Annotated in this window: 98 protein-coding genes (1 of these 98 running past the window's edge); 55 read left to right on the forward strand and 43 right to left on the reverse strand. The window is 57.6% G+C overall.

Annotation, left to right across the window (positions count from 1 at the left end; all coding sequences use genetic code 11):
- The 4 genes from HRR99_RS21600 to HRR99_RS21615 form a co-directional block, all read right to left on the reverse strand.
- A protein-coding gene (locus HRR99_RS21600) for a carbohydrate ABC transporter permease (protein ID WP_233124830.1) crosses the window boundary here: on the reverse strand, nucleotides 1–935 show its 5' portion. 4 nt of this gene lie to the left of the window's left edge; 935 of the gene's 939 nt are visible here — the first part of the coding sequence; it begins with the start codon at nucleotides 933–935; the stop codon falls past the left edge of the window.
- Nucleotides 935–2,263: an ABC transporter substrate-binding protein gene (locus HRR99_RS21605; protein ID WP_233124831.1), complete on the reverse strand. Its 1,329-nt coding sequence runs from the start codon at nucleotides 2,261–2,263 to the stop codon at nucleotides 935–937. The genes HRR99_RS21600 and HRR99_RS21605 overlap by 1 nt, the downstream gene beginning before the upstream one ends.
- 64 nt (nucleotides 2,264–2,327) lie before the next feature.
- Entirely contained in the window at nucleotides 2,328–2,987 is a 660-nt protein-coding gene (locus HRR99_RS21610) for a GntR family transcriptional regulator (RefSeq protein ID WP_233124832.1), read from the reverse strand.
- 12 nt (nucleotides 2,988–2,999) lie between these two features.
- Complete coding sequence (locus HRR99_RS21615) at nucleotides 3,000–3,884, reverse strand: dihydrodipicolinate synthase family protein (RefSeq protein WP_233124833.1); 885 nt, start codon at nucleotides 3,882–3,884, stop codon at nucleotides 3,000–3,002.
- 433 nt (nucleotides 3,885–4,317) lie between these two features.
- Between HRR99_RS21615 and HRR99_RS21620 the strand changes: the two genes are divergently transcribed.
- Nucleotides 4,318–6,864, forward strand: a complete 2,547-nt coding sequence (locus tag HRR99_RS21620) for a DNA translocase FtsK (RefSeq protein ID WP_233124834.1) — start codon at nucleotides 4,318–4,320, stop codon at nucleotides 6,862–6,864.
- A gap of 59 nt (nucleotides 6,865–6,923) precedes the next feature.
- Here HRR99_RS21620 and HRR99_RS21625 read toward each other — a convergent pair whose 3' ends face one another.
- Nucleotides 6,924–8,921 (reverse strand): putative bifunctional diguanylate cyclase/phosphodiesterase, encoded by a 1,998-nt coding sequence (locus tag HRR99_RS21625; RefSeq protein WP_233124835.1) that lies wholly within the window; start codon nucleotides 8,919–8,921, stop codon nucleotides 6,924–6,926.
- A 314-nt stretch (nucleotides 8,922–9,235) separates the two neighbouring features.
- On the opposite strand from HRR99_RS21625, the gene HRR99_RS21630 reads away from it, so the two are divergent.
- The 3 genes from HRR99_RS21630 to HRR99_RS21640 all read left to right on the forward strand — a co-directional run bounded on the left by HRR99_RS21630 (nucleotide 9,236) and on the right by HRR99_RS21640 (nucleotide 12,836).
- A complete protein-coding gene (locus HRR99_RS21630) occupies nucleotides 9,236–10,282 on the forward strand; it encodes a class I SAM-dependent methyltransferase (RefSeq protein ID WP_233124836.1) in 1,047 nt (348 codons plus the stop codon).
- Nucleotides 10,283–10,409: 127 nt separating this feature from the next.
- Entirely contained in the window at nucleotides 10,410–11,231 is an 822-nt protein-coding gene (locus HRR99_RS21635; protein ID WP_233124837.1) for a bifunctional allantoicase/(S)-ureidoglycine aminohydrolase, read from the forward strand.
- Between the two features lie 150 nt (nucleotides 11,232–11,381).
- Complete coding sequence (locus HRR99_RS21640) at nucleotides 11,382–12,836, forward strand: sensor domain-containing diguanylate cyclase (protein WP_233124838.1); 1,455 nt, start codon at nucleotides 11,382–11,384, stop codon at nucleotides 12,834–12,836.
- Between the two features lie 35 nt (nucleotides 12,837–12,871).
- Here HRR99_RS21640 and eglC read toward each other — a convergent pair whose 3' ends face one another.
- The 3 genes from eglC to HRR99_RS21655 all read right to left on the reverse strand — a co-directional run bounded on the left by eglC (nucleotide 12,872) and on the right by HRR99_RS21655 (nucleotide 16,601).
- Nucleotides 12,872–14,308 carry an endo-1,3-1,4-beta-glycanase EglC gene (gene eglC, locus HRR99_RS21645; RefSeq protein WP_233124839.1) on the reverse strand — a complete coding sequence of 479 codons (1,437 nt, stop codon included), beginning with the start codon at nucleotides 14,306–14,308 and terminating at the stop codon, nucleotides 12,872–12,874.
- Nucleotides 14,309–14,484: 176 nt separating this feature from the next.
- Nucleotides 14,485–15,279 carry a 2-keto-4-pentenoate hydratase gene (locus HRR99_RS21650; protein ID WP_233124840.1) on the reverse strand — a complete coding sequence of 265 codons (795 nt, stop codon included), beginning with the start codon at nucleotides 15,277–15,279 and terminating at the stop codon, nucleotides 14,485–14,487.
- A gap of 125 nt (nucleotides 15,280–15,404) precedes the next feature.
- Nucleotides 15,405–16,601 (reverse strand): citrate/2-methylcitrate synthase, encoded by a 1,197-nt coding sequence (locus tag HRR99_RS21655; RefSeq protein WP_233124841.1) that lies wholly within the window; start codon nucleotides 16,599–16,601, stop codon nucleotides 15,405–15,407.
- A gap of 85 nt (nucleotides 16,602–16,686) precedes the next feature.
- Here HRR99_RS21655 and HRR99_RS21660 point away from each other — a divergent pair, with 85 nt between their 5' ends.
- Nucleotides 16,687–17,805 (forward strand): citrate synthase, encoded by a 1,119-nt coding sequence (locus HRR99_RS21660; RefSeq protein ID WP_233124842.1) that lies wholly within the window; start codon nucleotides 16,687–16,689, stop codon nucleotides 17,803–17,805.
- Here the strand turns inward: HRR99_RS21660 and HRR99_RS21665 are convergent.
- From HRR99_RS21665 to HRR99_RS21675, 3 genes are read right to left on the reverse strand one after another with little or no spacing between them, the layout of a single operon-like run.
- Nucleotides 17,802–18,677 (reverse strand): amidohydrolase family protein, encoded by an 876-nt coding sequence (locus tag HRR99_RS21665; RefSeq protein WP_112501553.1) that lies wholly within the window; start codon nucleotides 18,675–18,677, stop codon nucleotides 17,802–17,804. The genes HRR99_RS21660 and HRR99_RS21665 overlap by 4 nt on opposite strands.
- Nucleotides 18,678–18,702: 25 nt before the next feature.
- Complete coding sequence (locus HRR99_RS21670) at nucleotides 18,703–19,155, reverse strand: MarR family winged helix-turn-helix transcriptional regulator (protein WP_233124843.1); 453 nt, start codon at nucleotides 19,153–19,155, stop codon at nucleotides 18,703–18,705.
- Between the two features lie 30 nt (nucleotides 19,156–19,185).
- A complete protein-coding gene (locus HRR99_RS21675) occupies nucleotides 19,186–19,980 on the reverse strand; it encodes a crotonase/enoyl-CoA hydratase family protein (RefSeq protein ID WP_233124844.1) in 795 nt (264 codons plus the stop codon).
- Between the two features lie 143 nt (nucleotides 19,981–20,123).
- Between HRR99_RS21675 and HRR99_RS21680 the strand changes: the two genes are divergently transcribed.
- The 7 genes from HRR99_RS21680 to HRR99_RS21710 all read left to right on the forward strand — a co-directional run bounded on the left by HRR99_RS21680 (nucleotide 20,124) and on the right by HRR99_RS21710 (nucleotide 29,124).
- Nucleotides 20,124–21,980 carry a feruloyl-CoA synthase gene (locus HRR99_RS21680; protein ID WP_233124845.1) on the forward strand — a complete coding sequence of 619 codons (1,857 nt, stop codon included), beginning with the start codon at nucleotides 20,124–20,126 and terminating at the stop codon, nucleotides 21,978–21,980.
- Nucleotides 21,977–22,738 carry an SDR family NAD(P)-dependent oxidoreductase gene (locus HRR99_RS21685; protein WP_233124846.1) on the forward strand — a complete coding sequence of 254 codons (762 nt, stop codon included), beginning with the start codon at nucleotides 21,977–21,979 and terminating at the stop codon, nucleotides 22,736–22,738. Before HRR99_RS21680 ends, HRR99_RS21685 begins: the two co-directional genes overlap by 4 nt.
- Before the next feature lie 6 nt (nucleotides 22,739–22,744).
- Nucleotides 22,745–24,352: an acyl-CoA dehydrogenase family protein gene (locus tag HRR99_RS21690; protein ID WP_233124847.1), complete on the forward strand. Its 1,608-nt coding sequence runs from the start codon at nucleotides 22,745–22,747 to the stop codon at nucleotides 24,350–24,352.
- 13 nt (nucleotides 24,353–24,365) lie between these two features.
- Nucleotides 24,366–25,508, forward strand: coding sequence for an ABC transporter substrate-binding protein (locus tag HRR99_RS21695; RefSeq protein ID WP_233124848.1), 1,143 nt, complete (start codon nucleotides 24,366–24,368; stop codon nucleotides 25,506–25,508).
- Nucleotides 25,509–25,604: 96 nt separating this feature from the next.
- On the forward strand, nucleotides 25,605–26,639 hold the full coding sequence (locus tag HRR99_RS21700) for a branched-chain amino acid ABC transporter permease (protein ID WP_233124849.1): 1,035 nt from the start codon (nucleotides 25,605–25,607) through the stop codon (nucleotides 26,637–26,639).
- A 2-nt stretch (nucleotides 26,640–26,641) separates the two neighbouring features.
- Nucleotides 26,642–28,411 carry a branched-chain amino acid ABC transporter ATP-binding protein/permease gene (locus HRR99_RS21705; RefSeq protein ID WP_233125003.1) on the forward strand — a complete coding sequence of 590 codons (1,770 nt, stop codon included), beginning with the start codon at nucleotides 26,642–26,644 and terminating at the stop codon, nucleotides 28,409–28,411.
- Nucleotides 28,408–29,124 carry an ABC transporter ATP-binding protein gene (locus tag HRR99_RS21710; RefSeq protein ID WP_233124850.1) on the forward strand — a complete coding sequence of 239 codons (717 nt, stop codon included), beginning with the start codon at nucleotides 28,408–28,410 and terminating at the stop codon, nucleotides 29,122–29,124. The genes HRR99_RS21705 and HRR99_RS21710 overlap by 4 nt, the downstream gene beginning before the upstream one ends.
- Before the next feature lie 11 nt (nucleotides 29,125–29,135).
- Here the strand turns inward: HRR99_RS21710 and HRR99_RS21715 are convergent, their stop codons facing one another.
- Nucleotides 29,136–30,062 (reverse strand): methylenetetrahydrofolate reductase, encoded by a 927-nt coding sequence (locus HRR99_RS21715; protein WP_233124851.1) that lies wholly within the window; start codon nucleotides 30,060–30,062, stop codon nucleotides 29,136–29,138.
- 174 nt (nucleotides 30,063–30,236) lie between these two features.
- Between HRR99_RS21715 and HRR99_RS21720 the strand changes: the two genes are divergently transcribed.
- From HRR99_RS21720 to HRR99_RS21740, 5 genes are all read left to right on the forward strand, one after another.
- Nucleotides 30,237–30,971 (forward strand): GntR family transcriptional regulator, encoded by a 735-nt coding sequence (locus tag HRR99_RS21720; protein ID WP_233124852.1) that lies wholly within the window; start codon nucleotides 30,237–30,239, stop codon nucleotides 30,969–30,971.
- Between the two features lie 90 nt (nucleotides 30,972–31,061).
- On the forward strand, nucleotides 31,062–32,480 hold the full coding sequence (gene ligM, locus HRR99_RS21725) for a vanillate/3-O-methylgallate O-demethylase (protein WP_233124853.1): 1,419 nt from the start codon (nucleotides 31,062–31,064) through the stop codon (nucleotides 32,478–32,480).
- 317 nt (nucleotides 32,481–32,797) lie between these two features.
- Nucleotides 32,798–34,939, forward strand: coding sequence for an EAL domain-containing protein (locus HRR99_RS21730; RefSeq protein WP_233124854.1), 2,142 nt, complete (start codon nucleotides 32,798–32,800; stop codon nucleotides 34,937–34,939).
- A 4-nt stretch (nucleotides 34,940–34,943) separates the two neighbouring features.
- Nucleotides 34,944–35,885 (forward strand): amino acid ABC transporter substrate-binding protein, encoded by a 942-nt coding sequence (locus HRR99_RS21735; protein WP_233124855.1) that lies wholly within the window; start codon nucleotides 34,944–34,946, stop codon nucleotides 35,883–35,885.
- Complete coding sequence (locus tag HRR99_RS21740) at nucleotides 35,882–36,781, forward strand: amino acid ABC transporter substrate-binding protein (protein ID WP_233124856.1); 900 nt, start codon at nucleotides 35,882–35,884, stop codon at nucleotides 36,779–36,781. The genes HRR99_RS21735 and HRR99_RS21740 overlap by 4 nt, the downstream gene beginning before the upstream one ends.
- 38 nt (nucleotides 36,782–36,819) lie before the next feature.
- On the opposite strand, the gene pcaF is transcribed toward HRR99_RS21740, so the two are convergent.
- Genes pcaF through HRR99_RS21755 form a run of 3 tightly spaced genes read right to left on the reverse strand, consistent with a single transcriptional unit; the run spans nucleotide 36,820 to nucleotide 39,441 of the window.
- On the reverse strand, nucleotides 36,820–38,025 hold the full coding sequence (gene pcaF, locus HRR99_RS21745) for a 3-oxoadipyl-CoA thiolase (RefSeq protein WP_233124857.1): 1,206 nt from the start codon (nucleotides 38,023–38,025) through the stop codon (nucleotides 36,820–36,822).
- 10 nt (nucleotides 38,026–38,035) lie between these two features.
- On the reverse strand, nucleotides 38,036–38,737 hold the full coding sequence (locus HRR99_RS21750; protein WP_233124858.1) for a CoA transferase subunit B: 702 nt from the start codon (nucleotides 38,735–38,737) through the stop codon (nucleotides 38,036–38,038).
- Nucleotides 38,734–39,441 carry a 3-oxoacid CoA-transferase subunit A gene (locus HRR99_RS21755; RefSeq protein WP_111841430.1) on the reverse strand — a complete coding sequence of 236 codons (708 nt, stop codon included), beginning with the start codon at nucleotides 39,439–39,441 and terminating at the stop codon, nucleotides 38,734–38,736. Before HRR99_RS21755 ends, HRR99_RS21750 begins: the two co-directional genes overlap by 4 nt.
- 152 nt (nucleotides 39,442–39,593) lie before the next feature.
- Between HRR99_RS21755 and HRR99_RS21760 the strand changes: the two genes are divergently transcribed.
- On the forward strand, nucleotides 39,594–40,331 hold the full coding sequence (locus tag HRR99_RS21760) for an IclR family transcriptional regulator domain-containing protein (RefSeq protein ID WP_233125004.1): 738 nt from the start codon (nucleotides 39,594–39,596) through the stop codon (nucleotides 40,329–40,331).
- Here HRR99_RS21760 and HRR99_RS21765 read toward each other — a convergent pair.
- On the reverse strand, nucleotides 40,328–41,206 hold the full coding sequence (locus tag HRR99_RS21765) for a helix-turn-helix domain-containing protein (RefSeq protein WP_233124859.1): 879 nt from the start codon (nucleotides 41,204–41,206) through the stop codon (nucleotides 40,328–40,330). The genes HRR99_RS21760 and HRR99_RS21765 overlap by 4 nt on opposite strands.
- Before the next feature lie 117 nt (nucleotides 41,207–41,323).
- Between HRR99_RS21765 and pobA the strand changes: the two genes are divergently transcribed.
- On the forward strand, nucleotides 41,324–42,496 hold the full coding sequence (gene pobA, locus HRR99_RS21770) for a 4-hydroxybenzoate 3-monooxygenase (protein ID WP_233124860.1): 1,173 nt from the start codon (nucleotides 41,324–41,326) through the stop codon (nucleotides 42,494–42,496).
- A 14-nt stretch (nucleotides 42,497–42,510) separates the two neighbouring features.
- Here pobA and pcaQ read toward each other — a convergent pair whose 3' ends face one another.
- Nucleotides 42,511–43,440, reverse strand: a complete 930-nt coding sequence (pcaQ, locus tag HRR99_RS21775; protein WP_233124861.1) for a pca operon transcription factor PcaQ — start codon at nucleotides 43,438–43,440, stop codon at nucleotides 42,511–42,513.
- A gap of 94 nt (nucleotides 43,441–43,534) precedes the next feature.
- Between pcaQ and pcaD the strand changes: the two genes are divergently transcribed.
- The 13 genes from pcaD to HRR99_RS21840 all read left to right on the forward strand — a co-directional run bounded on the left by pcaD (nucleotide 43,535) and on the right by HRR99_RS21840 (nucleotide 58,059).
- Nucleotides 43,535–44,332 carry a 3-oxoadipate enol-lactonase gene (gene pcaD / locus HRR99_RS21780; RefSeq protein WP_111841425.1) on the forward strand — a complete coding sequence of 266 codons (798 nt, stop codon included), beginning with the start codon at nucleotides 43,535–43,537 and terminating at the stop codon, nucleotides 44,330–44,332.
- A 2-nt stretch (nucleotides 44,333–44,334) separates the two neighbouring features.
- Nucleotides 44,335–44,751 (forward strand): 4-carboxymuconolactone decarboxylase, encoded by a 417-nt coding sequence (gene pcaC, locus HRR99_RS21785; RefSeq protein ID WP_233124862.1) that lies wholly within the window; start codon nucleotides 44,335–44,337, stop codon nucleotides 44,749–44,751.
- Nucleotides 44,748–45,488 (forward strand): protocatechuate 3,4-dioxygenase subunit beta, encoded by a 741-nt coding sequence (gene pcaH, locus HRR99_RS21790; RefSeq protein WP_112501533.1) that lies wholly within the window; start codon nucleotides 44,748–44,750, stop codon nucleotides 45,486–45,488. Before pcaC ends, pcaH begins: the two co-directional genes overlap by 4 nt.
- A 1-nt stretch (nucleotide 45,489) precedes the next feature.
- Nucleotides 45,490–46,110 (forward strand): protocatechuate 3,4-dioxygenase subunit alpha, encoded by a 621-nt coding sequence (pcaG, locus tag HRR99_RS21795; protein ID WP_233124863.1) that lies wholly within the window; start codon nucleotides 45,490–45,492, stop codon nucleotides 46,108–46,110.
- A 9-nt stretch (nucleotides 46,111–46,119) separates the two neighbouring features.
- Nucleotides 46,120–47,181 (forward strand): 3-carboxy-cis,cis-muconate cycloisomerase, encoded by a 1,062-nt coding sequence (locus HRR99_RS21800; protein WP_233124864.1) that lies wholly within the window; start codon nucleotides 46,120–46,122, stop codon nucleotides 47,179–47,181.
- A 213-nt stretch (nucleotides 47,182–47,394) separates the two neighbouring features.
- A complete protein-coding gene (locus HRR99_RS21805; protein WP_111841420.1) occupies nucleotides 47,395–47,616 on the forward strand; it encodes a hypothetical protein in 222 nt (73 codons plus the stop codon).
- Nucleotides 47,617–47,654: 38 nt separating this feature from the next.
- Nucleotides 47,655–48,215: a DJ-1/PfpI/YhbO family deglycase/protease gene (locus HRR99_RS21810; RefSeq protein ID WP_112501530.1), complete on the forward strand. Its 561-nt coding sequence runs from the start codon at nucleotides 47,655–47,657 to the stop codon at nucleotides 48,213–48,215.
- Nucleotides 48,216–49,121: 906 nt separating this feature from the next.
- On the forward strand, nucleotides 49,122–49,802 hold the full coding sequence (locus HRR99_RS21815) for a sugar transferase (RefSeq protein ID WP_111841418.1): 681 nt from the start codon (nucleotides 49,122–49,124) through the stop codon (nucleotides 49,800–49,802).
- 128 nt (nucleotides 49,803–49,930) lie between these two features.
- Entirely contained in the window at nucleotides 49,931–51,202 is a 1,272-nt protein-coding gene (locus HRR99_RS21820; protein WP_233124865.1) for a polysaccharide biosynthesis/export family protein, read from the forward strand.
- Between the two features lie 7 nt (nucleotides 51,203–51,209).
- Complete coding sequence (locus HRR99_RS21825; RefSeq protein ID WP_233124866.1) at nucleotides 51,210–52,481, forward strand: O-antigen ligase family protein; 1,272 nt, start codon at nucleotides 51,210–51,212, stop codon at nucleotides 52,479–52,481.
- A 130-nt stretch (nucleotides 52,482–52,611) separates the two neighbouring features.
- Entirely contained in the window at nucleotides 52,612–53,373 is a 762-nt protein-coding gene (locus HRR99_RS21830) for an ImuA family protein (RefSeq protein WP_233124867.1), read from the forward strand.
- Complete coding sequence (locus HRR99_RS21835; RefSeq protein ID WP_233124868.1) at nucleotides 53,288–54,805, forward strand: Y-family DNA polymerase; 1,518 nt, start codon at nucleotides 53,288–53,290, stop codon at nucleotides 54,803–54,805. The genes HRR99_RS21830 and HRR99_RS21835 overlap by 86 nt, the downstream gene beginning before the upstream one ends.
- A complete protein-coding gene (locus HRR99_RS21840) occupies nucleotides 54,802–58,059 on the forward strand; it encodes an error-prone DNA polymerase (protein WP_233124869.1) in 3,258 nt (1,085 codons plus the stop codon). The genes HRR99_RS21835 and HRR99_RS21840 overlap by 4 nt, the downstream gene beginning before the upstream one ends.
- Before the next feature lie 21 nt (nucleotides 58,060–58,080).
- Here HRR99_RS21840 and HRR99_RS21845 read toward each other — a convergent pair whose 3' ends face one another.
- From HRR99_RS21845 to HRR99_RS21870, 6 genes are all read right to left on the reverse strand, one after another.
- Nucleotides 58,081–58,812: a FadR/GntR family transcriptional regulator gene (locus HRR99_RS21845; protein WP_045229338.1), complete on the reverse strand. Its 732-nt coding sequence runs from the start codon at nucleotides 58,810–58,812 to the stop codon at nucleotides 58,081–58,083.
- 18 nt (nucleotides 58,813–58,830) lie between these two features.
- On the reverse strand, nucleotides 58,831–59,811 hold the full coding sequence (gene yjfF / locus HRR99_RS21850; protein WP_081880004.1) for a galactofuranose ABC transporter, permease protein YjfF: 981 nt from the start codon (nucleotides 59,809–59,811) through the stop codon (nucleotides 58,831–58,833).
- On the reverse strand, nucleotides 59,808–60,851 hold the full coding sequence (locus HRR99_RS21855; RefSeq protein WP_233124870.1) for an ABC transporter permease: 1,044 nt from the start codon (nucleotides 60,849–60,851) through the stop codon (nucleotides 59,808–59,810). Before HRR99_RS21855 ends, yjfF begins: the two co-directional genes overlap by 4 nt.
- Nucleotides 60,851–62,374 carry a sugar ABC transporter ATP-binding protein gene (locus HRR99_RS21860; RefSeq protein ID WP_233124871.1) on the reverse strand — a complete coding sequence of 508 codons (1,524 nt, stop codon included), beginning with the start codon at nucleotides 62,372–62,374 and terminating at the stop codon, nucleotides 60,851–60,853. Before HRR99_RS21860 ends, HRR99_RS21855 begins: the two co-directional genes overlap by 1 nt.
- A 67-nt stretch (nucleotides 62,375–62,441) precedes the next feature.
- The gene (gene ytfQ / locus HRR99_RS21865; protein ID WP_045229340.1) at nucleotides 62,442–63,401 is read right to left on the reverse strand and encodes a galactofuranose ABC transporter, galactofuranose-binding protein YtfQ; all 960 of its coding nucleotides are present in this window, start codon (nucleotides 63,399–63,401) and stop codon (nucleotides 62,442–62,444) included.
- Between the two features lie 197 nt (nucleotides 63,402–63,598).
- The gene (locus HRR99_RS21870; RefSeq protein WP_233124872.1) at nucleotides 63,599–63,832 is read right to left on the reverse strand and encodes a hypothetical protein; all 234 of its coding nucleotides are present in this window, start codon (nucleotides 63,830–63,832) and stop codon (nucleotides 63,599–63,601) included.
- A 62-nt stretch (nucleotides 63,833–63,894) separates the two neighbouring features.
- Between HRR99_RS21870 and HRR99_RS21875 the strand changes: the two genes are divergently transcribed.
- Nucleotides 63,895–65,715, forward strand: coding sequence for an IlvD/Edd family dehydratase (locus HRR99_RS21875; protein WP_233124873.1), 1,821 nt, complete (start codon nucleotides 63,895–63,897; stop codon nucleotides 65,713–65,715).
- Nucleotides 65,716–65,805: 90 nt separating this feature from the next.
- Here HRR99_RS21875 and HRR99_RS21880 read toward each other — a convergent pair whose 3' ends face one another.
- On the reverse strand, nucleotides 65,806–66,540 hold the full coding sequence (locus HRR99_RS21880) for a metallophosphoesterase family protein (protein ID WP_233124874.1): 735 nt from the start codon (nucleotides 66,538–66,540) through the stop codon (nucleotides 65,806–65,808).
- A gap of 172 nt (nucleotides 66,541–66,712) precedes the next feature.
- On the opposite strand from HRR99_RS21880, the gene HRR99_RS21885 reads away from it, so the two are divergent.
- Nucleotides 66,713–67,351: a hypothetical protein gene (locus tag HRR99_RS21885; RefSeq protein ID WP_233124875.1), complete on the forward strand. Its 639-nt coding sequence runs from the start codon at nucleotides 66,713–66,715 to the stop codon at nucleotides 67,349–67,351.
- Nucleotides 67,351–67,995 carry a DNA oxidative demethylase AlkB gene (alkB, locus tag HRR99_RS21890; RefSeq protein ID WP_233125005.1) on the forward strand — a complete coding sequence of 215 codons (645 nt, stop codon included), beginning with the start codon at nucleotides 67,351–67,353 and terminating at the stop codon, nucleotides 67,993–67,995. The genes HRR99_RS21885 and alkB overlap by 1 nt, the downstream gene beginning before the upstream one ends.
- On the opposite strand, the gene HRR99_RS21895 is transcribed toward alkB, so the two are convergent.
- The 5 genes from HRR99_RS21895 to HRR99_RS21915 form a co-directional block, all read right to left on the reverse strand.
- On the reverse strand, nucleotides 67,990–68,481 hold the full coding sequence (locus HRR99_RS21895) for a hypothetical protein (RefSeq protein WP_111841406.1): 492 nt from the start codon (nucleotides 68,479–68,481) through the stop codon (nucleotides 67,990–67,992). The genes alkB and HRR99_RS21895 overlap by 6 nt on opposite strands.
- A gap of 105 nt (nucleotides 68,482–68,586) precedes the next feature.
- Nucleotides 68,587–69,939, reverse strand: coding sequence for an HlyD family type I secretion periplasmic adaptor subunit (locus HRR99_RS21900; RefSeq protein ID WP_233124876.1), 1,353 nt, complete (start codon nucleotides 69,937–69,939; stop codon nucleotides 68,587–68,589).
- 5 nt (nucleotides 69,940–69,944) lie between these two features.
- The gene (locus HRR99_RS21905; protein ID WP_233124877.1) at nucleotides 69,945–72,122 is read right to left on the reverse strand and encodes a type I secretion system permease/ATPase; all 2,178 of its coding nucleotides are present in this window, start codon (nucleotides 72,120–72,122) and stop codon (nucleotides 69,945–69,947) included.
- A gap of 24 nt (nucleotides 72,123–72,146) precedes the next feature.
- Nucleotides 72,147–74,165, reverse strand: coding sequence for a hypothetical protein (locus HRR99_RS21910; RefSeq protein WP_233124878.1), 2,019 nt, complete (start codon nucleotides 74,163–74,165; stop codon nucleotides 72,147–72,149).
- 159 nt (nucleotides 74,166–74,324) lie between these two features.
- Entirely contained in the window at nucleotides 74,325–75,305 is a 981-nt protein-coding gene (locus tag HRR99_RS21915) for an MSCRAMM family adhesin SdrC (protein WP_233124879.1), read from the reverse strand.
- 852 nt (nucleotides 75,306–76,157) lie between these two features.
- Between HRR99_RS21915 and HRR99_RS21920 the strand changes: the two genes are divergently transcribed.
- The 3 genes from HRR99_RS21920 to HRR99_RS21930 all read left to right on the forward strand — a co-directional run bounded on the left by HRR99_RS21920 (nucleotide 76,158) and on the right by HRR99_RS21930 (nucleotide 79,183).
- On the forward strand, nucleotides 76,158–76,934 hold the full coding sequence (locus tag HRR99_RS21920) for a helix-turn-helix transcriptional regulator (RefSeq protein WP_111841401.1): 777 nt from the start codon (nucleotides 76,158–76,160) through the stop codon (nucleotides 76,932–76,934).
- A gap of 162 nt (nucleotides 76,935–77,096) precedes the next feature.
- The gene (locus HRR99_RS21925) at nucleotides 77,097–78,842 is read left to right on the forward strand and encodes a methyl-accepting chemotaxis domain-containing protein (protein WP_233124880.1); all 1,746 of its coding nucleotides are present in this window, start codon (nucleotides 77,097–77,099) and stop codon (nucleotides 78,840–78,842) included.
- Nucleotides 78,843–78,949: 107 nt separating this feature from the next.
- On the forward strand, nucleotides 78,950–79,183 hold the full coding sequence (locus tag HRR99_RS21930; protein ID WP_111841399.1) for a DUF2171 domain-containing protein: 234 nt from the start codon (nucleotides 78,950–78,952) through the stop codon (nucleotides 79,181–79,183).
- A 75-nt stretch (nucleotides 79,184–79,258) separates the two neighbouring features.
- Here HRR99_RS21930 and HRR99_RS21935 read toward each other — a convergent pair whose 3' ends face one another.
- Both HRR99_RS21935 and HRR99_RS21940 read right to left on the reverse strand, forming a co-directional pair.
- On the reverse strand, nucleotides 79,259–80,428 hold the full coding sequence (locus tag HRR99_RS21935) for an acetyl-CoA acetyltransferase (RefSeq protein ID WP_111841398.1): 1,170 nt from the start codon (nucleotides 80,426–80,428) through the stop codon (nucleotides 79,259–79,261).
- A 40-nt stretch (nucleotides 80,429–80,468) separates the two neighbouring features.
- A complete protein-coding gene (locus HRR99_RS21940; RefSeq protein WP_233124881.1) occupies nucleotides 80,469–82,091 on the reverse strand; it encodes an ABC-F family ATP-binding cassette domain-containing protein in 1,623 nt (540 codons plus the stop codon).
- A gap of 148 nt (nucleotides 82,092–82,239) precedes the next feature.
- Here HRR99_RS21940 and HRR99_RS21945 point away from each other — a divergent pair, with 148 nt between their 5' ends.
- The 5 genes from HRR99_RS21945 (at nucleotide 82,240) to iolB (ending at nucleotide 88,641) form a co-directional block, all read left to right on the forward strand.
- Nucleotides 82,240–83,055 carry a MurR/RpiR family transcriptional regulator gene (locus HRR99_RS21945; RefSeq protein ID WP_233124882.1) on the forward strand — a complete coding sequence of 272 codons (816 nt, stop codon included), beginning with the start codon at nucleotides 82,240–82,242 and terminating at the stop codon, nucleotides 83,053–83,055.
- 117 nt (nucleotides 83,056–83,172) lie between these two features.
- Nucleotides 83,173–85,095 carry a bifunctional 5-dehydro-2-deoxygluconokinase/5-dehydro-2-deoxyphosphogluconate aldolase gene (locus tag HRR99_RS21950; protein ID WP_233124883.1) on the forward strand — a complete coding sequence of 641 codons (1,923 nt, stop codon included), beginning with the start codon at nucleotides 83,173–83,175 and terminating at the stop codon, nucleotides 85,093–85,095.
- Complete coding sequence (gene iolD, locus HRR99_RS21955; protein WP_233124884.1) at nucleotides 85,092–86,915, forward strand: 3D-(3,5/4)-trihydroxycyclohexane-1,2-dione acylhydrolase (decyclizing); 1,824 nt, start codon at nucleotides 85,092–85,094, stop codon at nucleotides 86,913–86,915. The genes HRR99_RS21950 and iolD overlap by 4 nt, the downstream gene beginning before the upstream one ends.
- Before the next feature lies 1 nt (nucleotide 86,916).
- Nucleotides 86,917–87,816, forward strand: a complete 900-nt coding sequence (gene iolE, locus HRR99_RS21960) for a myo-inosose-2 dehydratase (RefSeq protein ID WP_233124885.1) — start codon at nucleotides 86,917–86,919, stop codon at nucleotides 87,814–87,816.
- Nucleotides 87,817–87,831: 15 nt separating this feature from the next.
- A complete protein-coding gene (gene iolB / locus HRR99_RS21965) occupies nucleotides 87,832–88,641 on the forward strand; it encodes a 5-deoxy-glucuronate isomerase (RefSeq protein ID WP_233124886.1) in 810 nt (269 codons plus the stop codon).
- A 427-nt stretch (nucleotides 88,642–89,068) separates the two neighbouring features.
- Here the strand turns inward: iolB and HRR99_RS21970 are convergent, their stop codons facing one another.
- On the reverse strand, nucleotides 89,069–89,728 hold the full coding sequence (locus HRR99_RS21970) for a peroxiredoxin (RefSeq protein WP_233124887.1): 660 nt from the start codon (nucleotides 89,726–89,728) through the stop codon (nucleotides 89,069–89,071).
- A 515-nt stretch (nucleotides 89,729–90,243) separates the two neighbouring features.
- Here HRR99_RS21970 and HRR99_RS21975 point away from each other — a divergent pair.
- Nucleotides 90,244–92,058 (forward strand): ABC transporter ATP-binding protein, encoded by a 1,815-nt coding sequence (locus HRR99_RS21975; protein ID WP_233124888.1) that lies wholly within the window; start codon nucleotides 90,244–90,246, stop codon nucleotides 92,056–92,058.
- 45 nt (nucleotides 92,059–92,103) lie between these two features.
- Here the strand turns inward: HRR99_RS21975 and HRR99_RS21980 are convergent, their stop codons facing one another.
- A complete protein-coding gene (locus HRR99_RS21980) occupies nucleotides 92,104–93,126 on the reverse strand; it encodes an LLM class flavin-dependent oxidoreductase (protein ID WP_233124889.1) in 1,023 nt (340 codons plus the stop codon).
- Nucleotides 93,127–93,494: 368 nt separating this feature from the next.
- Between HRR99_RS21980 and fba the strand changes: the two genes are divergently transcribed.
- Nucleotides 93,495–94,559, forward strand: a complete 1,065-nt coding sequence (gene fba, locus HRR99_RS21985; RefSeq protein WP_233124890.1) for a class II fructose-bisphosphate aldolase — start codon at nucleotides 93,495–93,497, stop codon at nucleotides 94,557–94,559.
- A 292-nt stretch (nucleotides 94,560–94,851) separates the two neighbouring features.
- Here fba and HRR99_RS21990 read toward each other — a convergent pair whose 3' ends face one another.
- The 9 genes from HRR99_RS21990 to HRR99_RS22030 all read right to left on the reverse strand — a co-directional run bounded on the left by HRR99_RS21990 (nucleotide 94,852) and on the right by HRR99_RS22030 (nucleotide 103,774).
- On the reverse strand, nucleotides 94,852–96,573 hold the full coding sequence (locus tag HRR99_RS21990) for an ABC transporter substrate-binding protein (protein ID WP_233124891.1): 1,722 nt from the start codon (nucleotides 96,571–96,573) through the stop codon (nucleotides 94,852–94,854).
- Nucleotides 96,574–96,652: 79 nt separating this feature from the next.
- The gene (locus tag HRR99_RS21995) at nucleotides 96,653–96,934 is read right to left on the reverse strand and encodes a DUF2160 domain-containing protein (RefSeq protein ID WP_233124892.1); all 282 of its coding nucleotides are present in this window, start codon (nucleotides 96,932–96,934) and stop codon (nucleotides 96,653–96,655) included.
- On the reverse strand, nucleotides 96,931–97,443 hold the full coding sequence (locus HRR99_RS22000) for a hypothetical protein (RefSeq protein ID WP_233124893.1): 513 nt from the start codon (nucleotides 97,441–97,443) through the stop codon (nucleotides 96,931–96,933). The genes HRR99_RS21995 and HRR99_RS22000 overlap by 4 nt, the downstream gene beginning before the upstream one ends.
- Entirely contained in the window at nucleotides 97,443–98,261 is an 819-nt protein-coding gene (locus tag HRR99_RS22005) for a carbohydrate ABC transporter permease (RefSeq protein ID WP_062451178.1), read from the reverse strand. The genes HRR99_RS22000 and HRR99_RS22005 overlap by 1 nt, the downstream gene beginning before the upstream one ends.
- A gap of 14 nt (nucleotides 98,262–98,275) precedes the next feature.
- A complete protein-coding gene (locus HRR99_RS22010; RefSeq protein WP_112501503.1) occupies nucleotides 98,276–99,142 on the reverse strand; it encodes a carbohydrate ABC transporter permease in 867 nt (288 codons plus the stop codon).
- 2 nt (nucleotides 99,143–99,144) lie between these two features.
- Nucleotides 99,145–100,215, reverse strand: coding sequence for an ABC transporter ATP-binding protein (locus tag HRR99_RS22015; protein WP_233124894.1), 1,071 nt, complete (start codon nucleotides 100,213–100,215; stop codon nucleotides 99,145–99,147).
- Between the two features lie 12 nt (nucleotides 100,216–100,227).
- Nucleotides 100,228–101,310, reverse strand: coding sequence for an ABC transporter ATP-binding protein (locus tag HRR99_RS22020; protein ID WP_233124895.1), 1,083 nt, complete (start codon nucleotides 101,308–101,310; stop codon nucleotides 100,228–100,230).
- 72 nt (nucleotides 101,311–101,382) lie between these two features.
- Nucleotides 101,383–102,891, reverse strand: a complete 1,509-nt coding sequence (glpD, locus tag HRR99_RS22025) for a glycerol-3-phosphate dehydrogenase (protein WP_233124896.1) — start codon at nucleotides 102,889–102,891, stop codon at nucleotides 101,383–101,385.
- Between the two features lie 103 nt (nucleotides 102,892–102,994).
- A complete protein-coding gene (locus HRR99_RS22030; protein ID WP_233124897.1) occupies nucleotides 102,995–103,774 on the reverse strand; it encodes a DeoR/GlpR family DNA-binding transcription regulator in 780 nt (259 codons plus the stop codon).
- Between the two features lie 213 nt (nucleotides 103,775–103,987).
- Between HRR99_RS22030 and HRR99_RS22035 the strand changes: the two genes are divergently transcribed.
- The 9 genes from HRR99_RS22035 to HRR99_RS22075 all read left to right on the forward strand — a co-directional run bounded on the left by HRR99_RS22035 (nucleotide 103,988) and on the right by HRR99_RS22075 (nucleotide 114,121).
- Nucleotides 103,988–105,586, forward strand: coding sequence for a peptide ABC transporter substrate-binding protein (locus tag HRR99_RS22035; RefSeq protein WP_233124898.1), 1,599 nt, complete (start codon nucleotides 103,988–103,990; stop codon nucleotides 105,584–105,586).
- A gap of 146 nt (nucleotides 105,587–105,732) precedes the next feature.
- Nucleotides 105,733–106,656: an oligopeptide ABC transporter permease OppB gene (gene oppB / locus HRR99_RS22040; protein ID WP_112501497.1), complete on the forward strand. Its 924-nt coding sequence runs from the start codon at nucleotides 105,733–105,735 to the stop codon at nucleotides 106,654–106,656.
- Nucleotides 106,649–107,779, forward strand: coding sequence for an ABC transporter permease (locus tag HRR99_RS22045; RefSeq protein ID WP_233124899.1), 1,131 nt, complete (start codon nucleotides 106,649–106,651; stop codon nucleotides 107,777–107,779). The genes oppB and HRR99_RS22045 overlap by 8 nt, the downstream gene beginning before the upstream one ends.
- Before the next feature lies 1 nt (nucleotide 107,780).
- Entirely contained in the window at nucleotides 107,781–109,391 is a 1,611-nt protein-coding gene (locus HRR99_RS22050) for an ABC transporter ATP-binding protein (RefSeq protein ID WP_233124900.1), read from the forward strand.
- A 121-nt stretch (nucleotides 109,392–109,512) separates the two neighbouring features.
- Complete coding sequence (locus tag HRR99_RS22055) at nucleotides 109,513–109,848, forward strand: hypothetical protein (RefSeq protein ID WP_112501494.1); 336 nt, start codon at nucleotides 109,513–109,515, stop codon at nucleotides 109,846–109,848.
- Between the two features lie 158 nt (nucleotides 109,849–110,006).
- Complete coding sequence (locus HRR99_RS22060) at nucleotides 110,007–112,346, forward strand: bifunctional diguanylate cyclase/phosphodiesterase (protein ID WP_233124901.1); 2,340 nt, start codon at nucleotides 110,007–110,009, stop codon at nucleotides 112,344–112,346.
- A 144-nt stretch (nucleotides 112,347–112,490) separates the two neighbouring features.
- Nucleotides 112,491–113,030 (forward strand): DUF4334 domain-containing protein, encoded by a 540-nt coding sequence (locus HRR99_RS22065; protein WP_233124902.1) that lies wholly within the window; start codon nucleotides 112,491–112,493, stop codon nucleotides 113,028–113,030.
- A 2-nt stretch (nucleotides 113,031–113,032) separates the two neighbouring features.
- On the forward strand, nucleotides 113,033–113,794 hold the full coding sequence (locus tag HRR99_RS22070; protein ID WP_233124903.1) for an SDR family NAD(P)-dependent oxidoreductase: 762 nt from the start codon (nucleotides 113,033–113,035) through the stop codon (nucleotides 113,792–113,794).
- 72 nt (nucleotides 113,795–113,866) lie between these two features.
- A complete protein-coding gene (locus HRR99_RS22075) occupies nucleotides 113,867–114,121 on the forward strand; it encodes a hypothetical protein (protein WP_233124904.1) in 255 nt (84 codons plus the stop codon).
- A 68-nt stretch (nucleotides 114,122–114,189) separates the two neighbouring features.
- Here the strand turns inward: HRR99_RS22075 and HRR99_RS22080 are convergent, their stop codons facing one another.
- Nucleotides 114,190–114,885, reverse strand: a complete 696-nt coding sequence (locus HRR99_RS22080) for a Crp/Fnr family transcriptional regulator (RefSeq protein ID WP_233124905.1) — start codon at nucleotides 114,883–114,885, stop codon at nucleotides 114,190–114,192.
- A gap of 140 nt (nucleotides 114,886–115,025) precedes the next feature.
- Between HRR99_RS22080 and HRR99_RS22085 the strand changes: the two genes are divergently transcribed.
- Nucleotides 115,026–115,283: a DUF6894 family protein gene (locus HRR99_RS22085; protein WP_111841373.1), complete on the forward strand. Its 258-nt coding sequence runs from the start codon at nucleotides 115,026–115,028 to the stop codon at nucleotides 115,281–115,283.
- Nucleotides 115,284–115,343: the final 60 nt, after the last annotated feature.

The raw sequence follows: 115,343 nt of genomic DNA on the forward strand, positions 1-115,343 counted from the left end.
CGGTCCTCCATCTCGTTCCATTGTGTGCGGGCGCGGACCATCAAAAGCACGAAGGAGAGTGCGACGATGACGATGAAGAACATGACAGCCATGGCTGAGCCATAGCCGATGTCATAATAGGCAAAGGCGGTGTTGTAGAGATAGATGTTGATCGTCTCAGACGCCGTGCCCGGCCCGCCCTGCGTCATCGCGTAGATGATATCGAAGCTTTTGACGGCATCGATGGAGCGGATGATGACGGCAATCATCAGGAAGGGGGCAATCATCGGCATGGTCAGATAACGGAACTTCTGCCAGGCGTTTGCGCCGTCGATCTCGGCGCTTTCGTAGGGCTCACGCGGCACGGCCGCGAGGCCTCCGAGAACGATGAGCATGACGAGCGGCGTCCACTGCCATGTTTCCACCAAGACCAGCGACGGGATAACGGTGGACTGATTGTAAATCCATTCCAGCGGGCCGATGCCAATAAAGGATAGCAGATAGTTCAGCACGCCCAGCTGCGGGTGGAACATCATGGTCCAGACGAGCGCGATGGCAACCGGAGTTGCCATCATCGGCATGACGAAGACGCCGCGCAGAAAGCCGCGCAGCGGAAATTGTGCATCGAATAGCAAAGCCGCAAGCGTACCAAGAAACAAGGGCGCGACAACCGACAGCGTCGTGTAGACCAGCGTATGCCAGAGCGATTCCCAGAACCGCGCATCGCTTGCCAGACGGATGTAGTTGTCGAAACCGATGAAGCTCTGTTCCTGCCCCAGCGTCCAGCGCTGTGCGCTCATCCACAGGGTGAAGACCCAGGGAAAAACGATAACGGCGGCGATGACGATGAGAGCGGGAATGACGAAAGGCCAGTAGTTGGGAGCAAGCCGCGTGGGCTTGCTCCTTCTGACGAGTTTCGTCGTTTTTGTTGTGTTTTCGATGCTGACGGACACCATTATCCCTCGCTGCGGGCCAGAACAGGTGTGAACTGCTCGGTTGCTTTCTTGAGTTCCGCCGCCGGATCTGCGCCACCGATCATATTGGTGAGGCCAACGCCGTATATGTCACGGAACTCCGTGACGGGGATGATGACGGGCAGTGCCAGCTTGGAAACCTTGCCGGAACCGACGACGGCATCCAGCCACTCCGCGGGCATTTTCACGCCTTCGCGCACCTTGGGGTCTTCCAGAATGGACTGGCGGAACGGAACGCCTGCACCGGCCTGCAACAGGCGTGCACCCATTTCGTGGGAAATCGCCCACTGGCAGAACAGGTACGCGGCTTCCTTCTTCTGGCTGGCCTCGACAACACCGAGGCCATCACCGAATGTGCCAGCTGCCTGCTGGGCCGGGCCCTTTGGCATGACGCCATAGCCTGCCTTGCCGACGACGCGGGACTTTTCCGGATTTTCGATAGGCGGTGCAAAGCCGACGCCATCCAGCCACATGCCGATCTTGCCCTGAAGGAAGGCGGATTGTGCTTCAGCCCAGTTGAAGCCGGAAACACCGGGAGGTGCCGCCTTGGTCATCAGGCGCTGGTAAAGCGTTGCCGCGTCGACTGCTTCCTTGGTCGTGGTATCGATTTTGCCATTTACGATCGGCGTTGCGCCGTAACCCAGCATCAGCGAGGTCCAGACCGGCGTGTTGGCGTTCTTGAGGCCACGCGCAACAAAGCCGTAGGTATTGGTCGATGGATCGGTCAGGGTTTCTGCGGCAGTGACGAGTTCTTCGAAAGTCTGCGGGTATTTCAGACCCTTGGCTTCGAAGAGTTCCTTGTTCCAGTAGAGGATCCAGTAATCCACCGAGAAGGGCAGGGAGCGCAGAACGCCGTCGCTATCCTTGGCAAACTGCATACCCGCTTCGGCGAAATCGCTTTCGACAAGCGATGGATCGGTCAGCGAGGAGTCCTTCAGGAAGCCGCTGATATCGGCCAGCCACTTACCCTTTTCGAACTGACGCTTCTGAACGTGGTAGCTCAGGTGAACCACGTCGAAGCTTGGTCTGCCGGAGGACAGCTCGATCACGACCTTCTGGCGCTGCTGCTGTTCAGGCGTCGCCTCGGCATTGACCTTGATGCCGGTCAGGTCTTCGAATTCCTTGATGTATTTCAACAACGTTTCGCTGCGCGGGCTTTTGACGAGATTGACTTCCAGCGTCGTGCCAGCGTGCTTTTTCCAGTCGACCGCAGCAGAGGCCGGGCGAATGCCGAATGCGGCAGTGCCCGCAATGGCGGCTGTTCCGGCCATGAACCCACGGCGTGTGGGGTTGAGCAGTGAATGTGTCATGTCTTCCTCCTCTTGTGTTGGCCGAAAATCTCCTCACCCCCGGCCGATTGCTTATGCTGTGTTTCTAAACCGCCAGAGCCCTGTCCCGCGCGTTGCGAATGTGGGCAACCAGCCTTTCGGCGGCTTCCTCGGGTGCGCGTCTTTCGACGGCTTCCAGAATGGTCAGATGCTCCGCCATCACGGATTTGACGTGGCCGGCAATGCGAAAACGTTCCTGATTGATCAGGCGCATCTTGATGGAATTGACGCGGTAGGCGTTGGAAATGATGGAATTGCCCAACGAGTCAATAAAGGCATCATGCATGCCCCAGTCGATTGCCTGTGCCTGCGCATCCAGTTCCGGCGAGCTTTTGCCCGAACTGGCCGCCTCCGCAATGTCCCGGTGATTCCCTATCATCTCCGCTATCGTTTCATCCGAAGCCGTGCGCGTGAAAATCGCAACCGCTTCCTTTTCCAGAAAAATACGAAACTGGAATGCTTCACGGATGAGGTTGATGTCGATATGCGCAACCTGAAGACCACGTTGCGGCACCGTTATGATCAACCCGTCCGCTTCCAGCCGTGGGATGGCCTCACGGATTGCGCCAAGCGGCAATCCAGTCAGTTCCACCAGCCGACGCTGCGAGATGAACTGGCCGGGGCGAACGTCGCGCGCGAGAAGGTGGTGCGTAAAACTTTCATACGCCTTTTCCCGCAACGTCGTCTGTTCGCCGGTCTCATCCATGCGCAGTCCTTTTCAAGCCGCCTTGCTTCTGAACAGCGACTCGAAGGCCGCTTCGATCTTTTTACGATTTCCAGCGGAAATGGAAACAAGCGGTGCACGAACGGAATGCCAGATCGGCTCACCCGTGACATGCGACACGAGAACCTTGACGGCTGGCGTGACGGGATATTTCAGCAATTCGCCTACGAGGTCCTGTACGCGCGTGTCGTCGATGCCATCGACAGCCATGGCGCGGATTTCCGCAGGAAGAAAGTTCGCGCAGCCCGAGATAGCGCCTTGACCGCCAAGGCGCACGCCCTGCGCCAGATGCCGCTCGTCACCGATGAGGATGATGAGGTCGCCATGCTCTGCCAGAAGGCGTTGAGTGTAGGGCCAGTCGCCGGACGAATCCTTGACGCCGGTGACGATGCCGGGAAACGCCTGACGCAACCGGCCAATGAGCTCGACGGAGAGCGCGACCATGGTTACGGAGGGGATGTTGTAGACCAGAATGTCGCGGGCATTGCTGCCCAATTGGTTAAAGACCGCCGAGAACCATTCAAACAGGCCGTCATCGCTGACATTCTTGAAATAGGACGGGGGTGCCAAAAGAACATTGCGAGCACCGGCCTTCAGCGCGTCATAGGCCTGATCAGCTGCGTCCTGCGCGGAATCCACCAGAACACCGACGACCAGATTTTTCGTATCGAAGCCCGCGTCCAGAAAAGCCGAGAGGATGTCCGTGCGTTCGCGGGCGCCGATGGAACTGCCTTCGCCCGTGGTGCCGAAAAGGGTGACGCTGTTGCAGCCTGAGGCAATCGAGCGCTTGGCCTGTGCGAGCAGGGCTGCGGTATCGATGCTGCCATCCTGCGCAAAGGGTGTCGTTAGTGCTGCCGAAAGGCCGAATTTCCCAGTCAATTGCCTGCTCCTCCAAAAACTGACATGCACTTGATACGTCATTAACATGTTAGTTGTAAAGCCACTATGTGACAGTCAGCTACAAAGTTTTCTGTGGTCACGGATTTGTCGGTGCAGAGGCGTCAACCGGGTCGAAACCGGTCGCAAAAGCCAGCATTTACGGGAGATGTCACCTGCAACAGGTGATTTCTCAGAGCGTTGCCAAGCGGACACATCGGTAAATTAGCTTGGGAAAATTCCCGTTTAAGAGCCCGTTGGCAATATGTGATTAACCTTTATTTTCTATTCAATTTGCTGTGCCGAATGTCCGTTTATGATGAGTGTACAGGCTGTGATGCGTATTCCCCGTTCCAATTTAAATAATTCCGTCAATGCGATAGATGAGAGGGGACAGAAACAGCCCGTTGCGGAGCCGCAAGGTGCCGCCAAAGGCATGGTTCCACTGACCGCCGGACAGCGTGCGGTTATAGGACACAATGCCGATCAGATCGCCGCCAACGCTATTGAAGGACGTGATGAAATGCCGCTTTGGCAAAATGCCTTCACGCTCGGCCCCAATGTGCGTTTCACGCGCACGCCGCAAAATATCGTCGCCGGAAAGCAGGGCGCCAAGGGTGAAGATGAAGCCGTAGCGCCGGTCGTGGCCGAAACTATTCCTGCCACAGAGGAACAGCCGGTCGTGACATCTGCGCCGGTCGAGCGCCGCATCGCCAAGCCTGCGGTTCTGCCCCAGCCGCCGGGGGCCATAGGCGCACTTGCGCTGACCTACCGTCTTCGTCGCGAACTGGCGCTGAAGCAACAGACTGAGACATCTCCCGCTCAAGACGTTGGTGTCGATACTGTCGCGCAGGTTCCGGTAGACGCTCCCGTCGCAGAGCAGATCGATGTGGCCTGTTTTCCGACGGACCAGCAGGGTGATGTTGCGGCTTCGCTCACTGTTCCCGCTTTTGCCGACGTGCTGTCGGATGAGATGTTCTGGGAGGCCATGAGCCTCGATGTCGGCAGCGCCATTCTTCCACCCTCTCAGCCGCTTCGGCTGGCTGAACTGGTGCGCGTGAAAGCACAGCGTGTCGCTGCCGTTGCCACACTGGCTCCGGCTCCCCAGGCCGTAGCGCCCAAGCCATTGCCGCGCGCCGTGCAGATCGTCCGCCAGCCGCCGCCGGTTGTCGAAAAACCTGCTTTTGCAAGGATCGAGGGCTCGGCTGTCTCGCTTTACCGTCAGGTCGATATCAAAACCGCTCGTCAGCTTGATACGGATGTGGTTGAACCGGTCCAGGCCGAAGCGCCCGTGGAACAGCCGGTGACTGCTGCCGTCGTTCCTGCAACGCAGGCTCCAGAGCCAGCTCCATCGGTCGAAACGCGCCGCGAAATGCGCACCGTCGCCCGCAACAACCAACCCATGTTCCTCGAAGCGCCTGTCTTCAGCGATGGTGAATACGAATATCCGCCCATCGACCTGCTACAAAAGCCGCAGGTGCTGCAAACCACGACGATGACGCCCGAAGCGTTGGAGCAGAGCGCCGGACTTCTGGAAAGCGTGCTGGAAGACTTCGGCATCAAGGGCGAGATTATCGATGTGCGCCCTGGTCCGGTGGTAACGCTCTATGAATTCGAGCCTGCACCGGGTGTCAAATCCTCCCGCGTTATCGGCCTTTCAGACGATATTGCCCGCTCCATGTCTGCGCTGTCGGCCCGCGTGGCCGTGGTGCCCGGTCGTAATGTCATCGGTATTGAATTGCCCAATCCGGTTCGTGAGACGGTCTACTTCCGCGAACTGATCGAGTCACCGGACTATGCCGAGACACGCATGAAGCTTGCTCTGTGCCTTGGCAAGACCATCGGTGGTGAGCCTGTCGTGGCGGAACTCGCCAAGATGCCGCATCTTCTGGTCGCCGGTACCACTGGTTCCGGCAAGTCCGTCGCCATCAACACGATGATCCTGTCGCTGCTCTACCGTTTGAAGCCGGAAGAGTGCCGCCTGATCATGGTCGATCCCAAGATGCTGGAACTGTCTGTCTATGACGGCATTCCGCACCTGCTGACTCCTGTCGTGACCGACCCGAAGAAGGCCGTGATGGCGCTGAAGTGGGCCGTGCGTGAAATGGAAGACCGCTATCGCAAGATGTCGCGTCTGGGTGTGCGCAATATCGACGGCTACAATGCCCGCGCCGCTTCCGCCCGTGCCAAGGGCGAGACGGTCATGTGCAACGTGCAGACAGGGTTCGACCGCGCAACGGGTGAGGCCGTGTACGAGCAGGAGGAAATGGACCTCACGGCCATGCCTTACATCGTCGTCATCGTCGATGAAATGGCCGACCTGATGATGGTTGCTGGCAAGGAAATCGAAGGCGCGATCCAGCGTCTGGCGCAGATGGCGCGTGCTGCCGGTATTCACCTGATCATGGCGACGCAACGCCCATCGGTCGACGTCATCACCGGCACCATTAAGGCCAACTTCCCGACGCGTATCTCCTTCCAGGTCACTTCCAAGATCGACAGCCGCACCATTCTGGGTGAACAGGGTGCCGAGCATCTGCTGGGGCAGGGCGATATGCTTCACATGGTCGGTGGCGGACGCATTGCGCGTGTCCACGGACCGTTCGTCTCAGACGAGGAAGTCGAAAAGGTCGTTGCGCATCTGAAGACGCAGGGCCGCCCGGAATATTTGGGCACGGTTACCGAAGATGCGGACGAGGTTGATGACAGCGAGGAAGAAGACAGCGCCGTCTTCGACAAAACCGCCATGGCCGAAGACGATACGGCTGATCTCTACGAAAAAGCAGTGAAGGTCGTGCTGCGCGACAAGAAGTGCTCGACGTCTTACATCCAGCGCCGTCTGTCTATCGGCTACAATCGCGCAGCTTCGCTGGTTGAGCGCATGGAGCAGGAGGGGATCGTCGGTCCCGCTAACCACGTCGGCAAACGGTCCATCATTGTGGGCGAGCGCGAGATGTGCGAAGTGCCGGGCGCGGCAGATTGAGGCGAATACCAAGACACTGACAAAGAAAAACCCGGCAATCAGATGCCGGGTTTTTTCGTTCAGACCGGACGCATAAGCCCTGTTCGTGGCAGATAGCAGGGCTTCTCCACCCTGAATTTGTCGACCGGTGTGGGCCGACCAACGAAATAGCCCTGGACCTGATCGATGCCGAGTTCTTTCAGCAACGCCAGTTGCTCGGCTGTCTCGACACCCTCGACAAGAATCTTGTGGCCCCGATTGCGAATGAGGCCGATAATGTCCTTCAGCATCGCCTTGCCGCGCTGCGTATGGGCATCGTGCAAGAAGGATTTGTCGATCTTGACCGTATCGAAATCGATGAGCCGCAGCCAGGACAGTCCAGCAAAGCCGGTGCCGAAATCATCCAGCCAGATGCGAATGCCGAGCGTCTTGAGATCGCTGATGCAGTGAAGGACGTCGGAGTTCATGTTCATCTCCAGCCCCTCGGTGATCTCAAAGGCCAGCCTGCCGCCCGCAACGCCGACATCCCCGAGAATAGCGGCGACCGATGTCGCGAAACCTGGGCTTTTCAGCTGGATCGGCGAAACATTGACGCTGACGATGGGCACGCAGTCGCTGCGAAGCACCTGCTGGCACGCGGTGCGAATGGCCCATAGGCCGAGATCCATGATGACGCCAGTTCGCTCTGCAATCGGAATGAAAATGCTCGGCGGCACCATGGTTCCGTCCAAAAGCCGCAGGCGCATCAGCGATTCCGCACCATCGATCTGGCACGATGAGAGGTTCTTGATCGGCTGATAGACGAGAGACACCAGATCCTTTTCGATAGCAATGTTCAGCAAAGCCGCAACATTTTCCGTATCGTCGCTGTTCAGCGGGTCTTTGGGGTCGAACAATTTAACGGTGTTACGCCCGTTTGCCTTGGCAAGATAAAGCGCGCGGTCCGCTTCGTTGATGAGGCGTTCAAGCTTCGGGTCCGGCTGGGGACGTGTGAAGGATGCGCCGACGCTCACCGTGATGACTGATGTTCCATCGCGGCGCCGCTCGTGTACCAGCGACATGTCTTCAACGGTCTGCCGCAACGTTTCCGCGATCTCTTCGATATCCCGGGCATTTCTGAAACGGGCCAATGCAATGAACTCTTCACCGCCATAACGCCCGATCACCGCATCGAAACGGCTCATGCTTTCCTGCAACGTCTGCGCCACCTGTATCAGGCACCGGTCACCTTCCTGGTGTCCATAAAAGTCGTTGTACTTTTTGAAGAAATCGACGTCGATCAGGAAGACCGCAAAGTTGCGGTTCTCGTTTACCCATCCATCCCAGAGTTCGCGCAGCCTCGTGTCGATCGCCCTGCGATTTTCAAGGCCGGTCAGCGGATCGGTGTTCGAGAGATGCAGAAGCGCCTGGCCACGCTCTTCCGCCTGCTTTTGCTGCACCTTCGCTTCGATGGCATTGAGGAATACGCGATAGCGCTCTCGATTGAGGCGCAGGTTCACGTAGGACGTGAAGATGAAGCAGGAGAAATAGAATGTCCCGTTGGCGATCTGGTAATAGATGTCTTCGTGGATGTACCTCAGCGCGGCGAAATAGATCATCAGAACAAGGCTGGATGCAAACAGCGAGAGCGAGAAATTGAAGGTAAAGAACAGGTTGGCGCCCATCATGAAGATGGCACCGAACACCATGTAATAGGACATGTTGACGGTGTAAGTCGTCATCATGGCAGGCATGACCCAGCCGATATAGCCGCAGATCAGCGCCGTTGCGCAGGCGATATCCATATGGTTGGTTTTGGCGTTGGCGCGGATTTGCATTTCCAGCGTCAGCAAAGCCGCGATGCCGACGACGAAACGCGCAAACATCGTGTGCGGTGCAACGTCCGGCACCAGCAAAATATCGGTGATCGAAAACAGCAGATAGATCGGCACGGCGATCCAAAGGCCCTGGCGTATCGCCTTGCGCCTTTTGACATCGGCCTCTTCCAGGAAGATTTTCCGCAGAGCGTCCGAAGACTGCTTTTGCGTCTCATCCCCGATGAGATCAAGTTCAACCACATCCACTAAAGTGTGCGTCATGCACTTTTCCATAGGTTGCAATAATACTGTAAGTCGATTGTTTCCAGCGAAACAAATTTTATTGCCAGGTGCTGTTTCTTTACTCCCCTTCCGTTGCGGCCATCGGTGCATGGAGAGGTTGCAAGCCTGCGAAGAATGAATTGTATCCTTTTAAGTTTCTTTAAGAGCCGCGAAAAGTACAATCCAAATTGCGTTTACCTTAATAAAAAGTTTCCCGAAGACCCGTATATTTAAGGCTTTTGTCTCATTGACTTGGCACCCGTTTAAGTTTGAATTGTCTCAGAGTTAACAAGGCGTTAATCAGGAGAGTGTGTGTGTCCCAATTTGTGAATAGAGAATTTGACGGCGAAAGTCTTATTACTCCAGATACAATATCGGCGGAGATATTCGGTGGGAGAAACAACAATTTTGAAGAGAAATTTGAAGTCGGAAAAGCAGAAATCGCCCTCATCCTTGGTATTGCGCACCAGCAATTTTTGAGTGGGCGTGCGCCGCAGCAAATTATACATGAAGTCGCCGGTAGACTGCATCAGATCAGAGAAAAATTCGACTCTGGCGTGTGGCGCGAGCTGATCCCGGTGGTTCAGGATCACCCGGTATCAGAATATTTCCTGCAAGATCCATTCACCTACTGGTCTCACGAAAAACCGCGTGGCTACTCCGGCGATGCGCAGTTGCTGGACTTCATCTACGGCCATCCAAGTGTGCAAGACCGGATTGCTGCCGCATCCCGCATCGGCGCTGCGCTCTACGAATATACGAAAGACGCGTCCTCCTCCGTCGCAGTTAGAGAGCGCCGCGATATTCTGACGAAGCATGTCGATGATCTCGCTGCAAAGCACGGGCCCGACACGGAAATTCTGACGATTGCGGCGGGACATCTTCGTGAGGCCAACCAGTCCACAGCGCTTGCCAATGGCGCGATCAAACGCTGGGTCGCGTTGGATCAGGACCCGCTCAGCATCGGCGCCATCACCCGCGACTTCAGCGGCTCCTGCATCGAAGCGATCGATGGCTCCGTGCGCGGCATTCTGGCCGGACGCCATGAACTGGGTCAGTTCGATTTCGTCTACGCGGCAGGCCTCTACGATTATCTGGTCGACAAGGTTTCGATCAAACTGACGCAGCGCTGCCTCGATATGCTCAAGCCCGGCGGCACATTCCTGTTTGCCAACTTCTCGCAGGATATCGGCGTGGACGGTTATATGGAAACCTTCATGAACTGGGCACTGCTTCTGCGCACCGAAGAAGACATGTGGAACATCATCAACGCCAGCGCCGATCCCTCGGCCATCGAAGCAGAAGTCTTCTTCGGCGAGAACCGCAATATCGTCTATGGCATTATCCGCAAAAAGGGCTGATTTCCAGCGACTTCAGACGTTGCGCTGCCCACTGATGGCAGCGCAAATTTCATGATGCAAGGCGATTCCATTTGATGTCGAAAGGCATTAAAGCATTCTATGAAGTGGCATGCCTTTGGAGTGCATCATGGAAAACAAGCGATATTATTCGGATTTCGGCGGGCTTCCCGGCCAGACAGAACTTCTTTCAAGCAAAGCGACATTTACGACCGCCTATGCCGTCATTCCAAAGCGGGTGATGTCTGATATCGTCACCAGCGTGCTGCCGCACTGGAACGATACGCGTGCCTGGATCATCTCCCGACCGATGACCGGTTTTTCCGAGACTTTCGCGCAATATGTCATGGAAGTTCTGCCCGGCGGCGGCAGCGACAAGCCAGAGCCGGATGCCCGTGCACAGGCGGCGATCTTCGTGGTCGATGGTGAAATGTCCATCGAACATGACGGACAAAAACATCCAATGCGGGCAGGGTCCTTCGCCTATATTCCTGCGGGACACGCGTGGGCGCTGCGCGGTGAAGGGTCGAGCCCCGTCAAGTTCCACTGGGTCAGGAAAGTCTTTGACGTCGTGGAGGGTCTGGAGTTGCCGCCCGCCATTTTCACGCACGAAGATGAGCACGAGCTTTCTGCCATGCCGGAAACGGATGGCAAATGGGCGACCACACGCTTCATCGACCCTGCCGACGGTCGCTACGACATGCACCTCAACATCGTCACCTTTGAACCCGGTGCGACCATTCCCTTCATGGAAACCCATGTGATGGAGCACGGCCTTTTCGTGCTGGAAGGCAAGGCGGTTTACCGACTCAACAATGACTGGGTGGAAGTCGAGGCCGGAGATTTCATGTGGCTGCGGGCGTTCTGCCCACAGGCCTGCTATGCGGGCGGGCCGGGCCGGTTCCGCTACCTGCTGTATAAAGATGTGAACCGCCACGTTAAGCTTTGGTAATTTGCTTTTGCTCGCAATTGCGTAAAACTGCTTCTGGCACCGCGCAATGAGAGATATCCGGCCTTAAACCATTGGGGCTGTTTCGATGCCGGTTTTCGCGAATTTCTCCATCGCGGGAGCCGCCCGATTTTGCAAATTCGAGACCATGCCATGACGCAGTCCATTGATGCAGACATCTTCAATCTCGCCCCTGTTGCCATGTGGATCGAAGACTTCTCGGGCGTAAAGCGTCAGTTCGATCTCTGGCGGCAGCAAGGCGTGACGGATCTCCGGGCATTTCTGTGCGAAGACCTGTCCCGCGTTCAGGCATGCTCGCAGAAGATACGGGTGCTGAAGGTCAACGAGAAGACGCTCGAACTCTTTGCAGCCCGTGATTTTGACCACCTGATCGCTAATCTGCACCGCGTCTTTCGCGACGATATGCTGGAAAGCCACATTACCGAACTGGAAGCGCTGTGGCAGGGAAAAGCCCGCTTCTCTAGCCATGCCGTGAATTACTCATTGAGTGGCCAGCGGCTGGATATCCAGTTGCGCGGCGCGATCATTCCCGGCCATGAAGATACGCTGGACCGCATCCTCATCACCACCGAGGACGTAACGGAGCGCGAGGAAGCAAGACGGCTGGAACAGACCAACCGGCGTTACGCCGAGGGCATGTTCGAACATTCGCCTGTGTCGCTCTGGGTCGAAGACTTCAGCCACATCAAGCGCCTGATCGACGATATCAAAAGTCGGGGCATTATGGACTTCCGCGTTTTCATGGATGTGCATCCCGAATTCGTGCGTCAATGCATGAGCGAAATTCGCGTGGTCGAGGTGAACAAAGCCACGCTCGATCTTTTCTGCGCACCGGATGAGCAAACGCTGATGCGGCGTCTGGGTGATGTGTTTCGCGACGAGATGGACAAGCCGTTTCGAGAGCAGCTGATCGATCTGTGGCACGGCAATCTGTTCCAGCAGCGTGAGGTCATCAACTACGCGCTCGACGGGTCGGAGCGTCACCTGTTGCTGCACTTCTCGGTCTTCCCTGGCCATGAGAATGACTGGTCACTTGTGCAGGTGGCACTAACGGATATTACGGCACGCAAGAAGGCCGAGGCCTATCTCGAATATCTTGGCAAGCACGATGTGCTGACCAAGCTTTACAATCGCGCTTTCTATTCGGATGAATTGAACCGTCTGGAGCGCAACAGCCTGCGGCCCGTCTCTGCCGTCATCATCGACCTCAACGCGTTGAAGATTGCCAATGACACGCTGGGCCACGATGCAGGCGATAAATTGCTGCGCAGGTTGGGTGAAGTTCTGAACGGTGTGGTGGCGGCCCCCAACCACGCAGCGCGCATTGGCGGCGATGAGTTTGCCATCTTGATGCCCGGTGCCGACAAGCAGGCAGCAGCCACCATGGTGGATACCATATTCGAACTGTTGAAGATCAACAATCAGTTCTATTCCAATGCGCCACTTGGCATATCGGTGGGCGTCGCGACCAGCGAACAAGGCGAGACGCTGGAGGCGATGGTCAAGCGCGCCGATATCAACATGTACGAGCAGAAGAAGGCGCATTACGCCAACGATGCGCTCCGCTCCAAATCAGCAGGCATATGAAACGCGCCCTGACAAAGCCAGAGCGCGGGATTTCATCAAACCAGAAGATTGTCGGCGCTGGCCGTCGTCGCTGCTGCGGTTGCTGCATGATCGTTGATAGAATAGGCGTGGATGTAGTCGATCTTCATCTCGGAGCCATTCGGCAGCCCGGTTGAAGGTGTACCCGCGATGCCGCCAACAGCGAGATTGACGAGCATGTACATGGGATCGTGCATATCGGCGGGCGTATCGATCTGGGCTACGGCCACATCGTCGAAGTACCAGGTAATGTGGTCCTCCTCCCATAGCAGCCCGTATTTGTGAAACCCTTCGGTGCTGCCCACCGTGACATTGTTGATGGTGGATGTCTGCTGGCCGGACGCGTTGGAGTGCGCCGACAGGATCAGCGTATTCGGGTTCTGCCCGCGCATTTCGATGACATCGATCTCAGGCGGCCAGCGCCCATCCTCCGGCAGCAACCAGAAAGCAGGCCAAACGCCCTGATCGCTCGGCATATCGGCACGTATTTCGAAGTAGCCATAGGTCTGTGAAAACGACGGGTGGGTGGTCAGCATGCCGGACGTGTAGTCATATCCGTTCACGGCATCGGAAATGGCATCAGGCGTCGGCGCGGCCTTGATTGTCAGAACGCCGTTTTGCACCGAAAACGGATTGACCGAAGAGGTCGGCTGATAGGCGGGGTTGATGTACCACTGCTTTTCCGAATTGGTGTGCAGGCTGCCGCCTTCCTCACCCGACCACCAGAACTTCGGTTCCCAGACGCCGGACTGGCCGTTGCTCAACGACAGAGAGTTGAACTCGTCGGCAAAGGTGCTGGTCAGTTGCGACCGGTCGAGTGTGAGCCTGAACTGGTCCGCAGAGAGATCGTTGGCCGTTTTGTTGGCCAGAACGACGCTTTCACCATTGTCGAAATTCAGCCAGAGATCTGAGCCCTTTTGCGTGGAGGCACTCAACAGGTTATCGAAGGAGGTTACCCCGTAACCATCGAGACGAATGAAGTCGTCAGCGCCAAAATCAGTGATGAGGTCGGTGCCGTTTCCCTTGGCGAAGACGAAAGTGTCGGCACCGCCGCCGCCTTTCAGCACGTCATTGCCAGCGCCGCCATCGATCGTCTGTTTGCCGGAGCCACCGCTGATGATGTTGTCGAGGCTGTTGCCAAACGCATTGCGACCGTCACCGGTTACGATCAGATTTTCAATGTTGTCGGGAAGTGTGTAGCTCATCCAAGTGTTGATGGTGTCGATACCCTGTCCGGGCGCTTCCACCGCGCGGTTGATGGTGGAATAGAGGTAGTAGATGTCGTCGCCGGTGCCGCCATGCATGGTAACGTTGACGCCGCTATCGCCCCACATGGAATCGTTTTTTGCGGTGCCGTAGAGGTTGGGGCCTGAACCCGTTGCCGAGAAAAAGCCGGTGGATGTGTCGCTATAATAGAGCGGCTTTCCAAGAGCATTCATGATCGAATTCGCCATCGACTTATCTCCTGTTAAAACTGTCCTCCCCGACAATTCCTCCAGTCGCAAGTGTACCAGCGATGCCGCCGTGCTTTGTGGCGGAAATGAGAATAATCGCGCCAGAGACCCTGCGAAAAGTCAGGGGTACATGGCGCGATGAAAGTTTGGTCAGTGGTGTGTGGAGGCAGACGTGGTCACTCTGGAAGGGTGATGTCCAGCGCCGCGATGTTGCCCCATGTGGCGCGAATGGATGTCTGGCCCGTCAGGCGCACCAACCCGCAAAGGCTGCCGGTCGTTACCACTTGGCCACGCTTCAAACCACCCAGATGGTCGAGCGGCGCATTGGCATAGGCCAGCAACGGCGCGACAGCATCGGCCTGCGGATGCATTGGAGTGGCGGCTAGAACCACGTCGCCATCGAATTCCACGACAAGCGTTGGAAGCGTGGCGTCCTCATTGGCAACGCGGGTTATGATGGCGCTGTCGATTTCCGGCCCCAAGACGAAGGAATGATTTCCGAGACGGTCTGCGAGGTGCAGCGGGAAGGGGGCATTTGTTTCCTCCACGATACGATAGCTCACCAGTTCGGCACCCAGATGCACCGATGCGACATGCGACTGGATATCGTCCCTTGTATAGTCCTTGCCCGTTTCGGGTGCCGGAATGTCATCGGAGAGCACGAAACATATCTCGATTTCGACGCCGACCGCTCCGGTTTTCGGAACCGCAAGTGTGCTCTGTGCAGCTAAATCGTAAACATCGAGCAATGGCGCCGCTATAGCGCGGTTGTTGTTGAACCCGACTTTCCAGCCACTGACGTCCTTGCCGATAGCCGCGGCTGCGATGGCTTGTGCAGCCATGGCTGTCTCGAGCGTATCGGGCACGAGGCCGCTGCTTTCCAGCTTGGAAACGCTGAGGGACGACTGCTGATTTTCAGCCTCGGCGAGAATAGCGCCAAGTTGTATGTTTGCGGCTGTCATCGTTGTCATGCAACACCCTCCCGTAACGTCAGATAGGGGAGATTTAATTGCAGTCATTTGCGATGCTGGCAAGTGAAGCGCCCTGGCGAAACTTCGATTTGGAGCGTCTTCAACATATATTCAGTATAAAACAATTATTCCCCATCATCTCCCGGCTGCGGGCCATTATAGCGAGCGCGGGGACGGATCAGCTTTTTCTCCTGAAACTGCTCGAAGGCATGGGCCATCCACCCGACGGTGCGTCCAATCGCAAAGAGGCTCAGTGCCGCGCCGGGTGGAAGTCCGAGGGAACGGCGGATGGCGACGAGTGCGACGTCGATCGTCGGCAGCTTGCCGGTTGTTTCTGCCATCGTGTCGATCAGCGACTGACGCTTTGCGTCGGGCTGTAGCAGGGGAAGGAGTGCTGCCGCGCGCGGATCGCCATCGGGATAAAGCGGATGGTCAAAGCCGGGCAGACCGTCGCCACGCCTCAACCGCCGCTCTACCACCGTTGCGGCATCCGATGCCGCGTCGATTTCATCGAACAGGATGTCCACAAGGCTCGTCATGCCGCCATGTAACGGTCCGCTGAGTGCCGACAGACCGGCATTCAGGCAGGCGCCGAGTGAGGCCCCGGTGGAGGCGACGACCCGCACGGCGAAGGCCGAGGCGTTCAATTCGTGGTCGGCCAGTAGTACCAGCGTGCGTCGAATGATGTCGGCCCCAACGGCATCCAGCCCCCAAGTGTTTGCGAGATGCAGATGGGCTGGCTCAGCGCTTGGCGTGCTCGCCGTCGCGGCAGCGGTCATAGCACGCAGCAGTGCAGCAGCGCTTGGCCATAATGTCCTGTTGTCGCGCTGCCATGCGGTCATTCGTCCTGCTTCTAGCAGTGAAAGCAGAGCCTGACAGCGCTCCGTCAACGGCAAATCCCGCGTCATCTCGATCAGTGACGGATTCCATGAAAAGGGTCTGACCGTCGCAAACGGATCATGATTGCCGCAGGACCAGAGGCGACGCGCGACATCCTCCAACGACTGGTGCTCGGCAAGCTTTGCCGCGTCCTGTCCGCGATAAAACAGTCGTCCATACTGAATGAGAGTGATGCCGGATGGCAGCACCGGCAGACCCCAATCCAGCGTCGTCGCCGCCACGTCGCGAGGCTTTCGACCGACTGATTTGGTCTTCTTCAGGTGATCGATATCGTGACTGCTGTAGAGGCGCCGTCGCGGGTCGTCGGGTGCAGCCATCGTGCGTACCAGCCCACGGCTGACATAGGCGTAGAGCGATGCGCGGCTGATGCCGAGGGTTTGGGATGCCGTGTCTGCATCGATGAACTGCTCGTGCTTCGTCATTTTTCTCGATGTTGATTAGATGAATCAAGATTGATTATATTGATTCAATTATCATTCTTATGGAAGTCAATCCATGAGGATCATCATGAACAATCTATCGAAACTTTCCTCTCCTTCCGTCACGCTTGAAACAGTCAGCGCCGGCCTCGAGAACGTCGTCGCCGCGCAAACCGTGCTCAGCCACGTTGATGGTGCTGCCGGTCGGCTCGTCGTTCGCGGTTACGATCTCGACAGGCTGGCTGACCGCAGCTTCGAGGCGGTTCTTGCACTGCTCTGGCGGGGTTTCGCCTCTGGTCCCCGTGACGAGGCCGATATCCGCGCGGCACTGGGTCAGGCACGGCTTCGCGCGTTTGAGAAGGTCGAGAGCTTGCTGCCCTCAATTCAAGCGCTGACGCAGGTCGAGGCGCTGCGGCTTCTCCTGTCGTCTCTCTCGGATGAAGAGCCGGACCACCACCATATCGTCGCTGTTGCGGCTGTTCCGGTCTTTGCCGCTGCCATCGCGCGCGCCCATTTAGGCAGCAAGCCGATTGTCCCGGACGCCTCGCTTGGCCATGCGGCGGATTTTCTCCGCATGTTGCACGGCCATGAGGTTGCGCCGGAAAAGGTCAGCGCACTCGATACCTATCTGGTCACGGTTGCCGATCATGGGCTGAACGCCTCCACCTTCACCGCCCGTATTATCGCGTCGACTAAGGCCGGCATGTTCTCGTCTGTCATCGGCGGGCTGTGCGCTCTCAAGGGTCCGTTGCATGGTGGTGCGCCGGGTCCGGTGCTGGATATGCTGGATGCCATCGGTGAAGAACACAACATTCACTCCTGGTTGAGCGATGCGCTGGCGCGGGGCGAAAGGTTGATGGGGTTCGGCCACCGTATCTATCGCGTTCGCGATCCGCGCGCCGATGTATTAAAGAAGGCAGTTGCCGCCCTGCGCGATAGCGGCGGACGCATCGGTTTTGCCGAGGCCGTCGAGGAGGAGGCACTGGCGCTACTGGCGGAAAAGAAGCCACTGCGATCACTGCAAACCAACGTCGAATTCTATACGGCATTGGTTCTAGAGGCGGTCGGTTTCCCGCGCGAAAGCTTCACCAATGTGTTTGCAGCAGGCCGCATGGCAGGGTGGACCGCGCATGTGCTGGAGCAGGATGAGGTCGGCAAGCTGATCCGCCCCCAGTCCCGCTATATTGGCCCCATGCCGGACGCTTAAAGCTTGAACAGCTTGCGCGCGTTTTCCTTGAGGATCAGCGGGCGCACCTCGTCACGGATTTCGATCTTTTCGAAATCGGCCAACCAGCGATCCGGTGTGATCGCTGGCCAGTCGGAGCCGAACAGCATCTTGTGTTTCAGCAACGTGTTGGCGTACTGCACCAGAATAGGCGGGAAGTATTTCGGAGACCAGCCGGACATGTCGATGTAGACGTTCGGCTTGTGGGTCGCCACGGCCAGCGCCTCTTCTTGCCAAGGGAAAGACGGGTGCGCCATGATGATCGGCATGTCGGGAAAGTCCACCGCCACATCATCGAGATGAATGGGGTTCGAATATTTCAGCCGCATGCTCATGCCACCACGAAGACCAGCGCCGACACCCGTTTGCCCCGTATGGAACAGGGCTATCGCACCTTCCTCCTGAATGGCTTCGTAAAGCGGGTAGGCCATACGATCATTGGGGTAAAAGCCCTGCATCGTCGGGTGAAATTTGAAGCCCTTGACGCCGAATTCCCGAACCAGCCGCCGCGCTTCCCGTGCCCCGGTTTTACCCTTGGCAGGGTCGATCGAGGCGAAGGGGATCATGATGTCGCTGTTTTCGGCAGCGATCTTGGCAACCTCTTCATTGTCGTAGCGTCTGAAGCCCGTTTCGCGTTCGGCATCCACGGGAAAGATCACGCAGCCGATCTTGCGTTCGCGGTAATAGGTCGCGGTTTCCTGAACCGTTGGTAACATGCCCTGCGCGCCAGCCGGATTTCTGAAATAGCGCGCCATGCCTGCCTGAAACTCATGATATCCGTCGTCGCGCTGGCAACCGCATGGCTCTTCAGCGTGCGTGTGCACGTCGATGGCGACAAGCTCATCGATGTTCATGATATTCCTCCCATGAAAAACTCGTTCAGATACCGATAAATTTCCGCAACAGCGCCAGCAGTTGCTGCCGTTCCACGTCGCTCAGGGCAGCACCGACGCCTTCCTCATAGGCAAAAAACCACTCGGATGCGGTCTCCGCTTCCCTTTCACCCTTTTCCGTCAGCGTCAGTTCCACGGCGCGGCGGTCCTCGTCCGGTACCCGGCGCGACAGCAGCCCCTGGTCTTCCAGCGCACGAATGAGCTTGGTCATATGGGCGCGCTTGATCATCAGGCTCTGGCCGAGAATACTCTGCCGTATCCCTGGGTTGTTTCTGATAACCCAGAGAACCGAAAACTCGCCCGGTTTCAGCCCGCGCTCGCCGACCTCGGAGAAGAACTGCTCATAGACCCGCAACTGGGCCAACCGTAGCATGAAGCCGGGCGCTGCGTTCAACCGCTCCAGATTGACGTTCTCAGGGGTACGAACCAGCGTGTCCATCTCTCATCCTTGGGGTCTGCGCCGCGAGAACTAGGCCGCGCCGGGTGCTTTTACCTTTGCGACCCGCTTTTCCAGAAATGCCCGCAGCCGTTCCTCTGCTTCCGGGCTTGTTGCCGTAAACGAAGAAATGAAGGATTCGACGAAAAGGCCATCTTCCTTTGCCATATCCTGAATGCGCGGCAAGGCGTTTATGACGGCGTAATTGGAGATTTCTGCATTGCTGGCTGCTTTTTGCGCAAGCTCGATCGCCTTTTCCACTGCCGTGCCTGCGTCAACCACGTATTGCGCGAGGTTCCAGCGTTCCGCTTCATCCGCTGCCGCCACGCGGCCCGTCAGCATCATGTCGGTCATGCGGGCAACGCCGGTCAAGCGCGCCACACGCACCGAGCCGCCGCCGCCAACGAAAATGCCGCGCTGCCCTTCCGGTAGGGCAAAGAAGGCGGTCTTGTCCGCGACCCGCACATGGGTCGATGCAGCAAGCTCCAGACCACCGCCGATGACGGCGCCGTGCAGTGCTGAAAACCAGGGTATAGTACCATGCTCGATACCGGCAAAGACCGTATGCCAGCGGCGGGAGCCACGGACGCCTTCTATCGGTGTCTTCTTCACATGTTCGGCCAGATCTAGACCGGCGCAGAAATGATCTCCGTGCCCGAACAGAACGGCGGCTTTGGCCTCGTTCTGCGCGCGCTCAACAGCGCGTGCGATAGTCTCTACGAATGCATCGCTGATGGCGTTGCGCTTTGCGGGTCGGTTCAGCCCAACCAGCGCTATGTTGCCGCGCAGCTCATAGGTCACGAAATCCGGTTGCTGATGATCGCTCATCGGTAGAAGCCTCCCGCACGCTACAAATCCAGATAGTTGTGATTTGATTGTTTACAGATAGATTGTTTCCTTGTAAACAAAATTCAGGTGGAGATGACAAAGCGCAACTCCCCACATCACGCGACTGACGTCTGGGAGGAGTCATGAACGAGAGCGCAATTCGACGCGTAAAATTCTGGACGCCAGAGATCAGCTGGCGCAAGGATGGCGACGGCTCGATCAAGGTCTGGCGGGACGATCCGCTCGGATCCTACCCTGACAAGATGAATGAGAAGCTGCTTCATTGGGCAGCCGTCGCGCCTGATCGGGTGTGGATGGCAGAGCGCGATGGCGATGGCTGGCGCCGGGTGACCTATCACGATGCGGTCGATAGCGTCAGGCGTATCGGCCAATCGCTTCTCGACATGGGTCTCAGTGTCGAGCGTCCGCTGGTCATTCTGGCCGAGAACTCCGTGACGCATGGTCTTCTGGCCCTGGGTGCCCAGCATGTCGGCATTCCCTCTGCGGCGGTATCGCCCAGTTACGCTGCCTTCGCCGGTCAGTTCGAGAAGCTGCGGGAGATTGCAGAACAGGTCACGCCCGGCCTTGTTTTCGTGGAAGATGGCAATCGGTTCATGGATGCGGTCGATCATGCTTTCGGGCAGGATATGCCCGTCGTGGTGCTGCGCAACCCGCCATCAGGCCGCGCCAATACATATGTCTTCGCCGATTTTCTGGAGACCGTCGCAACTGCTTCGGTGGACGAAGCCTTTGCGGCGACCGGTCCCGATACGATCGCGAAGTTTCTCTTCACCTCCGGCACCACCGGCTCCCCGAAAGCCGTCATTCAGACGCAACGCATGTTGTGTTCCAATCAGGAAATGGTTGCTGATTGTTACGCCTTCCTGCGCGATGAGCCGCCTGTCATCGTCAACTGGAGCCCGTGGAACCACACGGCGGGCGGCAACAAGCTGTTCAACAACGCCATCTATAATGGCGGCACCTATTACGTCGATCACGGCAAACCATCTCCCCAGATGATCGGCAAAACCATTGCCAATCTCCGTGAGATCTCGCCCACGTGGTACTTCAATGTACCGGCGGGCTACGAGATGCTGGTGCAGGCCATGCGCAAAGATGTCGCCTTGCGCGAAAGCTTTTTCAGAAACATGAAGCTGATGATGTATGCCGGAGCCGGAATGGCCCAACATACCTGGGATGCGCTCAATGTTCTTGCCGAGCAGACTATCGGCACCCGCGTCCCACTCGGCACTGGCCTTGGTGCCACGGAAACCGGTCCGTTCTCGCTTTATTGCACGGATCCGCAGGAGCAGCCTGGCAATATCGGCATTCCCGCGCAGGGCATGGAAATGAAGCTTGTGCCCTACGACGAGAAATACGAGCTACGCCTCAAGGGCCCCAACATCACGCCCGGTTACTGGCGCAGCCCGGAACTGACGGCAAAAGCGTTCGATGAGGAAGGCTTCTACCAGATTGGTGACGCCGTGCGTTTCGCCAAGCAGGGTGATCCCTCGCACGGCTTTTATTTCGATGGCCGCACCGCAGAGAACTTCAAGCTCCAGACAGGCACGTGGGTCTCGGTCGGCAAGCTGCGCGCGACACTGGTGGACGATTTCGGCGGGTTGATCCGCGATGCCGTCATCACAGGGGAAAATCGCGAAAAACTCGGTGCTCTGGTCATCGCTTCCATGCCGCCGTTGCGAGAGCTGATCGGTGTCGCCAATATAGACATGACGGATGACGACGTGCTGGGGCATCCGCTCGTTCGCGATGCATTGGCCGCTGCCTTACAGCGCCATCAGAGGCGCTCGACCGGCTCGGCAACACGGGTTGCGCGGCTCCTCATCATCCGGGAAGCACCACGTCTCGACAAGGGGGAGATCACCGACAAGGGCTCTCTCAACCAGCGCGCCATGCTGTCGCTGCGCAAGGATCTGGTGGAGCAGCTTTACCTCGGCTCGCCTGACGTGATCACGGTTGGAAAGGACATAGCAGCATGAAGATCGAAGGCTCAAGCGCCGTCGTGACAGGCGGTGGTTCCGGTCTGGGAGAGGCGGTGGCTCGTCTTCTCGCTTCCAGAGGCGCGCTCGTCCATGTGTTCGATCGCAATGCGGATGCTGCCGCCAAGGTGGCTGGCGAGATTGGCGGCGTGGCGGTTGCTGGTGACGTGACGAGCGAGGCCGACGCGGAAATTCTTTGCGCGCAGGCCGCGCAGGCAGGCGATGGCCTGCGTATTCTGGTGAACTGCGCGGGTATCGGTCCCGCTGCCCGCATTCTGGGCCGCGAGGGGCCGATGCCGCTTGCAGCCTTTCAAAGTGTCATCAACGTGAACCTGATCGGCACCTTTAACATGATGCGGCTGGCATCCGCCCATATGGCAAAGGCGCCGGAGCGTGACGACAAGGCGCGGGGCGTCATCGTCAACACGGCCTCAGTCGCCGCTTTCGAAGGCCAGATCGGGCAGGTTGCCTATGCGGCGTCGAAAGGCGGAATCGTCTCCATGGCGCTGCCTGCCGCACGCGAGCTTTCCCGTTTCGGTATTCGCGTCAACACCATCGCGCCGGGCCTGTTTCTGACGCCGCTCCTGCACGGTCTGCCGCAGGAAACGCAGGACAGCCTCGCCGCAGCCATTCCTTATCCGGCCCGGCTGGGCGACCCGGCGGAATTTGCCGATACGGTGCGCTATCTCATCGAAAACCGCTATGTGAACGGCGAAGTCATCCGGCTGGACGGCGCCATTCGTATGCAGCCGAGGTAGGCGCAGATGGCGGGCTTCGAACAGCAGGTGGAAAGAACGATGACGCTGCTGGGCAAGACGCCCGGCTGGCAGGACATTCGTGCGCTTTCCGCGGAGCTTGACGACAGCACTGTTTCCGCCATCCTCTTTGAAGCGGCCAGCTTTGCCCAGACCGTTCTCGCGCCGCTCAACAGTCCCGGCGACCGGGAAGGGTGCAGGCTGATCGATGGACGGGTGAAAACGCCATCAGGCTTTGCAGATGCCTATCGTCGTTTTTGCGAAGCAGGCTGGTTGGGAATCGACCTGCCGGAAGCTTTCGGCGGGCAGGGCCTTCCGCAAACGCTGCAAGCGGCCTGCGCTTCGCTATTCGAGCGTGCCTGCGTATCGCTAATGATGCTGGCTGGCTCGTCGCGCGCCGCCGCCTTTCTCTTGGCGCAGGTCGCGGACGAAGAGACGGCAGAATGGATCGGACGCCTGATTGCCGGAGACTGTTCCGCAACCATCTGTATCTCAGAACCCGATGCGGGCTCAGATGTCGGGCGTATTCGCACGCGCGCCTTTCTCACGGATGAAGGCTGGCAGGTTAACGGCACCAAATGCTGGATATCCTTCGGTGATCACGACATCACATCTCGCATCGGTCACTGCCTTCTGGCCCGAACCGGCGACCAGCCGGGAACGAAGGGGCTCAGCCTGTTTCTGGTGCCCGATCATCTGAACGATCTGCGCAACGGCATCACCGTGGAGCGGATCGAAGAGAAGATGGGCCTGCACGGCTCACCCACCTGCGTGCTACGGTTCGATGGTTCGAATGCCGTTCTTCTGGGCCAGGAAGGCCATGGCCTGCAACAGCTTTTCACCATGATCGAGCGCATGCGGCTTTCCACCGGCTGTCAGGGGTTGGGCATCGCATCAGCCGCATCGGATATCGCCCGGGCCTATGCGCTGGAGCGGCGGCAGGGCGGCGCCGCGAATGAAAAGCCTGTCGCCATCGCTACCCATCCCGATGTGAAGCGACAGCTTGTCGTTCTGGGTCATCAGACGGAAATCCTGCGTGCTGCCGTTGTGGAGCAGGCTGCCGCGATGGATTTGGCCAGGCTCTCCGACACCGCGCAGACGCGTGCCTTCTTCGCGGATTTCGCTGCCTGGCTTTTGCCACTCGTGAAGAATTTCGGTGCGGAGATCGGTTTTGATACCGCCAGCCGCGCCATTCAGGTTCTGGGCGGCGCTGGCTATACGCGTGAGTGGCCGCTGGAACAATATCTGCGCGATAGCCGCATCATGTCGATTTATGAGGGAACGACCGGCATGCAGGCGCTCGATTTTCTCACCCGCAGATTATGGCGTGACGACGGACGCGGTCTTGCGGCGTTCGAAACTCTGGTGAGGCGAGATATCCAACAGGCCGCTGCGACATCTGCCACGCACGCGGCAGAAAAAGCACTCGCAAAATTCCTGGCTATGAGCGCGGAGATGACTGCGCTCGCGGGAGAGCCCGAGACCGCTTTTTATCATGCGGACCGCTATATGCGCACGGCATGGGAGGCGGTCGACGCCTGGCTTTCCCTGCGCTTGCCGGAAGATGGCGATCAACGCCCAGCCTACGCATCAAAACCATTCACATCAGCATGTTAACGGGAGGAACGACATGAGACATTCATTGACCAGACTTGCCGCCCTGGCGAGCGTTGCGTTTACGCTTTCAACGCTTCCGGCCTTTGCCGATATAACCATTGGCGTCACCATACCCACCACCGGCCCGGGTGCTGCACTTGGTATTCCATTGAAGAATTCCGTCGAGCTTTGGCCGACGGAAATCGGCGGCGAGAAAGTCCGCGTCATTCTGCTCGACGATGCCGGTGATCCGTCTCTTGCCACCACCAATGCCCGCCGCTTCGCCAATGACGACAAGGCGGATGTGATCATCGGCTCGGCGCTGGTACCGGGTGCCATTGCCGTCGCAGGTGTGGCGGCCGAAGCTGGCGTGCCGCATCTTGCGCCATCACCACTGCCGCCGCCGGTGGCCAAGAACTGGAGCTTCGTGCTGCCGCAAAGTGCGGAACTCGTGTCGCGCCACCTCTTTGCAAAGATGAAGGCGGATGGCGTCAAGACGCTCGGCTATATCGGTTTCTCAGACTCCTACGGCAATCAATGGGTCGATCAGTTCAAGAAGCTGGGTGGCGAGTACGGTCTGAAGATGGTGGCGGATGAACGCTACGCGCGTCCCGACACGTCTGTCGCGGGTCAGGTTCTCAAGGTCGTGGCTGCAAGGCCGGATGCGGTTCTCATCGGCGCTTCGGGCACCGGTGCAGCGCTTCCGCAACTGGGTCTGCGGGAACGTGGCTTCACCGGCCCTATCTACCAGACCATCGGTGCCGTCACTTTTGATTTCCTGCGCATCGCAGGCAAAAGCGCTGAAAACACCGTTTTCGCTTCCGGCCCCGTCATGGTGGCGGAAGATCAGCCGGACACATCGGAAACCAAGGCGGAAGGCCTTGCCTATGTGAAGGCCTATGAGGGCAAATACGGTGCTGGTACGCGCACCCAGTTCGGCTCCCACATGCAGGACGCCATGATCATCCTGAAGAAGGCTGTGCCTGTCGCGCTTGCCAAGGCAAAGCCCGGCACCAAGGAGTTCCGGGATGCGCTTCGCGACGCGATCGAAACCAGTGGACCGTTTCCGGCAACGCACGGTGTCTTCCAGTTCTCGGCAACCGATCATTACGGTCTCGATGACCGGGGTGTGGTGTTGCTGACAGTGAAGGACGGCAAGTTCAACCTGCTGAAATAGTGCTTCCGGATATCAGATTGCTGCGACCCAACCAGGGATCGTAGCGCTCTGGGAGCCGCAGGCCGACCGTAATTATCAATGAAATGGGAAAATGCCGTGGACGCCACGATTGCAACCTTTCTGATTCAGGATGGCATCACCAATGGCGCAATTTATGCGCTGTTGGGGCTGGCGCTCGTTCTGGTCTTTGCGGTGACGCGCATCATCTTCATTCCGCAAGGTGAGTTCGTGGCCTATGGCGCGCTGTCTCTCGCACTTCTCGATACCGGACAGATACCCGGCACCGCTCCCATGCTGATCGCCTTTGGTGTTGCCGCCATGGTGCTGGACCTTTGGGACCTGCGCCACGCCATGCGTCTGACATCTCTCGTTCGGGCGCTGCTCATCAATATCGCCCTCCCGGTCGCCATCTATGGCCTCGTTGCGCTGGTGGCGCCGCTTCAGCTTCCCGCGATTTTGCGGGCTGCTCTCGCGGTCGTCATCATCGCGCCGATGGGCTATTATATCTATCGTATCGTCTACCGTCCGCTTGTCGATGCCTCGGTGCTGCTGCTGCTGATCGCGTCTCTCGGCGTGCATCTGTTCATGATGGGTCTCGGCCTCATCTTCTTTGGCCCCGAGGGGCTGCGTGCCAGACCGCTGGCAGAGGGCAGTTTTCTGCTGGGGCCGCTGGTCGTTACAACGCAGAGCCTATGGATCTACGGCATCACGATCCTCATCATCGTCGGGCTCTATCTGTTCTTCGAAAAAACACTGCTGGGAAAGGCTCTGCGCGCGACCGCCGTCAACCGGCTCGGTGCAAGGCTCGTGGGCGTGAGGACACAGTTGACAGGGGTCACGGCGCTGGTGCTGGCCGCCATTATCGGCGCGGTCTCCGGCGTGCTGATCGCACCCGTCACTACCATTTATTACGACACCGGCTTTCTCATCGGCCTTAAAGGTTTCGTGGCGGCCATTCTCGGCGGGCTCGGCAACTTCCCGCTGACGGCCATCGCCGCGCTCGGCGTCGGGCTGGTCGAGGCCTTCTCCTCGTTTTTTGCCAGTGCCTACAAGGAAGTCATCGTGTTCGGCCTGATCATACCCGTGCTGGTCTGGCTGTCCTTCGGTGCCGGACACCATGAGGAGGATTGATGATGAACCGTCGTGCTATTCCGCTCATTGGCCTGCTCGTTCTCGCCGTGTTTCCGCTGCTTCCGGTGCCGCCGTTCTGGCTGACGCTGATGAACAATATCGGCCTTGCCTCGCTTGTGGCCATCGGCCTAGTTCTCTTGACCGGCGTCGGCGGATTGACGTCCTTCGGGCAGGCAGCATTTTGCGGCTTCGGGGCCTATACCACGGCTGTGCTGACCACGGCGTATGGCATTTCCCCTTGGCTGACATTGCCGCTATCGCTGTTGATGGGTGCCGCTATGGCGCTCCTGCTAGGCTTCATCACAGTGCGCCTTTCCGGCCATTTTCTGCCGCTCGGCACAATCGCCTGGGGGCTGGCGCTCTATTATCTCTTCGGCAAAATGGAAGTGCTGGGAAGCTATGACGGCATCACGGCCATTCCGCCTCTTTCCGTCGGCGGTTATGCCTTTCTCAGCAGCCAGTCGATCTACTACGTCATCTGGAGCTTCGTCATTCTCGTCTCCATCGGCGCCATCAACCTGCTGGATTCCCGTGTCGGACGCGGTATTCGCGCCCTGCGTGGTGGTGCGCAGGCGGCAGAAGCCTTCGGGGTCAATATCGTGCGCGCCAAGCTGACGGTGTTCGTCTTTGCGGGCGTGCTGGCCGCGCTCTCCGGCTGGCTCTACGCGCACATGCAGCGCTCGGTTAATCCCACACCCTTCGGCCTCAATATGGGTATCGAATATCTGCTGATGGCGGTTGTCGGCGGTGCCGGGCATGTATGGGGCGCAATCTTCGGCTCGGCCCTGATCCTTGTGTTGAAAGAAGTCCTGCAACGCATTCTGCCTGGGTTGGTCGGCACTGCGACCAATGTGGAAATGGTGGTCTTCGGGCTGTTGCTGGTTGCCATCCTGCAGGTCGCCCGCGAGGGGCTCTGGCCGCTCGTAAGCAAATGGGCGACGTCTTCGCGCAAGCGGGAGCGGCATCTGCCGCAGGCCGATACCGAGCTTGATCGCCGACCCATGCCAGAGCGTGGCTTACCACTTCTGAGCGTTGAAAAGGCGCGCAAGCAGTTCGGTGGTCTGGTCGCGGTGAACGATGTCAGCTTCCGCATCAATGCGGGCGAGATCGTCGGCCTGATCGGTCCCAACGGCGCGGGCAAAAGCACAACCTTCAACCTCATCACCGGCATTCTGGGTCTGACGTCGGGCACAGTCACCTATCGCGGACAGTCCATTTCCGGTCTCAACCCGCGCAAGATTGCCCGCTTCGGCATAGCCCGCACCTTTCAGCATGCCAAGGTGCTGCCAGATATGTCGGTGTTGGAAAATGTCGCGCTCGGCGCGCATCTGCGCGGATCGGCAGGCGTGCTGCGCAGCTTCCTGCGGGCAGAACGGGCGCAAGAGGCGACATTGCTGGCTGAGGCCGCAAGGCAAGTCGAGCGCGTTGGCCTTGCCAGCCTCATGCACCGCCCGGCGGGCGATCTGGCACTCGGCCAGATCCGCATTCTCGAAATCGCCCGTGCGCTTGCGGCAGATCCAGCGCTTCTCTTGCTGGATGAACCGGCGGCGGGCCTTCGCCATGCGGAAAAGCAGGAACTGGCGGCACTACTGAAAAAACTGCGCGAGGAGGGCGTCAGCGTGTTGCTTGTCGAGCACGACATGGGCTTCGTCATGGGGCTTGTCGATCAACTGGTCGTTCTGGATTTCGGCACGCTTATCGCTGATGGCAAGCCGCAGGAGGTGCGCAATCATCCAGCCGTCATCGCAGCCTATCTGGGAGGGACAGCATGAGCGGACATCTGCTGGAAATCAAAGACCTGCGCGTCTCCTACGGTCATGCGGAAGTGGTGCAGGGCGTGTCTCTGGCCATGCAGGCGGGCAGCATCGTCACGGTCATCGGTGCCAATGGCGCTGGCAAGACGACACTTCTCAACGCGGCCATGGGCATCATTCCAAGCACAGGCACGGTGCTTTACGATGGTAATCCAGTGCCTCCCTCTGTCGAAGCACGGGTCGCGGCTGGCTTTTGCCTTGTGCCGGAACGTCGCGAACTGTTTTCCACCATGTCGGTCGAAGACAATATCGAGCTTGGCGGCTTCCTGCGGTCGCGCCATGAGCGGGCTGAAACCAGTTCAGAACTTTACGACCGTTTCCCCCGGCTTGCCGAGCGCCGCAAGCAACTGGCTGGAACGCTATCCGGCGGTGAGCGGCAGATGCTGGCCTTGGCGCGCGCGCTGATGAGCAGGCCACGCCTGCTGCTGCTGGATGAGCCAAGCCTTGGCCTTGCGCCGCGCATTGTCGCGGACATCTTGAAGATCGTTTCGGAACTGCGCGACAGCGGTGTGTCCGTTCTGCTGGTAGAGCAGAATGCACGCGCCGCTCTCGACATTGCCGATTTCGGTTACCTGATGGAGTTGGGGGAGGTGAAGCTCTCCGGTCCCGCCTCGGAACTCGCGCACAATCCGGCGCTGATGGAAAGCTATCTGGGCACTGCGCCAGCCTAAGGGATGCGCGGTTAGCCGGTGCGCTTTTGGGTCTGGTTGCCGAGGTTGCGGGTCATCCAGTCTGCTCCGGTGGCGATCCCGCCGAGCGGAAAGAGATGCAGTTGCTCGATCAGCGTGCTCGGGTTTTGCATCTTGTAGTGCGACAGTGCTGAAACGAATTCCGTCGGCTCGTACGGCGTCAGCAGGCGGCTGATGTCCATCGCGCGTTTTTGCAAAACTTTGAGAGATGGCCCGACACCGCAGGAGATCGCAAATTTGATCAGCGTCTGCAACTTGGCCGGACCGGCAATGCCGATATGGATCGGCAGGCTGATACCGGCACTTTGAATACGTTCAGCCCAATCGGTGACGATTTTCGCGTCGAAGCCGAATTGCGTGACGATGGCCATCTTGGCATCGGTCCGCTCGGAGAACGCGTTTTTCCAGGCCAGCGCGGCATCCACCTCTGTCGTCGTGCCGTCCTTGTCGATATCCCGGCTGCCCTCTGGGTGACCTGCCACATGCAGACGCTTGAAGCCGTGCCGGTCGAACAGGCCGCTTTCCATGAGGTCGATCGAACTGCTCATATTGCCCGCAGGCCTGGCCTCGCCACCGCCCAGAAGCAGCGCTTCCGTCACTCCCGCTTCGTCGCGGTAACGCCTGATCCAGTTTTCGAGCGTGGCAAGATCGGGAATGCTGCGCGCGGGAAAATGCGGCATCGCCGTGAAGCCATCGGCCTGAATGCGTCGTGCCGTCTTCACCATGTCTTCAATGGCTGTTCCTGCAATGTGGGCGATGTAGACGCGCGTGCCCACAGGAAGCAGCGCTTTGAAGTCATCGATCTTGGCCGCCGTTCGGGGCATGACCTCAATGGACCATGCGTTAAAGGGACCATCAGTGCCAGACCGCGTTTGATCCGGCAGGTCACCCGCCTTTTTCCCAAAACTCAGCAAGGCCATCGATGCTCCTCCAAGAATATTGAAAATGTATACATGAACGCGATATCTCACAAGTGAAGTTTCAGTTTGGCGAGCAGCCGGAGTTTGACGTTGCCATGAATACATTTCGACATGCATATTCCCGGTCCTGCTGATATTCTTTTTGCAGCAATTCCGGGTGTAGGCGGTTACAACATGAAAACGAGCGATACTGCAACGCATGGGCGGCGGGCCGTCATCGAGCTGCGGGAAAAAATCTTCAGCGGTGAGCTACACGGCGGCATGCGGTTGTTCGAAGTGTCCCTTGCGGAAAAGCTCGACATCTCCCGTACGCCGATCCGCGATGCCCTTTCACGGCTCTGTGAGGAGGGGCTGCTGGACCGTCTGCCGAATGGTGGCTTCGTGGTGCGTCGCTTCGTCTATGCCGACGTCATCGACTCCATAGAGTTGCGTGGCGTGATGGAGGGGACCGCCGCGCGGTTGGCTGCAGAGCGCGGCGTGGAGGCCGCGGCGCTCGACCACATCAAAGCTACGCTCGTAAAGCTTGATGCCTGCTTCGGAGAGGAGCAGGAGGACGTTGATTTCGATGCCTACGCCGAACTCAACGCCCTGTTTCACCAGCAGCTGGCAGGCCTTGCGGCAAGCGATGTCATCCGTCGCGAGGTTGAGCGGGCAAGCTCACTCCCCTTTGCCTCCCCCTCGGCTTTTGTACCAAACCGGTCGAGGATTTCCGCATTCTGGCGCTCCCTGCGGTTTGCGCAGGCGCAGCATCACGAACTCGTCCGCGCCATTGCCGCACGGGAAGGCGCGCGAGCCGAAGCGATTGCGCGTGAGCATGCCCGCACTGCCCGTTCCAATCTCGACTATATCTTCGATGAGGAGCCGGACCTGCTCGCGAAAATTCCAGGCCTCGCCATCATCCATCGCTAATGTGTTGCTGGTGCCCAATCGGCGCTTGCATCCAGCCGCTTCCTCGTCCTTAATGTATACACGACTTAGATGTCTTGAGGAGGACAGGATATGCCCAACACCAGCCTGAATGATATCTTGAACGAAAATCCCGATATCGTCGGACGTTTGAGAAATTCCCAAAGTGGGATGTATGTATACCCCGTCGTCACCCCTGAATTCAGCAACTGGCGAACGGAGCAGGCGGCGTGGCGTCACTCTGCGGTGCTGTTCGATCAGTCGCATCACATGGATGAGCTGACGGTCGAAGGGCCGGATGCCGAGAAATTTCTGAGCCACCACGGCATCAACTCGTTCTCGAATTTCGATCTCAACCGCGCCAAGCATTTCGTGCCGGTCACGCCGAACGGGCATGTCATCGGCGATCACATCATCTTTCGCGAGCGCCAGGACAAGTTCATCCTCGTCGGGCGCGCACCGACGTCCAACTGGCTGATGTTTTGTGCGGCCTATGGACAATGGAATGTCCGCCTCAAGCACGATCCGCGCTCGACCTCGCGCCCGGAGGGCGAACGGGTGTTGCGGACCCATTACCGCTACCAGATACAGGGGCCGGATGCGCCGAAGATTTTCGAGAAGCTGAACCGTGGTCCCGTGCCGGATATCAAGTTCTTCCACGTGGATTGGATCAATGTCGGTTCCAAAAAGGTCAAGGCTCTGCGTCATGGCATGTCGGGTGCCCCGGGTCTGGAAATCTGGGGTCCCTATGAGGACAAGAGCTACGTTCTGGCCTGCATCCTCGACGCGGCGAAGGAGGCAGGCGTCGATCTCGTGCGATGCGGCAGCCGTGCCTATTCCACCAACACGCTGGAATCTGGCTGGATCCCGTCTCCCCTGCCGGGAATCTATACGGGCGATGGAATGTTGCAGGCCTATCGCGAATGGCTCGGCGTCGATTCCTATGAGGCGAATGGCGCTATCGGCGGCAGCTTCGTGTCGGACAATATCGAGGATTATTATCTCACCCCTTTCGAACTCGGCTATGACTTCTATATCGGCTGGAAGAAGGATGATTTCATCGGCAAGGCTGCGCTGGAAAAACAAAGGGGTCAGCCACACCGCAAGAAGGTGACGTTCGAATGGAATGCGGAGGACGTGATCGACGTCATCGCTTCCGCCTTCCGTCCCGGCGAGGACAATTACAAGTGGATCGATTTCCCCGTCGCCAATTATGCCTCCACCAGCGCCGACCTTGTTCTGGATGAGTCAGGCAAGCATGTGGGCATGTCGATGTTCAACGGCTATTCCTATAATGAGCGCTGCATGCTGTCTCTCGGCGTCGTCAATGCCGATGTCGAGGTGGGTGATATCCTGACGCTGGTCTGGGGCGAGCCGGATGGCGGGTCTGGAAAGACCTCGATCGAAACACCGCACAAGCAGGCTAAAATCCGTGTTCGCGTTTCACCGACACCTTATGCACGTGAGGCGCGTGAGAATTACGCGGAGAGCTGGCGCTCCAAACGCAGCTGACAGACGGATGTTTCAAAGAACCCGCTTGGCTTCTGCCCGGCGGGTTTTTGGCGTTCTGGCCGTCTATCGCTCTCAATCTTGTGGAGCCATAAAAACGGAGGGGTGATTTTTAGGTTTTGTTTGCCATGTCTCGGAATGGTTGTGATCAACATCAATTTATCTGGCGCTATTAAAGCATGAGTTAAGGCATGTTCCCCTAAGGTCGGAAGCTTCGGGGAAAAGGTCTCAAGGCCAGAATGGTCGATTACGTGAATAAAGCTGAACGGGAGGTTGGCGATACGCAGACAGGCCAGACGCGGCTTGTATGGTATCATTCCATGTTCTGGAAAATAAACGTCTTTCTCGTGTCCAGCGTCGTGCTGGCCTACGTCATGGGCGCGGCCATCGGCTGGGTCATGGTCGAGCGGGATTCGCTGGAACAGTGGCGGCGTCAGGCAGAGTTGAATGCGCAGGTGACCAGCTCCGTCATCCGCAGCATCTACACCTTCGTCGCGATCGAGAGCAGCGATGACGGCCAGATCACCAAGATCATCAGCGAACGTCCTTTGGGCGACGACGCGTCGATCCTCGATACCGGCTTTAATCCCGCCGATGTGCTGGGCCTTGCCGCCGCGCAGACGAAGAACAACATCTGGCTTTTCCAGAAAACGCCCGGAGAAAAGCCCTTCGCCAGCTCTGCCGAAGCGTTCGGTTCGGACGATGGCATTGGCCTCACACTGCCCGATTACGGCAATACCAGCAAGTTTTTCGTCGGCTTTGCAGATATCGGCGATATCAAACACTTCGTTGCCTATGTTCCGATTGTCGATCTGAAGGGCGAGCTTCAGGGTGCTCTGGTCACCACCATAGGCGAAGCCGATGCCTTGCAGGAAAGTCAGAACCGGCTTTTGCGAAACTCTTTCCTGCTGCTGGTGACCATCCTGGTGTTGACCGGCGCTGCCGTGACGCTGATCATGCGCAAGGTGTTCAAGCCCGTGCCGGACCTCGTCAGCGCCCTCAGCCGTATTGCCCGCGATGACACGCGTTCCGTCACCCCGTTTCAGGATCGTCACGATGAAATCGGTCGCCTAGCTACCGCCATCGAAACCCTGCGCGAGGCCGTCGTCGAGCGTGAGCATCTGCGCCAGGTGCGCGATGTGGCGAAACACATGGAGCATCTTGCCCACCACGATTCGCTGACGGGCCTGCCCAACCGCACATTCTTCGGCAAGAAACTCGAAGAAATGATCGCAGGGTTGGGCGAGGGCGGTGCCCGCTTCAACATCATGTTGTTGGACCTAGATCGTTTCAAATCCATCAATGATGGTCTTGGCCACGCCAGCGGCGATGCGCTGTTGACGTCTTTTGCCGAACGCTTGCAGCTCCTCATGCGACCGGGTGATATCGCCGCGCGATTTGGTGGAGATGAATTCGCCATTTTGCAGGTCGTGCGCAAGAATGCTCTGGGGGAAGCCAGCAAGCTTTCGTCCAACATCATCCGTTCACTTGCTCGCCCATTCATTCTGTTGGGTAAAGAGGTCACCGTTGGCACCAGTATCGGCATCTGTACCGAGACTTCGGCTGGTACGGAGATTTCGGAGCTTTTGAAGAAGGCAGATATTGCGCTTTACGCTGCCAAGTCCGAAGGACGGGGCACCTTCCGTTTCTTCAAACAGGGCATGGAAATGTCTGGTGACCGCGGGCATGTGCTTCAGCATGATCTCGACGCCGCGCTCCGCAACGATGAATTCGAGCTTCATTATCAGCCGATATTCTCTGTCCACGGTTCCGAACCTGTCGGTTTCGAGGCGCTGCTGCGGTGGAAGCATCCACGGCTTGGCTGGGTATCGCCAGCGGACTTCATTCCGGTTGCGGAAAAGACGGGACAGATCGTTGCCATCGGCGATTGGGTCATGAAAACCGCCTGCGCAGGGGCCGCGACCCTCCCGGAAGACACTTTCATCGCCGTCAACGTTTCACCCCTGCAATTGGTTCAGGGAAACTTCGCGGACAAGGTCAAGTCCGCCCTGTTCAATCACGGCCTGCCAGCCCGACGGCTGGAGATCGAACTGACGGAAAGCGCCCAGATATGCTCGCTCGAATGTCGGGAAATGCTGGAAGAGCTGCGCGCTCTGGGCATTAGCATCGCGCTCGACGATTTCGGCACGGGTTACTCCGGCATCAGCTACCTGCTGACGTTGCCGATCACCAAAATCAAGATCGACCGCAGCTTCATCATGCATGTTCAGGACCGCGCCGATAGCCGCGCAGTTGTCACCAGCCTGCTTCAAATGGCCAAGAGCCTGCAACTCGAAACAACAGCTGAGGGCATCGAGAACGAATACCAGATGGAGTTCGTGCGCCTGGCCGGCTGCACGCTCAGTCAGGGTTACCACCTCGGACGCCCTGCGCGCATCGAAGACATTCAACGCAATCATTACAATGTGTACCCCCGGAAGGTGTCATCGCTAGGAGCGTGAAGAAATGCGATATTCCCAGTGCAATTATGTGAATAAGACATTTTCAAAGGCTCTGCGCCGCAGCGTTATGTATGTTGCCATTGCGGCTCCGCTCGCGTGTCATGGGGTAGCGCAGGCGCAGGATGCCGGTACGCTCGACACGATTGCGCGCACCAAGACCATATCGATCGGCTACCGCGAGGATGAGGTTCCCTTCGCCTACAAAGCGACCGATGGCACGGCGACAGGCTATACGGTGGAACTGTGCAACGACATTGCAGAACATGTCCGCCAGGTACTCAAGCTCGATACGATCAATATAAATTACGTCATCGCTACGCCCGCTTCGCGGTTTCTCCTCGTCAAGTCAGGCAAAATCGATCTGGAATGCAGCGCCACGACCAACAACGCAGAGCGACGTGAACAGGTCTCTTTCTCCTATCCGCATTTCATAACCGCGACACGCTTCGTCGCGAAGAAATCCAGCGATGTGAAACACATCAAGGATCTCGCCGGACGAACCGTGGCTTCCACCACCGGCACGGTCAATATCGAGCAGTTGCAGACGATCAACCGCGCCAATAACCTCAATATTTCGGTGATGTTGGCGCGGCAGAACTCCGATGGTTTTTCCTTCGTGGAAAACAACAAGGCGACAGCATTCGTCATGGATGGCGTGCTGCTGGCCGCCCATGTCGCGTTTTCCAAGTCACCTGAAGATTATATGGTGTCGACCGAAACCTTTGGTCCGCCTGAGCCCTATGGCATCTTGATGCGCAAGGGCGATGAGCCTTTCCGCAAAGTCGTGAACGATGCCTTGCGTGAGGTTTTCGTCAGCGGAGATATCAACCGTATCTACGATAAATGGTTCATGTCACCGCTGCCGCCGGATGGCCGGAATTTCAATCTGCCGATGTCGCCGGAATTACAGGCCGCGTTTCGCGATCCGCAGGAGTACCTGCAGTGAGACGCGCGATTAAAGCCCTTTTTGCGCTACCTGCCGCGCTGCTTTTGACAGTATCCAGCGTCGCAGCTCATGATTTCACGCAGCCCACGCTTGAGCGCATCAAAGAGACGGGCAAAATCCGTGTCGGATACGGTGTGACGGCACCCTTTTCGTTCACGACACCGGATGGCAAAGTCATCGGTTACTCCATAGATATCTGTCGTCGCCTTGCGGACAGGCTCAAGGAACGGCTCCAGATGCCTGCAATCGAGGTGGTACTGGTGCCGCGCACGCCCAGCAACCGGGTGCAGTTGCTCAACAATGGCGACATGGATATCGAGTGCAATGCCAGCACCAACACGGCAGAGCGCAGGAAAAGCGTCAGGTTCGCCATCAGCCATTTCTACGGGGCAACGCGTTATGTGTCGCTCGCGAAAAACAGTCTCCACACTGTCTCTGACCTGAAGGGACGTTCCGTCAGCGTCGCGCTGGGCACCGTGAATGTCAACGACATCAATGAGGCAAACCGCACGAAGAAACTCAATGTTTCCGTCGTGCCGGTCGACACATTACAGGCCGCGTTCGACATGGTGACCGATGGGCGCGTCTCGGCATTCGCCATGGATGAGGTGTTGCTCGGTACCATGATTGCGCGGTCAAAAGACCCCGCCGAATACAGCATTTCCACCGAAAAGCTGACCGATCCGCAGCCATTCGGCTTCATGATGCGGCTGGACGACAAGGCGTTTGCCACTGCCGTCAACGAGGAGTTGGCGCAAATCTACAAAAGCCCCGAAATGCCAGCGCTCTACAGCCGCTGGTTCGAGAGCCCCATTCCCGAGATTGGTATCACAGTCAATCTGCCGATGAGCGATCTCTTGCGGCAAGCCTTGGCCAACCCCGTGCCGGTCGAATAACCAGCCGTGGCAGGGCCCTTGTGCGGGCCCTGCATTTTTCAGACCCGTTCCAGCCCAATCGCGATGCCTTGGCCAACACCTATGCACATCGTTGCAAGCGCCTTGCTCTTGGAGGTCAGTGAAAGCTCCAAAGCCGCCGTTCCTGCAATGCGTGCGCCGCTCATACCCAACGGATGACCCAGCGCAATCGCGCCGCCATTGATGTTGGCACGCGGATCGTCATCGGCGATGCCAAGCTGGCGCAACGTTGCCAATCCCTGCGAAGCGAAGGCTTCGTTGAGCTCGATGACATCGAGCATATCCTGTGTCCAACCCAGTCGAGCCAACAGTTTTTGCGAGGCCGGTGCCGGGCCAATACCCATCACGCGCGGTGGAACACCCGCCGTTGCGCCGCCGCAAACGCGTGCGAGCGGCGTCAGTCCGTATTTCTTCACCGCTTCCTCTGATGCGATGATGAGGGCGGCGGCTCCATCGTTGACGCCAGAAGCGTTTCCCGCTGTGACGGTGGCGCCCTCCATGCGGTTTACTGGCTTCAATTTTGCCAAAGCCTCAAGGCTCGTTTCGCGTGGGTGCTCGTCTCTGGCGACCAAGACAGGATCGCCCTTGCGCTGGGGAATGGTGACAGGTGTGATTTCCTTGCCAAGTCTGCCACTGGCCTGCGCCTGTGCCGCCTTTTGCTGGCTGCGGACTGCAAATGCGTCCTGCGCCTCGCGCTCAACCTTGTAGTCGATTGCAACATTGTCGCCGGTTTCCGGCATGGAATCAACGCCATAGAGCGATTTCATCACCGGGTTGACGAAGCGCCAGCCGATAGTCGTGTCGTAGATTTCGGCATTGCGGGAAAAGGCGGTCTCGGCCTTTGGCATAACGAAGGGCGCGCGGCTCATGCTTTCCACGCCGCCAGCAATCATCAATTCCGCTTCGCCGGATTTGATGGCGCGCGCCGCTGTGATGACAGCATCCATGCCCGAACCGCACAGGCGGTTCATCGTCGTGCCCGTCACGGAGACGGGAAGCCCTGCCAGCAGCAGGGACATGCGGGCTACGTTGCGGTTGTCTTCACCGGCCTGGTTGGCGCAGCCGAAAATCACGTCCTCGACGGCTTCCCAGTCCACCTTCGGGTTGCGTTCCACGAGTGCTTTCAGTGGCACTGCGCCAAGGTCATCAGCGCGGACGGAAGAGAGCGCACCGCCGAAACGGCCAATGGGGGTACGGATGTAGTCGCAGATAAAAACGTCGGTCATGTCTGGTGCCTCACAGTTCAGGAGCAACAAGATCGGCAACGGGGCCGTCCGTGTGCAATTTTGCGCCGGTCATGGCCTGCAAATCATCGAAGCTCATACCATCAAGCTTTTCGCGCAGAACGAAGTGACCGTCTTTCACGTCGACAACAGCGTGGCTGGTATAGATGCGGGTAATGCAGCCGACACCGGTCAGGGGGAAGGCGCATTTTTCAACGAGCTTGGGTTCGCCCTTCTTGGTCACATGCTCGGTGATGACAAAAACCTGCTTTGCACCATGCACGAGATCCATCGCGCCACCAACGGCAGGCACGCCCTTGGAACCAACGCGCCAGTTGGCGAGGTCACCATTCTGCGCCACTTGGTAGGCACCGAGAATAGCCACATCCAGATGCCCGCCGCGCACCATGGCAAAGCTGTCCGCATGGTGAAAGAAAGCTGCGCCCGGCTTCAGCGTCACCGCTTTCTTGCCAGCATTGATCAGGTCCCAGTCTTCCTCGCCTTCGGTAGGCGCTTCACCGAAATTCAGGATGCCGTTCTCGGTATGGAAAATCGCCTCGCGGCCCGGTGGCTGGTAGCGCGCGACCATTTCGGGAAAGCCGATGCCGAGATTGACATAGGCGCCATCGACGATGTCCTGCGCTGCGCGCCACGCGATCTGCGCGTTGGAAAGCTTGATGTCTTCGAAAGTGTTGAGAGCGTGAGCTTCGGTCATGCGTATGCCACTCCTGCGCGGATCAGGATTTCTTCCTGTTGTGGATTGTCGATCTGGACGACGCCATCGACGAAGATGCCGGGTGTTACCACCTGTTCCGGGTCGATCTGACCGGCAGGCACAAGGCTGGAAACCTGTGCAATCGTCCGCGTCGCTGCCATGCACATCAGCGGATTGAAGTTGCGACCGGCCTTGCTGTAGGTCAGGTTGCCATGGGTGTCGCCGAGATGTGCTTTAACGATAGCGAAATCCGCCTTCAGCCAGCGCTCCTGCACATAATGACGTCCATCGAATTCCGCGATTGGCTTGCCATCGGCAAGCTCGGTGCCATAGGCGGTCGGCGTATAGAAAGCAGGAATGCCCGCGCCGCCTGCGCGGATACGCTCTGCCAGCGTTCCCTGCGGCACGAGTTCAAGCTCGATTTCGCCAGCCAGATATCGGTCGGTAAATGCGCGCGGGTCCGACGAACGGGGAAATGAGCAGATCATCTTGCGCACCAGGCCCGCGTCGATCATCGCTGCGATGCCGATACGACCGTTCCCGGCATTGTTGTTGATAACGGTGAGGTTCTTCGAGCCTTTGTCGATCAAGGCATGTATCAGTTCGATCGGCGCACCGGAGCCGCCAAATCCGCCAATCATAACCGTCGCACCGTCCCCGATACCGGAAACCGCTTCGGCTGCGCTGTTGATCGTCTTGTCCATGCAGATACCTCCTCGACGGCAATGACATCGTTCAAACCGTGGTGTGAGGTAAAACCGAACCACGCTCGACTGCAACTGATTTGTGCGTTATATGATTTTTGTTCGTATATCGCACAGATGAGGTTTGCAGCTTGGCGAATGAAAGAGACCTGATGGGCGGGCTTGCCAAGGGGCTAAGGGTCATTGAGGCTTTCAGCGCCGAGCATCCGCGTCTGTCGATATCGCAAGCGGCCGAGATCGCCGGTCTCGACCGCGCCACGACGCGCCGATGCCTGTTGACGCTGGCCGAGTTGGGCTATGCCGCCTATGACGGCAAATATTTCACGGTAACGCCCAAGGTGCTGCGTCTTGGCACCGGTTGTCTCGCCGCCATGCCGCTGCCGCGCATCGTGCAGCCGGTGCTGGACACGTTGTCCGAAAAGATCGGTCAGAGCACATCGGTTTCCATTCTGGATGACACGGAAATCGTCTACGTCGCGCGGGCGGCGCAGCGTCGCGTCATGTCCATATCGCTGATGCCGGGCTCCCGCCTGCCTGCCTATTGCACCTCCATGGGACGTGTCCTTCTGGCGGCGCTGGATATTTCGGCCAGGCAATCCGCCCTTGAGATGTCCGACCGAAGGCCCAGAACGCCGCTCACTATGGTCGATATCACGTCATTGATGGCGGAACTGGCCGCGACCAGCGAGCGTGGTTACGCGCTGATCGATCAGGAAGTGGAGATGGGCCTGCGCTCCATCGCTGTGCCGCTGGTCAATATGCGTGGGCAGACGGTCGCGGCGTTGAATGTCGGGCTGCCCGCCTCGGCAGCGTCCATGGACGATCTCGTGGCGCGCTACCTGTCACCGCTTCTCGCCGTTCAATTAGAGCTTCGCAGAATGCTTGTCTAAACGGTGTCTTGGGACGATGCCGCCAGCCTTTGCTGTTCCGCCATTCGCCACGTCCTCGGCGTCGTGCCGGTTTCCCGCGTAAAAAAACGGGAGAAGTAAGCGGGATCGCTAAACCCCAGGCCGCTCGCGACCATTTGCACCGTCGATGATGTAAACAGGAGCTCCTGTTTGGCGATCTCCAATTGGCGTTGTGCGATCAGCCGCTGAAGGCTTGTGCCGCATTGCTGACGCACCAGCCGGTTCAAGTGCGTCTGCGATATGCCAAGCTGGTCCGCATAGAATTCTGCATTTCTGTTGTCGCGAAGATGCCTGGCGATGAGCCCCAGCAGAAGGTCAAATCGACCGCTGCTTTTGTCAGGCACGGTCTGTTGCGCGATGCGTGACAGTCGGACGATCAGCGTCGTAATCTGCCCTTCCATCATCGCGTCACGGCCGGAATGGCTGCTGGAATACTCATTCCAGATCGCCGTGAAGCATTCCATGATGCTCTGCCGTGCCGGTTCTTCCTCGAGACCAAGCAGCATAGGGCGTTTCAGATGCTGCCGTGCCACGGCTTGCGCTGCCGGGGATAAGGCTGCGGGGATCAAGGTCAGGATCATCCCGGCGATGTCGCGGGAGAAGCGAAACCCATGTTCGAAGCCCGGCGGCGCAATCACCACGGCGGGTGGCCTGATCGCCATAACTTCATTTTCCAGGGTCGTGTCGCCTTCACCGCCGGTGAAGAAAAGGATTTGCAAAAAACTCTCGTGCCGGTGCAGGTTTATTTCAAACCGGTGAAGACTGCTGCGCGAAAAAAGAGTTTCGCAGTGGAAGCGGAACGGTGTCTGCGCTGGCGCACCTTCTCCATAGAGCTGGTCTTTTGCCGGTGTTGTCATGGGGATCATCCGCAGTCGCGATGGTCGGATAGTGCAATATCTCAATTGAAAAGTCCATTGAACGCAGACCTGCTAAGCGTCAATTTCGACATTGGAGAAAGCATTCGGGAGAACACAATGCGCACGCAGGTCGTTATCATCGGTTCAGGTCCAGCTGGGCTCTTGCTCGGGCAGATATTGTCCAATGCCGGTATCGACAACATCATCCTTGATCGCGTCGGCAAGGATTATATTCTGGGTCGCGTGCGCGCCGGTGTGCTGGAAGAGGGCACGGTAAACCTTCTGGAGCAGGTGGGTGTTGCCAGCAGGTTGCACCGAGAAGGATTGCCACATGACGGCTTCTCGCTCGCTTTCGATGGTCGTGACCATCGTGTAGACCTGCACGACTTGACCGGCGGCAAACGGGTCATGGTCTATGGCCAGACAGAAGTCACGCATGACCTGATGGATGCCCGCGAGAAGATCGGCGCGCTCACGATATACGACGCGCATAACGTCCAGCCGCATGCCTTCGACAGCGCCGCGCCGTACGTGACCTATGAAAAAGACGGCGCAAGCCACCGGATCGACTGTGATTTCATTGCCGGCTGCGATGGCTTCCATGGCGCCAGCCGAAAGGCAGTGCCACAGGGTGCGATCAAGGAATTTGAGCGCGTCTATCCCTTCGGTTGGCTCGGCATTCTCGCCGACGTGCCGCCTGTTGATCATGAGTTGATCTACGCAAACCACCCCCGGGGCTTTGCACTCTGCTCCATGCGGTCCGCGACGCGCAGTCGTTATTACGTTCAATGTGGCCTGGACGAAAAGGTTGAGGCGTGGAGCGACGACCGCTTCTGGGACGAACTTAGACGCCGTCTTCCGGCACACCATGCGGAGGCGATGGTGACAGGTCCTTCCTTCGAGAAATCGATTGCGCCGCTGCGGTCTTTCGTTGCCGAGCCGATGCGTTTCGGTCGGCTGTTTCTAGCCGGAGATGCCGCCCATATCGTACCGCCAACGGGCGCAAAGGGCCTCAACCTTGCAGCAAGCGATGTCTGTTACCTCAGCGAAGCCTTGATCGAATATTACAACGAGCATTCGCAGGCGGGTCTGGATGGATATTCGGCGCGGGCGCTGGCTCGCGTCTGGAAGGCCGTTCGCTTCTCTTGGTGGATGACCACAATGATGCACCGCTTTCCCGACACCGGTGATTTCGGCCAGAAAATTCAGGAGGCGGAACTGGATTATCTCGTCCAATCCCGCGCGGCCTCTACGGCGCTCGCCGAAAATTACGTCGGCCTACCTTACTGAGGCCTTGGCAAGCTTCAGCCGCGAGAGGATGATAGCGCCGCTGCCGTCTCGCGGATTGTCTGCATCAGCAGCGAAAGCGGTAGCGATGGCTGCGTATCGGCGCGCATGGTCAGCCCCACCGGGCCGCTCGTATCTGCGGTATCGAGTGGAAGAACCGCAAGCGTCCCGTCTGCGATATCGGCAGCGACAACGCCTTCGGAGATGATCCATACGGCATCGCTTTTGCGCAGAAATGCGCGCCCGAAAGCGTCCGAGACCGTTTCGATGCGGGTGGGCAGTGGGGCAACGCCATGGGCCAGCAGGAACTGATCGACCACGGGGCCGATGACGGAATTACGCGTTGGCGTCAGAACGGGAAACTTGTTCAGCCGCTCGAAAATGCTGATGTTCTCTGCAAGCAGTGGATGACCGGCCCGAACGACAAAGCGAACTTTTTCCGAGTAGAGGTGTTCGAACGAAAATCCCGTCATCTTATCCGGCGTGGCAAGCCGCCCCACAACGAGGTCGAGGTCTCCGACCCGCAACTGCTCTAGGAGAACGGCGTTTTCACCCGTCACGATTTTCACCGTGCTGCCGGTATCTTCCGCCAGAAAGCTGACCATCGCCTGCGGCATGATGCTGACGGACACCGTGGGCAGGGCGCCGATGCGCAGGGGCGTGCCTATTCTGGCCGCATCCGGCGAAACGGAATCCACTGCCTGCCGCAGCGCCGTCATGGTCGCACCCGCATGTTTGAGAAAAATCTCGCCGTAACGGCTGAGCTTTATGCCACGTCCGTCACGCTCGAACAGTGTCACGCCGAGCACCTCTTCCAGTTCACGGACGGTTTTGGTAACGGCTGGCTGGCTGATCCGTAAAATTGCAGCCGCCCGAACCACGCTTTTCTGGCGTGCGATTTCCACGAAGGTCTGGATGTGCCGGAATTTGATGCGGGCGTCTACCATGATGAATAATCTATAGGTTATGAATTACTGCCAATAAACTTATTTTACTTAACCATTCCGATCTTGCAATATCCAGGGCAGGAGGAAATGCGCCATGCAGTTTTTGTTATCAGGTCAATCGGCGATCCATTACCGCGCAGAAGGTCTCACGGCGTCAAAGCCCGTCATTGTTTTTATCAACTCGCTCGGCACCGATTTCCGTATCTGGGATGAGGTGGTGGCAGCGCTTGGTGACCGCTACGCCTATGTGCTGCATGACAAGCGTGGGCACGGACTGTCCGATGTCGGCTCCACACCCTATTCCATCGATGACCATGTCGCTGATCTCACAGCACTGCTCGACCATCTCTCGATTGAGAAGGCCATTATCTGGGGACTGTCCGTTGGCGGGCTGATTGCGCAGGGACTTTATCGCTGCCGCCCGGATTTGGTTCAGGCCCTTATTCTGAGCAACACCGCCCACAAGATCGGCAATACCGACATGTGGAACGACCGTATTGCGCAGATCGAGCGGGATGGAATCGAACCGCTCGTGGATGGTGTGATGGAGCGATGGTTTACGCCCGCATTCCGAAAGCCCGACAATGCCGCTTATCTCGGTGCGCGCACCATGCTGGCGCGTCAGGACAGGCACGGCTACGCCGCAACCTGCGCCGCCATTCGCGATGCGGATTTTACCGAGGCAGCAAACGCGATTGCTGTGCCAACGCTGTGCGTTGCTGGTGATGGCGATGCGTCCACGCCACCGGACCTGGTCGGCTCTCTCTCGGCGCTCATTGCGGGCAGCCGTTTCACTGTCATCGAAAACTGCGGGCACATACCGTGCCTTGAACAACCGGCGGCCTATGCGCGGACTGTCGGTGATTTTCTTACATCCCTGCCGGAGATTTGACCATGGCCGATACAGACAAGACTAGCCGGTTCGAAGACGGCATGAAAACCCGCCGCAACGTGTTGGGCGATGCCCATGTGGACCGCGCAAGCGCAGCGGCCACGCCACTCGATGAACCGTTTCAGCGGCTAATCACGGAATCGGCCTGGGGCACCGTCTGGTCGGGCTCTCACTGGACCAAGCGGGAGCGGTCCATGGTCACGATTGCGTTGCTGGCGGCGCTCGGGCACGATGACGAGGTGGCCATGCATGTGCGCGCAACTGCCAATACAGGCGCGACGCAGGAGGATATTCGCGAAGCCCTGATGCATGTCGCTGTTTATGCTGGCGTACCTGCCGCCAACCATGCTTTCAAGATTGCCAAGACCACGCTTGCCGATATGCAGGCTGCGTCTTTGCGTGAGGAGGACCAGAAATGACCAACACACCGCCAGAAACCGGACCCTTTTTTGCCAGAGACCGCAGCATTCACCCGCCTGCCTATGCGCCCGGATACAAGACATCCGTTCTGCGCTCGCCTCAGCGCGCCCTGATATCGTTGGATGGCACCAGAAGCGAGATCACCGGCCCCGTCTTCGGCCACGGCATGCTTAACCCGCTCGATAACGACCTCATTCTCAACTATGCGCGCCCGGGCGAAATGCCCATCGGGCCACGCATTCTGGTGCATGGCCGGGTTCTCGATGAGCGTGGTCGCGGTGTGGAAGGCGCGTTGGTGGAGTTCTGGCAGGCCAATGCCGGTGGTCGCTATCTTCACAAGAAGGAAACCTACCTTGCGCCGATCGATCCGAATTTCGGAGGCGTTGGACGCACGATTACCGATGCTGATGGCTATTACTGGTTCAAGACCATCCAGCCCGGTGCCTATCCATGGCCGAACGGCGTCAATGACTGGCGCCCGGCGCACATCCACTTCTCCATCTTCGGTCATGGTTTTTCGCAACGTCTGATCACGCAGATGTATTTCGAAGGTGACCCGATGATCTGGCAATGTCCCATCGTCAAGACCATCCCGGACAAAGCCGCCATCGAACAGTTGGTAGCAGCACTCGATATGACCTCCGCAATCCCCATGGACATGCGGGCCTACAAATTCGATATCGTGTTGCGCGGTCGGCGCTCCACCCTGTTCGAAAATCGCATGGAGGGCAATTGAGATGGTTCAGCCGCTGTTTTACTTCAAGGAAAGCGCCTCGCAGACCGCAGGACCCTATGTCCATATCGGCTGCACGCCCAATTTTGTTGGCATCAAGGGTGTCTTCTCCGAAGATCTCGGCTCCGGCGCTCTTTACAATGAGCGCGCGCAGGGCGAGCGCATCACCATTCGTGGCACGGTCTATGATGGCGGTGGCAATGCGTTGAAGGATGCGTTGATCGAGATATGGCAGGCGGATGCGCAGGGACTTTATAATAGCCCCAGCGAAACCCGTGGCACGGCAGACCCCAATTTTTCCGGCTGGGGCCGGTCTCCTGGCGATATGGACAGTGGCGAATTTGTCTTCGAAACCATCAAGCCCGGCAAGGTGCCGTTCAATGATGGCCGCCCCATGGCGCCGCACATTACCTTCTGGATCGTCGCGCGTGGCATTAATATCGGTTTGCACACGCGCATGTATTTTCCCGAGGAAGAAGCGGCGAATTCCGCAGACCCGGTCCTTGCCCGCGTGGAACACAAGCCGCGTCTGGCAACGCTGATCGCCAAGAAGGAGGAGGGAAACACCTATCGTTTCGACATCCATCTTCAGGGTGAAAGCGAAACTGTCTTCTTTGATATCTGAGATGAGACCATGAGCCTGACGCCCTTCGAACATCCTTATCTCGGCGGTCTCTTCGGGGACGCCGATATCGCGGCGTTGTTTAGCGCGCAGGCGGATGTCGCAGCTATGCTGCGGTTCGAGGTGGCACTGGCCGAGGCACAAGCCGCAACGGGTGTGATCTCCAACGACACCGCCACCAGTATCACCGCAGGCATAGCCGCTGCTAAGATCGATATGGAGGCTTTGCGGCAGGGGGTGGCGAAGGATGGCGTGGTCATTCCTGAATTGATCAGACAATTGCGCGCGGCTGTCGGCGGAGAAGCCGCCGCCAAGGTGCATTTCGGCGCGACCAGCCAGGACGTCATCGATACGAGCCTGATGCTACGGTTGAAAGCGGCGGCTGACATTCTCGATGCCCGCCTGTCAGCCACGCTGACAGCGCTGGATGAGGTCACTCTGAGGGATGGTGCACGGCAACTGATGGGTCATACCCGCATGCAGGCGGCCATTCCCATTACGGTGACCGACCGGCTGGCGAGCTGGAAGCAACCGTTGGTCAGGCACAGCCAGCGACTGGTGGATTTCGGCATTCATGGTTTTGCTCTGCAATTCGGTGGCGCGGCTGGTTCCCTGGAGAAATTTGGCGATAAGGGCGTAGCGTTGCGCGCTGAACTGGCAAGGCGGCTGGAGTTGAGCGACATGCCGCAGTGGCACAGCCAGAGAGACGGTATCGCCGAGTTCGGCAATATACTGGCGCTGATCACCGGGTCACTCGGCAAGATCGGGCAGGATATCGCGCTGCTGGCCCAAGGCGGACAAGGCGGACAAGAGATCAGGCTTTCCGGTGGCGGCGGTTCTTCGGCCATGCCGCACAAGCAAAACCCCGTCGTGGCGGAAACGCTGGTGACGCTTGCCCGTTTCAATGCGGTTCAAGTCTCGGCACTCCACCAATCCATGGTGCATGAGCAGGAACGCTCCGGCGCGGCCTGGATGCTGGAGTGGCTGGTCCTGCCACAAATGGTCGCTGCCACTGGCAACGCACTCGCTTCGGCGCATCGGCTGATCGGCCAGATTCAGTCTCTTGGTACGTAATCGTTCCAAGTCCGCGTAAATCTATTTTTCAGGAACCATTGTTCAGGGGTCACGTTCACTTGGAAGGAGAGCCACCGTGTCAGGCGGACATGATGGTGCCGAAGAACATCAGGATTTTTCCGTTTTCTTCTGATGGCCAACGAAATGGCAGACGAGCTTCTCACCCATCCGGTGCTCTCCGACATTTGAAACTCCCGCCGATGGAGAAGTGATATGGAAAAGACCGAAACGCGAAAGCTTGCGGAAGAATACATGCTTCTCGGCGGCACCCGTCAGGTCATGATCGACGATAACAAGACCTTCGTCCGTCAATACGACAACGAACCTGAGGAAGCGGAACGCTTCTGGCAGGAAAAAATCGAAGTGCTGGAACAGGCACGTCGTGACGATGTCGAATTCTTTCTGCCCTCGGTCAATTCCGACGTGGAAGACTGAGTTCCAGACCTCAAAACCATCAATCAAAGGAGAAAGCCATGACAGCTATCAACGCTGCGAAAATCGTCATTCTTGCAACAGACGGCTATGAGCGCTCGGAGTTGCGGGTTCCCTATGAAGAATTGAAGCGCCACGGTGCGGATGTGAAGATCGCATCGCTGGAAGAAGGCGAGATCAAAAGCTGGGATGAGAAGAATTGGGGAGATGCAATCGCCGTAGACCTTCTTGCCAAGAATGTCCGTGTCGATGATTTCGATGCGCTGGTCCTGCCCGGCGGCCAAATTAACCCTGACGTCCTACGTGCCGATGAAGACGCGATGCGTGTTGTGCGTGACTTCGTGAAATCCGGCAAGGTTGTTGCAGCCATCTGCCACGCACCGTGGCTGCTGGTGGAAGCAGACGCGGTCAAGGGACTGGAAGTGACGTCCTACGCCTCGATCAAAACCGACGTGAAAAACGCCGGTGGCATCTGGAAGGATGAGAAGGTGGTCACTGACAAGGGCATCATTACATCCCGTTCGCCTGACGACCTTGAGGCCTTTGTTGCCAAGATTGTCGAGGAGGTCGAAGAAGGCCGCCACGAGCGCCGCGCAGCCTGATTACTGATATATAATGAGTGGAGCCGTCACGTGAGTGGCGGCTTTCTTGTTTGGGGGATATCGAACACCCTCATTGGCCCCGTCGCATCCTTGCGGCGGGGCTTTTTTATGCCCGTTGCATTATGTGTGGTCGCGCCGCATCTGGCCTGCCTGAGATGCTCGTTGATTGAGCGGAGGCGGGACTATCAAGTCATCCGCCTGTAGGGGGGGCGTGACGCTCACCACTCTTCTCGTTGAGTGAAGTCGCGCTGCGGCAGACCGGCCCGAAATCGTGACCTTCAAATATCAATCCGCATGATGCCGAAGAGAATCACGCAAATGTCACTAGCTCAATCGATTATATATTCCTATGAGAACTCGCCAAACATAATTTAGAGCTATGCAAACGCATATCGCCACAATGTTGCCTTTTTTGGGTCATGATTGCGTCCATTTTCACGCCTGAATCACGATCATTTGCAAACGAGATGAATTTTTCTTCACAAATTTTGAGACAATCCTTGTCTTTTTGAGTGTGCGCCGCCGCAATTTTATTGCGGCGCACAATAGGTTTTTTTGCTTTTTAAGCTTTGTATTCAATACGGTTCGTTCTTGAAATTTGCCGGATTTGAGCAAGCTATAAGAATAAACCAAATGTATTACGGCCTTCAATACATGTCTAAACACCACCCCTTCACGCATCCCGCTGATATCGGGGGGTAGGTTTGCTGTTTATTAGCCCTTTAATATTCATTGCAGTTCTTTTGTGAGTATTTTCGGGATTGCTGAAGCGTAAGACTAAGGCGCGCTGCCTCATAAAAAATCTAAAAGCACCCAATTCTGGTCACAGCCTTACGGAATGATCTAACTCGAATTGACGCGCCCAACGGGTACCGACCATCGCAAAACATAAATGGAGTCCTCTCTATGAAGTCCGCGACTCGATCGGCTGTTTCGCCGCTTAGTAGCTCAAATGAATCCGATTTGAGTTTTCCGATCGGAGGAATCGCTAAACGCAGCTTTGACGTTTCGTCAGCCCTGCTAGCAATCCTCATCCTCAGCCCGATCTTTCTCATGATCATGGCTTTGGTGAAATTCACTGACCGCGGTCCTGCCTTTTACGGGCATCGCCGCGTCGGTCATAATGGACGTATGTTCCATTGCCTGAAGTTCCGCACGATGGTGACGAATGGTGATGAGGTGCTGCGACAGTACCTTGCTGCCAATCCTGAAGCTGCCGAGGAATGGAAAGCAACACGCAAGCTGAAGAACGACCCTCGCGTCACTGCGATCGGCAACGTTCTGCGCAAGCTCAGCCTCGACGAGCTTCCACAGCTGATCAACATCATTCGTGGTGAGATGAGTGTCGTTGGCCCCCGTCCGGTGGTCGATGAGGAGCTGAACTACTACGAAAGCGCAGCTTCCTATTATCTCAGCACACGTCCAGGTCTGACTGGCCTGTGGCAGATCAGTGGTCGCAACGACGTGTCCTACAAGGAACGCGTTGATTATGACACGCAGTATGTGCGCACTTGGTCGATGATGCAGGATGTTTCCATTATCTTCAAAACCATTCCCGCTGTGTGCATGTCACGCGGCAGCTATTGAACCATTTTCGTTCTCTGGCGTTTTGCAGCATTAAAATATTGCGGCCACTCAAACGTGGCAGTTGCGGCCAGCTTAATCGCTGGTCGTAATCCGACTGCCTCCCGGCGGTCGTAATTATGGAGTTGCATATGGTTGGCCCTGCCACCGGATTTTCCTTGAATGTTGTCTGGCGCAGGGTTCCTGCCCTTCTTCTTGCGGGTTCGCTTCTCGCAGCAGGCCCGCTTCACGCTGATGCGAAAGACAATCAGTATCGCCTTGGCACCGCCGACAAGCTGCGCATCCGCGTTGCCGAATGGCAGCCAGCCGATGGCACCATCCGCAATTGGGAAGTCATCAATGGTGATTATTCCGTTGGTGCTTCCGGTTCTCTGTCTCTACCGTTCATCGGTCAGCTCGACGTTGCCGGTAAAACCACTGGCGAAGTGGGCGAAGAAATCGGCGCGCAATTGCAGAGCAAGTTTGCGCTTCGCAATCTTCCATCTGCGTCTGTCGAGGTCTCCCAGTTCCGTCCTGTCTTCCTGACCGGCGATGTGCAGACACCCGGCGAATATCCCTACGCTCCCAACCTCACTGTCCTGAAGGCCGTCAGCCTTTCGGGTGGCCTGCGTCGTTCGGATGCCGGGCAGCGTTTTGCGCGCGATTTCATCAATGCCCGGGGCGATGCTGCCGTCTATAACGACCAACGTGGTCGTCTGTTGGCGCGCCAGGCACGGCTTCAGGCAGAGGTGAGGGGCGATGCTGAAATCGCCAAGACACCTGCGCTTGAAAAAATCCTGAACATCGACGCCCTGCTGGAGAGCGAAAACGCTCTGATGAAATCTCGTAGCGAGCGTTATACGCTTCAGTTGAAGGCGCTGACCGATCTGCGGCAGCTTCTGGAAACCGAAGTCGAATCCCTGCAAAAGAAATCCGAAACCCAGAATCGTCAGCTGCAATTGGCCAACGAGGACAAGGAAAAAGTCAATCGCCTGAACGAGCAGGGGCTGGCACTTGCCCAGCGGCGCATCTCCGCTGAAGAGCGTGCTGCGGAAGTGGAATCCACGCTTCTCGACATCGATACCTCTTCGCTGCGCGCCAAGCAGGATATCAACAAGGCAATGCAGGACGAGATTAACCTGCGCAATGACTGGGTCGCCCAGCGCTCCAAGGAATTGCAGGATACGGAAGCTGAACTCCAGAAGCTCAACCTGCAACTGGGCACCAGCAACCAGCTCATGTCCGAGGCCTTGGCTCAATCTGCCGAGGCGATCAAGTTCGATCCATCGGGCAAGTCCGCGTCCATTACCTACGTCATCGTGCGTGAGGACAATGGTCAGCCCAAGGAGATCAAGGTTGATGAAAACGCGACCATCGAGCCCGGTGATGTGATAAAGGTGTCATCAGAAGTTCTGATGCAGTGAGGTCCGCATGCGGATTGCCAAATCGGCTCTGATCGACCCGGATAGAAACGGACTCTATGGAACGGCGGCGGTGGCGCTGTCGTTCTTCGTTTTTGCCTATTCGTCCAAATTCGGCATGATTTCGGTTCTTGCCTACTACGGTGTGTGGCTGCCTCTGGTGGTCGTGGATTACCGCCGCGTCTTGGGCAACTACACCCGCTATCTCTGGATATTCGGGTTTGGAATTCTGACCATCCTCTCCAGCTTCTGGTCGGATGCCATGTCGGTTACCCTGCGCGCCTCCATTCAATATATGACGCATATCGTATGCGCGCTCATTGCTATGCGCGTTATCTCCATAACGACGCTGACGCGCGGCGCGCTGGTCGGCATCATCGTGGTGCTGCTTTATTCGGTGCTGTTCGGGATTTACCTTTTCGATGCGCTGGACGGCACCTTCAGCTTCGTGGGTGCTTTCTCCTCCAAAAACCAGCTGGGTTTCTATGCCTCGCTTGGCGTTATCTTTGCAGCGTGCTCGGTTCTCGTGCTGCGCCAGCGCGACATTGTCTGGCTGGGCATTGCGGGTTTTGCAGGTCTTATTTCCGCCTACTGCCTGCTTGCATCGCAATCGGCAACCTCGGTTATCACAGCTGCTGCAGTGGTTGCGCTCGTCATCGGCTTCTTGCCAATGGGCATGCTGTCTCCCGCCAACCGCAAGATGATTTTCCTCGCGCTGGTGGGAATGGGCGGTCTGGTTATCGTCGCCGCTCTTCAGTTCGGCCTGCTCGATGCCATCCTTGGCATTTTCGGCAAGGATTCGACGCTGACGGGCCGTACCTATCTGTGGCAGCAAGGCATAGAAGCGGCCAAGGCAGCACCCATTCTGGGTGTCGGCTATCAGGGCTTTTGGGTCATGGGCTTTTTCGATGCGGAGCGCCTGTGGAACGACTTCTTCATCACCACCCGAACGGGCTTCCACTTCCATAACACCTATATCGAGACCGTGGTCGAGAACGGCTTTGTTGGCCTTCTGCTGCTGGTCATCGTCCTCTATGGTACGCTGCTGGGGCATCTGCGGTCTTTGCTGGTGCGCAAGCACGATCCGCAAGGTCTTATTCTCTTTGCACTCTGCGCTCTGTTCGTCGTCCGCTCCTTCGTGGAAATCGACATCATCTTTGCCTATCAGATCGGCTCCTTCCTGCTGTATTACGCCGCTGGAAAACTGACATTGCCGCAGCGCGCGTCTGTCGGTTCCAACGCTTTTCCGGGCGTGGATATGCGTCCCATCAACAGCCACTAATCTGCTGTAATGAAACCAGCACTATGTTCTCCACAGGGGGAATCGCATGGGTTGTTGACTCTTGTCTAAAAAAGGAACAAAAAGTGAACATGTAATCTTTCAGCGTCATGCTTTGTAGAAGTCCCGTGTCATGCATAAACGCGCCGAACAGCTTGTTGTGGAGGAATTGCGAGAGCGGCTGGAACGGATCACCCAGGGTCCGGCCCGGCACCACGACCATCTGCCCTTCGGGGTGCAGCCCATCGATGATCATCTGCCGGGTGGTGGGCTGAAGCTGGGCAGCCTGCACGAAGTCAGCGGTGCCGGCAACGGTGCCGTGGATGGAGCGGCATCCGCCCTGTTTTCGGCAGGCATCGCCGCGCGTGTGAAAGGCAAGATCCTGTGGTGCGTGACGCGGCCAGATCTGTTCATGCCCGCTCTTACTCAGGCGGGTCTTTCGCAAAACCGGCTGATCATTGTGGAATGTCGCGATGAAAAGGGCGTGCTGGACTGTTTCGAGGAAGGGCTGCGCTGCAACGGCTTCGGTGCCGTCATCGGCGAGGTCTCGAAACTGCCGATGACCACGTCTCGGCGATTGCAGCTTGCGGCGGAAACATCCGGTGTGGTCGGGCTTGCGGTACGGCGCTGGCGTCATTCCTCCGGTGCCGTCGAGTATGGACAGCCGACTGCTGCCGTCACGCGGTGGCGTATTTCCGTGCGGCCTTCCACACCCCTGCCCGTGAAGGGGGTGGGTCGAGCGCACTGGTTTCTGGAGCTTTTAAGGTGTCGCGGTGGCGAATGTGCCAATTTTGAAGTGGAAGCCTGTGATGCAAAGGGTCGTCTCGCTCTACCTGCCGACATGGTCGACAGACCGATACCGCAGGACGCTTGGCAAGCAGGCGCCACCGCTTGACCGCCCGGTTGTCATGATCGGTCGTCAGGGAAGCCGCCGTGTTATCGCCGCGCAGGATGTGGCAGCGGCGGCAATGGGCCTGCGGCTCGGCATGCCGGTCAGCAAGGCGCAGGCCATCATTCCCGGCCTCATTGTGGAAGAATTACAGGTAGCCGATGATGCCAAGGCACTGCGCGATCTCGCCTTTTGGTTCCTGCGCATCTACGCGCCCATCGTCGCGCCTGATGCGCCCGACGGTCTGGTACTGGATACGACGGGGGCAGACCATCTGCACGGCAATGAGTTGATGATGCTGACCGGCATGGTCAACCGCCTGCATGGGCTCGGCTTTACTGCGCGTGCCGCGATTGCCGATAGCTGGGGTGCGGCACACGCGCTGGCCCGTTTTGGAAAAGAGCCCGTGACCATCGTGCCGCAAAACGGCTCCACCGCCGCGCTCGCTGCTCTGCCTTTGGCAGCACTGCGCCTAGAGGCAAGGATATTGGCTGATCTGAAAGTGTTGGGCTTTCGCCAGATCACAGATCTCATGGCCACGGCGCGTGCGCCGCTCACCCTGCGCTTTGGCCCGCAGGTCGGGCGCAGGCTGGATCAGGCTCATGGCCTGCTGTCGGAACCCATCGAGCCGATCCGTGTGCCGGAACTGGTCGAAGTCTTCAGATTTTTTGCCGAACCTATTTCCGCTGCCGAGACCATTGCGCGCTATACCGAAAAGCTCGTTCGCCACCTTTGTCTCGGACTGGAGAAGCGTGGCCTTGGCGCTCGCCGCGTCGATCTTGTGCTGCACCGGGTCGATAGCGGCGTGCAGGCCATCCGCGCCGGAACCTCCAAACCGGTTCGCGACGTCAAGCAACTGACCCGTCTGTTGAGCGACCGGATCCACACGATCAATCCCGGTTTCGGCATCGAAAAAATGACCCTGACGGCCACTCATGCCGAAGCGCTGGTGGTGGGGCAAGTGCGTTCCACACTGCTGGATGATGCAAAGGCGGATATCGGTGAAACCGTCGATGTCATCATCAACCGCGGTCACAAGGTCTATCGTTACGCCGCTGTCGCCAGCGACGTGCCCGAACGCTCCGTCCAGATCGTTGCCGCCCAATCTGCCGACGATCCCCTCGGCTGGCCCGACCATTGGCCACGCCCGGTTCGGCTCCTTGCCCGCCCTGAACCCATCCAGACCATGGCGTTGCTGCCGGACCACCCACCCAAAAGCTTCACATGGCGCGGCATCCGCCGTCTGGTGAAACGCGCCGATGGGCCGGAACGCGTTTTCGGCGAATGGTGGAAACGCGACCGCGAACAGGCAGCAGTCCGCGATTATTTCACCGTGGAGGATGAGGTCGGCGAGCGCTTCTGGATTTTCCGCTCCGGTGATGGCGAACACGTCAATACCGGCTCCCAAGGCTGGTTCCTGCATGGGTTCTTCGGATGAGCACCCAATACGCCGAACTCCAGGTTACGTCGCATTTCTCGTTTCTGCGGGGAGTCAGCTCTTGCGAGGATTTGTTCGCCCAAGCGAAAGCCCTTGGCATAGAAGCACTCGGCATCGTGGATCGCAACAGCTTGGCGGGCATCCCGCGCGCGTACCAAGCTGCGGAAAAAACCGGTGTCCGGCTCGCCATCGGTTGCAGGCTTGATTTGGCGGAGGATATCTCGGTGCTGGTCTACCCAACAGACCGCGCTGCTTATGCCCGCCTTTGCCGTCTGCTTACCCATGGCAAGAGAGACCCCACCAACAGAAATTGCGACCTCACATGGAGCGATCTGGTCGCTTATGGTGAGGGATTGCTGGTTATCCTCTTGCCAGACCTTGTGGACGAAATCCTATCCATTCGGCTGCGTCGGCTGAAAGCGGATTTCGGGGACCGCGCCTATGTGGCGATGAGCCTGCGCCGTCGACCGAACGATCATGTCCGGCTTTATGATCTCTCGTTCATGGCAGAGCGCATCGGCGTTGCCACCGTCGTCACCAATGATGTGCTGTTTCACGAACCGGAACGGCGCATGTTGCAGGATGTCGTCACCTGCATCCGCCACAACTGCACAATTGACGATGCCGGTTTTCGGCGCGAACGGCATGCCGACCGCTACCTGAAAACACCACAGGAAATGCACCGGCTGTTTTCCGCTTACCCCGGCGCTTTGCGTCGAACGCTGGAGATTATGCGGCGCTGCAAATTCTCACTGAGAGAACTGCAATATCAATATCCTGAAGAAAATATTGAGCCGGGATTGAGTGCGCAGCAAGCGTTGGAGAAATATGTTTGGAAGGAAGTGCCGGTTAAGTATCCGAATGGTCTGCCTGAAAAGGTAGAAAAGAGCCTCAAACATGAATTGGCGATCATCGCCAAAAAGAAATACGCCCCTTATTTTCTCACTGTAAACGCCATCGTCCGTAAGGCGCGGGAGATGGAGATTCTGTGCCAGGGTCGAGGCTCGGCGGCCAATTCCGCCGTTTGTTTTGTGCTCGGCATCACCGCCATCGATCCCAAGGAGAGCGACCTTCTGTTCGAGCGGTTCGTTTCGGAAGATCGTGATGAACCACCCGATATTGATGTCGATTTCGAACATCAGCGACGCGAGGAGATCATCCAGTGGATTTACAATCACTATGGGCATGACAAGGCAGCGCTGTGTTCCGTCATCAGCCGTTATCGCGGCAAAGGCGCCATCCGGGATGTCGGCAAGGTGTTAGGCCTGCCGGAAGATCTGACCAAACTTATGTCCTCGCAAATCTGGTGGTGGACGGAGGATGCGGGAGAAAAGGAAGCCAAAGACCTCAACATCAACTTGAATGACCGACGCGTAAAGCTGGCCTTTGATCTTGCGCGCCAACTCATTGGCACACCGCGCCATCACAGCCAGCATCCGGGTGGCTTCGTGTTGACCCATGACCGTCTGGACGAACTCGTTCCCATCTTACCCGCCGCCATGGATGACCGACGGATCATCGAATGGGACAAGGATGATATCGAAGTCGTGGATTTCATGAAGATGGATTGCCTGGCACTCGGCATGCTGTCCTGCATGCGGCGGGCCTTCGACATGCTGACAGTTCGAAAGGGCAAGACATTCGGGCTTACCAGCATAGAGAATGGTGACAAACCGACCTACGACATGATTTGCAAGGCTGACACGATAGGCACGTTCCAGATCGAAAGTCGCGCGCAAATGTCGATGCTACCGAGACTAAGACCCCGTGAACTATACGACTTGGTCATTCAGGTAGCGATCGTTCGACCCGGTCCCATTCAGGGAAATATGGTGCATCCCTACCTCAAGCGGCGTGCGAAAAAAGCTCAGGGAAAGACAATCGAGTACGAACATCCAATGCTCAAGAAAGTCCTTCACAAGACGCTTGGCGTCCCGCTGTTTCAAGAACATGCCATGCGGCTCGCCATCGATTGCGCAGGTTTTTCTGCAAACGAAGCCGACCAGTTAAGGCGGGCCATGGCGACATTTAAGAATGTCGGAACGATTGCCAATTTCGAAAGCAAACTGATCAGTGGGTTGATCGCGAATGGTTTTGCGCCGGAATTCGCAGAAAGGCTTTTCGCGCAAATCAAGGGCTTCGGCAGCTACGGTTTCCCGGAAAGCCACGCGGCCTCCTTCGCGTTGATCGCCTACGCGTCCTCATGGGTAAAGTGCCATCATCCCGATATTTTCTGCGCGGCACTCCTCAACTCCCAGCCCATGGGTTTCTATGCACCAGCCCAATTGGTGCGTGATGCCCGTGACCACGGCGTGGTGGTGCACCCGGTCTGCATCAACACCAGCCGTTGGGATTGCAGGCTTGAAGAAGAGGTCGGCCCTGAGCGAAATGCCGTGCGGCTTGGCATGCGGCTGGTGAAGGGGCTGTCCAACGATCATGCCGCCGATATTGTCTCTTGCCGCGAAGAGCGCCCCTTCGTTTCCATCGATGATCTGTGGCGCAGGGCGGGCATTCCGTCGAATGCTCTGGTCGCTCTTGCGGAGGCCGATGCGTTTCTGCCCTCACTCGGGCTCTCGCGCCGTCAGGCTCTCTGGGCCATCAAGGCCTTGCGGGATGAGCCACTGCCGTTGTTTGCCGCTGCCGCGACGCGCCAGAACAGCGTCATTGCGGAACTGAGCGAGCCGGAGGTTGCCTTGCGGCCCATGACGGCGGGTGGTGAGGTGGTGCAAGATTATGGCCATGTGGGGCTGACCTTGCGCGAGCACCCCATGGCGTTTCTGCGGGATGACCTTTCCAAGCGGCGCATTGCGACTTGCGCGCAGGCCGTGGGCGCGAAGGACGGGCGCTGGCTGGAGGTCGCGGGGTTGGTGCTGGTGCGTCAAAGGCCTGGCTCGGCCAAGGGCGTCATCTTCATGACACTGGAGGACGAGACGGGTATCGCCAATGCTGTCGTCTGGGTCAAAACCTTCGAGAAATATCGGCGCGTTATTCTATCGGCTGGCATGGTTGGCATCTACGGCAAAATCCAGCGCGAAGGCGAAGTCGTGCATCTGGTGGCCCATCGCGTGACCGATCTTTCGGATGTGCTGAGAAGCGTGGGTGAAAGGGAAGGGCCGTTTCCGCTGCCGCATGGTCGTGGCGATGAGTTTCACCATGGCATTCCACCGGAAGACCGACGCCGACTGCCCAAACGATCGGATATGCAGGGAGATGGAGGCGACCACATTACCGTCAAAGGCCGCAATTTTCATTGAGCTATCGGGTGCCCCGGAGCTTCACTCTGAAATCGCGTTCTTTATCCGGTCCTTGCCCACCAGGATGACCTGCCGCATGGCTTTGATGGCAGCGGCTTCGTCGCGGGCGGCAATGGCGTGGACGATGCGCAGATGGTTGGAGGCGATCTCCGAAATCGTCTCGGGTGAGGATGCAGGTGAGGAGAGCTGGAAGGAAATAGCGAGGGCCGCTTCGATCAGGCCGCTGGCAGAGCGCATGAACGGATTGCCGGAAATTCGGGCGACCGCCAAGTGGAACTCCAGATCGACCTTGGCGATGGTTTCCGGGGTGTGGTTCACATTATCGAACTGGGCGGCGATGGTGTAGAGCGAGACGATGTCTTCGCTGGAGGCATGGCGGGCTGCTGCCGCCGCGGCTGCGGGCTCGAGAGCCAAGCGGATATCGGCCAGATGATTGATGAATTCGGGGTCAAGTCCTGCGTCGCAGCGCCAGCCCAGAACGTCGGGATCGAAAAAATTCCAGCTGGATTTTTCCAGAACACGGGTGCCGACCTTGGCTTTCGGTTCGACAAGGCGTTTGGCGGCCAGCGTCTTCATGGTCTCCCGCAGCACGGTCCGCGAGACGCCGAAGCGCAGGGAAAGTTCTGCATCGTTCGGCAGAAGCGATCCCTCGGGGATTCGGCCTGAAACGATGGCGCTGCCGAGTTCAGCCACGACATGCGCGTGGCTGCTACGCCGCTTTCGTCCGGTAATCGTCGTTTCCAGCAGCCCCAACAAACTCTCCGCTTCCGTTTACGCCGGATGTCCCCCGGTCAATCGTCTGTTTGAATACCAGATGATTGTGCGTTGCAACACGATGAATATGAACAATAGTATGCCGATCACGATTTTCGTCCACCAGGAGGACAGCGTGCCTTCGAAAACGATGTAGGTCTGAATCAGCCCCTGGATCAGCAGGCCGATGAAGGTTCCGGCCACCAGCCCGGTGCCGCCCGTCAGCAATGTGCCGCCGATAACCACGGCTGCGATAGCATCCAGCTCCACACCAACCGTCGCCAGCGAATAGCCCGACGAGGTATAAAGCGTGTAGACGATGCCCGCCAGCCCGGAGAGAAAGCCCGAGAGCGCATAGATGCCGATGATCGTCTTACCGATGGGAACGCCCATCAGTTCGGCGGATTGCTGATTTCCGCCAAGCGCATAGATGTTTGCGCCGAAGCGCGTGCGGCTTGCCACGAAGATGCCAACGGCAAAGACGATCAGCATCAGAATGGCCAGCGCTGTCAGCCGCCCGCCGCCGGGAAAGCGGAAATAGAAACCCTGAATGGCATCGATGACGGGGTGCGAGATCGGCACGGAATCCGTGGAGATGAGATAGGCCGCGCCGCGCGCCAGAAACATGCCCGCCAGCGTCACCACGAAGGGTGGTATGGTGAGAAACCGGATCATCGCGCCCATCAGGCAACCGAACAGCGTGGAGATGACCAGCACCGCGGCAAAGGCCACCAATGGGTGCACATTGTACGTGCCGACCAGCACAGCCACGAAGACGCTGGCAAACGCGATGACCGAACCAATGGAAAGGTCGATACCGCCTGAGAGAATGACGAAGGTCATGCCGACGGAGGCGATGCCGAGAAAAGCGTTGTCCGTCAGAAGATTGCCGACCACGCGGGTCGAAAACATCGCGGGATATTGCATGACGCAGAGCGCATAGGCGACTATGAAGACCGCAAGCGTGGTCAGGAAGGGTAGATTGCGGGTGTGGATCATCGCGCGGCTCCCTCATGTTTCGCGGGTTTGGCGTGCGGGGCAGAGCTATCAGGTTTGCGCGATCTGGCGAAGCCGATGACGGTGCCAATGGCCGGGGATTGCAATGTCAGCACGACGATGATGATGCCTGCCTTGATGATGAGGTTGAACTCCGGCGGAAAGCCGGACACGAGAATGCCGGTGTTGATCGTCTGGATGATCAAGGCACCGATGAGCGATGCGGTAATGGAGAAACGCCCGCCAATCAGCGATGTCCCACCGATGACCACGGCCAGAATGGCGTCTAGCTCCAGCCACAGTCCTGCATTGTTGGCGTCCGCACCTCGTATGTCGGCGGTTACGATCATGCCTGCCACTGCGGCACAAAGGCCGGAGACCGCATAGACGAAGAACAGCAGGAAGCGGGCTCGTACACCGGCAAGCGCTGCGGCGCGGCGGTTGACACCGGTCGCTTCGATGAGGAAGCCGAGTGCCGATTTGCGCACGAGGATACCGATCAGCAAGGCGGTCAGCACCCAGATGACGATCGGCATCGGAATGCCCGCAAACGAGCCGGAACCGAGGGCGGAAAAGCTGTCATTGTTGAAGGTCAGAATGACGCCTTCGGTAATCAGCTGTGCAATACCGCGCCCCGCGACCATTAGGATGAGTGTCGCGATGATCGGCTGGATATCGAGGATGGCGACGAGAATGCCGTTCCAGATGCCACAGACAATGCCGACTGCCAGCGATACGGCAATGACGACGGGAATAGAATGACCTCCGCTGATCAGCATCGCCGCAACCGCGCCGCAAATGGCAATAACCGCGCCGATGGAAAGATCGATGCCCTTGGTGGCAATCACCAATGTCATGCCGATGGTCAGCAGCGCCACGGGCGCGGCCCGCACCAGAATGTCGATCACACTGCCATAGAGGCGTCCGTTCTGGAGCGAGACGTTGAGAAAGCCGGGCGAAATGGCCGCAATGGCGGCCAGGATGATGACGAGGGCGGCAAGCTGCGGGGCGAGCCGTTTCAGTCGGTGGGTGATCACATTCATTACGCGGCCTCCGTTCTGGCCGCACTGGCAATGGCCTGCATGATGTTGTCGGCGGTGACGTCTTCGCCCTTGAGTTCGGCCACATGGCGGCGGTCGGAGAGCACGATGACGCGGTGAGCGACAGCCGTCAGCTCTTCAAGTTCCGACGATATGACGATGAGCGACATGCCTTGGGAACAGAGACGCTCGATCATTTTCAGAATTTCCGCATGGGCACCGATATCGATGCCGCGTGTCGGCTCATCGAGAATGAGAAGGCGTGGATCGGTCGCGAGCCAACGGGCCAGAATGGCCTTTTGCTGATTACCGCCGGAGAGAAACTTGATAGGTCGTTCGCGATCCGCCGGGCGGATATCGAGCGATTTGATGAAGCCGTCCGCTAAAGCGGCTTTCTGCTTGTGCGAAAGCGGGCGCATCCATCCCTGTCTGGCTTGCAGGGCGAGCGCAATGTTATCCGCCACGGAAAAATCACCGATAATGCCATCCGTCTTGCGCTCTTCCGGGCAAAAGCCGAAGCCGTTGTCGATGGCGGCTTCCGGTGAGGTGATGGCAACCGTCTTGCCATCGATGCTGGCCTGTCCACCATCCGGCTTGTCGATGCCGAACAGAAGGAACGCCGTCTCGCTACGGCCAGAACCTAAGAGCCCGGCAATGCCGACGACTTCACCGGGGCGCACATCGAGATCGAACGGCTCGACGCTCCCGCGCTTTCCGTAACCGGTGAAGCGAATGGGTGCTTCGCCTTCCGCAACAGTTGCTTCCGGCGCCTGGCGGTCATGGGTCACGCTTTGCAATTCGCGGCCCAGCATCATGGAAATGAGTTCGCCCCGCGGCAGCTCGGAAATCGTTCGGGTGCCGACAAGCTTGCCATTGCGCAGCACGGTCACGCGGTCGGCGATGTCGTAGACCTGGTTGAGGAAGTGGGTGATGATGACGATGCCGAGACCCTCGGCGCGCAATTGGCGCAGCACGGTAAACAGCATTTCGACTTCATGATTGTCGAGGCTGGCCGTTGGCTCATCCAGCACCAGCACCTTACCAGAGAGATCGACTGCGCGGGCGATGGCGATGATCTGGCGGATGGCGACCGAGTAGCTGGAGAGTAGCGCATCGACATTGATCGTGAGACCGTAACGGGCGAGCAGTGCCTGCGATCTTACGCGCATTTCGCGTCTGTCGATCAAGCCGAAACGGCGCGGCTGTCTGCCCAGGAAGAGATTTTCGGCAACCGTCAGGTTTTCGAGAAGGTTGACCTCCTGGTAGACAGTGCCAATGCCAAGATTCTGTGCTTCCGCGACATTCGCAGGGGAAATTTCGCTTCCCTCCAGGCGTATCGTGCCGCGGTCCCGGTTATAGACGCCGGTCAGTATCTTGATGAGCGTCGATTTCCCCGCACCGTTTTCGCCGAGAAGGGCATGAACCTCACCTCGGTTGAGCGAGATATCGACATTATCCAGAGCGGGAATGCCAAGGAAGGATTTTCCAATAGCGCGCGCTTCCAGAAGGGGGCTGGTTTCGGACATGATCGTTTCCTGCACGGACAGTAGGTTGGAACGGCGCTTTCACGCCGTTCCAGAAGCGGAAACCGGCTTAGTAGCCCAGTCCCTTCTTCTCCTCGTAAACCTTCATCGGGTCGTCAGACGCCGTGTAGAGTTTGGATTCTGTCTGGATCCACTTTGCAGGCTCTTTCTTGTCCTTCAGATACGCGTCGAGCGCATCGAAGGCAGGGCCAGCCATGTTCGGTGTCAGTTCAACGGTCGCATTGGCTTCACCGGCAGCCATGGCCTTGAAGATATCAGGAACGGCATCGATAGAGACAACCTTGATATCCGTGCCTGGCTTCAAACCGGCTTCCTTGATGGCCTGGATTGCGCCGACAGCCATATCGTCATTGTGGGCGTAAACAGCGCAGATATCCTTGCCGCCGCCTTCAGCCTTGATGAAGCTTTCCATGACTTCCTTGCCCTTGGTGCGGGTAAAGTCACCGGTCTGCGAACGAACGATCTTGATGTTGGCATGCGATGCGATGCCTTCTTCAAAACCCTTCTTGCGGTTGATGGCAGGCGAAGAACCGGTGGTGCCCTGAAGCTCTACCACCTTGCAGTCCTTGGAGCCGACATCCTTGGCCAGCCATTCGCCAGCAACCTTGCCTTCATGGACCTGATCGGAGGTCACGGCAGTCAGGTAAAGGCTGTCTGGAGCCTCGATCTGACGGTCCAGAAGAATGACGGGAATCTTCTCTTCCTTGGCTTCTTTCAGAACGGCATCCCAGCCGGTTGCGACGACGGGTGCGATGAAGATCGCATCGACGCCCTGTGCGATAAAGCCGCGTACGGCCTTGATCTGGTTTTCCTGCTTCTGCTGCGCATCGGCAAATTTCAGCGTCACGCCGCGTTTTTCGGCCTGCTGCTTGGTCACCGTCGTTTCAGCGGCGCGCCAACCGGATTCAGAGCCGATCTGCGAGAAGCCAACGGTGAGAGATTTTGCTGATACGCCTGATGCCAGACAAGCGGAAAGGGCGACGGTGACCGCCGCAAGTGCTAATTTCATCTTATATCCTCCCAGAGATGAATTGGCTATGACGAGGACGATATGAGCATATAGTATTATCTTTGAAAAGAGCTCCTCAAGCAATTTCTTATGTTGTTAGGTGTTGAAGATCTGAGAAAACGAGAAATTCCCGTTATATTTCAATATAAATCCGTATCGAAATTTTTCTTCTCGGGCGAACGGATCGGCCCGACGCTTTACTTGACAAGGCGTCGCCCGGCAAAATAGTAATATGAATACGAAAGCTGATCCGAGGTGTTGACCGATGAAGTCAATTGCCGCAGATGAGCGGGCGTAAAAGAAAAATTCAGGGCGGAAACTTCGTGGCAATCGGTATCGACTGCTTTCAGAAAACGGGTCGTCTGGGGCGATGTCCCCAGCCTGATGATGCTTGCGCGCACAGTCGCCGGGCTCTTTTCTCTTTCGCTCATCACAAGGTCGTCGCAATCCTATAGTCGTACCCATTCGCCACTTCCGGCTGGAGACCAGAATCATGAAAGACCAGAACAACCTACCCGCAACGCAAGGCAAGGGCGGTAAGCTGCGTTCTCGCGCTTGGTTCGATAACCCTGACAATGCTGATATGACGGCGCTCTATCTCGAGCGCTACATGAACTTCGGCCTCAGCCAGGCGGAACTGCAGTCGGATCGCCCGATCATCGGTATCGCCCAGACGGGTTCTGACCTGTCGCCGTGCAACCGCCACCACCTCGAGCTGGCTCACCGTCTACGCGAAGGCATCCGTGAAGCCGGTGGTATCGCCATCGAATTCCCGGTTCACCCCATTCAGGAAACCGGCAAGCGTCCGACAGCCGGCCTTGACCGTAACCTAGCCTATCTCGGCCTCGTGGAAGTTCTCTACGGCTATCCGCTCGACGGTGTCGTGTTGACCATCGGCTGCGACAAGACCACGCCTGCCTGTCTTATGGCGGCGGCCACCGTGAACATTCCTGCCATCGCTCTCTCTGTCGGCCCCATGCTGAACGGCTGGTTCCGTGGCGAACGCACCGGTTCCGGCACCATCGTCTGGAAGGCGCGTGAACTTCTGGCCAAGGGGGAAATCGACTATGCGGGCTTTGTGAAGCTCGTTGCGTCCTCGGCCCCATCGACCGGCTATTGCAACACCATGGGCACGGCAACGACCATGAACTCGCTGGCCGAAGCCCTCGGCATGCAGCTTCCCGGTTCTGCTGCCATTCCAGCACCGTATCGCGACCGTCAGGAAATTTCCTACCTCACCGGTCTGCGCATCGTTGAAATGGTTCGCGAAGACCTGAAGCCTTCCGATATCATGACGAAGGACGCCTTCATCAATGCTATCAGAGTCAACTCGGCCATCGGCGGCTCCACCAACGCGCCGATCCACCTGAACGGTCTGGCCCGTCACCTCGACGTCGAACTGACGGTCGATGACTGGCAGACCTATGGCGAAGAAGTGCCTTTGCTGGTCAATCTTCAGCCTGCCGGTGAATATCTCGGCGAAGATTATTACCATGCTGGCGGCGTACCAGCGGTCGTCAACCAGTTGATGACACAGGGCCTCATCAAGGAAGATGCGATGACGGTCAATGGCAAGACCATTGGCGACAACTGCCGTGGCGCCATCATCGAAGACGAAAAGGTCATTCGTCCGTTCGATCAGCCATTGAAGGAACGTGCCGGTTTCCGCGTTCTGCGTGGCAACCTGTTCTCGTCTGCCATTATGAAGACCAGCGTTATTTCGCCCGAGTTCCGCGAACGTTACCTGTCCAACCCGAACGACCCGGAAGCCTTCGAAGGCAAGGCCGTGGTGTTCAATGGCCCGGAAGATTACCACCACCGCATCGACGATCCGTCGCTCGGCATCGACGCCAACACAGTTCTCTTCATGCGCGGTGCCGGTCCGATCGGTTATCCGGGTGCGGCTGAAGTCGTCAACATGCGTGCGCCTGATTACCTGCTCAAGCAGGGCATCACCTCGCTTCCCTGCATCGGTGATGGCCGCCAGTCCGGCACTTCGGGCAGCCCGTCCATTCTGAATGCATCGCCAGAAGCGGCTGCCGGTGGCGGCCTCGCCATCCTTCAGACCGGCGACCGGGTGCGCATCGACGTTGGTCAGGGCAAGGCGGACATTCTGATTTCGCAGGAAGAACTGGCCAAGCGTTATGAAGCGCTGGCTGCTGAAGGCGGCTATAAGTTCCCCGATCACCAGACCCCATGGCAGGAAATCCAGCGCGGCCTCGTCGGCCAGATGGAAACCGGCGCGGTTCTGGAAAATGCCGTCAAGTACCAGCGCATTGCCCAGACCAAGGGCGTGCCACGCGACAACCACTAAAGTCGTCTGAGAAATGCGAAACACCGGCTGACATCAGCCGGTGTTTTTTTGTGTTCAGCGTCTTTCCGTCGTACCGGTTTTGGGCCAGTCCTATTCCGCGTGCATCACCGTTACGGTGCCATCACGCGTGATCTTCACCGCAGACAATCGACCGGTCATGAACGCGCCGGTATCGACATTCAGTCTGTTGTCCATCAAAGACACAGTACGTACCGGCGTATGGCCGTGCACGGTCAAAAACAGGTTGTCGGCGCCCGGCATGGTCTGATCCTTGGGGCGTATCCACAACAAATTCTCGTCTTCCTGCCTTTGCAGCGGAACGCCATTCACGACACCCGCATGTACGAAGCAAAGGCCCGGCACTGCCAGAAGCGACGGCAGAGAGGCTATGAACGAGATGTGGTCGGCGGGAATCATCTCATGAAGCTGGGCCTTGAACGCCTTCATGTCATCAGGAATCGCCCCGATGCCGTAGGACCGCAACGTTTCCATGCCGCCAAACTGAAGCCAGAGGTGATCCTTGCGTGGATCGGCTAGAAAATCCAGCATCGTCTGTTCGTGGTTTCCGGCAAGGCAGAAGCGTTCGATGTCGCCGGTCATCGGCTGCATCAACTCGTGGATAACGTAGGAGGATTTCGGCCCGCGATCGACGTAATCGCCCAGCATCACGATCCATTTGGAGCCCTGTTGCTGTGCCGCGTCGTTCAGGATTTTCTGTTGCAGCGCTTGCAACAGGTCGAAACAGCCGTGAACATCGCCGATGGCGTAGACGATGTCGGGTCTGTCGTGGGAAAACAACTTCCGGCGCATCTGCGGAGCGGACATATAAGTGAACCTTCTCAACTGGTGACGCCGTGGCCACGTATTCACTTACAACCTATGGACCATTATGCTTAACGCCGCATTTACAACGAAATCGCGGCACGCCAGCTCCCTAAAATCGTCTCTTTTTGCATGTGACTTGAGCGAATTGCTCATTGTCGTCAGGGAGAACAGCATGCCGCTACAGAATCGCGTCGATCCGTTTGGCGATATTGTCGATTTGCCGATGCGCGGTCTTTTCACCGGCAATCGCGGTATTCTGCATGATCCCGAGACCAAGACGCTGACGACGAAACGCTGGACGTCCAAGGCGTGGCTCGTGTGCAGTTGCGAATACAAGAATACGCGCCGGGAGGTCATGGCGACACGCAGCTGGACCGAGCTTTTCTTTTTCGATGAGGCAACTGCATTGGCAGCGGGACACCGGCCTTGCTTCCAGTGCCGCAGGCCGGATGCGGACAAGTTCCAGGCGGCGTGGGCCGAGGGCAATGGCACATCTCTCCCCAGTGCCGGAGATATCGATATCGTCCTGCACAGGGAAAGACTTCAATCACGGCGCAAGCGGTTGAATATGCTGCTCCTGACCTTGGACGAGTTGCCGGATGGCGCGATGATCGCTGCTGCTGGCAACGCCTATCTCATCATGAAGGGTGAGGCCTACAGGTGGAGCGCTGATGGATACGCGGCTACCAATGCCTTGCCTTTTGTGGATGGCTTGCTGACGCCACCCTCGACGCTGCGTGCCTTGAAAGCCGGATATCGCCCGCTGGTTCACCCCTCGTTCATGGCGATGGCTGAGAAGGCACTGGCATGATGGGCGATCTTTTCTCAGGGCTTGATAGTACCAATGAGGAGATGGCGGAGGGCGCATGGTTGCTTCGCCGCTACGCGTCCACAAACGCAGGTGATTTGTTGAAGCAGATCAACCAGATATCAGCATCTTCTCCTTTCCGACATATGGTCACACCCGGTGGCTTCTCCATGTCAGTCGGCATGACGAATTGCGGCCCCTTCGGCTGGGTGACGGACCGCAAGGGCTACCGCTATCAAAACACCGATCCCGTGAGCGGCGAACTCTGGCCAGCCATGCCGGAAGCTTTTATGTCTCTCGCCATCAACGCCGCGAAACAAGCCGGATATCCAGACTTCGTGCCAGATGCCTGCCTGATCAACCGCTATGAGCCGGGTGCGAAAATGGCGCTGCATCAGGATAAGGATGAGAAGGATTTCACGAACCCCATCGTGTCAGTCTCGCTTGGCCTGCCTGCCACCTTCCAGTTCGGCGGCATCAACAGAGGTGATCCGGTGCGCAAATATCTGCTGAGCCATGGCGATGTCGTGGTGTGGGGCGGTCCGTCGCGCCTGTTCTTCCACGGCATCACGCCGTTGAAAGAAGGTACGCACGAGGAGGCAGGGCGTGCCCGCTTCAACCTGACATTTAGACGCGCGGCCCTATAGATCGCCGGACACGTATTTGCTGTTCTTGATGAAGACCCACATGTCCTTGCTGATGGAGGTAATCTCCGCAATCGATTGTTCCAGAAGCTTGATTTCGGCGGCATCCACCGGCTCGACCTTGCCGTAACGAACCCGCTTTTCATCTTCCACAAGCCGCATCAACTGTGTGCTGGAAATATCTCCGTTTTCATCGAAAGCGTAGATGCAATGATTGTATTTGTTGCGGGTCTTCGATTCTTTTTTCAGACGCGCCATTGCGCCGAGAATGGCCTTTCTTTCAGCGACCGGCGTGGACCGGAGCTTGGCAAGGCGCTCAACCAGATCCATACGCGCGCGGGTCGTATTCAGCGTCAGGAATACGACAATCGCTGCCTCCTTCTCGACCTTCAAGAGATGGGCGATGATATAGATCAGCAGGCTTTCGGTGTTGGTCCAGACATAGTTTAGACGACCGACCAGCAGCAGGACATCAGACATAGCCGCCATCTCAAACCCTCCAGCCTCAGTATGAAACGATCATACAGCATCGGCCCCAATATCGATAAGGATTTTAGGGCCGGTGTATTGGCAAGGAGGAAGCCGGCTTCAGTCTCAGCGTTCCTTGAACGCCCGTGACATGCTGTCAGCAATCGGCTTCGTCAGATATTCGAAGAACGTGCGCTCCGATGTCTGGATCATCACATCGGCGGGCATGCCGGGAACGGGGTGGAAGCCATGGACCTTGGCCAGTTCCTCGTCCGATATCTGCACACGCACTATATAGACGTCCTTGACCTGCATTCCGGCATTTTCTTCGATACTGTCGGCGGAGACGTAAAACACTTTGCCGTCCAGCACCGGTGTCGTGCGACGGTTGAGCGCTGAAAGACGAATGGATGCCATCTGTCCCTCATGAAGCTGGTCGATGGAGGTTCGCAACACCTGCGCTTCCAGAATGAGCGGCACATGGGCAGGCAGGATTTCCATGATCGGCTTGCCCGTCGTGATGACGCCGCCTGCCGTATGGTAGTAGGAGCGAATGACCGTGCCGTTGACAGGCGAGCGGATGATCGTCCGCTCCAGCACCTGCTCCGCTTCGCGCAATTGCTGGCGCACGCCATCGAGATCGGCCTCGGCGGTTTCGAGTGCGTCGAGTGCGGCCTGCTTGTTGGAGTTGACGGCAATAACGGCTTCCTGACGGAATTTCGCGATTTCGGCTTCGCTCTGGTTCATTTCACCGTCCAGACGCGAAATGTCGCCCATCGCATCGGCAATGGCACGCTCCAGCGCTAGCATGTCCGTCTTGCGGATCACGCCGTCCCGGGCGAGCTTGGCCTTGGAATCGCGCTCCTGCTCCAGCAGTGATTGCTGTCGCTCAAAGGATGCTTTCTGTCCCTTGTAGCCGACAAAGCGGAACTCGAGGGAGCGGATGTTTTTCTCGACCAGATTGAGTTGCTCTTCGAGCTTTATCTGCTTGCTGTGAAAAACAACGTTCTGGCCCTGGATGATGGCATTCACATCCGGGTCGCTGGCTTCCGCCATCACGATGGCGGGAACCTTGAATGTCTTTTCGCCCTGGGCCTCGGCCCGCAGGCGGTAAACGATCGTTTCGAGGCGAAGCCGTTTCAGGTTGATCATCTTCTGATTGGAAAGGGCTGCCGTCTTGTCGAGAACGACGAGAATGTCACCCTCCTTCACCGCAGCACCTTCATTCACCCTCATTTCCTTGATGATGCCGCCTTCGAGATGCTGGATGATCTTGTTGTTACCGGTGGCAACGAAACTGCCTTGGGCAATGATGGCGGAAGCCAGCGGTGCTGTGCCCGCCCAGTAACCGAAGCCGCCGAACGAGGCGAACAGAACGGCCAGACCCGTGACGCTGTACATGCGGATGGAGCGGGGCACTTCGCTGTACCACTCGACCGGGCCCTGCTCGATAGTTTTTTGTTTCTTTCGCAACGCCATGGCTTTCATCCCTCTATCTGCGACGATTGGTTCGGTTGTGGACCCCGGTTTCCTGACAGCGCCTTGAGAACTTCGATACGCTCACCGAACATCGCCACCGAGCCGTCTTTCAGCACCATGATCTTGTCGACGCATTGCAGCAGGGCAGGGCGCTGAGTGATCGTGACCGTGGTGATGCCCTGTTTCTTGGCATGCAGCAGCGCCTTTGCCAGCGCCTGTTCGCCTTGCGTGTCCAAGTTGGAGTTCGGCTCGTCCAGCACCACGAACTTCGGATCGCCGAAGAAAGCGCGAGCCAGCGCGATGCGTTGCTTCTGCCCACCCGAAAGCGGCGCACCATCCGCGGCAACCACCGTCTCGTAGCCCTGCGGAAAGCCTGCGATCAGCTCGTGCACATCGGCAAGCACGGCAGCGTGATAAATCTGCTCGTCTTCGACGTCGTCGCGCATGCGGCAGATATTGGCTTTGATGGTGCCGGGAAACAGCTGCACGTCCTGCGGCAGATAGCCGATGCTTTCGCCGAACTGCCGCTGGTCCCAGTTGCGCAAATCCATCAGATCAAGGCGGACATTGCCGGAGGTGGGCAGGATGGAGCCGACCAGCATCTTGCCGAGCGTCGTCTTGCCGGAACCGGAATTGCCGATGATGGCCAGCGACTCACCCTTTTTCAGGGAAAAAGAAATGCCGTTCAGGATCACCTTCTTCTGGGGTGGCGGCACGAACAGAATGCGCTCTACATCCAGCCGCCCCTCGGGGTTGGGCAGGCGCAGGCGCGGGAAATTGAGTGGCGAGGTGATGAGAAGCTGCTTGATCCGCCCATAGGACGAAGCGGATTTGTTGAACTGGTGCCAGCCTTCGATAGCACCTTCGATGGGCGCGAGAGCACGGCCCGATACGATGGACGCCGCGATCACCATGCCGCCGGTCAGTTCTCCAGCCAGCGACAGATGTGCGCCCCAGCCCAGAAGGGCGATCTGGGTAATCATCCGGCACGCCTTGGAGACACCGGAGAACATGATGTTGCGGTCCTGCGCAGCGACGTGGGATTTCAGCGATCCCGCCGTCTCACGACCCCACATCTTCACTGCTTCCGGTATCATCGCCAGAGCGTTGATGATCTGCGAATTGCGCGACATGCTGTCGAGGTGGAAGTTTGCACGGCTGTGATAACCGTTCGCTTCCGAAAACTGCTTTGCCGTGAATTTCTGGTTCAGCCAGGCGATGATGAACAGAACGACGCAACAGGCCATGATGATAATACCCAGATGCGGATGCACCAGATAGACCACCAGCACGAACAGCGGCATCAGCGGCGCATCCAGAAACGCGATCAACGTGCCGGATGTCAGAAATGAACGAAGCTGCTGAAGGTCTTGAAGTATCTGGTAATCCTTGCCACTGCCGTGCAGCGAGGCGCGAGCGGCTGCGCTGAGGATGGGTGCGCCGAGCTGGACTTCGAGCTCTACTGCCGTGCGCATGAGAATGAAGCGACGGATGGAGTCCATGAAGGCCTGCAAGAGGACAGCACCGATCACCGCAATCGTCAGCATAACCAGCGTATCCATGGATCGGCTGGTCAGAACACGGTCGGAAATCTGGAAGAGATAGAGCGGGATTGCCAGAAGCAGGACGTTGATCGCGACCGTGAACATCATCACGATCACCATGTTACGCCGCACGGCGGCAATGCCCTTGGCAAGGCTGGTCGCGAAGTTGACGGGTTCACTGCGCTTGTGGAAAGCGCTGTGGCTTCCGCCACCGCCTCCACCCCCGCCGCCGGTCAGGTCGGGCTCTTTACCGTTGCCACCGCCACCGGCGATTGGCCGCCGTTCGTTTTCGCGGATTGGCCCATCATTGTTGTCGATGGTTTTTATGAATTGCGGTTCGGGGCTGGATTTCAGCTCGATCTTTTCGGTAGGTGCCTCGCGGGATGCGGGCTGGACCGGTGGGATATCCTGCTCCGGCGTCACACGCGCCTCGATGACTGGCGGCGGTGGACGTCTGACCGGTTCCGCTGCCACGTCAGGCTTGGCGGATGCGGCGGAAAGCTGGCGCAAATTATCGACCGCCTCATCGATCGCCGAGATGCAGGCCTCGGTCAGGTTCTTATCGGTGTCTGCATCTCCAGCGCCTGTCCCGTTCAGAGCGCGGGCCTGATCGATGCTATCTTTTGAAATATGGTCCATTTCAACAGTCCCCTGGGTGGCCTGTCACGCGACGGCGGTCTGCATGACGTCGACGGGATGGGCTTGCGACCACGACAGATCGTGACCGGAATTAAACACGGCATCGACATGGTCGTCGGCGGGGTTATCGTCGTGAAGAAAGGCGATGACCTCATTGGCCAGTCCGTTGGGATGCGGCTGCGATGTGTCGTTCTCCACCAACCCGCCCTGGATCAGCACGGCGTCGGAATAGAGATGACCGGCGACGTAGGTGGAGCCACCAAAGCTGTCGTAATCGACAATCTGCGCCACATTGACGACGGCGTTACTGCCGGTGTCGATGTGAATGGTCGCGTTCTCGTTGTTTGCAAGCACCTTGGCTGCGGCCTGGGTCACGTCGTCGGAATCGCCGAGCACACTGACCTGCTTGATGTAGGTGACATCGTAGAGATTGCCGGTGATGTAGAGGACGTTGAGACCGGCATAGCCTGCGAAATTAGGGTCTGTCGAAAGCCCGTCCGGCATGTGCGGATCGCGCTCGTTGATCGCCTTCGCTGCCTCGACCATATAGTCGGGCATCGAGTCGAACCGGTCACTGGCGCCGACGTTGTGGATCGAAGCCTCGTTCCAGATGAGGTTGTTGCCGGACTGAACCGTTGCCCCGGAGGTAACGCCGGAAAGCGCGCGTGCCCAGTCATTGTCGTAGAGAACGGCGATCTGCGAGATCATGTTCATGTCGAGCACATTGCCGCCGACGATGATCAGATCATACTGCATGCCGATGCCGAGAAATGTCGCCAGATTGACCGCGCCGTTGCCGCCCGTCAGCACGCTGACATCCGCTCCAGATGTCGTCACGGTCATCGTGTCGTTGTCGGTGACGAAGTGGTACTGCTCTATCCAGTGGACGAAGGACACGTCGCCCTCGACATAGCTCACCCGCCAAGCGGTCGGGAATATGGTCGCATCAGCTGTGCTGTCTGCATCAGAGCCATCGGCGCTTTCGCCATAGGTCGATCTCTGAAAGGCCGCGATATTGTTGGCAACCGTTGCGGCATGGTCCTCATGGGTAGTGAAGGACGAGCCGATCTCGTCGCGATCGCTATAGACATAGGATTGCGTGATGGCGTCGATCTGGTGGTAGTCGCCCATCACGGCCATCACAGGAGCCATAACGCCCGTATTGACGACCGAAACGATATTTGCGACGACATTGGCGCCTGCCGCCACATCGAGACTGTTGCCTGCGCCGCCATGGCTTTCCAGTGGCACATCGCTCTCTTCTGGCTCAACGGGTGGTTTGGCAATGCCGCGATCTGGCATGAAGTCGTCAACGTCAGGCAGGGCGCTGACGGAGGCGCCATTCATATAGACGCCATTGATGGAGTGACCCGCCAGCGCGAAATCCTGCGTCGCGCCGGTGCCGAGCGAGGTGGTGTCGTCGTCGCGTGCCTCTTCGATAAAGTCGTGCACATTCCTGGCGACCTCCTGCAAACCTTCATAGGTGTCTGTGCGGCGGTAGCTTTCAAACGGCGTCAGATGTGATGCCTCGCTATAGAACTCCATGGTCCGCTCTGTCGCGAAGGTCGTGTCGCGCAGAATGTTCGGGCCATCCGTCATGTTGAGAAAGTCGTCATCCTGCAACAGCGTCAGCTGCGAGACATGGGCAATGACCGAGCCCGGCCCCTGATAGAGCACGAGTTCAGCCTGATCTTCCCCGTAGCCGCCACCATGACCCGGCATTCTGTAGTGTGGCGCGCTGAGGTCCCGTGAGGCGATGTCGTGCAATCTGTGCAGCGAGTCTTCGAAGCTGTAGCCGTGGTGGGTGCGTATGGCGGTGAATTCGAAATGGCCCGAGCGGTATTTCACGCCGGGATCGTAATCCTGCAAGGCGACATCGTAATCCTTGTCATCCGCTCCGGCTTCACCGGGTGCTGGCATCTGTGCATCACTGTGCAGGCCGCGACCTTCGGCGTAGTGGTTTCTCATCCGCGCGTCTTCGATCTCAGATTCGAAAAGCCCGATGAAATGGGCGATCATGTCGGAAATTCTGTCCATATACATGGCTGTCCCTCCTCTTCAGACCCGCTGTGATCAGGCGCACGTTCGGAGGGCCATTCCGGCTTCCGATGTGCTGCCATTCAACGGGGTCTACCGGCTGTCCCAACCGGCAACTGCACCGGCAAAAGCCGGTGCAGTCCTTTCAATTGAGAGAGCGAGGGCTCAAGCGCCGCCGTCTTCGCCGACATGGTGGGAGTCGCCACCGATAACGCTACCGTCGAAGGAGTTGGTGAGCAGGTTTGCACCCTGTACCAGTTCCAGATGGAAGCCGGAGTTTGCCAGGATCGCAGAGGCATTGGCCGAGCTGCTGCCCGCGACGTCGTCGCCTGCCTTGAGGTCCCAACCCTTGCCGTCCATGTCCATACCCTGCGCACCTTGGGCGTCGCCGCCATTGGCACTCAGGTGGTTCTCGGCGTTCTGGTTTTCCATGGTGATGTTATAGGCGCTGTCCTGATCAGCCAGATGGCTGGCCTGAACAAGGCTGAACGCGCTGTCGTTGCCGTCACCGTTCAACGAGTTGTTGAGGATGTTGTCGACGCTGAGAGAGAAGGAGAAGTCGTCGCCCAGATTGAACGCGATGTCGCCGCCAGCAACGCCCAGGTTGCCGATGTCCTTGATGTGTTCCATCGTGGAGAAATCGGTGTCCGTCTTGGCAAAGCTCGAGTTGAAGCTGTCCGTCGTCGTCTTGATGTCAGTGTCGGTATCGTTGTCCGAATAGTTGAACGTCTTGGTGTCGTTGTCCGAAGTCGTGATGACCTTGGTTTCGTCGTGGCTATCCGTTTTGCTTTCGTAGCTCCAGTCGTAGTCACTCTTGATGCTGGTGTCGGCATCGTTGACGCTGACGGTCTTGTTGTTGGAATTGGTGTCGTTGTCGCTATAGCTGTAAGACTTGCTGTCATAGTCCCAGTCATAGCTGTTGTCGCGGTTGTCGCCATTGTCTGTCGCGACCTGTACCTTGGCATCAACATCCAGGTTCTGGCTGTTGTCGGTGTAGGTGTTGTCGCGGTTGCCGCCGTTCCCCACGCCGACGTTGCTGTCATCCACATCGCTGTTATTGGTCGATGTGTTGGCGAAGCCTTCTGCAAGCGCGCCGATCTTGGTGATGTCGTCGCCCGCTGGCTGCTGGTGGCTGTTGCTGGTCATTTTGAATTCCCTCCGAAAAAGTTCGGAGCAGCTTTCGAAATCCCTCTCATCTTAAATGGGATTTTACTCGCGCTCACTCCGATGTTCACATTGTGCAGACGTACGCAGGACGTTTCGTCTGCGGTTCAAGGCCCGGATTTACCGGTCGTTGCTTTTGGGAATGCACAGGACGCTGATACGAACATGCGCAAATCCAGCTCAACAATCGCAAGCGATTGCAGATTTCATGCTTCGGTTTGTCTGGACTGTTGTGTCGGCTGGCAGGTCACATCGTTACGCAGATACAAGATGATGAGACTGTGTCGAACCGGTTGCGGTCTGTTGCAACGGGGCCGAATGTGTCCGAGTTGATGGACGCTTACCAGTTGCTAAATGGGATTAAGCAATCCGTAACCACGATGTGCCGCCAAGAGCTATTGTCAGAAGGATTAGAATTCTTTTTCGCGCTGTCGGAGCACTTTTTCGCCGAGTGGGTGAAAAAAACAGTTCTTTTGGACAGAAAAAAAGACTGTAACTATTCTTGACGTCCATGAAGCGACCGAGAATACGGCAATCGAAAATTATATTAGAGTATTAATACAACTGAACAATGCAAGTTTTAAAGATTGTTTTAGTGTGAACTAACAAATTGCATTAGGAAAATGAAAAATTCCCTGATTATTATGCTGATTCGGGCACACTAACCCCTTTGGGCAATTTCCTTTGTATTTTTTCCGTACTATTTTTCGTGATTAATAAATAGCTAACGATTAATAGCTGGGGGAGGTGGGAACGTCTTTGGTCGGCGCTACACCCAATCACCGTGCTAACACATGACACAAAGTATCTGCGTAACGCTACAGGGAGGCGTATATGTTCATGGTTGCATCTAGAGTAATAGACACAAAACATAGCAACGGAGCTTTATCGTCAGGGGGCACTATACTTGTGGTGGCCAATGAAGATCTCTTTTCCGAATGTCTTGTCGAGGCATTGGGCAAAAAGTTCCCGGCTTGCGACATGGTCAGCGCTGCCCCCTCGGCATCCATCGCCGAGCCGCATACGCAAGACGTAAGGCTGGTCCTTTTCTACAAGATCTCAGGCCCGCGCCTGGGAGATCTGCTGGCGGATGTCCGCCACAAGCACCCGCTCGCCCGCATCGCCCTCGTGATCGATGCCATCGATATGATCGAGACCTATCTCAAGCAACTGGTCGAAACACGCATCATCGATGGTGTCCTGCCACTCAACCTGCGTCTCGATGTGTTCATGGCGGCGGTCGATCTTCTCATCAAGGGAGGCGAGCATTTCCCATCCGCCTTGCTCGGCAGGCTGACAGCCGGACCCGAGGTCTCCAGAAGCACGGTCTATGATACCCGGACTGTTGTTGCCAACCGGGCCGATGCGCTGGCCGCCCGCAAGAACGAGTTTTGCGCGCTGACCACCCGCGAAGTGCAGATCCTCGATCTTCTGTGCAAGGGCACCCAGAACAAGATCATCGCAGACCGGCTGCACCTGTCTGAAAACACGGTGAAGGTCCATGTTCGCAACATCTACAAGAAGATGAACGTGCGCAATCGCACCGAAGCCGCCTCGCGCTTCTTCGGCAAAGATGATGCTCATGTCGATGCTAACAAGTGGCGCAACTGACCCGGTCAGTTGTGTCATTGTTGGATACAACCTCAATTAACCAGCGTTGTTACCACAACTGTTAACTGTGTTTGGTTTTTAGCCTCCAAAGATGCGTGCGATTTACCAGTCGTTTTCTAAATCCGCCTAGCGTGCAATCACAACGCGAGATCGGAAGCGACCATGAATACTGTGCTGAAGTCCAACACGACCTACCAACTTGACCAGCAGGCCGAATTCAGTGCCAAGCTGACCGCTGCCCATGCAAAAATCGAGAAGAGATTTCTCGATGGCGGCGCTGTTCTCGTTTCCGTGATGGACATTCTGGGCAATCTCACCGGTATTCTGGACGGGATGACCGGCACGCTGGATGGCAAGACCGCCAAAAGCAACGTCGAAGGTCTGCGCAAGACCATCGACGATCTGGCGCAATTGCCGAAGACCGAAGAAAAGCGTCAGGCCGGTTTCAAATCGCTGGCCGATATGTGCGAGTCCACCGGTGGTCATATCTACGATATCCACGAAACCATCCGCTATCTCAAGACCTTCGCGATCACGGTGAAGATCACCGGTGCCGGTCTTGCCGAATTCGCCGGCTTTGCCGATGAAATCCGTGAACGCATTCAATCCGGTGCCGATGAAGTTGGTCGCTTCGCCAAGAACCTGGATGTCATGCGCACGCAGCTCATCAAGGCGCTGTCGTTCTCGTCCCACACCAAGTCCGATTTCGATGACACCATTCCACAGATCATCAAGGGCCTGACCGAAAACTCCGCGCGCATTTCGCAGCAGCACCAGGAGATGGCGGATATCGCCGCTCAGGTCAAAAAGATCGCCCAGACCATTCAGGGCAAGATCGGGTCCGTTCTTTCATCTCTCCAGATCGGGGATATTACTCGCCAGCGTATCGAGCACATCCAAAGCTCGCTGCAATTGCTGGATGATTTCGTCGCCTCGCCTGAAGGCAAGGAACTGGATCACAACGAACATGTCATCCTCAAGGAAGCCGTGTTGCAGCTGGCCAGCGCGCAAATGGATGAGACCGCCGCCGATTTCCATCGTGACTGCGGCAAGATTTTCACCAGCATTTCGAGCTTCGCCGATGATGCCGCCCGCATTCTTTCGCTGCGCGACGAGCTAGTCGACAGAACCAAGAACGGCGAACGTAACGTGCTGGCGCTGATGGAGCAGGGCATCGTCGAAGCCTGCGCTCTCGTGGCGCGCGTTCAGGAAAGCAGCGCCGACGCCGACGAGGTGGTGCAGTCTGTCACCAGTAGCGCGCAGGAACTGTCGCGCGGTATCGAGATTCTGCGTTCCATCAAGATCGACATTCACTACATGGCGCTCAACTCGAATCTTCGCTGCTCTAAGCTGGGCGACGCTGGTCGCTCCGTGAACGTGGTCAGCGGTGAAATGCGGGTATTCGCAGGCAAGCTTGAAACGCCAGCCGATGCCATCGTCGAAGAATTGCACCGCGTTGAAACCACCACACAGCAACTGGCTAAGGAAGGGCGTGGACTGTCCGCCGATCTCGCCGCGCCGCTTAACGAAGCGCTGGAATCGGTTCGCCACGCCAAAACCCAGATGGAAACGGGCATCGAAGCGCTGGCCGAGGAAGGGCAGGCGGTGTTCAGCCGTATCAGCGCCGCCGTCGTCACGCTGGATTTCCAAAGCGAGCTGGGCAACACATTCAACGAATGCTGCCAGATCGCTGCCCAGCTTTCACAGGGCTTCAACGCCGACGTTTCAGGTTTCAGCGAAAAGATCGAACCCTTCAGCCTGCGCGTCTACAAGCTGTACACCATGGCGCAGGAACGCGACATTCACCTGCGCTTCCTGCCTGCAAATGCTGCAACATCGTCAGCCGCGCCAGCCAGCCAGCCATCCGCAGCAGATGACGACGATCTCTTCGCCGACGCTCTTTTCTAGAAAGCGTAGCGCGTCAGCTTTCCATTCTTTGTCATGAAAAGCGGGAACGAAACGCCCGCATTTCTGTTTCCTCCCCGCAGTTCAGTAAAACAACGGAGGAAACAGAAATGATTTCTGAAGATAAAATCCGCGAGCATATGGAAGTTCTTTCCGCAGATGGCAGCCACGTCGGCACCGTCGATCACATGGAAGGCACAAGCCGCATCAAACTGACCAGAACCGACTCGCAGGATGGCAAGCACCATCTCATCCCGCTGGATTGGGTCGATCACGTAGACGCCCACGTGCATCTCAGCAAGTCTGCATCGGATGTCCGCAGCGGCTGGGAAACGATGAACTGATCTCTTTATGAGATGAATATCTGAAATGCGGCCCTCTGGCCGCATTTTCTATTTCTGGAACGCGCCGTGCTCGCCCTATTTCATTCGTTCCATGATCGACACATAGTTCGCCACAGCCGTTCCGCCCATGTTGAAAACGCCCGCGAGGCTGGCGTCTGGCACCTGCATCCCTTGCGCCTCTCCCACTAACTGCATGGCGGCCATGATGTGCATCGAAACGCCGGTCGCGCCGATCGGATGCCCTTTGGACTTGAGGCCGCCGGATGGGTTGATCGGCAGGCGCCCGTCCTTGCGCGTCGTTCCATCTCGCACCACCCGGTAACCCTCGCCGGGTGCCGCCAGCCCCATGGCCTCGTATTCTATCAGCTCGGCAATGGTGAAGCAGTCGTGGGTTTCCACCAGCGACAAATCGAAGAGATTGATCCCTGCGCTATCCAGCGACTTCGACCACGCCCGCCGTGCACCCTCGAATGCAAGCGGATCGCGGCGGCTGAGGGCGATGATGTCGTTGACCTGCGTTCGCGAACGAAAACCGATGGCACGCTGCAGACTTGCCGCTGTTTCCTCATCTGCCACCACAATGGCGGCTGCACCATCTGAAATCAGCGAGCAGTCCGTTCTGCGCAGTGGCGCTGCCACATAAGGGTTCTTTTCCGAAACCGTGTTGCAGAACTCGAAGCCGAAATCCTTGCGCATGTGAGCGTAAGGATTGGCCGCGCCGTTGGCGTGGTTCTTTGCTGCAATCATCGCCAGTTCTTCGGAGCGGTCGCCGTAACGCTGAAAGTAGATCTGGGCGATGCGCCCGAACTGTCCCGCGAAACCGCCGTCTATGTCGGCTTCCTCGGCGCGGTAGCAGGCGGACAGAAGTATATCTCCGACGTCCGCTGTCGGCAGAGCGGTCATCTTCTCGGCACCCACCACAAGGGCGATGCGCCCGCGACCGGCTTCGATGAAATCCATTGCGCTGTAGAGCGCTGCTGTGCCGGTGGCGCAGGCATTTTCGAAGCGCACAGCAGGTGTGTGCGTCAGCCGTTCATCTGCCATGGCCACAAGTGCTGCCTGAAAGTCCTGCTTGGAAAAGCCATTGTTCATCACGCCGACAAAGATGCCGTCGATATCTGCGGCGTCGATACCGGCATGTTCCATGGCCGGGGCAAGAACGGAGGCCATGAGTTGCTCGGTGTTTTCGAGCGGCGATTTGCCGAACTGTCCGTGCGCCCAGCCCACGATTTGCGCTTTACCCATCCTCGGTTCCTCCCGAACCTCAGTGTGCCCTATGCAAAACCTATGATAGCAGCCCCGGAGCCTCCGCGCCTGTTCTTTCGACATACTCCGTATAGCCGCCACCATATTGGTGGATGCCGTCAGGTGTCAGTTCCAGCACGCGGTTGGACAATGCGCCGAGGAAGTGACGATCATGCGAAACGAACAGCATGGTGCCTTCATATTCACCCAGCGCCTTGATCAGCATTTCCTTGGTGTCGAGATCAAGGTGGTTGGTCGGTTCGTCCAGAACGAGGAAGTTTGGCGGGTCGAACAGCATGGCGGCCATGACCAGACGCGCCTTTTCACCACCCGAGAGAACGCGGCACTTCTTTTCGACATCGTCACCCGAAAAGCCGAAGCAGCCGGATAGCGCGCGGAGCGGCGCCTGTCCTGCCTTGGGAAAGCGCTGCTCCAGCCATTGCAGCACGGTGCTGTCACCGTCCAGCAAGTCCATGGAATGCTGCGCGAAATAGCCGAGCTTGACGCTGGCCCCCACCGTGACGGTGCCGTTATCAGGCTTTGCCGTGCCTGCGATGAGTTTGAGCAGCGTGGATTTACCGGCGCCGTTCACACCCATGATGCACCAGCGCTCCTTGCGGCGGATCATGAAATCGAGGCCTTCATAGATGCGACGCGAACCGTAAGTCTTGTGAACCTGTTTCAGCGAAACGACATCTTCGCCGGAGCGTGGCGCAGGCAGAAAGTCGAATGCAACGCTCTGCCTGCGCTTTGGCGGCTCGACGCGGTCGATCTTTTCCAGTTTCTTGACGCGGCTCTGGACCTGGGATGCATGGGACGCGCGCGCCTTGAACCGCTCGATGAACTTGATTTCCTTGGCCAGCATCGCCTGCTGACGTTCGAACTGCGCCTGCTGCTGCTTTTCGTTCTGCGCGCGCTGCTGCTCGTAGAAACCATAGTCGCCGGAATAGCTGGTCAGCGAGCCGGCATCGATCTCGATGATTTTATTGACGATGCGGTTCATGAACTCGCGGTCGTGCGAGGTCATCAAAAGCGCGCCGTCATAGGTCTTCAGGAAGTTTTCGAGCCATATGAGGCTCTCGATATCCAAGTGGTTGCTCGGCTCATCGAGCAGCATCACATCTGGCCTCATCAACAGAATGCGGGCCAGCGCCACGCGCATCTTCCAGCCGCCCGAGAGCTTGCCGACATCGCCGTCCATCATTTCCTGGCTGAAGCTCAAACCGGCCAGAACCTCGCGGGCGCGGCCTTCCAGAGAGTATCCGTCCAGCTCTTCGTAGCGGGCCTGCACTTCGCCATAACGCTCGATGATCTCATCCATCTGGTCGAACTGATCGGGATCGACCATCCGTGCCTCGAGTTCACGCAGTTCGGTCGCAACGGCGCTGACGGGGCCTGCACCTTCCATGGCTTCGGCCACCGCGCTGCGGCCCGTCATTTCGCCGACATCCTGATTGAAGTAGCCGATGGTGACGTGCTTGTCGGAAGCGACCTGACCCTCATCAGGCTGTTCCTGCCCGGTGATCATGCGAAACAGCGTGGTCTTGCCCGCACCGTTTGGGCCGACCAAGCCGACCTTTTCTCCGCGATTAAGCGCAGCCGAGGCCTCGATAAAGAGGATGCGATGGCTGGCGGATTTGCTGATGTTTTCGATGCGGATCATAGAGGCGTAACCGATAAGCTGGGAGTTTGGCGTCCCTATGCCATGTCAGGCCTTCACTGTCATCAGATGAATCGCCGTGGAATACTTGTGAAATTTTTTGGAATGGATATTCCATATTGCAAGTGGGATGAAAAACAAGGGAGATGTCATGATCGCAAACGCGGCCCCAGCAACGGTGGAAGCCTTTCAGGAGCGGTTGCTGGAAGTGACTGACAGCCTGCCGAAACGCCTGCGCCAATGCGCTGACTACATCGCTTCCAATGCGGACCGTATCGCAGTCTCGACGGTGGCAGAGCTGGCGGAAGTCGCTGGTGTCCAGCCATCCGCCGTTATGCGGTTTAGCCAGATCATGGGTTTCTCCGGCTATTCGCAGATGCAGAAGCTGTTTCGCGAGCATTACACCGGCGGCTGGCCGGATTACACCACGCGGTTAAGCAACCTGCGCAACAATGGCGAAGACGGCGGTGCACTGCTGCTGGCCGAATTCGTGGATGCGGGCCGCGCCTCGCTGGAAAGTGTGTTGAACACCGTCGATCCGCAGGAGTTCGAAACCGCGATCGAGGTCCTTACTAAAGCCGCGACTATTCACATCATCGGTTTCCGCCGTTCATTCGCAGTCGCTAGTTATCTGGCCTATGCCTTTGAAAAAATGGGCGTTCCCGCCATGCTGCATGCCTCGGTCGGACAATTGCACAATGAAAGCGCGATCCGCACCGGCGATGTCGTGCTTGCCATAACCTTTTCCCCCTACTCGGCGGAGACGATGGACCTCGTCTCCTCCAGCCTTTCACGACGCATCCCGGTCGTCGCGTTGACGGACACGGCAGTCAGCCCGATGCGAAAGCTTGGAGCGACGATTCTGGCCGTTTCGGAAGTCGATTTCGGCGCGTTTCGCTCGCTTTCGGCCACTTTGTGTGTTGCAATCGCACTGGCTGTCGGTGTCGGAACGCACCGCCAAAATTGAATATTTATGTTGAAAATGGAGAAAATGGAATTTATAGTCCAAAAATAACCTGAAATGGAATGATAGTGGAGTGTCATTCCAGAGGCGGGATTCGCGTGACAGCGAGGGAGGACGGTCGTGAAAAAGCTCGATCTCATTACCATTGGCCGTTCGTCGGTTGATCTTTATGGCGCGCAGGTTGGCGGTCGGCTGGAGGATATGTCATCCTTCAACAAATACATTGGCGGTTCGCCCACCAATATCGCCGCCGGTGGCGCGCGGCTGGGCCTGAAGACCGCCGTCATCACCCGCGTGGGTGACGAGCATATGGGCCGGTTCATCCGCGAACAGCTAATCCGCGAAGGCGTCGATATCAGAGGCGTGAAGACCGACCCGGAGCGCCTGACGGCGCTGGTGCTGCTCGGCATTCGCGACCAGTCGCAATTTCCGCTGATCTTCTACCGCGAAAACTGCGCCGATATGGCGCTGTGCGAAGACGATATCGATCCCGCCTTCATTGCCGATGCCGGATGCGTCTGCGCCACCGGCACCCATCTGTCCAACCCCAAGACGGAAGCCGCCGTTTTGAAGGCGTTGAACCTCGCGCGGGAAAACGGTGCAAAGACAGCGCTCGACATCGACTACCGTCCAAACCTCTGGGGCGTCGCAGGCCATGGCGATGGCGAAAGCCGTTTCGTGGAATCCGAAAAAGTCACGGCCAAGCTACAATCGACCCTGCATCTGTTCGACCTCATCGTCGGAACGGAAGAGGAGTTCCACATTGCCGGTGGTTCCACCGATACGCTGGAAGCGCTGAGGGCCGTCCGCAAGGTTTCGCAAGCGACCTTGGTCTGCAAGCGCGGCCCCATGGGCGCATCCGTTTTTCCGGGCGATATTCCCGCCAGTCTCGATGACGGCGAATCCGGCGAGGGTTTCCCCATCGAGGTTTTCAACGTATTGGGTGCAGGCGACGGCTTCATGGCTGGCCTGTTCCGCGGTTGGCTGCGTGGCGAGGACTGGCCGACAACGCTGAAATACGCCAATGCCTGCGGCGCCTTCGCCGTCTCCCGCCACGGCTGCACGCCCGCTTACCCAAGCTGGGAAGAGCTGCAATATTTCTTCCGTGCCGGGATCAAGAACAAGGCGCTGCGCAAGGACGAGGCGCTGGAGCAGGTGCATTGGGCCACCAACCGCAAGGGTGACTGGAACACCATGCGCGTCTTCGCCTTTGATCACCGCATGCAATTGGAAGCGATGGCGGATGAGGCCGGTGTCGATCATGGCAAGATTGGCGACTTCAAGACACTTTGCCTGAAGGCAGCCCTTCAGGTGTCCGGCGGCGAAGCCGGATACGGCATTCTCTGCGACAGCCGCTTGGGCCGCGACGCGCTTTATGAGGCGAGCGGCACCAATCTCTGGATTGGCCGCCCGGTGGAATGGCCTGGCTCTCGTCCGCTAACGCTGGAGCCCGAACTCGGCCTCGATTTCGGCGGCCTGAATGAATGGCCTGCCAACAATGTCGTCAAAGTCCTGTGTTTCTATCACCCGGATGATGCCGAGGATTTGCGCAGGCAACAGGAAGACACGGTGCTTCGCCTCTTCCAAGCCGCGCGTCGCAACCGGCTGGAACTGTTGCTGGAAGTGATCCCATCCAAGGTCGGTGCCGTGGATGACACGACAACGGCCAAGATTATCGACCGTTTCTATAAGATCGGCGTCTACCCCGACTGGTGGAAGCTGGAGCCGATGAAAAGCAAGGCGGCGTGGAAGAACGCGACCGACGCGGTGCAGCGCAACGACGCCTATGTGCGCGGCATCGTGGTGCTGGGTCTGGATGCGCCACAGGCGGAGCTGGAGGAGAGCTTCCGTCTGGCGGCAGGTTTCAATCTCGTCAAAGGCTTTGCCGTGGGCCGCACGATTTTTGCGGATGCTGGCCGGGCATGGCTTTCCGGCAAGATGAGTGACGAGGAGGCCGTCGCTCAAATGGCGGATCGCTACAGCGCGCTCTGCCGCATCTGGGATGAGGCGCGGGCCGCAGGAAACAAGGGAGAGGCAGCGTGACGACATTACGTTTGACGGCAGCGCAGGCAATGGTGCGCTATCTGGCCGCGCAATTGAACGAGGATGGCGACACCTATATCGCCGGTGTCTGGGCCATCTTCGGCCACGGCAATGTCGCCGGTATCGGTGAGGCGCTCTATGGCATTCGCGATGAGTTGAAGACCTATCGTGGCCAGAACGAGCAATCCATGGCCCATGCCGCCATCGCCTACGCAAAACAACTCGGCCGACGCCGCGCCATGGCGGTTACATCCTCCATCGGCCCCGGCGCGACGAATATGGTCACGGCTGCCGCACTGGCCCATGTCAACCGTCTGCCTGTCCTGCTCATCCCCGGCGATGTCTTCGCCAATCGTGGCCCCGACCCCGTTTTGCAGCAGATCGAGGATTTCGGTGACGGCACCGTCTCGGCCAATGATTGCTTCAAACCCGTCAGCCGTTATTTCGACCGTATCACGCGCCCGGAACAGCTTCTGACTGCCTTGCCACGCGCCATGCGCACCATGACCGACCCCGCCGATTGCGGCCCCGTCACGCTGGCTTTCTGTCAGGATGTGCAGGCGGAAGCTTACGATTATCCGGCCAGTTTTTTCGAGAAAAAAGTCTGGCGTCAGCGCCGTCCTGAACCCGATGTCGCGGAATTCGAGGAAGCCGTTGCCGCGCTGAAGGCTGCGAAGACCCCGGTTATCGTTGCCGGTGGTGGCGTTCACTTTTCCGGCGCGACTGACACGTTGAAAAACTTCGCAGAGCGACACTCCATTCCCGTCATCGAAACGCAGGCCGGTAAATCCGCCCTTGCCTGGGACCACGATCTGAACTTCGGCCCCGTGGGCGTGACGGGTGCAGACAGTGCCAATGCGATTGCCGAAAAGGCCGATCTCGTCTTCGGCATCGGCACCCGCTTTCAGGATTTCACCACCGGCTCCTGGGCGCTGTTCAAGAACCCGGATCGCAAGCTGCTGGCGCTCAACGTCCAGCCCTATGACAGCGCCAAGCACAATGCCATCAGCCTGACGGCGGATGCCAAAGTCGGATTGGAAAAGCTTTCAAATGCCTTGGAAGGCCACCGTTTTACGGCACCTGACATCGCCCTGAAACAGCGATGGTTTGCCAAGGCCGATGCCGTAACGGCAGCACCTGTCGAAGCCAACAGCCTGCCCACCGACATGCAGGTCATCGGCGCGGTACAACGCGCATCGCGTGACAACACCGTCGTCATGTGCGCGGCAGGCACAATGCCGGGCGAGTTGCACCAGCTGTGGAAGGCCAAGCTGCCGTTGTCCTACCACATGGAATACGGCTTCTCCTGCATGGGTTACGAGATTGCCGGTGGCCTCGGCATCAAGATGGCGCAGCCGCATCGTGACGTGATCGTCATGGTGGGGGATGGCTCCTACATGATGATGAATTCGGAACTTGCCACCGCCGTTGCCATGGGCGTGAAGATCACCCTCGTCATCACCGATAACAGGGGTTACGGCTGCATCAACCGGCTGCAAATGGGCACCGGCGGGGCGGAGTTCAACAATCTCTACGCCCACACCAACCATACCAACCCAATCGCCATCGATTTCACCGCCCACGCCGCCAGCATGGGTGCGGATGCCCACAAGGTGTCCTCGATTGCGGAGTTGGAAACAGCACTGAATGCGGCGCGTGAGGCGACGGTAACGACCGTCATCGCCATCGATACCGACCCCTATCCCACACCGGATGCCGGTGGTTACTGGTGGGATGTGGCGGTGCCGGAGGTGTCTGAGCGCACGGAAGTCAACAATGCACGCGCTGCTTACGAAGCCGCGTTGAAGGAAAGACAGTAAGATGATCCTTTACGGCACCAACCCCATTGCCTGGAGCAATGACGATGACCGCACGCTGGGCGCCCATATCAGCCTCGATCAATGTTTGGACGAGACATCCAAGATCGGTTTCGATGGCATCGAGAAAGGCCACAAGTTCCCGCAGCAGCCGGACGCGCTGAAAGCGGTGCTGGCGCCGCGCAATCTGCGCTATGTTTCAGGCTGGCATTCGCTGAACCTTTTGACGCATTCCATAGAAGACGAGAAGGCAGCCATGCAGCCTGCGCTCGATCTCCTGAAAGCCATGGGCTCGAAAGTCATCATTGTCTGCGAAACGTCCAATGCCATTCACGGCGATGAAGGTAAGCCGGTCAACGACCGTCCAAAGCTTGCCGATAGCGATTGGGCGGCGTTCGGCGCTGGCGTCGAGGCGCTGGCGGCATGCGCTGCCGAGCAGGGCGTTGCGCTCGTCTACCATCACCACATGGGCACCATCATCGAAAGCGAAGACGAAATCGACCGCCTAATGGAAGCCACCGGCCCGCACGCCAAGCTGCTGCTGGACACCGGTCACACGCTGTTCGGCGGTGGGGATCCCGCACGTCTCGCCCGCAAGCATATGGCCCGCGTCGGCCACATCCACGCGAAGAACGTCCGGCCTGAGATTGCCAGCCAAGTGCGCAACGAAAATCTATCCTTCCTCGAAGGCGTACGCCGTGGCGTGTTCACCGTTCCCGGTGATACGGATGGCGGCGTCGATTTCCCATCCGTGCTGAAAATTGCCGCCGAACATGGCTATAGCGGCTGGTTGGTGATCGAAGCAGAGCAGGACCCTGACGTTCGCAATCCCTTCGAATATCAAAGCCTCGGGCTTAAATCGCTTCGGGCATATGCCAGAGAAGCCGGGCTTGATAAAGCCTGAATGAGGAGATGAGTGATGGCAAATCTGCTGCGCAAGCCGACCGGTCAGTCTGGCAAGGTCCATGATATCACGCCTGAGAGTGCGGAATGGGGCTATGTCGGTTTCGGTCTCTACCGGCTGAAACCGGGTGAGACCGCCAGCGAGGAAACCGGGGATACCGAAGTCATTCTCGTCTTGGTGGAAGGCAAGGCGGAAGTGTCTTCCGAAGACAAGAATTTCGGCGAACTCGGCGACCGCATGAATGTCTTCGAGCGCAAACCACCGCATTGCGTCTATATTCCCGCCGGTTCCTCGTGGTCGGTCAAGGCCACGACCGATTGCACCATCGGCGTCTGCACCGCACCCGCCAAGCCGGGCAGGCAAGCGCAGGTCATTGGCCCTACAGGCATTTCGCTCAGCGAACGCGGCAAGGGTGCCAACACCCGCTACATCTTCCCCATCGCCATGGAAGATCGCGATGTGGCCGATAGCCTCTTGGTCACGGAAGTCTTCACCCCCTCCGGCCACTGGTCGTCCTACCCGCCGCACCGGCATGACGAGGATAATTTCCCCGACATGACCTATCTGGAAGAAACCTACTACCACCGCCTCAACCCTGCCAAGGGCTTCGGTTTTCAGCGGGTGTTTACGGAAGATGGATCGCTGGATGAAACCATGGCGGTTTCCGATGGTGACGTGGTGCTGGTGCCGAAGGGGCATCACCCCTGCGGCGCGCCCTATGGGTATGAGATGTACTATCTCAATGTGATGGCGGGGCCGATGCGCAAATGGCGATTCCAGAACCACCCGGATCATGATTGGATTTTTCAGCGGGATAATGGGTGAGGGTGGCACACGCGGCTAACCCCCTCTGCCTGCTGGCATCTCTCCCACAAGGGGGTGGATCGGGCTGACGGCAATTGTTTGACCTGTTGCAGTGATGGAATGACAGCTGCAACGGTAGCAACCCTCATCCTGAGGTGCCCCGCAGGGGCCTCGAAGGACGAGGGTTGCGGCACGAGCGCGCAGAGTGCGCGGCGGATGCTTCGAGGCTTTGCCCTTCGGCCAAAGCACCTCAGCATGAGGGCGGAGGGTGTGGTTAGCCGACGAGATCACACGGAGTGGATAATAGGACGCAACGCAGAACCCTCATCCACCATCCTTAGACAAGCTCAGGATGATGCAGGAGGGGCGGAAGGGGACGCAACCCTGCCGCTTGGCGAACGTGCGTAAAACGCCGCCCGCCAAACAAAACAGAGTGCGCCCCTACACATCAACCCTGCGGCTGCTTCGTCTTTCGCAAATACGGCAACACCGTATCGAACGAACCAAACCGCGTAATCGCATCCTCGTTCGAAACCGCCGCCGTGATGATCACATCTTCGCCCTGCTTCCAGTTGGCTGGCGTCGCCACATGGTGCTTCGCCGTCAGCTGGATAGAGTCGATCGTGCGCAGGATTTCATCGAAGTTGCGGCCTGTCGTCATCGGGTAGGTTAGGATCAGCTTGATCTTCTTGTCGGGGCCGATGACGTAGACCGAGCGGACGGTGGCGTTATCGGCGGGCGTGCGGCCCTCGGAGCTTTCGCCCGCGTCATCCGGCAGCATGTCATAGAGCTTGGCGACCTTGAGATCCTTGTCGCCGATCAGTGGGTAGGCGACCTCGAAGCCGGTGGCGGTCTGAATGTCCTGTTTCCATTTGGAGTGGCTCTCCACCGGATCGACTGAAATGCCGATGACCTTCACATTGCGCTTCTTGAATTCACCATCCAGACCCGCCATTGCGCCAAGTTCTGTTGTGCAGACGGGCGTAAAGTTCTTCGGGTGAGAGAACAGAACAGCCCAGCTATCGCCGATCCACTCATGGAAATTGATAGGTCCCTGAGTTGTATCCGCGGTAAAGTCGGGGGCGGTCTGGTTGATACGCAACGTCATGTCATGCTCCAAGCATAGGGTTAGATATTGAGTTTGACGTGTTGTAAGACTTATGTCACCGGATAAACGACCAGTGAAACGGCTCAAGCTAGGATCGTAATCCTCGTCTGCGTAATCTGAAGGAATGGTTTTGCGTCACCATTCACACGTCGATTCCGCGCAATCTCTCGCACATTATTGTGGCAACTCTGCCGCACCTAGAGGTTTAGTTGGCGCGGGGCCTGTAAACAGGGTTGGCGTTCCCCGCCACTTCTCCTAGAGTGCCTGCATCAACCTAACGAGGGAGGTATTTTATGGCATATTTTTCCAACTCCCCGGTGGCGTCAGCCGATCTGGCCTGAGACGCTCTTTCTCTTTTCATCAAGAGCCTGTTTCTCTTCCGTGCGAAGAGGCAATTGCGTGACGACCGGCTGGTCCGGTTTCGTCTAGTTTTCCTGAATTTTATCGCGCTGCCACGTCGCGCGATTTTCCTCTTTCAATCTATCTATGGGACCGGCAAGTGCCGGAAGCTAGTCATGTCTTTTGGTTTGAAAATACTCCGTAGTCAGGCGTTTCGCAGCGTTTTTCGCTTCTGTTGGACCCATTGGCGTCAACAGCCCGGTCGTGTAGCCTTCATGCTCTGCGCCGTGCTGTTTTCAACGCTAGCCGATGTGCTGACACCCATGTTCGCGGGCCGTTTGGTCGATGCCGTCGTGTCTGGCAGCGCCAGTGACGCAGCGGCGTGGAACAGCGCGCTCTCGGCATTCGCCTGGTTGATGAGCCTTGCCGTGCTCGCGGTGATCCTTCGTCATGCGACGTTTATGACCATCATCAGCTTCACGCTGAGATCGATGACCGATATCGCAGCCGACTCGTTTCATCGCATCCAACGTTTCTCGTCGGACTGGCATGCCAACAGCTTTGCCGGATCGACGGTGCGTAAGGTCACGCGCGGCATGTGGGCGCTGGATATTCTCAACGATACCGTCTTCGTTGCGCTGTTTCCATCCATCATTATGCTGGTCGGATCAACGATCTTGATGACGTGGTACTGGCCGATGATGGGTCTGCTGGTCGGGCTTGGCTCGCTGCTGTTCGTCATCATCACGGTGTGCATGGCGCTGGGCTATGTCGCGCCCATGGCCAGTCTTGCCAACAATTGGGACACCCGCATGGGCGGTGCGCTTGCCGATGCCGTGACCTGCAACGCTGTCGTCAAGGCCTTCGGAGCCGAGGAGCGGGAAGACCAGCGCCTGTCGCGTGTCGTCAGCAAATGGAAGGACCGGACACGCCGCACATGGACCCGCGGCACCATCAATGGCACGCTGCAGGCCAGCCTGCTGAGCGTCATGCGCGCAGGCGTGATCGGGCTTGCATTGATGCTGTGGGCGAGCGGTAACGCCAATGCGGGGGATGTCACCTTCGTGCTGACGGCCTTCTTCATCCTGCAAGGATATTTGCGTGAAATCGGCATGCATATCCGTAACTTGCAGCGTTCGGTGAATGACATGGAGGAACTCGTCTCCATCCATTCGCAGCCACTGGGCATCGAAGATGTGTCCTACGCAAAAACGCTTGTCATCAATGAGGGAAAGATCGAGTTCGACCGGGTGAGCTTCCATTACGGCAGGCATCTGGCGCCGCTCTACAAAGACTTCTCCGTCACCATCAAGCCGGGCGAGCGCGTGGGTCTGGTCGGGCATTCCGGTTCGGGCAAGACGACATTCATCAAGCTCATTCAGCGGCTTCATGATGTCAGCCATGGCACGATCAGCATCGACGGGCAGGATATTTCGCAGGTGTCGCAGGCGTCGCTGCGCCAGCAGATTGCCATCGTGCAGCAAGAGCCGATCCTGTTTCATCGGTCGCTGGCCGAAAACATTGCCTATGCGCGACCCAATGCGACACAGCGGCAGATCGAACATGCGGCACAGCTCGCCAGCGCGCATGGCTTTATCTCCGCTCTGCCGAAGGGATATGGCACGCTGGTGGGGGAACGCGGCATTAAGCTTTCCGGTGGCGAGCGCCAGCGTATTGCCATTGCCCGGGCGTTTCTGGCGGATGCACCTATCCTCATTCTCGACGAGGCAACATCGAGCCTGGATTCGGAATCGGAGATGCTGATCCAGACGGCGATGGAACGTCTGATGCAGGGCCGCACGACGCTGGTCGTGGCGCACCGCCTGTCGACGGTTCGCTCGCTGGACCGGCTGCTGGTGTTCGATCATGGCGAGATTGCCGAGGAAGGAACGCATGTCAGCCTCATCCAAAAGAAGGGCGGCATCTATCGCGGCCTTTTCGAACGGCAGGCGCTGGAGCTGACCAAGGGTCTGGTCATGGACGTCAACTGATAGAAAATGGCCCACGCTGCAGGGATGCGGCGTGGGCCCAATGGATCAGCGCCAGCCAAGTTCTGGCGCGACATATTTCAAAATGGAATCGAGCACATGGACATTGTAGTCGACGCCCAGCTGGTTGGGGATCGTCAGCAGCAATGTATCGGCTTCGGCCACGGCCTCGTCCTGCGCCAGTTCCTTGATCAGCGCATCCGGCTCAGCGGCATATGACCGACCGAAAATCGCGCGGGTTGACGCGTCGATATAGCCGATGCTGTCGCTTTCCTTACTTCCACCGCCGAAATAGGCGCGGTCACGGTCATCCACCAGCGCAAAAATGCTGCGGCTGACGGAGACGCGCGGAGTGCGGGTGTGGCCCGCTTCCTTCCATGCCTCTCGGTAAGCGCGGATTTGCGCCGCTTGCTGAACGTGGAAGGGCTCGCCCGTCTCATCGTTCTTCAGCGTCGAGCTTTGCAGGTTCATACCCAGCTTGGCGGCCCATACCGCCGTAGCATTGGAACTCGCACCCCACCAGATGCGGTCGCGCAAACCTTCCGAATGCGGCTCAAGACGCAGGAGGCCGGGCGGATTGGGAAACATCGGGCGTGGATTGGGTTCGGCAAAGCCTTCGCCTTTCAGCACCTCCAAAAACACTTCGGCATTGTGGCGACCCATATCGGCATCGCTTGTGCCTTCCTTCGGTTGAAAGCCGAAATAGCGCCAGCCTTCGATGACCTGCTCAGGCGAACCGCGGCTGATACCCAATTGTAGACGACCTTCCGAAATCAGGTCCGCAGAGCCTGCGTCTTCCGCCATGTAGAGCGGATTTTCATAGCGCATGTCGATCACGCCGGTGCCAATTTCAATGGTCTTTGTCCGGGCGCCAACGGCTGCCAGCAGTGGAAAGGGCGAGGCAAGCTGACGGGCAAAGTGGTGGACGCGAAAATACGCGCCATCGACGCCGATCTCTTCAGCAGCCACGGCAAGTTCGATGGATTGTTTCAGCACGTCCTTAGGGGTGCGCGTCTGCGAATGCGCGCCGGGGCTCCAGTGACCGAAAGACAGAAAGCCAATCTTCTTCATGATATTCACCTGAATTGCATATGTTTCGTTGCCAGACATATAGTGTGCAAATCGCGGAATGTACGGCCAAGATTGTGAACAGTCTGTTCAGACCTCGCCAATAGGACGGTCTAGTTTCGCCGCTTATCCGCAAGTGAGAGTGCCGAGTCGGTGTCGCCGAGCGGCAAATCCAGCCCCTCAAACAGCCTGTTTTGAGGTGCCACACAAAAAAGATTCGATCCAAATCGTTTGAAAAATCCTTGCCGCCAAAAAAGGCTTGGATAGTTATCTCCTTCAAGACAATAGTGTTTCCCGTGATGAGAAATCGATCATCTGCTTCTGTAGAAGTCATCGATAACGACGGTAAACATTAACGAGGAGGAAATACCTTGGCACGAATTACGCTCCGCCAATTGCTCGATCACGCAGCCGAACACGGTTATGGCGTGCCTGCTTTCAACATCAACAATATGGAACAGGCGCTGGCAATTATGGAAGCGGCGGATGCGACGAATTCGCCCGTCATTATGCAGGCATCGCGCGGCGCACGTGCTTATGCAAACGACATCATGCTCAAGCACATGATGGATGCGGTGGTTGAAATCTACCCGCATATTCCTGTCTGCGTCCATCTGGACCATGGCAACGAGGCGGCAAGCTGCATGACGGCCATGCAGGCTGGTTTCACATCCGTCATGATGGATGGTTCGCTGAAGGCTGACGGCAAGACCCCCGGCGATTGGGATTACAACGTTGGCGTCACCCGCCAGGTCACGACCATGGCACACTACGGCGGCATCTCCGTCGAGGGCGAACTCGGTGTTCTCGGCTCGCTGGAAACCGGCATGGGCGAGGCCGAAGACGGCCACGGTGCTGAAGGTGTTCTCTCGCACGACCAACTGCTGACCGACCCGGATGAGGCCGTCAAGTTCGTGCAGGAAACCAAGGTCGATGCGCTGGCCGTCGCCATGGGCACAAGCCACGGTGCTTACAAGTTCACCCGTAGACCTGACGGTTCCGTGCTGGCCATGAACGTCATCGAGGAAATTCATAACAAGCTGCCCAACACGCACCTCGTCATGCATGGTTCATCGACTGTGCCTCAGGATTTGCAGGACATCATCAACGCCTATGGCGGCGCCATCAAGCCGACCTGGGGTGTGCCGATCGAGGAAATCCAGCGCGGAATCAAGAACGGCGTTCGCAAAATCAACATCGACACCGACTGCCGCATGGCCATCACCGGCCAGATCCGCAAGGTTATGGCGGAAGACCCAGCGGAATTCGATCTGCGCAAATATCTGAAGCCAGCGCGCGAGGCTATGACGAAGCTCTGTAAGGAACGCTTCGAGTTGTTTTGGACGGAAGGTCAGGCTTCGAAGATCACGCCTATTCCGCTTCGGGATATGGCGAAGCGTTACGCGTCGGGTGAACTCGACCCGGTTGTTTCCTAAGCGGTTGAGGGAGGCTTAAGCCTCTCAATCGTCATGCTCAGGCTCGTCCCGAGCATCTGCTACGGTTCGTCTTGCGCGACGGTAGTGGCTCTTGAAGCAGATAAGAAAACCAAAAAAGCCGGAAGCGATGAATTCGCCTCCGGCTTTTTCTGTTTCTGGCACAAGCCCGCGTCGCAGCCTGCTTGAGCGGTAGTAGACCCTCGGGACAGGCCCGAGGGTGACGAACGCGGGGGTGGTGCTACAAAAACCGGAGGCAGCGAACTGCCTCCGGCATGCTTTCAATCCAGCAGACTTACTTCTGCCAGCTCTTGACCAACTCGTCATAATTCACGGTCATCGGCTTTTCTTTTTCTTCCGCGATCTTCAACTGAGGCGCAAGGTGGCCCTTCGAAACGGCGTCCTTGTTCCAGTATTCCAGATCGTGCTCTTCGGCCAGCTTCGGTCCGATTTCGCCCTGAACGCCTGCACGTTCCAGACGCTGCATGACCTTTTCCTGTTCGGCACAGAGCGAGTCCATGGCTTCCTGCGCTGTCTTTGCACCGGAGGATGCATCGCCCACGGCCTGCCACCACAGCTGAGCCAGCTTTGGATAGTCAGGAACGTTGGTGCCGGTTGGAGACCACTGAACGCGGGCAGGCGAGCGATAGAACTCGATCAGGCCGCCGAGGTCCTTGGCGCGCTTGGTAAAGCTTTCGTGGTTGATCGAGGAGTCGCGGATGAGCGTCAGGCCGACATGGCTTTTCTTCACATCAACGGTCTTCGATGTCACGAACTGCGCGTAGAGCCATGCTGCCTTGGCGCGGTCGTCGGGAGTGGACTTCATCAGTGTCCAGGAACCCACGTCCTGATAACCGAGCTTCATGCCATCTTTCCAATAGACACCGTGCGGAGAGGGGGCCATGCGCCACTTCGGCGTGCCATCCTCGTTGACCACGGGCAAGCCCTTCTTGACCGCATCCGCCGTAAACGCCGTGTACCAGAAAATCTGCTGCGCAACTTCGCCCTGCGCCGGAACGGGACCGGATTCAGAGAAGTTCATGCCCGCAGCTGCTGGAGGCGCGTAAGCCTTCAACCAGTCGAGGTATTTCTGGATCGCGTAGACAGAGGCAGGACCGTTGGTATCACCGCCGCGTGCAACGCAGGAGCCGACGGGCTGAGACTTTTCGTTGACCTTGATGCCCCATTCATCGACAGGCAGCCCGTTTGGCAAGCCCTTGTCGCCGTTGCCAGCCATGGAAAGCCAGGCATCTGTAAAGCGCCAACCGAGTGACGGGTCTTTCTTGCCATAATCCATATGGCCATAGACTTTTTTGCCGTTGATTTCACGACCGGTGAAGAAGGCGGCGATGTCTTCATAGGCTGACCAATTGACGGGAACGCCGAGATCGTAGCCATACTTGGCCTTGAAGTCTGCCTTGTTCTTTTCGTCGTTGAACCAGTCATACCGGAACCAGTAGAGGTTCGCGAATTGCTGGTCAGGCAGCTGGTAGAGCTTGCCGTCAGGTGCTGTCGTGAATTTCGTACCGATGAAATCCTTCAGGTCGAGGCCGGGATTGGTCACGTCCTTGCCTTCGTTGGCCATCCAGTCTGTCAGGTTGCGGGCCTGCTGGTAGCGCCAATGGGTGCCGATCAGGTCGCTATCGTTGACGAAGGCGTCATAGATGTTTTCGCCAGACTGCATCTGCGTCTGGAGTTTCTCCACCACGTCACCTTCGCCGATCAAGTCGTGCGTCAGCTTGATGCCGGTGATTTCCGAAAATGCCTTGGCCAGTACCTTGGATTCATACTCATGCGTCGTCAGCGTTTCCGAGACGACCTTGATATCCATGCCGGCAAAAGGTTTGGCGGCATCGATGAACCATTGCATTTCCTTTTCCTGATCAGCACGGGAAAGGCTCGAGAGATCGCCGATTTCCTTGTCCAGAAAGGTCTTGGCCTCGTTCATCCCGGCGTTTGCCACGCCTGATAGTGCCAGCAGCGCCGCTGCCGTCGTTGTTAAAAGATGCACTCGCATAATCATCCTCCCAGTGTTTACGATTGCTTGCAGATGTATCTCCGGGCGGTCCTCCCTCCCGGTATTTCAGTCGGGTGAGCTATACGAAGCGGAACACGCCAATCGCATAGACAACCGAAAGAGCCAGTGCCCACCAAAGGCCGGGGCCGACGAGGCCAAGCCAACCGAGGTGGATGAATGCGGAGCCGAGCAGCGACACGAACAACCGGTCGCCACGTGTCGTCTCGAAGCGTAGGATTCCAACGCGCGGATTGCCGCCGGGCGAGATATATTCCCAAACCGCCATGCCGATCAGCAGCAGCAATATGGTCAAAAAAAACAGCGCCGTTGGCAGCGTCCATGCCATCCAGGAAAAATTCATGTTCTTTCTCCCTTTTCGCGAGTCGGTGCAGCCCATCCTAAAAATGCTTTTTTGGAATTTCGCGGCGTTGCTTTAACCCTTATCCAATGACGGCTCTCGTCATATTGAGGAATAGCTGAAGCTGGCGCGCGAAGTTCTTCATTTGGTTGCAATACGTTGGGTTCCGGTCTGAAGTTATTTGGTTTGTTCGCTACTGGCACGAGTTTGACAGATGGCTTCCAATTGGAGCGCTCGTCAAAAATCGCTTTGCCGACTTCCTTCCCCCACGACCAGCGAGAGGTTCGAAATGAAATTTCCAACTTCTGAACCACGACCGCGTCTGGACCTGAATTAGAAACTATCGTCAAAAAGGTTCTGTCGCGGTTATAGTCGGTTTCAGATGGAGCAAACACCGTTACACTTAGTTTGGTGCGCCTCAAAAACCATTGTATGAAGTTAGCAATCGCTATTAGCGTTGCTAACACCGCGCCATAAAGAGCAACCAAGTCGACGTCATCTAGATGTGTCATCACACTCTCCCCAGGGCAAAGCCCTTGGCGATGTAGTTTCGGACGAAATAGATGACGAGAGCGCCGGGTATGATGGTCAGCACACCGGCGGCGGCCAGCACGCCCCAGTCCATGCCGGAGGCAGAAACGGTACGGGTCATGGTGGCGGCAATCGGCTTGGCGGCGGTTGTCGTCAGCGTTCTGGCAAGCAGCAATTCGACCCATGAGAACATGAAGCAGAAGAAGGCCGCGACACCAATGCCGCTGGCAATCAGGGGCATGAAAATCTTCACGAAAAAGCGCGGGAAGGAATAGCCGTCAATATAGGCGGTTTCATCGATTTCCTTGGGAACGCCGGACATGAAGCCTTCGAGAATCCACACCGCCAAGGGAACGTTGAACAGGCAGTGAGCAATCGCGACCGCGATATGCGTATCGATCAACCCGAAAGCTGAATAGAGCTGGAAGAAGGGCAGGGCGAATACGGCGGGTGGTGCCATGCGGTTGGTCAGCAGCCAGAAGAACAGATGCTTGTCGCCAAGGAAGCGATAGCGCGAGAAAGCATAGGCGGCGGGCAGCGCGGCGGCGACCGAGATCACCGTGTTCATCACCACATAGATGATGGAGTTGATGTAGCCGTTGTACCAGGCCGGATCGGTGAAGATGATGGTGTAATTGCGAAGGGTCGGGTTTTGCGGCCAGAGCGAAAAGGCACCAAGGATTTCACCGTTTTCCTTGAAGCTCATATTCACGAGCCAGTAGATTGGCAGCAGCAGGAACACGATATAAATCGTCGGGATCAAAAAGGAGAAGCGGGTGATGGATTTGGAATTGCTCATGGTGGTCTCCTTTCTCAAGCCTGTTCGTCGCTGTTGGTCATGACGGTGTAGAAAATCCACGACAGAGCGAGGATGATCAGGAAGTAGATGATCGACATCGCTGCTGCCGGGCCAAGGTCGAACTGGCCGACTGCCATTTTCACGAGGTCTATGGACAGGAAGGTGGTGGAGTTGCCGGGACCGCCGCCTGTGACGACGAAGGGTTCGGTGTAGATCATGAAGCTGTCCATGAAGCGCAGCAGCACGGCAATCAGCAACACACGCTTCATCTTCGGCAACTGGATGTAGCGAAAGACGGACCAGCGCGATGCGCCATCGATGCGGGCGGCTTGGTAATAGGCATCGGGGATCGATACCAGACCCGCATAGCAGAGGAGTACAACGAGGCTCGTCCAGTGCCAGACATCCATGATGATGACGGTTGCCCAGGCATCGACCGGATCCTGCGTGTAGTTGTAGTCGATGCCGAGCATGGAGAGGTAGTGGCCGAGAAAGCCGATATCGACGCGCCCGAAGACCTGCCAGATGGTGCCGACGACGTTCCACGGAATGAGAAGCGGCAGCGCCATCAGTACGAGGCAGACCGGGACGCCAAAGCCTGTTTTCGGCATGTTCAGCGCAATGAGAATGCCAAGTGGTATCTGGATGGCCAGAATGACGAAGGAGAAAATCAGGTTGCGCATCAGCGCATCCCAGAAGCGTGGGGAATGCAGCATCTGCACGAACCAATCGGTTCCCGCCCAGAAGAACTGGTTGTTGCCGAACGTATCCTGAACCGAGTAGTTCACGACCGTCATCAGTGGAATGACGGCGGAAAATGCGACGAGGATCAGAACCGGGATGACCAGAAACCACGCCTTGTTGTTGAACGTCTTTTCCATGGTCAGGCTCCCGTACCAACGCGCCAGCTATCGGCGTAGATGCCGATTGCCTTGGGATCGAAAGTGACGCAGGGTTCAGACGGGATGTCGCCATCCTCAGGCACCACCACCGTTAGGGGATGACCGGCAAAGCTGGCGCGGACGATCTTTTGGCGACCGATATCCTCGACCTTGCTGATGGTAACCGGCATGCCCTCGCGACCGAGCGCGATGAATTCCGGGCGAATGCCGAGTTCCGTTTTTGCGCCTGTCTCAACATTTGGCGCCGCGTCGAGCAAGACATGCTGATCGCCTATTTTCGCCTGCGCGCCATCCAGTGACACAGGCATGAAGTTCATGCCGGGAGAGCCGATGAAATAGCCGACGAAGGTGTGGCTTGGCCGCTCGAACAGTTCGGCAGGCGTGCCGATCTGCACGATCTGGCCGTCATACATCACGACGACCTTGTCTGCGAAGGTCATGGCTTCGGTCTGGTCGTGCGTGACATAGACCATGGTAAAGCCGAACTGTTTGTGCAGGCGCTTCAGTTGCGAGCGCAGCACCCACTTCATATGCGGGTCGATGACAGTCAGCGGCTCATCGAAGAGAATGGCGTTGACATCGTTGCGGACGAGACCGCGACCCAGCGAAATCTTCTGTTTCTGGTCCGCCGTCAGGCGGTGCGCGCGGCGCTTGGCCCAGGATGAGAGATCGATCATCTCGAGAATTTCATTGACGCGCCTGTCGACATCCGGCTCCGAAACACCGCGATTGCGCAGCGGAAAGGCCAGATTGTCGTAGACGGTCATGGTGTCGTAGATGACCGGAAACTGGAACACCTGCGCAATGTTACGCTGTTCCGTCGGCAGGTCGGTCACGTCCTTTCCATCGAACAGAATGCGGCCATCCGACGGATTGATGAGGCCGGAAATGATGTTGAGCAGGGTGGTCTTGCCGCACCCGGATGGGCCGAGCAGCGCGTAAGCACCGCCATCGCTCCACTCGTAATTCACTTCCTTTAAGGCATAATCATTGGCTGCCCTGGCCTTGGCGTTGTAGGCGTGGCGGATGTGATCGAGACTGATGCGTGCCATGGTCTCTTCTCCTCACGCGGCTACTTGTTGCGGGGTGGCAAGCGAGTGGCCATTCGCATCGAACGCCATCAAATGGCGTGTATCCAGATAGATATCGATCTGGCGGTCGGGCTCGATATCCAGAATGCCGCGCGTCAGCATGACCCAGCGATTGCCGGCAAAATCGACGTGAATGAAGCTTTCGGAACCGGCGATTTCGGAGATCAGCGTTTTGGCGGCCAGCTTCACCGCGCCACTATCGGTGGGCGCCGGATAGAGATGGTGCGGATGGAACGCCACGGTCACGGGGCCATCGGCAATGCCTGAGAGGTGCGCTGGTACGTCGAAAACAGGCTGGCTATTGTGCAGAAACGAAGGACCGGAACGGCTCAGCGCGAAGATATTGAGTGGCGGGTCGGCGAAGGTCTTTGCAGAGACGAGATCGACAGGGTTTCTGTAGAGATCGATGGTGGCGCCATATTGGGCGATGTGCCCCTTATGCATGGTGGCGGTATTGCCGCCCAGAAGCAGGGCTTCGGATGGCTCGGTCGTGGCGTAAACGAAGATCGCGCCGGACAAAGCGAAAATTTTCGGCAGTTCTTCGCGCAGCTCCTCACGCAGCTTGTAATCGAGGTTGGCAAGCGGCTCATCCAGCAGCACGAGGCTGGCATTCTTGACGATAGCGCGAGCAAGGGCCGTGCGCTGCTGTTGCCCGCCGGAAAGATTAAGCGGTGTACGATCGAGATAAGGTGTCAGCCGCAGCATGTCGGCAGCGCGCCGCACTTCGCGGTCTATGGTTGCCTTGTCCTTTTTGGCAATCCGCATGGGGGAGGCGATGTTCTCGTAAACGGTGAGCGCCGGGTAATTGATGAACTGCTGGTAGACCATGGCAACGCTGCGGTCTTGCACGCGCTTGCCGGTGACATTGGCACCATCGAACAGCAGCTGGCCCTCGGTCGGTTTGTCTAGACCGGCCATCAGCCGCATCAGCGATGTTTTTCCAGACAGCGTCGGCCCCAGCAGCACGTTCAACGTGCCGCGCTTGAGGGTCAGATTGGTTGGGTAGATGTGGTAATCACCACCCACCATCTTAGCAATGTTGCGTAATTCCAGCATGCTGTCCCGAGGCCTCCCAACCTGCAAGATATCTGCTTCAATGTCAGTCTTTTACGCCCTTTCGGGCGTTCATCATGCGGCGATAGACGCCATGTAACTGTCGAGCGCGGCTGCCTCTTCCTTGGAAAAATGCAGGCCCTGCTTCGTTCTGCGCCACAGCACGTCGTCGCTGGTTCTTGCCCATTCCTGGCGCACTAGCCACTCGACTTCGCGCTCGTAAAGATCGCCTCCGAAATGCTGACCGAGCGCCTCCATGCTGGTCGCATCCCCAAGGATCGCATTTGCTTTCGTTCCGTAAAGACGCACCAGTCTGCGCGCCTGACGCTCGGATAGAAAGCTATATTTTGTGTTGAGCTTTTTAACTTCGGCCTCGTAGCCGGTGGCAGCGAAGTCACCGCCCGGAAGCGAGCTTTTTCCAGTCCAAGGTTTCCCCTTGTCGCCAATGGCCTCAGCCACTTTCTCAAGGGCATGTTCCGCCAGGCGGCGGTAGGTCGTCAGCTTGCCGCCGAAGACGTTCAGCAATGGTGCTTCACCGGAAGCATTCTCAAGCTTCAGAACGTAGTCGCGCGTGGCTTCCTGCGCACTGGACGCGCCATCGTCAAACAGCGGGCGAACCGCCGAATAGGTCCAGACGATATCGTCTTTCGTTACCGGTTCAGCGAAATATTCACTGGCGGCGTTGCAGAGGTAATCTGTCTCTTCGCTGCTGATTTTCACATCCGCCGGGTCACCCGTGTAATCCCGGTCGGTGGTACCAATCAGCGTGAAATCCGTCTCATAGGGAATGGCAAAAATGATGCGGTTGTCTGGGTTCTGGAAGAAGTAGGCCCTGACATCGTTGAACTTCTTTTTCACGATGATGTGGCTGCCCTGAACCAGCCGCACATTGTGCACTTGATTTTTGCCCGCCGCATTCGACAGCACATTGTCCACCCATGGGCCGGAGGCGTTCACCAGCATGCGCGCCTGCACGGTCTTAACGGTGCCGGTCGCGTTTTCCTTCACATCAACGTTCCAAAGCCCGCCTTCGCGACGAACCGAAACCACCTTTGCGCGGCTCATGATGTCGGCGCCTTTGTCGGCAGCGTCCCGCGCGTTCAGTACCACCAGACGCGCATCATCTACCCAACCATCCGAATATTCGAAGGCCTTGGTGAAGAGCGGCTTCAAAGGCTTGCCAGCGGGATCACGGCGCATGTCGAGCGACTTCGTAGCGGGCAGAAGCTTGCGGCCACCAAGATGGTCGTAGAGGAAGAGACCAAGACGAATAAGCCATGCCGGGCGGATGCCGCCCTTGTGGAACGGCAGAACGAAGCGCATCGGCCAGATGATGTGCGGTGCCATGGCCCACAACACTTCGCGTTCCATCAGCGCTTCGCGCACAAGGCGGAACTCATAATGTTCGAGATAGCGAAGACCGCCGTGAATGAGTTTGGTTGCGCCAGACGAGGTGCCGGAGGCGAAATCATTCATCTCGGCAAGGGTCACCGAATAGCCGCGACCGGCAGCATCACGGGCTATTCCGCAGCCATTGATGCCTCCACCGATCACGAAAATATCGCGGACCGCCTGCTCACTCACCTTGTCTCTCCCTGCCGCGACATTCCGCCGCTTATTGTTGGAATTCGAAATTGAGGCGAGTTAAAATGAAAATAAAGTGAATGTCAAACGAATGTTAATCGTTTCAATTTTCAGGCTGTAAACGTTCGCTTTCGATCAACCGAACGTCGTTTTCCTTGCAGATGGCTTTGACGGATGCAAGCGGACAGTGGTCCGTAATGAAGGTGTGGACTTGCGAGAGATGACCTATTCTCACCGGTGCCGTGCGGTCGAATTTGCTGGAGTCGGAGACCAGAATAACATGCCGAGCATTGGCGATGATGGCCTGCGCGACTTTCACCTCGCGAAAGTCGTAATCCAGCAACGCGCCATCCTTGTCGATGGCCGAGACACCGATCACGGCGTAGTCCACCTTGAATTGGCGGATGAAATCCACGGCAGCTTCACCGACAATACCGCCATCCGTGCCGCGCACCACACCACCGGCAATGACGACCTCAATACCGGGAAATATCCGTAACCTATTGGCAACATTGATATTGTTGGTAATTACCATCAGTTCTTGGTGATCTACCAGCGCCTCACCAACGGCCTCGGTGGTGGTGCCGATGTTGATGAATAATGACGATTTATGGGGAATGAGCCCGGCTGCAGCGCGACCTATCGCCTGTTTTTCCGTCGCGGCAATCGAGCGTCTGGCTTCATATTTCACGTTTTCGGTGCTGCTGGGAAAGATCGCGCCGCCATGAATTCGCGTCAGCGCACGCGCCTCGCAAAGATCGTTCAAATCCTTGCGAATGGTCTGCGCAGTGACTGAAAATCGCGTGGCGAGATCATCCACGCTGACCTTGCCTTCGGATTTCGCAAGTTCGATGATATCAATCTGGCGCGATGAGAAAAACATGGAGGCTTCTATCCGGCAATATTTGTGGACTTTCGTTTTATTTCATTTTTTTGAGAAACGAAAGTGCGCTGACGCGCGGATAGGAGCAAGGTTTTCCACAATCACCGCCCTTACGACCCCTCTAATTTGTCCGCCTGATAAATATTGGGGTTGCGCCTCGACGCATTTTGTCCTTGTTTGCGCGTTCTCACACTTTATGGGGAAATTAAAAAAATGAATTCTATAAAAACAACAACGCGTGCCGCAATCCTGCTAGGTTCGCTTCTGATTGGCGCCAGTTCAGCTCTCGCGGAAACCGTTCTTCATCGCGGTAATGCCGGGGAACCACAAACCCTCGATCAGGCACAGACCTCGATCAACATCGAAGCTTTCATTCTGAAAGACCTTTACGAAGGTCTGACCATTTATGATGCCGCCGGTAAGATCGTTCCCGGTGCAGCCGAAAGCTGGACGCTGTCTGACGACGGCACCGTATACACATTCAAAATTCGCGCCGATGCCAAGTGGTCGGACGGTTCGCCTGTTACCGCCGAAGACTTCGTATTCTCCTTCAAGCGTGTCGAAGACCCGAAGACCGCCGCGAAATACGCCAATATTCTTTACCCCATCAAGAATGCCGAAAAGCTCAACAAGGGCGAAGGCAAGCTAGATGATCTCGGCATAAAGGCCGTCGACGAAAAGACGCTGGAAATCACGCTCGAGCGCCCGACCCCATTCTTTCTGGAGCTGCTCGCACACCAGACAGCGCTCCCTGTTTCCAAAGCAAGCGTCGAGAAGAACGGTGCTGACTTCGTCAAGCCCGGCGTCATGGTTTCTAACGGTGCCTATACGTTGCAGTCCCATGTTCCCAACGACAGCCTGATTGTCGTCAAGAACCCTAACCACTGGGATGCCGCCAACACCAAGATCGATAAGGTGATCTTCTACCCAATCGATGACCAGGCTGCATCCGTTCGTCGCTTTGAAGCCAAAGAAATGGACCTTGCGTTCAACTTCTCCGCAGACCAGCTGGAGCGTTTGAAGAAGTCTTATGGTGAGCAGGTTCACGTCTCTCCGACGCTTGCGACCTATTATTACACCTTCGACACCCGCGAAGCGCCTTATAGCGACGTTCGCGTTCGCCGGGCTCTCTCCATGTCGGTAGACCGCGACTTCCTGGCTAAGGAAATCTACAGCGGCTCGCAGGTGCCTGCTTACTCCATGGTTCCGCCCGGCATGGACAGCTATGGCGAACCGGCAAAGGCCGATTTCGCCTCAATGTCGCAGCTAGATCGTGAAGACGAAGCGCTCAAGCTGATGAAGGAAGCCGGTTACGGTGAAGGCGCTAAGCCCCTGTCCATCGAAATCCGCTACAACACCAACCCTAACCATGAGCGTGTCGCCACCGCCATTGCGGACATGTGGAAAACCACGTTCGGCGCGAATGTTTCGCTGGTGAATCTCGATGTCGCCTCGCACTACGGTTACCTGCAGGAAGGCGGCAAGTACAATGTCGCGCGCGCTGGCTGGGTTGCTGACTATGCTGATGCCGAAAACTTCCTTAACCTTTCTGTCTCGTCCAACACGACGTTCAACTATTCGAAGTTCAACAATGCTGAATTCGATGCGCTGATGAAGAAGTCTTATGATGAGAAAGACCCTGCTGCGCGTTCCAAGCTGCTGCATGATGCTGAAGCCATCCTGATGAAGGAGCAGCCGGTTGCGCCGCTGCTAACGCAGGCCGATCTCTGGCTGGTATCCAACCGCGTTAAGGGTTGGGAAGACAATGCGGCCAACGAACACCTCAGCCGCTTCCTGAGCGTTTCCGAATAAGCAGTGCTGCCACGGTGGTTTTGAAACATGTCGCGCAAGGGCTCCAGGCTTTTGCGCGACATGCTGAAAGAACGGGCGAAAGCGTGAAGGCGATGATAAAGTCGCGATATGCTAAGCCGCCGTGCCATGCCGGAGCCTGAAATATTATGATCTCTTTCGTCCTGCGCCGTTTGGCGAGCGCCGTGCCGACGTTGTTTATCGTCGTCACGATTTCTTTTTTTCTGATGCGATTTGCACCCGGCGGTCCGTTCAACCTTGAACGTCCGCTGCCCCCGCAGACCATGGAAAACCTGATGAGAACCTATCATCTGGATGAACCCTTGTGGCGTCAGTATCTGATCTACATGAAAAACGCCGTCACCGGCGACTTCGGCCCCAGTTACATTTACAAAGACAACACCGTTGCCCAGCTGATTGGCAAGGGTCTGCCCTATTCGCTTGAGCTTGGTTTCTACGCGTTACTGCTGGCTTTGATCGGCGGCGTCTTGGCTGGTACGTTTGCGGCATTGCGGCAGAACAGCCTGTTCGACTTTTCTCTGATGTCTGTGTCGACAGTCGGCGTTACCGTTCCGAACTTCGTCGTGGCACCCGTGCTGACGCTGGTTTTTGCGGTTCTGCTGGGTCTTTTGCCCGCCGGAAGCTGGGGTGACGGTTCTCTGCGCTATCTGCTGTTGCCGATGATTGCGCTGGCTTTGCCACAGCTTGCGGTCATTGCGCGTCTCACGCGCGGCTCGATGATCGAAGCCCTGCGCATGGACCATATTCGTACGGCAAAAGCTTATGGGCTTCCCAGCCGCACCGTCGTCATCGTCCACGCCATGCGCGCGGCCATGCTGCCGGTCGTATCCTATCTCGCCCCTTGCGCGGCGGCTTTGCTGACTGGTTCTGCCGTCATCGAAACGATCTTCACCATTCCCGGTGTCGGTCGCTACTTCGTGCTGGGTGCCATCAATCGTGACTATACGCTTGTCATGGGAACCGTCGTTCTCATCGCGCTCTTCGTCATTGTTTTCAATCTGGTGGTCGATATTCTGTACGGCCTTCTTGATCCGAGGGTCAGACATGACTGATATCCCCGGCATAACAGCCGTTTCTCCTTCGGTGAAAAGCCGAAGCCTCTTCCAGCTCGCGACTATGCGCTTCCGCCGCAACAAGGCGGCCATGGCCGGTTCGGTCATGCTGGTTTTGATCACGCTGTTCTCGTTTCTGGGGCCGCATTTCCTCACGCACACCTATGATCAGGTGTTTTCGTCCTATGTTTCCGTTGCGCCTAGCCTGGATGCCCGGCCCGATGCAGATAGTCTTCAGGGTGTGATGGAAGGTGTTGCCGGTCGTGCACGCGTCGATCTCAAGGAGTTTGCGGTCGAAGGCCAGAAATTTACGGCAACCGTCACGTCGTCCAGCCAGATCGACCCGCGCACGACACGCTATTTCGACCGTGCCAACGAGTTCGAAAACACCAAGGTCGTCGCCACCGAAGACGATGGTCGCACGCTGAAAATCGAAGGCGATGTGAACCGCGAATATTTCTTCTTCGGCACCGATAGCAATGGTCGCGATCTTCTCGTTCGCGTCATGCTCGGCGGGCAGATATCGATTGCGGTCGGCGTTCTCGCCAGTCTCGTATCGCTCGGTATCGGCGTCGTTTATGGCGCGACTGCCGGTTATATTGGTGGTCGTGTCGACAATGCGATGATGCGTTTTGTCGAGATCCTTTATTCGCTGCCCTTCGTGTTTCTCGTCGTCGTGCTCGTGGTGTTCTTCGGGCGAAGTTTCATTCTCATCTTCCTCGTCATAGGCGCGGTGGAATGGCTGGATATGGCGCGCATCGTGCGCGGACAGACGTTGGCACTGAAGCGACGCGAGTTCGTGGGTGCCGCACAGGCGCTGGGCCTGACTGATTGGCAGATTATCCGCCGTCACATCATTCCCAACACCATCGGCACCGTCGTCGTGTTCGTGACCGTCGTGGTACCGAAGGTCATCCTCCTGGAAAGCTTCCTGTCCTTCCTGGGCCTTGGCGTTCAGGCGCCATTGACCAGCTGGGGTGCGCTGATTTCCGAAGGTGCCAGCAATATGCAGTCGGCTCCATGGCTGCTGATATTCCCGGCGACTTTCTTCGTGCTAACGCTGTTTTCTTTGAACTTTGTGGGTGACGGGTTGCGTGACGCGCTCGATCCCAAGGATCGTTGATATGAATACGACATCTGAAACCATTCTTTCCGTGCGTGGACTGAAGGTCGATTTCACGACGCCGGATGGTGCCGTGAGCGCCGTGAAAGGCATCGATCTCGATGTGAAGCCGGGTGAAACGCTTGCCGTAGTCGGGGAATCCGGTTCCGGCAAAAGCCAGACCATGATGGGCATCATGGGCCTGCTGGCCGCCAACGGCCAGGTTCAGGGCTCAGCCAAATATCGCGGACGCGAATTGATCGGCTTGCCGGTCGATGAGCTGAACGCCATCAGGGGCGCAAAGATCACCATGATCTTTCAGGAGCCGATGACCTCGCTCGATCCGCTCTACAAGATCGGCAAACAGATCGCAGAGCCCATCATTCACCACCGCGGATGCACCAAGGCAGAAGCGAGAACCCGGGTTCTGGAACTGATGCAGCTTGTCGGCATTCCCGATCCCGGCAGGCGCATCGACAGCTATCCGCACGAGCTGTCCGGTGGTCAGCGCCAGCGCGTGATGATTGCCATGGCGCTTGCCAACGAGCCGGACCTTTTGATTGCCGACGAGCCGACAACGGCGCTCGACGTCACCATTCAGGCCCAGATTCTCGATTTGTTGAAATCCCTGCAACAGCGTTTCGGCATGGCCATCGTGCTGATTACCCACGATCTGGGCGTTGTCAGGCACTTCGCCGATCGCGTTGCCGTCATGCGTCGCGGTGAGATAGTGGAGACGGGGACAACGGAAGACATCTTCGAGCGTCCGCAGGCGGATTACACCAAGATGCTGCTGGATGCCGAGCCCAGCGGTCACAAGCCACCTGTCGGCCCGGAAGCGCCAACGGTCTTGTCTGGCCAGAACGTGACGGTGGATTACGAAATACCGGGTGGCCTGTTCACGAAGGCCACCGCGTTTCGCGCTGTCGATGGCGTCAATGTCAATCTGCGCCAGGGGCAGACGATTGGTATCGTCGGAGAATCCGGCTCGGGCAAATCCACGCTGGGTCGTGCGCTGTTGCGGTTGACGCCGTCTACCGGGCGCCTGTTCTTCGGCAAGACGGATATTTCCAGTCTCGGCAGAAAAGCCATGCGGCCCATGCGTCGTCAGCTTCAGCTGGTGTTTCAGGACCCCTACGGCTCGCTGTCGCCGCGCCAGACGGTCGGCGAGATCATCACTGAAGGCCTGTTCGTGCATGCACCGGAGCTGAGCCGGGCGCAACGCGATACGCGCGCCATCGAGGCGCTGACGGAAGTCGGGCTCGATCCCGCTGCCCGCAACCGCTATCCGCACGAGTTCTCCGGTGGCCAGCGCCAACGCATCGCCATCGCACGTGCGATCATTCTCAAGCCAGATGTCGTCATTCTCGATGAGCCGACCTCTGCGCTCGACCGTTCGGTGCAGGGGCAGGTCATCGACCTGCTGCGCGAGTTGCAAAAGACGCACGGGCTGTCCTACATCTTCATCAGCCATGACCTTTCAGTCATCAAGGCGATCTCCGATTACGTCATCGTCATGAAGGACGGAAAGATCGTGGAAGAGGGCGCTACCGACGCAATCTTCAACAATCCGACAGCCGATTATACCAAGACGCTGATCCAGTCCGCCTTCACGGCAGACGTTGCTGCATAAAACTAAGCCCGGCCGTCATGGCCGGGCGCTTATCCTTGACCTCCCAAGGAACAAGGCCCTCACATCTGCGTTATGACTTCGTGAAAATAGATGTGTGCCGGTAAGGCACCGTGGAGGGAATATGTTCAAGGTTATTCAGATTGCTGGTCTCGCTGTCACTATGGCCGTTTCGGGCTTTGCGATGACAGGCACTGCAAGTGCGCAGGATATGGAATTGAGAATTGGGCGTGATGGCGTGCGTCCAGTCATTCGTGATCGCGACCGCGATATGGACCGTAGAGGCCCACCGATGCGTGGTTGCAGCGAGCGCGAAGCCCGTGCCGCAGCCCGCGCTTCCGGCCTTCGTGATCCGCAGATCGTTCGCGCAACGCCGCGCCGCATCGTTGTCGAAGGCTACACACGCCGTGGTTCCGACACCATTACGTTCGCAAACGAACGTGGCTGCCCGGAAATCTGAGAAGTAAACCTTTCAGAAAATAAGTTGTACTAAATTGAAACTCGCGTTTAGCGAGTTTCTTTGCGTTTAGGCCATCCACTACAATTTGGATTAGTAATTTCTAAATTTAGATGTACTAATAAGCATAATGGTTGCACTTTATTTGGGGGTATTCCGCAGTGTTCGCCGTACTTGAATGTGTTGCGTTACAACATGATCGACGGATTGTCGTTCTGGCTGCCGTGATTGCACTTCTCGGAATGCTATCCTTCTACCACCTTCTTCTTCGAGCGGATGAGAGCCCCCTGAAGCGCAGGCCCTATTGGGTCGTTGTGGCCGCCTTTGCATCCGGTCTCAGTGTCTGGGCAACGCATTTCATTGCCATGCTTGCCTATCAGGGCAGCGTTCCCATCGGTTTCGATTTTCCGTTCACGGCGCTATCCGCCATCATTGCCGTTTTCGGCTTCTGGCTCAGCCTGCAATTTCTGTGGGAAAAAACCGGCGCCGTCGTCCTCTCCGGCATTGCCATCACTGTTGCCGTTGCGGCCATGCACTTCATCGGAATGGCTGGCATGCAGGTCGCGGCTTCCATCGAATATCGTTTGACTCCCATTCTTGTTGGCACCGCTGTCACGGCGACGCTGTTTTGCCTGGCGTTCTTCTTTTTCCGGCACTTGCGCGGCCACAAGCGTGTAACGCTGTCGGCCTGCGCTGCCATTTTGGGCGTGCTGACCCTGCATTTCACTGGCATATCTTCGACCATCCTCATTCCCGACCCCAGCATCGCGGGCCCACACATAGATGGGACGGATCGCGCACTGCTGATGGCAGCCATCAGCGGCGTGACATTCCTGGTGCTTGCGGCCACCGGCATCGCAGCCTTGATCGACCGCTATCTGGTGGACTTGAAAGGCCTCGTCGGCGCCACGCTCGATGGCCTGGCCGTGGTTCAAGATGGTCGTATCGTCGAGGTCAACAGCCGCTTTGCCGGACTATTCGGCGCCACGGAAGCCTCGCTGATCGGCGTCAATGCCGAGGAACTCATGCATGCGGATGATGGAATGCCCGCCCACCATTCCCGCGCCGCTGCCGTTGAGGCCGTGCCGAACCGGGGCGACAGGTCGCGCACCTTTGAGTTGGCCGTCCGCACGATCGAATATCGCGGTCGCCCCTGTGAGGTGATGGCGGTGCGTGATCTGACCGAGAAACGTCGCGCGCAGCGAGAAGTCGAATATCTCGCCCGCCACGATATGCTGACCGGGCTTGCCAACCGCACGATGTTTCAGGAACGGCTGAACAACCACATCACCGTGGCTAAGAACAGCGATCAGTTCGCGCTGCTGGCGCTGGATCTCGACCGCTTCAAAGCTGTCAACGATCTCTTCGGCCATGCCGAGGGTGATCGCGTTCTCAAAGACGTCTCCCGCATTCTTCAGCAGTCGGCGCGCACAGGCGATCTCGTTGCGCGGTTGGGAGGCGATGAATTCGTCATCCTGACCGCTTTCGGCACAACCAGCGACGAGGCGCGCGATCTCGGCGAGCAGATTCTCGAAACCTTCAGGCAGGAGATGAACAGCGTCAGCGATCCGACAGCGGTTGGCATCACCATCGGCATCGCAGCCTTTCCCGCCAATGGCGATGACAGCGAGACGCTGATGCATGCCGCCGATCTGGCGCTTTACCGCGCCAAGATCAATGGTCGTGGCATCATTGCCTTCTACGATCTTGCCATGGATCAGGAAACAAAAGAGCGCCGCCGACTGGAGTCGGACCTGCGTCAGGCCATCAGCCGCAACGAGCTGGAACTGCTCTATCAACCCGTTCATTCGGTCGAAAATGGCGAAGTCGCGGGTTACGAGGCGCTGGTGCGCTGGCAGCATCCGACGCGCGGCATGGTGCAACCGGATGTCTTCATCCCCATTGCCGAGGAAAGCGGGATCATAATTGCGCTGGGCGAATGGATTTTGCACGAGGCCTGCACCGCCGCCGTTCGCTGGGAGCCGCATATCAAGGTTGCCGTCAACATCTCGCCCGTCCAGTTTTCGCTCGCCAATCTGGCCTACACGATCTGCGCGACGCTGGAGAAAACCGGGCTTGCACCCTCGCGGCTGGAACTGGAAATGACGGAGGCAGCCCTCCTGAAAGACCGCGCCATCACGCTGTCCACCATGCGACAATTGAAGCGTCTGGGCGTGACCATCGTCATGGATGACTTCGGTACGGGTTACTCATCGCTCAGCAACCTGCGAAGCTTCCCGTTCGACAAGATCAAGATAGACCGCTCCTTCATTGCCGCCATGAAGCAGGATGAAAACGCCCACACCATCGTCCGCGCCATCATTGGCCTTGGTCGCAGCCTCGACTTGCCAGTTACGGCAGAAGGCATTGAAACCGACAGCCAGTACCGCATGGTGGTGGATGAGGGCTGTACGCAGGCGCAGGGCTACCTTTTCGGAAAACCTGGAAAAGCGCCCGCACGCCTGAAGAAAACGCAACCGCACAGTCCGGTGTTCGGTTAACACGGGACGTAAAATATACCTTGAAATCACTTTTTTAATCTTGCCCGGCTTGAAACCGGTCAGTGACACGCTATCTCCATATAACAACCAGATAGTACATTTATATTATATAAAACTTGAGGACGAAACCTCCGTGAAATCAGCATGATAGAAAATATACTTTCCACACGCGCAGCTCAGCCAACACAGATACTGGAATGTTTCGACAGCCTCCCCATCGCAGATATGGCCTTCATGACAGGGCGCTGGCGAGGGTTCGAAATCCGCACAGGCCATCGTCTCGATGGATTGCTGGAGCCCAGTGGCTGGTACGGCAAACTGTTTGAAACTCCCGAAGCCGTCCACCCGCTTCTGTTTCATTCGCGGGATGGAAAACAGCTTTACGCGGTAGATCCCATGCTCGTGCCTCTGTCGGCGCCTTTGCCGCGCTCCTCGATGCTGGGCGTGGCGATGGCCGTACTCAGGCCGGTTTTGCAGACCAAATCTCCCAAGGCGCGGATGAGAATGATCGAGTATCGCGGGCGCTCCACGGCAACGATGGTCTATGACAGCAAGGCGATCTTCGACCATTTCGCACGCATCGATGATCGCCGCGTCCTCGGCATCATGGACCTGAAAGGCATGCCGGGACCCTATGCGTTCTGTCTGGAACGCGATGACACCCCAATGGAAGTGAGGCTTTGACCATGTCTGGCGTAACACTGATTACCGGCGGCGCAAGCGGCATCGGGCGGTTACACGCGCTTCGCGCAGCAGAAAACGGCAAGACCGTCGCCATCATCGACCTGAATGACGAGGGTTTGGCGGAGGTTTCTGATGAACACCAGCGGATCAACGCATTCAAATGCGATGTGACGGATCATGCAGCGCTTGAAGCTGTGGTTGAAGACATCGAGCGAACTCTCGGCGAAATCGACTGCCTCATCGTCTGCGCGGCCATCATGCCCGGCGGCGAGCTGGGGCAGATGGATCCGGGCAAGATAGTCAAGGCAATGCAGATCAACTACGGCGGTGTGGTCAACACCACGACCATTCTCCTGTCCAGAATGCTGCCGCGTGGACGCGGAGATGTCATCATATACGGTTCCACGGCTGGCATCGTTCCCATCAACCGCTTCGGGGCCTATGGTGCGACGAAGGCGGCGGTCAACCACTATGCACGCGTGCTGATCAGCGAAAATCGCAACAAGGGTCTTCGCTTCCAGCTCGTCTGCCCACCCGCGGTCGATACACCGCTGATTTCGCAGGTGTCGTCCGATGGCCCGGATTTTCTCAAGAACGGTCGCACCTCCATTTCACAGATGGTAACGCCGGAGGCTGTCGTGCAGTCCGTGGAGAAGGCGCTGGCTGCGGGCAAAGAGATCAACTACCCCGGACGTGGCAAGTTGATCGAACTCGCCTATCGTGCATTTCCCGGCATCGTCCAGCGTGTCTCCAACAACGCCTAAACCCGCAAACGAAACCGCAACCGGGAACATCTCTCCTGTGGCAACGTTTTCAGAGGCTTGCAACAGGAGACTATGATGGCAGTTACGTATCACGTTGGCGAACACGATGGCGGCTATGCCTACCGGCTTGGCGATGTGTGGTCTGAGACTTTCCCGGACCACGATTCCGCTCTGAGAGCGGCCAATGACGCCGCGCGGCGTCAGCAGATCGGCGGAGAAGAGGTCGATATCTCCTACCAGCTGGCAGACGGCCAATGGCAATCTCAGCACGTGCGCAGCGGTGACAGGCCGGAAACGGATGTCGTGGACGACACGACGAGTAAATAAGCTTTTTGCTGACGTTAAATGTAACGCTGTCTCAGAGATGAGGCAGCGTTATGCATTTCCCAATACCCCTAAGCCGATTGCGGACCGATAAGGCGGCGATGTTCGGCCTCAGGTATTCCGTAGGAATCCCCCGCCGTTTCCAGCAACAGCGCCCGGTCCCGCACGGTAATCAGCGAGCGCTCGGCTTTGATGGCACGACTACCTTCCAGCTTGTGCAGAGCATCCGTCACGCTGGGGCGCCGCACGCCCAACATCACAGCCAGAAAATCATGGGTCAGCGGCAGTTCGTCGCCCAAACGGTCCTGACACATCAATAGCCAGCGTGCCAAACGCTGCTCCACATCATAGCGCCCGTCGGCCAAGGCCGTTGCCGCAATCTGGATCATGAAAACATGCGCGTATTTCTGCAGCAGGGTTCGGAGCGTGCGGCTGTCGTCCATCAATGCCATCAGTTCAGGCGAGGGAATGCGCAGAGCCTTTCCGCCCACCTGCATAAAGGCCTTATGCGGACTGGCATCGACGCCCATCAGCACGGGAACGCCGGAACATCCTTCGTGGCCGATACATCCGACCTCGATGGACTTGCTGGCGACCACGACTTCTGACGACAGGCCGCTTTCAAAGAAGTAGACGTGGCTGATCGGCTCGTAGCTATCGAACAGCGTCTGCGTCTGCGCCAATGTCACGGGCTCAAGCCTTGGGCGTAACAGTGCCGTGTCTTCGGCAGAAAGTCTTTTAAGAAGGCCGTTATTGGTCCAGGTCAAAGCGATGCCCTTTCTAGCAGTCTGTGGCGGATGCATGCGCAGGAAAGCTGGAAAAATGACCTCACTTTTCCTGTGCACATGTCAATGTGATGAAACTTTAGCATTCTCCGATGGTTCGAAGGACACATCGGAGAATTGCAATGAGATACTATTTCCACGTTCGCAGCCACGACGGCTTTGCCCTTGACCCTGAAGGCGCGGAATTCGAAACGCTGGAAGCAGCATACGATGAAGCCTTTCAGGCTGCGCGTGAAATTCTCGCCGACCGTTTGCGGCGGGGCGAGGTGATTGATGGAGATGTCTTCGAAATTACGATGGAGAACGGTGAAATCGCTGGAACTGTTCCCTTTAGAGAAACGGTTCATTTTGATGACCAGCGTCAGACTCATAAAAGATGAGCAACCCCATGCTCTAGCTTAAAAATTGGCGCTTCACTTACTCGAAATCTCGCCATTATC

Origin of the sequence: Agrobacterium vaccinii, assembly GCF_021310995.1 — a bacterium.
GTDB classification, from domain to species: Bacteria; Pseudomonadota; Alphaproteobacteria; order Rhizobiales; family Rhizobiaceae; genus Agrobacterium; species Agrobacterium vaccinii.

Excerpts from the sequence above, each read along its gene's own strand:
- HRR99_RS22055 (WP_112501494.1), top strand. The coding sequence starts at position 109,513 with ATGTTCAAGGTTATTCAGATTGCTGGTCTCGCTGTCACTATGGCCGTT.
- HRR99_RS22030 (WP_233124897.1), bottom strand. The coding sequence starts at position 103,774 with ATGTTTTTCTCATCGCGCCAGATTGATATCATCGAACTTGCGAAATCC.
- HRR99_RS21655 (WP_233124841.1), bottom strand. The coding sequence starts at position 16,601 with ATGACGAAGCACGAGCAGTTCATCGATGCAGACACGGCATCCCAAACC.
- HRR99_RS21705 (WP_233125003.1), top strand. The coding sequence starts at position 26,642 with ATGAACCGTCGTGCTATTCCGCTCATTGGCCTGCTCGTTCTCGCCGTG.
- HRR99_RS21685 (WP_233124846.1), top strand. The coding sequence starts at position 21,977 with ATGAAGATCGAAGGCTCAAGCGCCGTCGTGACAGGCGGTGGTTCCGGT.
- HRR99_RS21640 (WP_233124838.1), top strand. The coding sequence starts at position 11,382 with ATGACGCAGTCCATTGATGCAGACATCTTCAATCTCGCCCCTGTTGCC.
- HRR99_RS21810 (WP_112501530.1), top strand. The coding sequence starts at position 47,655 with ATGACAGCTATCAACGCTGCGAAAATCGTCATTCTTGCAACAGACGGC.
- HRR99_RS21620 (WP_233124834.1), top strand. The coding sequence starts at position 4,318 with ATGGTTCCACTGACCGCCGGACAGCGTGCGGTTATAGGACACAATGCC.
- HRR99_RS21920 (WP_111841401.1), top strand. The coding sequence starts at position 76,158 with ATGTTCATGGTTGCATCTAGAGTAATAGACACAAAACATAGCAACGGA.
- HRR99_RS21895 (WP_111841406.1), bottom strand. The coding sequence starts at position 68,481 with ATGGCGGCTATGTCTGATGTCCTGCTGCTGGTCGGTCGTCTAAACTAT.
- yjfF (WP_081880004.1), bottom strand. The coding sequence starts at position 59,811 with ATGATCCACACCCGCAATCTACCCTTCCTGACCACGCTTGCGGTCTTC.
- HRR99_RS21995 (WP_233124892.1), bottom strand. The coding sequence starts at position 96,934 with ATGAATTTTTCCTGGATGGCATGGACGCTGCCAACGGCGCTGTTTTTT.
- HRR99_RS21935 (WP_111841398.1), bottom strand. The coding sequence starts at position 80,428 with ATGGGTAAAGCGCAAATCGTGGGCTGGGCGCACGGACAGTTCGGCAAA.
- HRR99_RS22020 (WP_233124895.1), bottom strand. The coding sequence starts at position 101,310 with ATGCTGGAATTACGCAACATTGCTAAGATGGTGGGTGGTGATTACCAC.
- HRR99_RS21755 (WP_111841430.1), bottom strand. The coding sequence starts at position 39,441 with ATGGACAAGACGATCAACAGCGCAGCCGAAGCGGTTTCCGGTATCGGG.
- HRR99_RS21840 (WP_233124869.1), top strand. The coding sequence starts at position 54,802 with ATGAGCACCCAATACGCCGAACTCCAGGTTACGTCGCATTTCTCGTTT.
- pcaF (WP_233124857.1), bottom strand. The coding sequence starts at position 38,025 with ATGACCGACGTTTTTATCTGCGACTACATCCGTACCCCCATTGGCCGT.
- HRR99_RS21665 (WP_112501553.1), bottom strand. The coding sequence starts at position 18,677 with ATGAACATCGATGAGCTTGTCGCCATCGACGTGCACACGCACGCTGAA.
- oppB (WP_112501497.1), top strand. The coding sequence starts at position 105,733 with ATGATCTCTTTCGTCCTGCGCCGTTTGGCGAGCGCCGTGCCGACGTTG.
- HRR99_RS21880 (WP_233124874.1), bottom strand. The coding sequence starts at position 66,540 with ATGTCCGCTCCGCAGATGCGCCGGAAGTTGTTTTCCCACGACAGACCC.
- HRR99_RS22015 (WP_233124894.1), bottom strand. The coding sequence starts at position 100,215 with ATGGCACGCATCAGTCTCGATCACATCCGCCACGCCTACAACGCCAAG.
- HRR99_RS21815 (WP_111841418.1), top strand. The coding sequence starts at position 49,122 with ATGAAGTCCGCGACTCGATCGGCTGTTTCGCCGCTTAGTAGCTCAAAT.
- HRR99_RS21750 (WP_233124858.1), bottom strand. The coding sequence starts at position 38,737 with ATGACCGAAGCTCACGCTCTCAACACTTTCGAAGACATCAAGCTTTCC.
- HRR99_RS21690 (WP_233124847.1), top strand. The coding sequence starts at position 22,745 with ATGGCGGGCTTCGAACAGCAGGTGGAAAGAACGATGACGCTGCTGGGC.
- HRR99_RS21975 (WP_233124888.1), top strand. The coding sequence starts at position 90,244 with ATGTCTTTTGGTTTGAAAATACTCCGTAGTCAGGCGTTTCGCAGCGTT.
- HRR99_RS21715 (WP_233124851.1), bottom strand. The coding sequence starts at position 30,062 with ATGGCCTTGCTGAGTTTTGGGAAAAAGGCGGGTGACCTGCCGGATCAA.
- HRR99_RS22050 (WP_233124900.1), top strand. The coding sequence starts at position 107,781 with ATGAATACGACATCTGAAACCATTCTTTCCGTGCGTGGACTGAAGGTC.
- HRR99_RS21675 (WP_233124844.1), bottom strand. The coding sequence starts at position 19,980 with ATGAGCGATCATCAGCAACCGGATTTCGTGACCTATGAGCTGCGCGGC.
- HRR99_RS21735 (WP_233124855.1), top strand. The coding sequence starts at position 34,944 with ATGCGATATTCCCAGTGCAATTATGTGAATAAGACATTTTCAAAGGCT.
- HRR99_RS22045 (WP_233124899.1), top strand. The coding sequence starts at position 106,649 with ATGACTGATATCCCCGGCATAACAGCCGTTTCTCCTTCGGTGAAAAGC.
- HRR99_RS21870 (WP_233124872.1), bottom strand. The coding sequence starts at position 63,832 with ATGAGCGAAAGAGAAAAGAGCCCGGCGACTGTGCGCGCAAGCATCATC.
- HRR99_RS21980 (WP_233124889.1), bottom strand. The coding sequence starts at position 93,126 with ATGAAGAAGATTGGCTTTCTGTCTTTCGGTCACTGGAGCCCCGGCGCG.
- HRR99_RS21760 (WP_233125004.1), top strand. The coding sequence starts at position 39,594 with ATGGGCGGGCTTGCCAAGGGGCTAAGGGTCATTGAGGCTTTCAGCGCC.
- HRR99_RS21940 (WP_233124881.1), bottom strand. The coding sequence starts at position 82,091 with ATGATCCGCATCGAAAACATCAGCAAATCCGCCAGCCATCGCATCCTC.
- HRR99_RS21610 (WP_233124832.1), bottom strand. The coding sequence starts at position 2,987 with ATGGATGAGACCGGCGAACAGACGACGTTGCGGGAAAAGGCGTATGAA.
- HRR99_RS21860 (WP_233124871.1), bottom strand. The coding sequence starts at position 62,374 with ATGTCCGAAACCAGCCCCCTTCTGGAAGCGCGCGCTATTGGAAAATCC.
- HRR99_RS21670 (WP_233124843.1), bottom strand. The coding sequence starts at position 19,155 with ATGGACACGCTGGTTCGTACCCCTGAGAACGTCAATCTGGAGCGGTTG.
- HRR99_RS22065 (WP_233124902.1), top strand. The coding sequence starts at position 112,491 with ATGATAGAAAATATACTTTCCACACGCGCAGCTCAGCCAACACAGATA.
- HRR99_RS21695 (WP_233124848.1), top strand. The coding sequence starts at position 24,366 with ATGAGACATTCATTGACCAGACTTGCCGCCCTGGCGAGCGTTGCGTTT.
- ytfQ (WP_045229340.1), bottom strand. The coding sequence starts at position 63,401 with ATGAAATTAGCACTTGCGGCGGTCACCGTCGCCCTTTCCGCTTGTCTG.
- HRR99_RS21910 (WP_233124878.1), bottom strand. The coding sequence starts at position 74,165 with ATGTATATGGACAGAATTTCCGACATGATCGCCCATTTCATCGGGCTT.
- pcaD (WP_111841425.1), top strand. The coding sequence starts at position 43,535 with ATGCAGTTTTTGTTATCAGGTCAATCGGCGATCCATTACCGCGCAGAA.
- HRR99_RS21930 (WP_111841399.1), top strand. The coding sequence starts at position 78,950 with ATGATTTCTGAAGATAAAATCCGCGAGCATATGGAAGTTCTTTCCGCA.
- iolB (WP_233124886.1), top strand. The coding sequence starts at position 87,832 with ATGGCAAATCTGCTGCGCAAGCCGACCGGTCAGTCTGGCAAGGTCCAT.
- HRR99_RS21765 (WP_233124859.1), bottom strand. The coding sequence starts at position 41,206 with ATGACAACACCGGCAAAAGACCAGCTCTATGGAGAAGGTGCGCCAGCG.
- HRR99_RS21660 (WP_233124842.1), top strand. The coding sequence starts at position 16,687 with ATGAACAATCTATCGAAACTTTCCTCTCCTTCCGTCACGCTTGAAACA.
- HRR99_RS21945 (WP_233124882.1), top strand. The coding sequence starts at position 82,240 with ATGATCGCAAACGCGGCCCCAGCAACGGTGGAAGCCTTTCAGGAGCGG.
- HRR99_RS22075 (WP_233124904.1), top strand. The coding sequence starts at position 113,867 with ATGATGGCAGTTACGTATCACGTTGGCGAACACGATGGCGGCTATGCC.
- alkB (WP_233125005.1), top strand. The coding sequence starts at position 67,351 with ATGGGCGATCTTTTCTCAGGGCTTGATAGTACCAATGAGGAGATGGCG.
- HRR99_RS22010 (WP_112501503.1), bottom strand. The coding sequence starts at position 99,142 with ATGGAAAAGACGTTCAACAACAAGGCGTGGTTTCTGGTCATCCCGGTT.
- HRR99_RS21830 (WP_233124867.1), top strand. The coding sequence starts at position 52,612 with ATGCATAAACGCGCCGAACAGCTTGTTGTGGAGGAATTGCGAGAGCGG.
- HRR99_RS21915 (WP_233124879.1), bottom strand. The coding sequence starts at position 75,305 with ATGACCAGCAACAGCCACCAGCAGCCAGCGGGCGACGACATCACCAAG.
- eglC (WP_233124839.1), bottom strand. The coding sequence starts at position 14,308 with ATGGCGAATTCGATCATGAATGCTCTTGGAAAGCCGCTCTATTATAGC.
- HRR99_RS21805 (WP_111841420.1), top strand. The coding sequence starts at position 47,395 with ATGGAAAAGACCGAAACGCGAAAGCTTGCGGAAGAATACATGCTTCTC.
- HRR99_RS21710 (WP_233124850.1), top strand. The coding sequence starts at position 28,408 with ATGAGCGGACATCTGCTGGAAATCAAAGACCTGCGCGTCTCCTACGGT.
- HRR99_RS21835 (WP_233124868.1), top strand. The coding sequence starts at position 53,288 with ATGCAAAGGGTCGTCTCGCTCTACCTGCCGACATGGTCGACAGACCGA.
- HRR99_RS21650 (WP_233124840.1), bottom strand. The coding sequence starts at position 15,279 with ATGACAACGATGACAGCCGCAAACATACAACTTGGCGCTATTCTCGCC.
- iolE (WP_233124885.1), top strand. The coding sequence starts at position 86,917 with ATGATCCTTTACGGCACCAACCCCATTGCCTGGAGCAATGACGATGAC.
- pcaQ (WP_233124861.1), bottom strand. The coding sequence starts at position 43,440 with ATGGTAGACGCCCGCATCAAATTCCGGCACATCCAGACCTTCGTGGAA.
- pobA (WP_233124860.1), top strand. The coding sequence starts at position 41,324 with ATGCGCACGCAGGTCGTTATCATCGGTTCAGGTCCAGCTGGGCTCTTG.
- HRR99_RS21875 (WP_233124873.1), top strand. The coding sequence starts at position 63,895 with ATGAAAGACCAGAACAACCTACCCGCAACGCAAGGCAAGGGCGGTAAG.
- HRR99_RS21900 (WP_233124876.1), bottom strand. The coding sequence starts at position 69,939 with ATGGCGTTGCGAAAGAAACAAAAAACTATCGAGCAGGGCCCGGTCGAG.
- pcaH (WP_112501533.1), top strand. The coding sequence starts at position 44,748 with ATGACCAACACACCGCCAGAAACCGGACCCTTTTTTGCCAGAGACCGC.
- HRR99_RS21855 (WP_233124870.1), bottom strand. The coding sequence starts at position 60,851 with ATGAATGTGATCACCCACCGACTGAAACGGCTCGCCCCGCAGCTTGCC.
- HRR99_RS21605 (WP_233124831.1), bottom strand. The coding sequence starts at position 2,263 with ATGACACATTCACTGCTCAACCCCACACGCCGTGGGTTCATGGCCGGA.
- pcaG (WP_233124863.1), top strand. The coding sequence starts at position 45,490 with ATGGTTCAGCCGCTGTTTTACTTCAAGGAAAGCGCCTCGCAGACCGCA.
- HRR99_RS21730 (WP_233124854.1), top strand. The coding sequence starts at position 32,798 with ATGTTCTGGAAAATAAACGTCTTTCTCGTGTCCAGCGTCGTGCTGGCC.
- HRR99_RS21820 (WP_233124865.1), top strand. The coding sequence starts at position 49,931 with ATGGTTGGCCCTGCCACCGGATTTTCCTTGAATGTTGTCTGGCGCAGG.
- HRR99_RS21680 (WP_233124845.1), top strand. The coding sequence starts at position 20,124 with ATGAACGAGAGCGCAATTCGACGCGTAAAATTCTGGACGCCAGAGATC.
- HRR99_RS21720 (WP_233124852.1), top strand. The coding sequence starts at position 30,237 with ATGAAAACGAGCGATACTGCAACGCATGGGCGGCGGGCCGTCATCGAG.
- HRR99_RS21905 (WP_233124877.1), bottom strand. The coding sequence starts at position 72,122 with ATGGACCATATTTCAAAAGATAGCATCGATCAGGCCCGCGCTCTGAAC.
- HRR99_RS21825 (WP_233124866.1), top strand. The coding sequence starts at position 51,210 with ATGCGGATTGCCAAATCGGCTCTGATCGACCCGGATAGAAACGGACTC.
- HRR99_RS21885 (WP_233124875.1), top strand. The coding sequence starts at position 66,713 with ATGCCGCTACAGAATCGCGTCGATCCGTTTGGCGATATTGTCGATTTG.
- HRR99_RS21800 (WP_233124864.1), top strand. The coding sequence starts at position 46,120 with ATGAGCCTGACGCCCTTCGAACATCCTTATCTCGGCGGTCTCTTCGGG.
- HRR99_RS22070 (WP_233124903.1), top strand. The coding sequence starts at position 113,033 with ATGTCTGGCGTAACACTGATTACCGGCGGCGCAAGCGGCATCGGGCGG.
- HRR99_RS22000 (WP_233124893.1), bottom strand. The coding sequence starts at position 97,443 with ATGACACATCTAGATGACGTCGACTTGGTTGCTCTTTATGGCGCGGTG.
- pcaC (WP_233124862.1), top strand. The coding sequence starts at position 44,335 with ATGGCCGATACAGACAAGACTAGCCGGTTCGAAGACGGCATGAAAACC.
- HRR99_RS22035 (WP_233124898.1), top strand. The coding sequence starts at position 103,988 with ATGAATTCTATAAAAACAACAACGCGTGCCGCAATCCTGCTAGGTTCG.
- HRR99_RS22005 (WP_062451178.1), bottom strand. The coding sequence starts at position 98,261 with ATGAGCAATTCCAAATCCATCACCCGCTTCTCCTTTTTGATCCCGACG.
- HRR99_RS21925 (WP_233124880.1), top strand. The coding sequence starts at position 77,097 with ATGAATACTGTGCTGAAGTCCAACACGACCTACCAACTTGACCAGCAG.
- HRR99_RS21625 (WP_233124835.1), bottom strand. The coding sequence starts at position 8,921 with ATGACGCACACTTTAGTGGATGTGGTTGAACTTGATCTCATCGGGGAT.
- HRR99_RS21970 (WP_233124887.1), bottom strand. The coding sequence starts at position 89,728 with ATGACGTTGCGTATCAACCAGACCGCCCCCGACTTTACCGCGGATACA.
- HRR99_RS22085 (WP_111841373.1), top strand. The coding sequence starts at position 115,026 with ATGAGATACTATTTCCACGTTCGCAGCCACGACGGCTTTGCCCTTGAC.
- HRR99_RS21990 (WP_233124891.1), bottom strand. The coding sequence starts at position 96,573 with ATGCGAGTGCATCTTTTAACAACGACGGCAGCGGCGCTGCTGGCACTA.
- HRR99_RS21635 (WP_233124837.1), top strand. The coding sequence starts at position 10,410 with ATGGAAAACAAGCGATATTATTCGGATTTCGGCGGGCTTCCCGGCCAG.
- ligM (WP_233124853.1), top strand. The coding sequence starts at position 31,062 with ATGCCCAACACCAGCCTGAATGATATCTTGAACGAAAATCCCGATATC.